This is a genomic window from Kocuria turfanensis (assembly GCF_001580365.1).
GTDB lineage: Bacteria > Actinomycetota > Actinomycetes > Actinomycetales > Micrococcaceae > Kocuria > Kocuria turfanensis.
This window is the reverse complement of record NZ_CP014480.1, coordinates 3661383-3742169: the sequence shown is the minus strand read 5'-3', so window position 1 is coordinate 3742169 and position 80787 is coordinate 3661383. Positions and strand designations below refer to the sequence as shown.

77 protein-coding genes (1 of these 77 cut by a window edge) are annotated in these 80787 nt (G+C 73.9%); 12 read left to right on the top strand and 65 right to left on the bottom strand.

The window, feature by feature from the left end:
• Window positions 1-340 precede the first annotated feature (340 nt).
• The 6 genes from tyrS to AYX06_RS17025 all read right to left on the bottom strand — a co-directional run bounded on the left by tyrS (window position 341) and on the right by AYX06_RS17025 (window position 8182).
• The gene (tyrS, locus tag AYX06_RS17050) at window positions 341-1651 is read right to left on the bottom strand and encodes a tyrosine--tRNA ligase (RefSeq protein ID WP_062736783.1); all 1311 of its coding nucleotides are present in this window, start codon (window positions 1649-1651) and stop codon (window positions 341-343) included.
• Window positions 1652-1712: 61 nt separating this feature from the next.
• Window positions 1713-3971, bottom strand: coding sequence for a HelD family protein (locus AYX06_RS17045; protein WP_062736782.1), 2259 nt, complete (start codon window positions 3969-3971; stop codon window positions 1713-1715).
• 119 nt (window positions 3972-4090) lie between these two features.
• Window positions 4091-4627 (bottom strand): adenine phosphoribosyltransferase, encoded by a 537-nt coding sequence (locus AYX06_RS17040; protein WP_232319347.1) that lies wholly within the window; start codon window positions 4625-4627, stop codon window positions 4091-4093.
• A gap of 40 nt (window positions 4628-4667) precedes the next feature.
• The gene (locus AYX06_RS17035; protein WP_062736781.1) at window positions 4668-5348 is read right to left on the bottom strand and encodes a DNA-3-methyladenine glycosylase; all 681 of its coding nucleotides are present in this window, start codon (window positions 5346-5348) and stop codon (window positions 4668-4670) included.
• Window positions 5345-6793: an argininosuccinate lyase gene (argH, locus tag AYX06_RS17030; RefSeq protein ID WP_062736780.1), complete on the bottom strand. Its 1449-nt coding sequence runs from the start codon at window positions 6791-6793 to the stop codon at window positions 5345-5347. The genes AYX06_RS17035 and argH overlap by 4 nt, the downstream gene beginning before the upstream one ends.
• A 177-nt stretch (window positions 6794-6970) precedes the next feature.
• Window positions 6971-8182: an argininosuccinate synthase gene (locus AYX06_RS17025; RefSeq protein WP_062736779.1), complete on the bottom strand. Its 1212-nt coding sequence runs from the start codon at window positions 8180-8182 to the stop codon at window positions 6971-6973.
• 274 nt (window positions 8183-8456) lie between these two features.
• On the opposite strand from AYX06_RS17025, the gene AYX06_RS17020 reads away from it, so the two are divergent.
• Complete coding sequence (locus AYX06_RS17020; RefSeq protein WP_062736778.1) at window positions 8457-10130, top strand: catalase; 1674 nt, start codon at window positions 8457-8459, stop codon at window positions 10128-10130.
• 117 nt (window positions 10131-10247) lie between these two features.
• On the opposite strand, the gene AYX06_RS17015 is transcribed toward AYX06_RS17020, so the two are convergent.
• The gene (locus AYX06_RS17015) at window positions 10248-11768 is read right to left on the bottom strand and encodes a long-chain-fatty-acid--CoA ligase (protein WP_062736777.1); all 1521 of its coding nucleotides are present in this window, start codon (window positions 11766-11768) and stop codon (window positions 10248-10250) included.
• Window positions 11769-11952: 184 nt separating this feature from the next.
• Between AYX06_RS17015 and AYX06_RS17010 the strand changes: the two genes are divergently transcribed.
• On the top strand, window positions 11953-12387 hold the full coding sequence (locus AYX06_RS17010; RefSeq protein ID WP_232319346.1) for an ankyrin repeat domain-containing protein: 435 nt from the start codon (window positions 11953-11955) through the stop codon (window positions 12385-12387).
• Here AYX06_RS17010 and AYX06_RS17005 read toward each other — a convergent pair.
• The 7 genes from AYX06_RS17005 to argC form a co-directional block, all read right to left on the bottom strand.
• Window positions 12384-13886, bottom strand: a complete 1503-nt coding sequence (locus AYX06_RS17005) for a long-chain-fatty-acid--CoA ligase (RefSeq protein ID WP_062736776.1) — start codon at window positions 13884-13886, stop codon at window positions 12384-12386. The two genes, AYX06_RS17010 and AYX06_RS17005, sit on opposite strands and share 4 nt — an antisense overlap.
• Window positions 13887-14021: 135 nt before the next feature.
• A complete protein-coding gene (locus AYX06_RS17000; protein WP_062736775.1) occupies window positions 14022-14516 on the bottom strand; it encodes an arginine repressor in 495 nt (164 codons plus the stop codon).
• Window positions 14513-15481: an ornithine carbamoyltransferase gene (gene argF / locus AYX06_RS16995; protein ID WP_371860053.1), complete on the bottom strand. Its 969-nt coding sequence runs from the start codon at window positions 15479-15481 to the stop codon at window positions 14513-14515. The genes AYX06_RS17000 and argF overlap by 4 nt, the downstream gene beginning before the upstream one ends.
• 8 nt (window positions 15482-15489) lie before the next feature.
• A complete protein-coding gene (locus AYX06_RS16990; RefSeq protein ID WP_062736773.1) occupies window positions 15490-16830 on the bottom strand; it encodes an acetylornithine transaminase in 1341 nt (446 codons plus the stop codon).
• A complete protein-coding gene (gene argB, locus AYX06_RS16985; protein ID WP_062736772.1) occupies window positions 16827-17756 on the bottom strand; it encodes an acetylglutamate kinase in 930 nt (309 codons plus the stop codon). Before argB ends, AYX06_RS16990 begins: the two co-directional genes overlap by 4 nt.
• Before the next feature lie 45 nt (window positions 17757-17801).
• Window positions 17802-19016 (bottom strand): bifunctional glutamate N-acetyltransferase/amino-acid acetyltransferase ArgJ, encoded by a 1215-nt coding sequence (argJ, locus tag AYX06_RS16980; RefSeq protein WP_186815614.1) that lies wholly within the window; start codon window positions 19014-19016, stop codon window positions 17802-17804.
• Window positions 19013-20062 (bottom strand): N-acetyl-gamma-glutamyl-phosphate reductase, encoded by a 1050-nt coding sequence (argC, locus tag AYX06_RS16975; RefSeq protein WP_062736771.1) that lies wholly within the window; start codon window positions 20060-20062, stop codon window positions 19013-19015. The genes argJ and argC overlap by 4 nt, the downstream gene beginning before the upstream one ends.
• A gap of 346 nt (window positions 20063-20408) precedes the next feature.
• On the opposite strand from argC, the gene AYX06_RS16970 reads away from it, so the two are divergent.
• Window positions 20409-21377: a quinone oxidoreductase family protein gene (locus AYX06_RS16970; RefSeq protein ID WP_062736770.1), complete on the top strand. Its 969-nt coding sequence runs from the start codon at window positions 20409-20411 to the stop codon at window positions 21375-21377.
• Window positions 21374-22756 carry a M1 family metallopeptidase gene (locus AYX06_RS16965; RefSeq protein WP_232319345.1) on the top strand — a complete coding sequence of 461 codons (1383 nt, stop codon included), beginning with the start codon at window positions 21374-21376 and terminating at the stop codon, window positions 22754-22756. The genes AYX06_RS16970 and AYX06_RS16965 overlap by 4 nt, the downstream gene beginning before the upstream one ends.
• 93 nt (window positions 22757-22849) lie before the next feature.
• Here AYX06_RS16965 and AYX06_RS16960 read toward each other — a convergent pair whose 3' ends face one another.
• The 3 genes from AYX06_RS16960 to pheS all read right to left on the bottom strand — a co-directional run bounded on the left by AYX06_RS16960 (window position 22850) and on the right by pheS (window position 27296).
• A complete protein-coding gene (locus AYX06_RS16960) occupies window positions 22850-23467 on the bottom strand; it encodes a hypothetical protein (RefSeq protein ID WP_062736768.1) in 618 nt (205 codons plus the stop codon).
• A gap of 202 nt (window positions 23468-23669) precedes the next feature.
• Entirely contained in the window at window positions 23670-26222 is a 2553-nt protein-coding gene (pheT, locus tag AYX06_RS16955; RefSeq protein WP_062736767.1) for a phenylalanine--tRNA ligase subunit beta, read from the bottom strand.
• A gap of 3 nt (window positions 26223-26225) precedes the next feature.
• The gene (gene pheS / locus AYX06_RS16950; protein WP_062737153.1) at window positions 26226-27296 is read right to left on the bottom strand and encodes a phenylalanine--tRNA ligase subunit alpha; all 1071 of its coding nucleotides are present in this window, start codon (window positions 27294-27296) and stop codon (window positions 26226-26228) included.
• A 219-nt stretch (window positions 27297-27515) separates the two neighbouring features.
• Here pheS and AYX06_RS16945 point away from each other — a divergent pair, with 219 nt between their 5' ends.
• Window positions 27516-27959 (top strand): eCIS core domain-containing protein, encoded by a 444-nt coding sequence (locus AYX06_RS16945; RefSeq protein ID WP_062736766.1) that lies wholly within the window; start codon window positions 27516-27518, stop codon window positions 27957-27959.
• A gap of 251 nt (window positions 27960-28210) precedes the next feature.
• Here the strand turns inward: AYX06_RS16945 and AYX06_RS16940 are convergent, their stop codons facing one another.
• The 6 genes from AYX06_RS16940 to AYX06_RS16915 all read right to left on the bottom strand — a co-directional run bounded on the left by AYX06_RS16940 (window position 28211) and on the right by AYX06_RS16915 (window position 31954).
• On the bottom strand, window positions 28211-28663 hold the full coding sequence (locus AYX06_RS16940; protein WP_062736765.1) for an NUDIX domain-containing protein: 453 nt from the start codon (window positions 28661-28663) through the stop codon (window positions 28211-28213).
• The gene (locus tag AYX06_RS16935) at window positions 28660-29571 is read right to left on the bottom strand and encodes a TrmH family RNA methyltransferase (RefSeq protein ID WP_062736764.1); all 912 of its coding nucleotides are present in this window, start codon (window positions 29569-29571) and stop codon (window positions 28660-28662) included. The genes AYX06_RS16940 and AYX06_RS16935 overlap by 4 nt, the downstream gene beginning before the upstream one ends.
• A 13-nt stretch (window positions 29572-29584) precedes the next feature.
• The gene (gene rplT, locus AYX06_RS16930; RefSeq protein WP_031282709.1) at window positions 29585-29974 is read right to left on the bottom strand and encodes a 50S ribosomal protein L20; all 390 of its coding nucleotides are present in this window, start codon (window positions 29972-29974) and stop codon (window positions 29585-29587) included.
• Window positions 29975-30068: 94 nt separating this feature from the next.
• Entirely contained in the window at window positions 30069-30263 is a 195-nt protein-coding gene (gene rpmI, locus AYX06_RS16925; RefSeq protein ID WP_047803998.1) for a 50S ribosomal protein L35, read from the bottom strand.
• A gap of 159 nt (window positions 30264-30422) precedes the next feature.
• Complete coding sequence (infC, locus tag AYX06_RS16920) at window positions 30423-31337, bottom strand: translation initiation factor IF-3 (RefSeq protein WP_261775374.1); 915 nt, start codon at window positions 31335-31337, stop codon at window positions 30423-30425.
• Between the two features lie 320 nt (window positions 31338-31657).
• The gene (locus AYX06_RS16915) at window positions 31658-31954 is read right to left on the bottom strand and encodes a DUF503 domain-containing protein (RefSeq protein ID WP_062736762.1); all 297 of its coding nucleotides are present in this window, start codon (window positions 31952-31954) and stop codon (window positions 31658-31660) included.
• 84 nt (window positions 31955-32038) lie between these two features.
• Here AYX06_RS16915 and AYX06_RS16910 point away from each other — a divergent pair, with 84 nt between their 5' ends.
• Window positions 32039-32449, top strand: coding sequence for a DUF1844 domain-containing protein (locus tag AYX06_RS16910; protein ID WP_047804001.1), 411 nt, complete (start codon window positions 32039-32041; stop codon window positions 32447-32449).
• Between the two features lie 48 nt (window positions 32450-32497).
• Here the strand turns inward: AYX06_RS16910 and AYX06_RS16905 are convergent, their stop codons facing one another.
• The 9 genes from AYX06_RS16905 to AYX06_RS16870 all read right to left on the bottom strand — a co-directional run bounded on the left by AYX06_RS16905 (window position 32498) and on the right by AYX06_RS16870 (window position 38355).
• A complete protein-coding gene (locus tag AYX06_RS16905; RefSeq protein WP_062736761.1) occupies window positions 32498-33352 on the bottom strand; it encodes an SseB family protein in 855 nt (284 codons plus the stop codon).
• Window positions 33349-34101: a bifunctional 1-(5-phosphoribosyl)-5-((5-phosphoribosylamino)methylideneamino)imidazole-4-carboxamide isomerase/phosphoribosylanthranilate isomerase PriA gene (gene priA, locus AYX06_RS16900; RefSeq protein WP_062736760.1), complete on the bottom strand. Its 753-nt coding sequence runs from the start codon at window positions 34099-34101 to the stop codon at window positions 33349-33351. Before priA ends, AYX06_RS16905 begins: the two co-directional genes overlap by 4 nt.
• A 112-nt stretch (window positions 34102-34213) precedes the next feature.
• Window positions 34214-34375, bottom strand: a complete 162-nt coding sequence (locus AYX06_RS20295) for a hypothetical protein (RefSeq protein ID WP_186815613.1) — start codon at window positions 34373-34375, stop codon at window positions 34214-34216.
• Window positions 34372-35136: an imidazole glycerol phosphate synthase subunit HisH gene (gene hisH, locus AYX06_RS16895; RefSeq protein ID WP_062736759.1), complete on the bottom strand. Its 765-nt coding sequence runs from the start codon at window positions 35134-35136 to the stop codon at window positions 34372-34374. Before hisH ends, AYX06_RS20295 begins: the two co-directional genes overlap by 4 nt.
• Before the next feature lie 17 nt (window positions 35137-35153).
• A complete protein-coding gene (gene hisB / locus AYX06_RS16890; protein WP_062736758.1) occupies window positions 35154-35783 on the bottom strand; it encodes an imidazoleglycerol-phosphate dehydratase HisB in 630 nt (209 codons plus the stop codon).
• Window positions 35784-35925: 142 nt separating this feature from the next.
• Window positions 35926-37029, bottom strand: a complete 1104-nt coding sequence (locus AYX06_RS16885; RefSeq protein ID WP_062736757.1) for a histidinol-phosphate transaminase — start codon at window positions 37027-37029, stop codon at window positions 35926-35928.
• A 70-nt stretch (window positions 37030-37099) separates the two neighbouring features.
• Window positions 37100-37420: a DMT family transporter gene (locus tag AYX06_RS16880; RefSeq protein ID WP_062736756.1), complete on the bottom strand. Its 321-nt coding sequence runs from the start codon at window positions 37418-37420 to the stop codon at window positions 37100-37102.
• A complete protein-coding gene (locus tag AYX06_RS16875; RefSeq protein ID WP_062736755.1) occupies window positions 37420-37803 on the bottom strand; it encodes a DMT family transporter in 384 nt (127 codons plus the stop codon). Before AYX06_RS16875 ends, AYX06_RS16880 begins: the two co-directional genes overlap by 1 nt.
• 132 nt (window positions 37804-37935) lie before the next feature.
• A complete protein-coding gene (locus AYX06_RS16870; protein WP_062736754.1) occupies window positions 37936-38355 on the bottom strand; it encodes a LysM peptidoglycan-binding domain-containing protein in 420 nt (139 codons plus the stop codon).
• 424 nt (window positions 38356-38779) lie between these two features.
• On the opposite strand from AYX06_RS16870, the gene lexA reads away from it, so the two are divergent.
• The gene (gene lexA / locus AYX06_RS16865; RefSeq protein WP_371860055.1) at window positions 38780-39472 is read left to right on the top strand and encodes a transcriptional repressor LexA; all 693 of its coding nucleotides are present in this window, start codon (window positions 38780-38782) and stop codon (window positions 39470-39472) included.
• A 60-nt stretch (window positions 39473-39532) separates the two neighbouring features.
• On the opposite strand, the gene AYX06_RS16860 is transcribed toward lexA, so the two are convergent.
• Together AYX06_RS16860 and hflX are read right to left on the bottom strand one after the other, a co-directional pair.
• Window positions 39533-41614 carry an ATP-dependent DNA helicase gene (locus AYX06_RS16860; protein ID WP_062736752.1) on the bottom strand — a complete coding sequence of 694 codons (2082 nt, stop codon included), beginning with the start codon at window positions 41612-41614 and terminating at the stop codon, window positions 39533-39535.
• 4 nt (window positions 41615-41618) lie between these two features.
• Window positions 41619-43265, bottom strand: a complete 1647-nt coding sequence (gene hflX / locus AYX06_RS16855) for a GTPase HflX (protein WP_062736751.1) — start codon at window positions 43263-43265, stop codon at window positions 41619-41621.
• Window positions 43266-43385: 120 nt separating this feature from the next.
• On the opposite strand from hflX, the gene AYX06_RS16850 reads away from it, so the two are divergent.
• On the top strand, window positions 43386-44048 hold the full coding sequence (locus AYX06_RS16850) for a class I SAM-dependent methyltransferase (RefSeq protein WP_084271697.1): 663 nt from the start codon (window positions 43386-43388) through the stop codon (window positions 44046-44048).
• A gap of 40 nt (window positions 44049-44088) precedes the next feature.
• Here AYX06_RS16850 and dapF read toward each other — a convergent pair whose 3' ends face one another.
• Complete coding sequence (dapF, locus tag AYX06_RS16845) at window positions 44089-45054, bottom strand: diaminopimelate epimerase (RefSeq protein ID WP_062736750.1); 966 nt, start codon at window positions 45052-45054, stop codon at window positions 44089-44091.
• A gap of 126 nt (window positions 45055-45180) precedes the next feature.
• Here dapF and AYX06_RS16840 point away from each other — a divergent pair, with 126 nt between their 5' ends.
• Complete coding sequence (locus AYX06_RS16840; protein WP_062736749.1) at window positions 45181-46083, top strand: LssY C-terminal domain-containing protein; 903 nt, start codon at window positions 45181-45183, stop codon at window positions 46081-46083.
• Entirely contained in the window at window positions 46073-46765 is a 693-nt protein-coding gene (locus AYX06_RS16835; protein ID WP_232319344.1) for a TMEM175 family protein, read from the top strand. Before AYX06_RS16840 ends, AYX06_RS16835 begins: the two co-directional genes overlap by 11 nt.
• Here AYX06_RS16835 and miaA read toward each other — a convergent pair.
• The 16 genes from miaA to rpsO form a co-directional block, all read right to left on the bottom strand.
• Window positions 46762-47691 (bottom strand): tRNA (adenosine(37)-N6)-dimethylallyltransferase MiaA, encoded by a 930-nt coding sequence (miaA, locus tag AYX06_RS16830; RefSeq protein WP_062736748.1) that lies wholly within the window; start codon window positions 47689-47691, stop codon window positions 46762-46764. The genes AYX06_RS16835 and miaA overlap by 4 nt on opposite strands.
• The gene (gene miaB, locus AYX06_RS16825; RefSeq protein ID WP_062737150.1) at window positions 47688-49214 is read right to left on the bottom strand and encodes a tRNA (N6-isopentenyl adenosine(37)-C2)-methylthiotransferase MiaB; all 1527 of its coding nucleotides are present in this window, start codon (window positions 49212-49214) and stop codon (window positions 47688-47690) included. The genes miaA and miaB overlap by 4 nt, the downstream gene beginning before the upstream one ends.
• 104 nt (window positions 49215-49318) lie before the next feature.
• The gene (locus AYX06_RS16820; protein WP_062736747.1) at window positions 49319-49951 is read right to left on the bottom strand and encodes a regulatory protein RecX; all 633 of its coding nucleotides are present in this window, start codon (window positions 49949-49951) and stop codon (window positions 49319-49321) included.
• An 8-nt stretch (window positions 49952-49959) separates the two neighbouring features.
• On the bottom strand, window positions 49960-51069 hold the full coding sequence (recA, locus tag AYX06_RS16815) for a recombinase RecA (protein ID WP_062736746.1): 1110 nt from the start codon (window positions 51067-51069) through the stop codon (window positions 49960-49962).
• A gap of 231 nt (window positions 51070-51300) precedes the next feature.
• A complete protein-coding gene (locus AYX06_RS16810) occupies window positions 51301-51522 on the bottom strand; it encodes a DUF3046 domain-containing protein (RefSeq protein WP_062736745.1) in 222 nt (73 codons plus the stop codon).
• 217 nt (window positions 51523-51739) lie between these two features.
• Window positions 51740-52171, bottom strand: coding sequence for a helix-turn-helix domain-containing protein (locus AYX06_RS16805; protein ID WP_062736744.1), 432 nt, complete (start codon window positions 52169-52171; stop codon window positions 51740-51742).
• 164 nt (window positions 52172-52335) lie between these two features.
• Window positions 52336-52830, bottom strand: coding sequence for a CinA family protein (locus tag AYX06_RS16800; protein ID WP_062736743.1), 495 nt, complete (start codon window positions 52828-52830; stop codon window positions 52336-52338).
• Window positions 52827-53432: a CDP-diacylglycerol--glycerol-3-phosphate 3-phosphatidyltransferase gene (gene pgsA, locus AYX06_RS16795; RefSeq protein ID WP_062736742.1), complete on the bottom strand. Its 606-nt coding sequence runs from the start codon at window positions 53430-53432 to the stop codon at window positions 52827-52829. The genes AYX06_RS16800 and pgsA overlap by 4 nt, the downstream gene beginning before the upstream one ends.
• A gap of 38 nt (window positions 53433-53470) precedes the next feature.
• A complete protein-coding gene (locus AYX06_RS16790; protein ID WP_062736741.1) occupies window positions 53471-56458 on the bottom strand; it encodes an FtsK/SpoIIIE family DNA translocase in 2988 nt (995 codons plus the stop codon).
• A 65-nt stretch (window positions 56459-56523) separates the two neighbouring features.
• A complete protein-coding gene (locus AYX06_RS16785) occupies window positions 56524-58215 on the bottom strand; it encodes a ribonuclease J (protein ID WP_062736740.1) in 1692 nt (563 codons plus the stop codon).
• 12 nt (window positions 58216-58227) lie between these two features.
• Window positions 58228-59172: a 4-hydroxy-tetrahydrodipicolinate synthase gene (gene dapA / locus AYX06_RS16780; protein WP_062736739.1), complete on the bottom strand. Its 945-nt coding sequence runs from the start codon at window positions 59170-59172 to the stop codon at window positions 58228-58230.
• Window positions 59173-59262: 90 nt separating this feature from the next.
• Window positions 59263-59886: a hypothetical protein gene (locus AYX06_RS16775; protein ID WP_371860054.1), complete on the bottom strand. Its 624-nt coding sequence runs from the start codon at window positions 59884-59886 to the stop codon at window positions 59263-59265.
• A gap of 13 nt (window positions 59887-59899) precedes the next feature.
• Window positions 59900-60718 (bottom strand): 4-hydroxy-tetrahydrodipicolinate reductase, encoded by an 819-nt coding sequence (gene dapB, locus AYX06_RS16770; protein ID WP_084271695.1) that lies wholly within the window; start codon window positions 60716-60718, stop codon window positions 59900-59902.
• A gap of 39 nt (window positions 60719-60757) precedes the next feature.
• Complete coding sequence (locus tag AYX06_RS16765; protein ID WP_062736738.1) at window positions 60758-62182, bottom strand: M16 family metallopeptidase; 1425 nt, start codon at window positions 62180-62182, stop codon at window positions 60758-60760.
• Window positions 62183-62236: 54 nt separating this feature from the next.
• Window positions 62237-64501, bottom strand: a complete 2265-nt coding sequence (locus AYX06_RS16760; RefSeq protein WP_062736737.1) for a polyribonucleotide nucleotidyltransferase — start codon at window positions 64499-64501, stop codon at window positions 62237-62239.
• Between the two features lie 258 nt (window positions 64502-64759).
• Window positions 64760-65029, bottom strand: a complete 270-nt coding sequence (gene rpsO / locus AYX06_RS16755) for a 30S ribosomal protein S15 (protein WP_047802795.1) — start codon at window positions 65027-65029, stop codon at window positions 64760-64762.
• A 259-nt stretch (window positions 65030-65288) separates the two neighbouring features.
• On the opposite strand from rpsO, the gene AYX06_RS16750 reads away from it, so the two are divergent.
• The gene (locus AYX06_RS16750; RefSeq protein ID WP_371860052.1) at window positions 65289-66158 is read left to right on the top strand and encodes an aldo/keto reductase; all 870 of its coding nucleotides are present in this window, start codon (window positions 65289-65291) and stop codon (window positions 66156-66158) included.
• 18 nt (window positions 66159-66176) lie between these two features.
• Here AYX06_RS16750 and AYX06_RS16745 read toward each other — a convergent pair whose 3' ends face one another.
• The 10 genes from AYX06_RS16745 to AYX06_RS16705 form a co-directional block, all read right to left on the bottom strand.
• Window positions 66177-67166 carry a bifunctional riboflavin kinase/FAD synthetase gene (locus AYX06_RS16745; RefSeq protein WP_062736736.1) on the bottom strand — a complete coding sequence of 330 codons (990 nt, stop codon included), beginning with the start codon at window positions 67164-67166 and terminating at the stop codon, window positions 66177-66179.
• 62 nt (window positions 67167-67228) lie between these two features.
• Entirely contained in the window at window positions 67229-67843 is a 615-nt protein-coding gene (locus AYX06_RS16740; protein WP_062736735.1) for a GNAT family N-acetyltransferase, read from the bottom strand.
• A 112-nt stretch (window positions 67844-67955) separates the two neighbouring features.
• On the bottom strand, window positions 67956-68435 hold the full coding sequence (locus AYX06_RS16735; RefSeq protein WP_062736734.1) for a hypothetical protein: 480 nt from the start codon (window positions 68433-68435) through the stop codon (window positions 67956-67958).
• A 43-nt stretch (window positions 68436-68478) separates the two neighbouring features.
• Complete coding sequence (locus tag AYX06_RS16730; RefSeq protein ID WP_062736733.1) at window positions 68479-68850, bottom strand: hypothetical protein; 372 nt, start codon at window positions 68848-68850, stop codon at window positions 68479-68481.
• Window positions 68850-69899, bottom strand: a complete 1050-nt coding sequence (truB, locus tag AYX06_RS16725) for a tRNA pseudouridine(55) synthase TruB (RefSeq protein ID WP_062736732.1) — start codon at window positions 69897-69899, stop codon at window positions 68850-68852. Before truB ends, AYX06_RS16730 begins: the two co-directional genes overlap by 1 nt.
• A gap of 20 nt (window positions 69900-69919) precedes the next feature.
• Entirely contained in the window at window positions 69920-70369 is a 450-nt protein-coding gene (rbfA, locus tag AYX06_RS16720; protein ID WP_047802801.1) for a 30S ribosome-binding factor RbfA, read from the bottom strand.
• Between the two features lie 182 nt (window positions 70370-70551).
• On the bottom strand, window positions 70552-73404 hold the full coding sequence (gene infB, locus AYX06_RS16715) for a translation initiation factor IF-2 (protein ID WP_062736731.1): 2853 nt from the start codon (window positions 73402-73404) through the stop codon (window positions 70552-70554).
• 142 nt (window positions 73405-73546) lie between these two features.
• On the bottom strand, window positions 73547-73957 hold the full coding sequence (locus AYX06_RS19440) for a YlxR family protein (RefSeq protein ID WP_084271694.1): 411 nt from the start codon (window positions 73955-73957) through the stop codon (window positions 73547-73549).
• A gap of 155 nt (window positions 73958-74112) precedes the next feature.
• The gene (gene nusA, locus AYX06_RS16710; RefSeq protein ID WP_062736730.1) at window positions 74113-75093 is read right to left on the bottom strand and encodes a transcription termination factor NusA; all 981 of its coding nucleotides are present in this window, start codon (window positions 75091-75093) and stop codon (window positions 74113-74115) included.
• A 192-nt stretch (window positions 75094-75285) separates the two neighbouring features.
• Entirely contained in the window at window positions 75286-75804 is a 519-nt protein-coding gene (locus AYX06_RS16705) for a ribosome maturation factor RimP (protein WP_062736729.1), read from the bottom strand.
• 103 nt (window positions 75805-75907) lie between these two features.
• On the opposite strand from AYX06_RS16705, the gene AYX06_RS16700 reads away from it, so the two are divergent.
• Window positions 75908-76867, top strand: a complete 960-nt coding sequence (locus AYX06_RS16700) for a hypothetical protein (protein WP_062736728.1) — start codon at window positions 75908-75910, stop codon at window positions 76865-76867.
• A gap of 106 nt (window positions 76868-76973) precedes the next feature.
• Here the strand turns inward: AYX06_RS16700 and AYX06_RS16695 are convergent, their stop codons facing one another.
• The 4 genes from AYX06_RS16695 to ispG all read right to left on the bottom strand — a co-directional run.
• Window positions 76974-77741, bottom strand: a complete 768-nt coding sequence (locus tag AYX06_RS16695) for a TSUP family transporter (RefSeq protein WP_062737146.1) — start codon at window positions 77739-77741, stop codon at window positions 76974-76976.
• Between the two features lie 49 nt (window positions 77742-77790).
• Complete coding sequence (locus tag AYX06_RS16690; RefSeq protein ID WP_062736727.1) at window positions 77791-79590, bottom strand: proline--tRNA ligase; 1800 nt, start codon at window positions 79588-79590, stop codon at window positions 77791-77793.
• Between the two features lie 143 nt (window positions 79591-79733).
• The gene (locus tag AYX06_RS16685) at window positions 79734-80588 is read right to left on the bottom strand and encodes a GNAT family N-acetyltransferase (RefSeq protein WP_232319341.1); all 855 of its coding nucleotides are present in this window, start codon (window positions 80586-80588) and stop codon (window positions 79734-79736) included.
• Window positions 80589-80606: 18 nt separating this feature from the next.
• A protein-coding gene (ispG, locus tag AYX06_RS16680; protein ID WP_062736725.1) for a flavodoxin-dependent (E)-4-hydroxy-3-methylbut-2-enyl-diphosphate synthase crosses the window boundary here: on the bottom strand, window positions 80607-80787 show its final stretch. It continues 986 nt past the right edge of the window; only the last 181 of its 1167 coding nucleotides appear in the window; its start codon lies beyond the right edge, outside the window; the stop codon is at window positions 80607-80609.

Here is an 80787-nt window from a genome sequence, read left to right as displayed (position 1 = left end):
CAACAGACCAAGAACCAGGACCCCAAAGGCCCCGAAACTCGTGAGTGGTATCTTCTTCGTGCCGTTCGGTCTCGGAACCAGTGTTCCCAGCCTGAGGCAGCTCGTCCATCCTACGCGGCCCGTCTCCGGAGTGTCAACTTGACGTCGGCACCCGATCCGGTCCCGTCAGGACGGTCGTTCCCGCATGAACTTGGCTCGGCACGGGGCCGGGCTGCTCTTTGCGGGACTGTCGCCGGCCGGCCTCTCGGCCCCGCCTGACGACTCGATGAACATTACACCCCCGTCCGGGGTGCCGCAAACGCGGTTCGCGGACGGGGCTGCCGGATTCTGAGGGTCGTGATCAGGGGCGCACGGTCACCGCGGCGAGGTGCTTCTTGCCCCGGCGCAGCAGCGCCCAGCGCCCGTGCAGGAGCTGGTCCGGGGCCAGCTCGGCGTCCTCGCCGACGACCTTCTCGTTGTTCACGTAGGCCCCGCCCTCCTTGAGGGTGCGGCGCGCGGCGGACTTCGACTCGGACAGGCCGGTGGCCACCAGCAGATCGGCCACCTGCAGCCGGCCGGGCTCCACGCTGGCCCCGGGCAGCTCCCGGGCCACGGACTCCAGGGTGCCGGCGTCCAGCTGCCCCAGCTCGCCGCGGCCGAAGACCGCGGCCGAGGCCGCGATCGCCTTCTCTGTGGCCTCGACCCCGTGCACCAGCGAGTTGACCTCCCAGGCCAGCACCTTCTGTGCCTCCCGCTTGTAGGGCTCCTCCGCGGTGCGCCGGGCCAGCTCCTCGATCTCCGTGCGGGACTTGAAGGTGAAGACCTTCAGCCGGTCCACCACGTCGGCGTCGGCGGTGTTGAGCCAGAACTGGTAGAAGGCGTACGGCGAGGTCAGCTCGGGGTCCAGCCACACCGCGTTGCCCTCGGACTTGCCGAACTTGGTGCCGTCCGAGTTGGTGATCAGGGGCGTCCCGATCGCGTGCACCGCCGTGCCCTCGACCTTGCGGATCAGCTCGGTGCCGGAGGTGAGGTTGCCCCACTGGTCGGAGCCGCCGGTCTGCAGGGTGCAGCCGTGCTCCCGGTAGAGGTTCAGGTAGTCCAGGCCCTGCAGGATCTGGTAGCTGAACTCGGTGTAGGAGATCCCTTCGTCCGAGTTGAGCCGCTTGGCGACGATCTCCTTCTTGATCATCGTGCCCACCCGGAAGTGCTTGCCGATGTCGCGCAGGAAGTCGATGGCCGACAGCTGGGAGGTCCAGTCCAGGTTGTTGACCATCACCGCCCGGTTCTCCCCCTCGAAGGAGAGGAACCGCTCGACCTGTCCGCGCAGCAGGTCCACCCACTGCGCCACCGTCTCCTTGGAGTTCAGGATCCGCTCGGAGCTCTGCCGGGGGTCGCCGATCAGCCCGGTGGACCCGCCGACCAGTCCGATCGGGTGGTGCCCGGCCAGCTGGAGCCGGCGCATGAGCAGCAGCTGGACCAGGTGGCCCAGGTGCAGGGACGCGGCGGTGGGGTCGAACCCGCAGTAATAGGTGACCTTCTCCTCCGACAGCGACTTCTCGAGCGCCGACTCGTCGGTCGACACGTGAACCAGGCCGCGCCACTGCAGCTCCTGCCAGATGTTGGCGAAGGCCGGGTCGTTGTGCTGGGAGTTCAGATCAATTGCGTTCGACACGGATTCCAAGGTACCAGGGCGCGGACGGGCCTCCCGTCCGCGCCCTGTCCCCGGTCCGGCGTCAGAAGCGGTCGAGACCGTCCGGCAGCCCCGCGGCGGCGACGATGCGCAGGCGCTGGGTGGGGCGGGTCATGGCCACGTACAGGTTGCCGACCCCGCCGCCGACCTCGTCCAGCAGGGCCTGCGGCTCCAGCAGCACGACGGAGTCGAACTCCAGGCCCTTGGCGTCCCAGGCGGAGAGCACCACGACCTGCCGGTCCAGGCGGCGCACCCCGGCGCCGACCAGCCCGGGCATCTCCTCCGCCAGCGCTGCGCCGATCTCGGGCACGCGGTCCTCGGGCACGATCACGGCCACGAGTCCGCCGTTGACGAGCTCGAGCTCGGAGCGGACCTGGTCGAGCACGGACCCGACCACCTCGGCGGGGCCGACCCGGCTGACGACCGGAGGCTCGCCCTCCCGCACGGCCCGCGGCGCGGAGATGTCCAGGCCGGCGGCACGGGCGACGTCGACGGCGGCCTCGGCGATCGCGGCCGGGGTGCGGTAGTTGACCGTGAGCTCGTCGAGGGCGAAGCGCTCCCCCACGAACGGCTCGAGGGCGTCCCGCCAGCTGTGCGCCGCGGTGGCCGAGCCGGCCTGGGCGATGTCCCCGACCACGGTGAAGGACTTCATGGGGCACCGGCGCATGAGCACCCGCCACTGCATCGGGGACAGCTCCTGCGCCTCGTCGACGACGACGTGCCCGTAGGCCCACGTGCGGTCGGCGGTGGCCGCCTCGGCCGCGGTCATGCGGTGCTGGGTCGCGGCGTTGAAGTCCGTCAGCTGGGAGGCGGTGACGATGCCGTCGGCGCCGACGTCCTCGAGGCTCTGGTGCATGTTCTGCAGCGCACGCTCGGCGTTGTCCGTGGCCTTGCGCTGCTCGCGCTCCGACTCGGCCCGCCGGCGCACCCCGGCCTGCTCGAGGTCGCCCAGCAGCTCGGCGGCCTCGTCCAGCAGCGGCACGTCGGCCACCGTGAACGGACTGCCGGCCGGGCGCAGCAGCGCCTCGATCTGGGCGGCGTCCAGGTGCGGGGCCGCCGACTCGAGGTAGTGCCGCTTGCTGAACAGCTGGTCGACCAGCGTCTGCGGGGACAGCGGCATCCACGCGAGGTTCAGGGCGATCCGCACGTCCCGGGCCTGCCGGATGTCCTCGGCGAGGTAGGAGCGGTCCATCACGTTGCCGCTGGTGGTGTTGAGGTGCTCGCCGAGCTGCTCGGTGAGCTCGCGCAGCACGATCTTCACGAAGGTGTTGCGCGCCTCGTTGTGCGGCTTGCCCGTGGCGCGGGCCCTGTCCCGGGCACGCTTGACGATGCGCGGGGTCAGCGTCACCCGGTGCGTGTCGACGCGCAGCACCTGGGCCTGGGCGGGGACCTTCTGCCGGTCGCGCACGGCACGGGCGACGACGTCGGCCATGTCCAGGCCCGACTTCAGCTGCGCGGTCTGCGGGTCCCGCTCCGGAACGGCGACGACGCCGGGGAACAGCTCGGCCAGCGAGGACATGACCACGCCGGTCTCCCCCAGCGCGGGCAGCACGCGCTCGATGTACCAGAGGAACGACGACGACGGGCCCACGATGAGCACCCCGGCCTTGCGCAGCCGCTCCCGGTGCTCGTAGAGCAGGTACGCGGCCCGGTGCAGCGCCACGGCGGTCTTGCCGGTCCCGGGCCCGCCCTGCACCACCCGCACGCCCGGCAGCGGGGCGCGGATGATCCTGTCCTGCTCGGCCTGGATGGTCGCGACGATGTCGGACATCCGCCCGGTGCGCTTCTGGTTCAGGGCCGCGAGCAGGGCGCCCTCCCCGTGGAGCACGCCCTCGTCGTCGAGCATCTCCGGGTCCAGCACGTCGTCCTCCAGGGCGGCGACGTCGCGGCCCTCCAGGATCAGGTGCCGGCGCCGCCGGATGCCCATGTGGTTCTGCGCGGTCGCCTGGTAGAAGGCGGCGGCCTCCCGGGCGCGCCAGTCGACCATGAGCCGCTGGTGGTCCTGGGTGGCCAGGCCGATGCGCCCGACGTAGCGGCGGTCGCCCTCGTGCGTGTCCAGCCGCCCGAAGACGAGCCGGTGGTCCACGGCCTCGAGCTGGGCGAGGCGGTCCTCGTAGTGGGAGGCGAAGGCGTCACGCTCCGCGCGGTTCTGGTGGTTGCCGGCCGACTCGCTGCGGCGCACGGCCGCGAGCTCCGCCGTCTTCTCGGCCCGCAGCTCGTCGAGCCGGTCGTAGAGCATCGCGACGTACGCGCGCTCGACAGCAAGTTGCTCGGCCGCCATCGTGGCGACAGTCTCTGCCATGGGTGGACACCTCGTTCCGGATCGAACAGACCATCGATTCTACCGGTACGCACTGCGATCCCACGGTCGCGCCGCCGCACGTTGCGTAACAGGCGCAACGCCGGGGACGACGTCGCCGGTCAGACGCGGTACAGGGCCCGGACACGGTGGCCGCCGAGGCGGCTCCGGCCCCGCAGGTCCGTGAGCTCCATGACCAGCCCGAACCCGGCGACGTGCAGGCCGGCCCGGTGCAGCAGCTGGGCGGTGGCGCCGAGGGTGCCGCCGGTGGCCAGGATGTCGTCGAGCACGAGCACCCGGGCGCCGCGGGGCACGTCGTCGGTGTGGATCTCCAGCACCGCCGAGCCGTACTCGAGGACGTACTCCTCGCGGAAGGTCTCCCGCGGCAGCTTCCCGGCCTTGCGCACCGGGATCAGGCCGACGCCGGAGGCGTAGGCCACGGCCCCGGCCATGAGGAAGCCGCGGGCCTCGATCCCGGCCACGTAGTCGAACTGGCCGCGGAAGGCGTCGACCAGGGCGTCGATGGTCCGCCGGAAGCCGGCGGCGTCCGCGAACAGGGGCGTGAGGTCCCGGAAGAGGACCCCCGGCTCCGGGTAGTCGGGGATCTTCACGCACAGGCGCTCGATCATCTGCTCAACGGATTCGCTCACGCCCGTCATGCTAGCGGTCCTGCGCGGCCGCCGAGCTCAGCCGCCGGACTCAGCGGCGCCGGCGCGGGACGGCGGCACGGTACGGGGAGACGGAGGGCTCCCCCGGGATCCACCAGCGCCAGGGGAACTCGGAGGTCCCCCCGGGCCCGGACACGCCGGTGCGCGGGCCCGAGGCCACCGGCGGCTGCGGCGGGCCCTCGGGCGGGACCAGGAAGAAGCCCGGTGCGGCGGGATCCCCGGCCGCGAGCGCGGCGCCGTCGTGGCCGAGGTCGATGCCCAGCGCCTTGGCCAGGTTGCCCGGTCCGCGGGCCAGCCCGGCGTCGGGCACGGGGCTCGACCGGCCCCGGGCGCGGCGGGCGCGGGCCAGCTCGACGCCCTCCACGACCTCCCCGGCACGCACGAGGCATCCGCCCGCCGCGCCCTCGGGCCGGCAGACGAGGTTGACCGCGTGGTGCATGCCGTAGGTGAAGTACACGTAGACGTGGCCCGGCGGGCCGAACATCGAGGAATTGCGCGCGGTGCGCCCGCCCCAGGTGTGCGCGCCGGGGTCCGGCAGGTCGGAGCCGGCCGGCCCGCCGTAGGCCTCGATCTCCGTGATCCGCACGACCACGGCGCCGTCCTCGCCGCGGTGGCCGAACAGGCCGCCGAGCAGGCGCGGCGCGACCTCGGGGGCCGGCCGCGAGAGCAGCGCGAGCAGTGCTGCCCCGTCCACGGGCGCCCCGGGCCTCATCCCGCGACGATCGGGGCCCGCCGCGAGAACGCGGCGACCTCGGCCACCTGCCGCTCGAGCTCCCCGATCTGGGCCGCGACGGCGGAGGGGGCGGTACCGCCCTGGGCGCTGCGTGAGGCCAGCGAGCCCTCGACCGTGAGCACCTCGCGCACCCCGGGGTGCAGGTGCGCGGAGATCTGCGCGAAGTCGGCGTCGGAGAGGTCCCAGAGCTCGATCCCGCGCTGCTCGCAGACCCGGACCGCGTCCCCGGCGATCTCGTGGGCGTCACGGAAGGGCACGCCCTGGCGCACGAGCCACTCGGCCACGTCCGTGGCCAGGGCGAAGCCCTGGGGCGCGAGCTCGGCCATGCACTGCGTGTTGAAGACCAGCGTGCCGATCATGCCCGCGACGGCCGGGAGCAGGACCTCGAGCTGGTCGATCGCGTCGAAGACCGGCTCCTTGTCCTCCTGGAGGTCCCGGTTGTAGGCCAGCGGCAGGCCCTTGAGCGTGGCCAGCAGCCCCGTGAGGTCGCCGATGAGCCGGCCGGCCTTGCCGCGGGCGAGCTCGGCGATGTCCGGGTTCTTCTTCTGCGGCATGATCGAGGAGCCCGTGGAGAAGGCGTCGTCGAGCGTGACGAAGGAGAACTCCTTGGTGGCCCACGTGGTGATCTCCTCCGAGATCCGCGACATGTCCACCGCGATCATCGCGGTGATCCAGGAGAACTCGGCGTAGACGTCGCGCGAGGCCGTGCCGTCGATGGAGTTGTGCACGGCGGAGTCGAAGCCCAGCTCCGCGGCCACGGCCGCCGGGTCCAGGCCCAGGGAGGACCCGGCGAGGGCCCCGGAGCCGTAGGGGGACACCGCGGCGCGGGCGTCCCAGTCGACCAGGCGCTGGACGTCGCGCAGCATCGCCCAGGCGTGGGCGAGCAGGTGGTGGGACAGCAGGACGGGCTGGGCGTGCTGGAGGTGGGTGCGGCCCGGCATGGGCGCCTCCGGGTGGGCCTTCGCCTGGTCGAGCAGGGCCTGCACCACGTCGAGCACGTTGCGGGCGATGATCGCGGCGTGGTCGCGCAGGTACATCCGCCCCAGCGTCGCGATCTGGTCGTTGCGGGAGCGCCCGGCGCGCAGCTTGCCGCCGAGCTCGGGGCCGGCCCGTTCGATCAGCCCCTTCTCGAGGGAGCCGTGCACGTCCTCGTCCGAGGGGGCGGGGGTGTAGGCGCCGGAGCGCACGTCGGCCTCCAGCTGGTCCAGGGCCGCGAGCATGCCCTCGAGCTCCTCGCCGCTCAGCAGCCCCGCCGTGTGCAGCACCCGGGCGTGCGCGCGGGAGCCCGCGATGTCGTAGGGGGCCAGCCGCCAGTCGAAGTGCGTCGACCGGCTCAGGGCCGCCAGGGCGTCGGCCGGCCCCCCGGCGAAGCGCCCGCCCCAGAGGGCGCCCTCGTTGGTGCCGTGCTTGTCCTGCTGCGCCATGTCTCTCCTTCTGCCGTCCTGGCGGTTGCTGCCGTCCAGGCGGTTGCTGCCGTCCTGGCGGTCCCGTCGGTGCGGACCGGGTGCGGTCCCCGGCGCGCGCGGAGGGCCCCACCGCCGGGATGGGGCCCTCCGTCGTCGTGCCCGTGCCTGCTCGGCACGAGCCTACGTGCTCCCGGTCTACTTGCCCTCGGCCGCGAGGCGCTGGTCGCGGGCCGCCGCGACCTTCGAGGACATGCCGAACAGCTCGATGAAGCCGCGGGCCTGGGACTGGTCGAAGGCGTCCCCCTCGTCGTAGGTGGCGAGGTTGAAGTCGTACAGGGACGTGTTCGACCGGCGCCCGGTGACGGTGGCCTGGCCGGCGTGCAGCGTCATCCGGATGTCGCCGTCGACGTGCTGCTGGGTGTCCTGGATGAAGGCGTCCAGGGACTGCTTCAGCGGGGAGAACCACTGGCCGTCGTAGACGAGCTCCGTCCAGCGCTGGTTGACGGTGCGCTTGAAGCGTGCCTGCTCGCGCTCGATCGTGACGTTCTCGAGCTCGCGGTGGGCGGCGATCAGGGCCATGGCGCCGGGGGCCTCGTAGACCTCGCGGGACTTGATGCCCACCAGCCGGTCCTCGACGATGTCGATCCGGCCGATGCCCTGGGCGCCGGCGCGGCGGTTCATCTCCTGGATGGCCTGCAGCGGGGTGACGGGCTGACCGTCGATGGCCACCGGGATGCCGCCCTTGAAGCTGATGACGACCTCGTCGGCCGGGGGCGGGAAGGTGGGGTCGTCCGTGTAGTCGTAGACGTCCTTGGTGGGGGCGTTCCAGATGTCCTCGAGGAACCCGGTCTCCACGGCGCGGCCCCAGACGTTCTGGTCGATCGAGAAGGGGTTCTTCTTGGTCGTGACGATCGGCAGGTCGTGCTTCTCGGCGTAGCCGATGGCCTTGTCGCGGGTCAGGGCGAGGTCGCGGACCGGGGCGATGCACTTGAGCTCCGGGCCCAGGGTCTGGATGCCGACCTCGAAGCGGACCTGGTCGTTGCCCTTGCCGGTGCAGCCGTGGGCGACGGTCGAGGCGCCGAACCGCTTGGCCGCGGCCACGAGGTGCTTGACGATCACCGGCCGGGACAGCGCCGAGACCACGGGGTAGGCGTCCATGTACAGGGCGTTGGCCTGCAGCGCGGGCATGCAGTACTCGGCAGCGAACTCGTCGCGGGCGTCGGCCACGTAGGCCTCGACGGCGCCGCAGTCCAGGGCGCGCTGCCGGATGGTCTCGAGGTCCTCCCCGCCCTGCCCCACGTCGACGGCCACGGCGATGACCTCGGCCCCCGTCGCCTCGCCGATCCAGCCGATGGCCACAGAGGTGTCGAGGCCTCCGGAGTAGGCCAGCACTACGCGCTCGGTCACGGTGTTCTCCTTCGTCGGTGGTCCGGGCACCACGGCGTGGGCCCCGTCTCTGTGCATGACTATACACGCCAAGTTGTATTTATGCACTGCGAGACGGGTCACGCCGGGCCCCACGGCCGCGACCCACCGCAATTATGAATCGCTAGCAATAGCCCTGCGCATCCGACATACTGGGGGCACGGTCCCGTCCGTGCCGGACGAGCCCACCCGCAACGGCGGGGCCCTCGCGCCCCGGCCGTGCCGCACACCCGGTCCCTACCCCGAGAGGAACCCCATGACGAACGTTCCCGAGCAGACCCTCACCACGCGTCAGGGCCACCCGGTCCACGACAACCAGAACACCCGCACCGTCGGCTCGCGCGGGCCCGCGACCCTCGAGAACTACGCGTTCCTCGAGAAGATGAGCCACTTCGACCGCGAGCGCATCCCCGAGCGCGTGGTGCACGCCCGCGGCACCACCGCCTTCGGCTACTTCGAGGCCTACGGCCAGTACGGCGACGAGCCCATCGCCAAGTACACCCGCGCCAAGCTGTTCCAGGAGCCGGGCAAGCGCACCGACGTCGCCCTGCGCTTCTCCACCGTGGCCGGCGGCCGCGACTCCTCCGAGGTCGCCCGCGACCCGCGCGGCTTCGCGGTGAAGTTCTACACCGAGGACGGCAACTGGGACCTCGTGGGCAACAACCTCGGCGTCTTCTTCATCCGTGACGCGATCAAGTTCCCGGACTTCATCCACTCCCAGAAGCCGGACCCCGTGAACTTCGAGGCCGGGGTCGCCAACCGCGCGTTCGACTTCTGGAGCCAGTCGCCCGAGGCGATGCACATGATCACGATCCTGTTCTCCCCGCGCGGCATCCCGGCGGACTACCGCCACCAGCAGGGCTTCGGCGTGAACACCTACAAGTGGGTCAACGCCGCCGGTGAGTCCGTGCTGGTGAAGTACCACTGGATCCCGAAGCAGGGCGTGAAGTCCCTGACCTCCGCGGACGCGGCGAACATTCAGGCCCAGACCCTGGGCTCGCACACCAAGGACCTCTACGACGCGATCGAGGCCGGCGACTACCCCGAGTGGGAGCTGCAGGTCCAGGTCATGGAGGACCACGACCACCCCGAGCTGGACTTCGACCCGCTGGACGACACCAAGGTGTGGCCGGAGGAGCTGTTCCCGCCGAAGCCGGTCGGGCGCATGGTGCTCAACCGCAACCCGCAGAACTTCTTCGCGGAGAACGAGCAGATCGCCTTCGGCACCGGCGTGCTGGTGGACGGCCTGGAGTTCTCCGACGACAAGATGCTCGTGGGCCGCACCTTCTCCTACTCGGACACCCAGCGCTACCGCGTGGGCCCGAACTACCTGCAGCTGCCGGTCAACGCGCCGAAGACGCCGGTGGCCACCAACCAGCGCGACGGCCAGATGGCCTACGCCGTGGACCACGCCCCGGGCCAGAACCCGCACGTGAACTACGAGCCGTCCATCATCGGCGGGGTCCAGGAGGCCCCGAAGCCCGAGGGCTACCAGCCCGAGGTCGGCCCGCAGATCAACGCGCGCCTGACCCGCGCCCGGATCGAGCGGACCAACGACTACAAGCAGGCCGGCGAGCGCTTCCAGCTCCAGGAGGACTGGGAGAAGGAGGAGCTCATCGCCAACCTGGTCGACGCGCTGTCCCAGTGCGACCGCCCGATCCAGGAGCGCATGGTCTGGCACTTCTACATGGTCGAGGACGAGATGGGCCGCCGCGTGGGCGACGGCATCGGCGTGTCGCTCGAGGACGTCAAGGACCTCGGCCCGCTGCCCACCCAGCGCCTGACCGAGGAGGAGCAGCAGCGCGTGGCCAACCTCGGCAACAACGGCCCGCGCAGCGTGGAGGGTCTGACCATGACCCACTGCGTGCCCAACGAGCACGTGTCCGTGGAGCGCGAGCCCCAGGAGAACCCGGCCATGATGGCCAACTGATCCTCGGGCCGGGGCCCGCGCGGGCCCCGGCCGGATCGGCGCCCCCGGCGGACCGCCGGGGGCGGCAGTAGGAGGGCCCGGCCGCGGATCGCGGCCGGGCCCTCCGGCGTGCCGGGCTCAGCCGCGGCGCCCGGCGCCCTCCAGGTCGAGGGAGCGCTTGAGGATCTTGCCGGTCGGCCCCTTGGGCAGCTCGTCGACCACCTTGTAGTAGCGCGGGTGCTTGTACTTGGCCACGCGCTCGCGCACGAAGGCGTCGAGCTCGTCGATCCTGGCCTCCGTCTCGGCCTCCGGGACGTCGCGGAAGGCCACGACGGCCGCGACCTCCTCGCCCAGCGTCTCGTCCGGCACCCCGACCACGGCCGCCTCCGCGATCCCGGGGAACTGGTAGATGACCTCCTCGATCTCCCGGGGGTACACGTTGTAGCCGCCGCGCAGCACCATGTCCTTCTTGCGGTCCACGATGTAGTAGAAGCCGTCCTCGTCCACGCGGGCGAGGTCGCCCGTGTGGAACCAGCCGTCGCGGATCGCCGCCTCCGTGGCCTCGGGGTTGCGCCAGTAGCCGGCCATCACGTACTCGCCGGCCACCACGAGCTCCCCGATCTCGCCGACGGGGACGTCCTCGTCCCGGTCGTCGACGACCCGCAGCTGCGCCCCGCGCACCACGGTCCCGATGGACCCCGGCCTGCGGCCGTGCGCCTCCTGGTTGAAGCACACCACCGGGGAGGTCTCCGACAGGCCGTAGCCCTCGTAGATGGGCGCCCCGAAGACCCTCTCGAAGCGCTCGAGGATCTCCACCGGCAGCGGGGAGCCGCCCGACACCCCGGCCCTCAGGTGCGGCACCTCCACGGGTCCCTCACCGGCGGCGTGCAGGAGCGCGATGTGCATGCTGGGCACCCCGGCGAAGATCGTCACCTCGTCGCGGACGAGGATCTCCAGGGCCTTCGCGGGGTCGAAGCGGGGCAGCAGCGTGACCGTGGCCCCGGAGGCGATGACGCCGTTGAGCGCCACCGTCTGGCCGAAGACGTGGAAGAACGGCAGCCCGCCGAACATGACGTCCCCGGGCCCCGTGGCGAACAGGCTCGCGGAGAGCTCCGCATTGGTCCGCAGGTTGTGGTGGGTCAGCACCGCGCCCTTGGGCCGGCCCGTGGTCCCGGAGGTGTACAGGAGGACGGCGGGCTCGTCGTCGGCCCGCTCGGCGAGCTCGGGCATCGGCGGCACCTCGCCGAGGCTCTGCAGCGTCCCGGCGGCGGTCACCTCGACCACGGGCACCTCCCGCTCCAGCTGGGCAACGGCGGCGCGGGTGGCCTCGGCCATGGCCTCCCAGACCAGCACGAGGGAGACCTCGGCGTCCTGGAAGTGGTAGGTCAGCTCCCGGGGGCTGAGCAGGGGGTTGAGCGGCACGACCACACCGCCCATGCGCAGGATGCCGTAGTAGGCGATCGGCATGTGCGGGACGTTGGGCAGGATCATCGCCACGCGGTCCCCCGGCCGGATGCCGCTGCCGCAGAGCATCGTGGCCACCCGGGCGGAGAGGTCGTCGAGGGCCCCGTAGGTCAGGACCCGGTCGTCGAGCACGATCGCCCGGGCGTCGGGGGCCGCGGCGGCCGAGTCGGTGAGGAGGGTGGCGAGATTGGTCATGGGGACTCCGGATCCCCGGTGCGGGTGCACCGGCGCGAGGAACGGGCAGGGTGAGCTGTGTCACACGAGCGTGCCAGGCAGTTACTGCAACGTCAAGACCCGGATACCGTGGAGTCCCCCGCGTGCCGCCGACCCCGATAAACTGCCTGTTCAGGACCCGCCCGCCGACCCCGAAGGACCCGCCGTGCCCGAGAACCCCCAGCCGCCCCAGGACCCGGCCGCCCCGCAGCTCACCGAGGAGGAGATGGCCTACGTGCTCACCCTCTTCGACATGGCCCGGGAGGGCCGCACCGAGGACCTGCTGCCCGCCGTCCGCGCCGGGGTCCCGGTGAACCTCACCAACGGCAAGGGCGACACCCTGCTCATCCTCGCCGCCTACCACCAGCGGGAGGACACCGTCGCGGCGCTGCTCGAGGCCGGGGCGGACCCCGACCGGGTCAACGACAACGGCCAGACCGCGCTGCTGAGCGCCGTCTTCCGGGGCAACGAGGCCGTCGTCCGGGCCCTGCTCGAGGCCGGCGCCTCCCAGACGGCCGGCGCCCACTCCGCCGTCGACTTCTCCCGCGTCTTCGAGCGCGCCGACCTGCTCCCGGTGCTCGAGGAGTACGCCGGCCGCTAGGCCAGCCGCTCCACCTCGCGCTTGAGGATCTTGCCGGTGGGCCCCTTCGGCAGGGACCCGACGATCCGGTAGAGCCGCGGGCGCTTGTAGGACGCCAGGCGCTCCCGCACCCAGGACCGCAGCTCGGGCACCAGTCGCTCGCCGTCCGCGGCGGCCTCGGCCGTGAGCACCACGAACGCCGCGACCTCCTGCCCCTGCGCCTCGTCCGGGACGCCGACGACGGCGACCTCCGCGACGGCGGGGTGCTCGTACAGCACCTCCTCCACCTCGCGGGGATAGACGTTGTAGCCGCCGCGCAGGACCATGTCCTTCTTGCGGTCCACGATGTAGTGGAGGCCGTCCTCGTCCACGCGGGCGAGGTCGCCCGTGCGGAACCAGCCGTGGCGGATCGCCGCCTCCGTGGCCTCGGGGTTGCGCCAGTAGCCGGCCATCACGTAGCGGCCCGCCACGGCCAGCTCCCCCACCTCTCCGCGCGGCAGCTCCCGTCCCCGGTCGTCCAGCACCCGCAGGTCCGCGCCGGGCACCGCCGTGCCGATCGAGCCCGGCCGGCGCGGGCCCTCGAACCGGTTGAAGCAGACCACCGGGGAGGTCTCCGACAGCCCGTAGCCCTCGAGCAGGCGGGTGCCGAACGCCTCCTCGAAGCGCCGGAGCACCTCGACCGGCAGCGCGGCCCCGCCGGAGATCGCGGCCCGCAGCGCGGGGAAGGACGCGGCCCGCTCCCCGAGGGCCTCCAGCAGCGCCACGTACATGCTGGGCACCCCGGCGAACACCGTCACGCCGTCCCGGGCGAGGATCTCCAGCACGGTGCGCGGGGCGAACCGGGGCAGCAGAGTCACCGCCGCGCCGGCGGCCACGACCGCGTTGAGCGCCACGGTCTGGCCGAAGACGTGGAAGAACGGCAGCCCGCCGAAGAACACGTCCTGCTCGGTGATCCGGAACAGGTCCACGACCATCGCGGCGTTGCCCAGCAGGTTGTCGTGGGTGAGCATCGCCCCCTTGGGGCGGCCGGTGGTGCCGGAGGTGTAGAGCAGCACGGCCATGTCGTCGGCAGCGCGCTCCACGATCCCGGGCAGCGGATCCGCCGCCGCGAGCTGCTGGCCGGTGCCGGCGCCGAGCTCCAGCACGGGCACCTCGAGCCCGAGGTCGGCGAGCGCGGCCCGGGCGGCCTCGGCCATCGCCTCCCACACCACCACGGCGGTGACCTCGGCGTCGCGGAAGTGGTGGGCCAGCTCCCGGGGGGTGAGCAGCGGGTTCAGCGGGACGACCACGGCCCCGGCGCGCAGGGCGCCGTAGTAGGCGATCGGCATTTGCGGGACGTTCGGCGCGATGAGCGCCACCCGGTCCCCGGCGCGCACCCCGGCGGCGTGCAGCAGCCCCGCGGTCCGGGCCGCGAGCCCGTCGAGCTCGGCGTAGCCGAGGACGCGGTCGTCCAGCACCACGGCCGGGCGGTCGGGGTGGCGTGCGGCGGTGTCGGCGAGCAGGGACGCCAGGTTCGGCATGACGGGGTTCCTTCCGGGGCGGACGACGTGGAGGTCATTGCACCACACCGGGCGGGGCCCGGCCTGTGTCCGCGTCCGTCCCCGCGTCCGCCCTCCGCGTCCGCCCTCCGTGTCCGTTCCTGCGGGCGGCGGGGATCAGTCGGCGAGGTCCAGGAACCGACGGGCCACGGCCTCGCCGCCGTCGGCCTCCCGGCAGACCACCATGATCGTGTCGTCGCCGGCGATGGTCCCGAGCACCGCCGGGAGCACGGAGGTGTCGATGGCGGAGGCGAAGTACTGGGCGGCTCCCGGCGGGGTGCGCAGCACCACGAGGTTGGCGCTGGCCTCGGCCGTGACGAGCAGCTCCCGGCACAGGGACGCCAGCCGCGCGTCGAGCACCTCCTGGGTGATCCCGGAGGCGGGTGCGCGGTCGGCCCCGGCCTGCGGGACCGCGTAGACGAGGGCGCCGGCCCCGTCCCGGACCCGCACGGCGCCGAGCTCGACCAGGTCGCGGGAGAGCGTGGCCTGCGTGACCTGCACGCCGTCCTGGGCCAGCAGGGCCGCCAGCTCGGCCTGGGAGTGGACGGCGCCGCCGGTCACCAGGGCCACGATCCGCGCCTGACGGGCGGTCTTGGTCGCGGGGATGCTCATGCCGGCGGGCCCGGGGAGCGGGCGGCGTCGAGGTCGTAGCGCCCGGACCGGGCCATGAGCCACACGAGCAGCGCCTTCTGCGCGTGCAGCCGGTTCTCGGCCTCGTCCCAGACGACCGACTGCGGGCCGTCGATGACCTCCGCGGCGACCTCCGAGCCCCGGAAGGCGGGCAGGCAGTGCAGGAACAGCGCCCCGGGCTCGGCCCGGGCCATGGCGGCGGCGTCCACGCAGTAGGGCCGGAAGATCCGGGCCCGGGCCTCGGTCTCGGCCTCCTGCCCCATGGACACCCAGGTGTCGGTGCACACCACGTCCGCGCCGGTGAGCGCCTCGGCCGGGTCGGTGGTCACCCGCACCGACCCGCCGGTCCGGGCGGCCCGCTCCTCGGCGGCCCGGACGACTCCCGGGTCCGGCAGGTAGCCCTGCGGCCCGGCCACCCGCACGTGCATGCCGGCGGTGGCCCCGCCCAGCAGGTAGGAGTGGGCCATGTTGTTGGCGGCGTCCCCGAGGTAGGCGAAGGTCAGCCCGGCGGGGTCTCCCCGGTGCTCGCGGACCGTGAGCAGGTCCGCGAGGATCTGGCAGGGGTGGTAGGCGTCGGACAGCCCGTTGACCACGGGCACGTCCGAGGCGGCGGCCATCTTCTCGAGCCCGGACTGGGCGTAGGTGCGCCAGACGATCGTGGAGACCATGCGGGAGAACACGCGCGCCGTGTCGGCCACGCTCTCCTTGCCCAGCTGGGACTCCCCCGGGTTGATCATCAGGGGGTTGCCGCCGAGGTCGGCGATGCCGGCGGAGAAGGAGGCCCGGGTGCGGGTGGAGGTCTTGTCGAAGATGACGGCCACGGTCTGCGGGCCGGCGTAGGGGCGGTGGGCCCAGCGGTCGGCCTTGAGGGCGAGCGCGAGCTCGAGCACCTCGGACTGCTCCTGCTGGGTGAGGTCCGTGTCGACGAGGAAGTGGCGGGGGGTCATGGACGGGTTCATGCTTCTTTCGCGGGGACGGCGGCCGGAGGGGTGCCGGCCGGGGACGCGGCGGGGGCCGCGACGGCGGTGGTGGCGGTGGTGGCGGTGGACAGGATCCCGGGCAGGGCCTCGAGGAAGGTGCGTGCCTGCTCCTCCGTGAGGATCAGGGGCGGGGCCAGGCGCAGGGTCGCGGGACCGGTGGCGTTGACGATGAACCCGGCCTCCCGCGCGGCCTCGACCACGGCCGGCCCGAACGGGGCGGCGGCGCCCTCGGGGACGAGGAGGTCGGCGCCGATCAGCAGGCCGCGCTGGCGCACGTCGCCGACGCCGGGGACCGCCCGCAGCCCGTCGCCGAGCAGGGCGCCGACCGTGCGGGCGTGCTCGAGCAGTCCGTCCTCCTCGATGACCGTGACGGTGGCCAGTCCCGCGGCGGTGGCCGGAGGGTTGCCGCCGAAGGTGGTGCCGTGCTGGCCGGCGCCCAGCAGGGCGGAGACCTCGGGCCCCACGGTGAGCATCGCCCCGATCGGGAAGCCCCCGCCCAGCCCCTTGGCCAGGGTCAGCGCGTCCGGCAGGTCGTCCCCGGTGAGCTCGGTCGAGGAGGCGAACCAGCGCCCGGTGCGGCCCACGCCGGTCTGCACCTCGTCCACGACCAGCAGCGCCCCGTGCCGGCGGGTCAGCTCCCGGGCGCGCCGGAGGAAGCCCTCGGGCAGCTCGTGCACGCCGGCCTCGCCCTGCACCGGCTCCACGACGAGCGCGGCGACCGTCCCGTCGAGGTGCTGCTCCAGGGCCTCGAGCGTGGCGGGGATGTGCCGCACCCCGCCGGGCAGCGGCTCGAAGGGCGCCCGGTAGGCCTCCTTGGCGGTCAGCGCCAGAGCACCCATGGTGCGCCCGTGGAAGGCCGACTCGAGGGCCAGGACCGTGCTGCGGGGCCGGCCGTCCGGACCGGGGTGCTCCTGGCCGTGCCGCCGGGCGAGCTTGAACGCCGCCTCGTTGGCCTCGGTCCCGGAGTTGGCGAAGAACACGTGGGACCCGGCGGGGGCCCCGGCCAGGGACAGCAGCTTCCCGGCGAGGGCGATCTGCTGCGGCGAGGTGAAGAAGTTGGAGACGTGACCCAGCGTGGCCAGCTGGCGGGAGACGATCTCCACCCAGCGGGGGTGGGCGTGGCCGAGGGCGTTCACGGCGATGCCCGCCAGCAGGTCCAGGTAGTCCCGGCCGTCGGCGTCGGTGACCACGGCGCCGTGGCCGTGGGTGAGCACGAGGGAGGGGCTGCCGAAGACGCCGAGCAGGGAGTCGGAGTACTCCCCGAGCAGGGCGGTCTGCGCGGAGTAGCGGGAGGTGGTGTGCTGGGCGGCGGTCATGACGAGGCTCCGTGGTCGGGGACGAGCTGGGTTCCGATGCCGGTGTCGGTGAAGATCTCGAGCAGGCACGTGTGCGGGCTGCGCCCGTCCACGATGGACGCCCGGCGCGCCCCGCCCTCCACGGCCCGCAGGGCCGCCTCCATCTTGGGGATCATTCCCGCCTGCAGGCCCGGGAGCATGGCCCGCAGCTCCGAGGTGGACAGCGAGGAGATGAGGGAGTCCCGGTCGGGCCAGTTCGCGTAGAGGCCCTCGACGTCGGTGAGCGCCACGAACTTCTCCGCGCGCAGGGCCACGGCGACCGCGGCCGCCGCGGTGTCGGCGTTGACGTTGAGGATCTCCCCGGTCGGCCGGCCGGCGACGTCGACCTCGGGGGCCACGGAGGAGATCACCGGGATCCGCCCGGCGTCGAGGAGCTGGGTGATGGGCTCGGCGTTCACGCCGACCACCTCGCCCACGTGGCCCAGGTCCACCTCGGCGCCGTCCACCACCGTGCCCCGGCGCACCGCGCGGAAGAGCTCGGCGTCCTCCCCGGACAGCCCGACGGCGTAGGGGCCGGTGGCGTTGAGCAGGGAGACGAGCTCGCGCTGGACCTGGCCCGTGAGCACCATCCGGATCGCGTCCACGGCCTCCCGGGACGTCACCCGCAGTCCCCCGCGGAACTCGGAGGCGATGCCCAGCCGCTCCAGCATCCGGTTGATCTGCGGTCCGCCGCCGTGCACGACCACCGGCCGGACGCCGACGTGGCGCAGGAAGACCATGTCCTGGGCGAAGGCCTCGCGCAGCGGCTCGGAGACCATGGCGTTGCCCCCGTACTTGAAGACCATCACGGCGCCGGCGTAGCGCTGGATCCAGGGCAGCGCCTCCATCAGGACGCCCGCCTTCAGCTGGGCGGTCTCGTAGCGGGTCGGGTCACTCGGGTGGGGCATGGTTCTCCTGCGCCGTGGGCGGTGGGACGGTGGGCGGTGGGCGGGTCAGCTGGAGTAGGCGCTGTTCTCCTCGACGTAGTCGTGGGTGAGGTCGTTGGTCCACACGGTCGCGTCCGCGTCCCCGGCCTTGAGGTCGATCAGCACGCTGACCCGCCGGTCCGCGGCGAGGTCCACGTCCTCCCGGGGGTCGCCGATCGCCCCGTCGCGGCACACGGTCACCCCGTTGATGGTCACGTCGAGCTTGTCGGGGTCGAACGCGGCGTCGGTGGTGCCCACCGCGGACAGCACGCGCCCCCAGTTGGGGTCGTTGCCGAAGATCGCCGCCTTGAACAGGTTGGAGCGGGCCACCGAGCGGCTCACGTCCTCGGCCTGCTTCTCGGTCGCCGCGTTGACCGTGGTGATCGCGATGTCGTGGGAGGCGCCCTCGGCGTCCGTGATGAGCTGCTGGGCCAGCGAGTGGCACACCGCCGTCACCGCCTGGCTGAACTCGAACTCGTCCGGGGTGACCCCGGAGGCGCCCGAGCCCAGCAGGACCACGGTGTCGTTGGTGGACATGCAGCCGTCGGAGTCCGTGCGGTTGAAGGTGACCTTCACGGCGTCCTCCAGGGCCCACTGCAGGGCGTCCGAGGAGAGCTCGGCGTCGGTGGTGAGGACCACGAGCATCGTGGCCAGGCCGGGGGCGAGCATGCCCGCGCCCTTGGCCATCCCGCCGACCGTCCACCCGTCGCGGACGTAGGCGGCCTGCTTGGAGACGGAGTCGGTGGTCATGATGGCCCGGGCGGCGGCGGCCCCGGCCTCGTCGTCGCCGCCCAGGGCCTCGACGACCGCGGGCAGGCCCCGCTCCATCACGTCCATGGGCAGCTGCACGCCGATGAGCCCGGTGGAGCACACCACCACGTCGCCGGCCCCGACGCCGAGCGCCTCGCCCACGAGCTCGGCGGTGCGGTGGGCGGCCTGGAAGCCCTGCGGGCCGGTGCAGGCGTTGGCCCCGCCGGAGTTGAGGACCACCGCGGCGGCCCGGCCGTCGGCGGTCGCGGCCTTGGACCACTGGACGGGGGCGGCGGAGACCCGGTTGGTCGTGTAGACCGCCCCGACGTGGTGTTGCGGCCCGTCGTTGACGACGAGGGCGAGGTCGGGTCCGCCGGAGTCCTTGAACCCGGCGACGGTGCCGGCGGCGCGGAAGCCCTGGGCCGCGGCCACTCCGCGGCCGGTGTCGACCTGGAGGGTGCCGGCGGGCTGCTGGGAGGGATACGTTCTCACGGTGCGACTCCTTGGAGGTTCAGGCCGGTGTCCTCCGGCAGGCCGAGGGCGAGGTTCATGGATTGGACGGCACCGCCGGCGGTGCCCTTGACGAGGTTGTCGATGACGCAGGTGACGACCACCCGGCCCGCGCGGGCATCCAGGGCGAGCTGGAGCTGGGCGTGGTTGGAGCCGGCCACCGACTTCGTGGCCGGCCACGTGCCCTCGGGCAGGACGGTGACGAACTGCTCCGCCACGTAGGCGCTCTCCCAGGCCTCCCGCAGCTGGGCGGCGGTGACCCCCTCGGCGACGCGGGCGGTCGCGGTCGTGAGGATGCCCCGCGGCATGGGCGCCAGGGTCGGGGTGAAGGAGATCCGCACGCGCTCGCCCGCGGCCCGGGACAGGCCCTGTTCGATCTCGGGGGTGTGCCGGTGCGCCCCGCCCACCCCGTAGGGGGCCATGGAGCCCATCACCTCGGAGCCCAGCAGGTGCGCCTTGACGGCCTTGCCCGCGCCGGAGGTGCCCGAGGCGGCGACGATCACGACGTCCTCGGGCTCCAGGAGACCGGCCGCGAAGCCCGGGCCCAGGGCGAGCAGGGCACTGGTCGGGTAGCAGCCCGGCACCGCGATGCGCGTGGCCCCGCGCAGCTGCTCGCGCTGGCGGGCGCCCTCCCCGTCGACGATCAGCTCGGGCAGCCCGTAGGGCCAGGTCCCCGCGTGGGCCGAGCCGTAGAACTGGTCCCAGTCCTCGGCGGACTCCAGCCGGTGGTCGGCCCCGGCGTCGATCACCACGGTCTCCGGCGGCAGCTGCGCGGCGATCGCGGCCGAGGCCCCGTGCGGCAGGGCCAGGAAGACGACGTCGTGGCCGGCGAGGTTCTCGACCGTGGTGTCCACGAGCACGCGGTCGGCCAGGGAGTGCAGGTGCGGCTGCAGCTCCCCCAGCCGCTGACCGGCGTTGGAGTGGGCCCCCACGGCCCCGATCTCGATCCCCGGGTGGCCCGCGAGGATCCTGAGGACCTCTCCCCCGGCGTACCCGGATGCTCCCGACACTGCTGCGCTGAACGTCATACGGCCCACTCTAGCTCAAGTTTATGCATGCTCTTCAATAATTATGCACCGTGACGGGGAGAGCACCGACGGCCTCCGGCGCGGCGCCCGGGCCGCTGGGTCGCAGCACGGGTCACCGGGTGTCGCTCCGGCCGAGGCCGTCCGTCGTTCCCCCCGGAACGGCTCTGCCCCCGAATCTACGCTTTCCGGACGCAAACCTCGATCATGACGGGGGTCCTGCCGTGCCCCCACTTCTGCCCCCACTTGTGCTCACGCTACCCCTGCGGGGCCGCCGCGGGCAGTGCCGCCCGGGACGGCGTGCCTACGATGAGGGCGTTCCGTCCGCGAAGTCCAGGAGGTACCCGTCATGGTCCGTTCCGTCATGGTCGAGCAGTCCGGAGGCCCCGAGGTCCTGTCCCTCGGCGAGCGCCCGGACCTCGAACCGGGCCCGCAGCAGCTGCTCGTCGAGACCCGCGCCGCGGGGGTGAACTTCATCGAGGTCTACCAGTGCGAGGGCGTCTACCCCGTGGAGCACCCCTTCACCCCGGGCTCCGAGGGCATGGGCGTGGTCACGGGCGTCGGCTCCGCGGTGGAGCACTTCGCCCTCGGCGACCGGGTCACGACGTCGCAGGCCACCCGGACGTACGCGGACGCCTTCCTGGTCGACGCGGATAAGGCCCTGCGGGTGCCCGCCGGGGTCTCCGACGAGGTCGCGGCGGCCCTGCCGCTGCAGGGCCTCACGGCCCACTACCTGGTCCGCTCCACCTACCCCGTGCAGGAGGGCGACGTCGCTGTGATCACCGCCGGCGCGGGCGGGGTCGGCGGTCTGACGGTGCAGCTGCTGAGGTCGCTGGGCGCCACGGTCATCGCCCTGGTCGGCTCGCAGGACAAGGCGGAGACGGCGCGCTCGCTGGGCGCCGACCACGCCCTCGTCGGCTACGAGGGCTACGCCGAGCGGGTCCGGGAGCTCACCGGCGGCCGCGGCGCGGACGTGGTCTACGACTCCGTGGGCAAGGACACCTTCGACGAGTCGCTCCGGGCGCTGCGCAAGCGCGGGGTGCTGGTGCTCTTCGGCGGCTCCTCCGGCCAGGTGCCCCCGTTCGACCTGCAGGGTCTCGCCCGGCACGGCTCCCTGTACGTCACCCGGCCCACGCTCAACGACTACCTGCTCGACGAGAAGGAGCGCAACTGGCGCGCCGGCGAGCTCTTCGACGCGGTGCTCGACGGGTCCCTGACCGTGCGCGTCGCGCAGACCTTCCCCCTGGCGCAGGCACGGCAGGCGCACGAGGTGCTCCGGTCCCGGGCCGCCCAGGGCAAGCTGCTGCTGGTCCCGTGAGCGCGGCACCGGTGCACCGCTACCTCGGGGCGGACGGCGCCCGCGACCCCTACACCCCGTTCGTCGGGTGCTGCGCGGCCACCGTGGAGCACTACGACCTGGACCTGGACTACGACGTGGAGGACAACGGGCTCGAGGCCCGGGCGGTCCTGACCTGCCGCGCCCTCCGCGACACGGACCGGATCGAGCTGGACCTCACCGAGCTCGCCGTGACCGACGCCCGCGTCGGCGGCGGCGGGCTCGGCGGGCTCCTGGGCCCCCGCAAGGTCGGGGTGCAGCACCGGGGCAGCCGGCTCGTGCTCACCCTGCCGCGGCCGGTCGCCGCCGGGGAGTCCTTCGTGCTCACCGTGGCCTACGAGGGCTACCCGGAGTCCCTCGACGGCCCGTGGGGCGAGATCGGCTGGGCCGAGCTCGACGACGGCGTGCTCGTCGCCGGGCAGCCCACCGGCTCCTCCACCTGGTTCCCGTGCGTGGACCACCCCTCGCACCGGGCGACCTACCGGGTGAGCGTGCACGCGGACGCCGACTACGAGGTCGTGGTGCACGGCGAGCTGGAGTCGGTGGCCGAGCGCGACGGCGAGCGCCACTGGGTCTACACCTCCCGGGTGCCGCTGCCGCCGTACCTGGCCACCGTGCAGATCGGGCCGTACCGGCGCAGCGAGCTCACCGGATCCCGGGTCCCGCAGTACCTCGTGTGCTCGAAGAAGCGGCAGAAGAAGGCCGAGAAGACCTTCGCGGAGCAGGGCAGGATGCTCGAGGCCTTCACGGAGTGGTTCGGCCCCTACCCCTTCCCCAGCTACACCGTGGTGGTCGTGGACGAGTCGCTCGAGGACCCGTTCGAGTGCTTCGCCTGCTCCGTGTTCGGCAAGAACCAGCTCGGCACGGACTGGGAGGAGCAGCGGCTGGTGGCCCACGAGCTGGCCCACCAGTGGTTCGGCAACAGCCTCGTGCTCGCCTCCTGGCAGGACATCTGGCTCAACGAGGGCTTCGCGTCCTACGCGGAGTGGGTCTGGTCCGAGGCCTCCGGGGACAAGCCGGCCCGCTGGCACGCGGAGAAGGCCCACCGGACCCTCTCCAGGATGCGCCAGGACCTCCTGATCGGCGATCCCGGGCAGGTGCGCCTGTTCGACGACGTGGTCTACGTGCGCGGCGCTCTCACCGTCCACGCCCTGCGCGAGGCGCTGGGCGAGGAGGCCTTCCGGGGCATGCTCCGCGGCTGGGTCGCGGCCCACCGCGACGGGTGGGTGAGCACGGCCGGCTTCCGCGAGCACCTGCGCTCCTGGGCGCCCCCGCAGCGCTGGGCGGAGCTCGACGGCCTGCTGGACGCGTGGCTGCTCCGCCCGGAGCTGCCCGCACTGCCCGCCCCCGCCCGGCGCTGACCCGTCCCGTGTCGGCCCGTACGGAGCTGCCCGCACTGCCCGCCCCCGCCCGGCGCTGACCCGTCCCGTGTCGGCCCGGAACGGGCCGGCCGGTCAGTGCCCGGCGGAGTAGAGCCGGCGGGCGTACCACACCCCGCCCACGGCCACGCCCAGGCCCGCCAGGAGCAGCAGCGCGGCCTGGACCCGCTGGCCCGCGATCGTCCCGGCGGTGATGCCGTCCCCGAACTCGCCGGCCTCGGCGGTCTCGACGACCTGCAGCGTGCCGTCCTCGACGGCGAGCAGGGCGTCGGCCTCCTGGTGGAAGTCCCCCTCCCGGTCGCCGGTCTGCGTGCCGCGGAAGACGATCTCCTCCCCCGCCTCCGGGACACGCGGATCGGCGAGCCCGGAGTCGAAGGGCTGCGCCGTGACCGCCTCGTCGACGGGCAGCGCCCCCCGGTAGATGGGGTTGTACGTCTTGGTCTGCAGGTCGTTGGTCATGTCCTGGTACGTCCCGGGGATCACCCACGACCGGTCCGCGTAGCCGGCCAGTTTCCGGGAGTCGTCCCAGGCGAGGGCCCCGCTCACGGCCAGCACCAGGCCCAGGAGCAGCCCGAGCAGGCCCACCGCGGTCGGTTTCCAGGCGATCGGCCGGCGGGAGCGCCCGTGCTCCCGCTCGTCGTCGTCGTCGAAGGCGAAGAACGCCTCCTGCCGGTCGGTGGTCTCCTCGGTCATGCTGAGCTCCTGGAACGGGGTCGGGAAAGGGGGACGACCACGGCGCCGGGCCGAGGTCGGGGACCCGGTGCCACAGTACCGAAGTTCCCCACCGTCCCCGGGAGCGGGACGCGAGTGTGACCGCCCGGGTGCCGGCCGGTCACGGAACGGCGCACGGCCCGCTCCCCGGGGGCGGGGAGCGGGCCGTGCGGCGGCGGGTCGGTCAGCCGCGCAGCACGGCGCCGTGGCGCTCGGCGGCCACCGCGACGGCGGCCTCGCGGGCCGCGGAGGCCTCGTCCGCGGTCAGCGTGCGGTCCGGGGCCCGGAAGCGCAGCGCCAGGGCCACCGACTTCCGGCCCGGCTCGATCCCGGCGCCCCGGTAGACGTCGAAGACGCGGACGTCCTCGAGCAGCTCTCCCGCCCCCTCCTCCAGTGCGGCGCGCAGCTCGGCGGCCGGGACGGACTCCTCGACCACGAGCGCCACGTCCTGCGTGGCGGCCGGGTAGCCGGAGATGGGGCGGGCCTGGACCACGTCGACCTCCGCGGCGATGAGCGAGCTGAGGTTCAGCTCCATCGCCACGGTGCGCGCGGGCAGGTCCTGGGCGGCCACCAGCTGCGGGTGCAGCTCGCCGGCGTAGCCCAGCGGGGTCCCGTCCGGGGCGCTGAGCACGGCCGTGCGGCCCGGGTGGAAGGCCTGGTGCGTGCCCTGCCGCACGGTCAGCTCCACGCCCAGGACCTCCCCGGCCAGCCGGGCGGCGTCCAGGGCGTCCTGCCAGTCGACCGGACGCGGGGTGACCCACGGGCTCTCGGCCGCGTCCCGGCCGGCGAAGACCGCCGCGAGGTGGCGCGGCTGGACCGGGATGCCGGTCTCCAGCTCGTCGAGCACCTCCTGGCCCGGGTGGGCCCCGAGCGGCGGCAGGGTCCGGGTGACCAGCTGCTGCACGGGCCGGAAGACGCGGCCGACCTCGTACAGGGCCAGGTCGCGGAAGCCGCGGGAGGTGTTGCGCCGCAGCACCTCGAGCAGCCCCGGCAGCAGGGAGACCCGCAGCATCCCCTGGGCCTCGCTGATCGGGTTGGCGAGCTTGACCGAGAGCACGGGGGCGCCGGGCTCGGGGGCGCCCCACAGCGCGTTGTCGTCCTGGGAGACGAACGGGTAGGCGAGCACCTCGGTCAGTCCCGCGGCGGCGAGCGCGTCCGCCACGCGCTTGCGGGCCTGCTGCTCGGGGGTCAGCCCGCGGCCGGGCGGGGCCACGGGCAGCCGCGAGGGGATCGTGTCGTAGCCGAGGAGCCGGGCGATCTCCTCGACGAGGTCCTCCTTGGCGAGCAGGTCCGTGCGCCACGACGGCGGCACGACGCGCCAGCCCTCGTCGGTGGTGCGGACCTGGCCGCCGAGCTCGGTGAGGACGGAGACGACCTGCTCGGCCGTGTAGTCCACGCCCACCCGCCGGCCGGCGTAGTCCCAGGGCAGCTCGATGGGATCCGGGGCGGTGGTCGCGTCCACGTCCGTCACCTCGGGACCGGCGGTGCCGCCGGCCAGCTCCACGAGCAGCTCCACGGCGCGCTGGGCGGCCACCGGGGCGATCTGCGGGTCCACGCCGCGCTCGAAGCGCTTGGACGCCTCCGAGGGCAGCCGGTGCCGGCGGGTGGTGCGGGCGACGGAGACCTCGTCGAAGCGGGCCGCCTCCACGAGCACGTCGGCGGTGGCGTCGGAGACCTCGGTGGTGGCCCCTCCCATGACCCCGGCCAGGCCGATCGGCCCGGAGCCGTCCGTGATGAGCAGGTCCTCGGGGTCGAGGGTGCGCTGCTTGCCGTCGAGGGTGGTGAGGGTCTCCCCCGCGGCGGCCCGGCGCACGGTGATGCCCCCGTCCAGCGCCCCGAGGTCGTAGAAGTGCAGCGGCTGGCCGAACTCGAGCATCACGTAGTTGGAGATGTCCACCGGCAGGGAGATCGAGCGGATGCCCGCCAGGCGCAGCCGCGCCGACATCCACGGGGGCGTGGGGGCGGTCGCGTCGATGCCGGTCACCGTGCGGGCGACGAAGCGGGTGCACCCGGGGTTGCCGTGGATGGGGGCGGCGTCGTCGACCGTCACGGGGAAGCCGCCCGCGGTGGGGGCGGGCACCCGGGCGGCCACGGCCTCGGCCGGGTCGGTGAAGGGCTGGTGCACGGCGTGGCAGTACTCGCGGGCCACCCCGCGGATGGAGAAGGCGTAGCCGCGGTCCGGGGTCACGTTGATCTCGGCGGCCTCGTCGTGGAGCCCGAGCAGCTCCAGGGCGTCCGCGCCGATCTCCGGGTCCAGGCCCAGCGTCGAGAGCACCAGGATGCCGTCGTGGTCCTCCCCGATGCCGAGCTCGCGCACCGAGGCGATCATGCCCGCGGAGGTGTGCCCGTAGGTCTTGCGCGCCGAGATCCGGAAGTTCCCGGGCAGCACGGCGCCGGGCAGGGTCACCACGACCTTGTCCCCGACCTCGAAGTTGTGGGCCCCGCAGATCACGCCCTGCACCCCGGAGGGGTCGATGCCCTTGCCGGTCAGGGTCTGCTCCTGGCCCTCGGGCACCACGCGCACCGTGCACCAGTTGACGGTCTTGCCGTTGGAGTGGGTCTCCGGCTCCTTGGACAGCACCTGGCCCACGACGACCGGGCCGTGCAGCTCGTCCGCGGGGCGGTGGACGTCCTCCTCCTCGAGGCCGACCTGGACCAGGGTGGCCAGGACGTCCTCGGCGGTGGCGTCCGCGGGGACGGGGGCGTGCTCGCGCAGCCATGACAGAGGAACTCGCATGTCTTAGATCTCCATCCCGAAGTGCTCGCTGAAGCGGATGTCGCCCTCGACCATGTCGTGCATGTCCGGGACGTTGTTGCGGAACATCAGGGTCCGCTCGATGCCCATGCCGAACGCGAAGCCGGAGTGCACCTCGGGGTCGATGCCGGCGGCGCGCAGCACGTTGGGGTGGACCATGCCGCAGCCGCCCCACTCGATCCACCGCGGCCCGCCCTTGGCGTTCGGGTGCCACACGTCCAGCTCGGCCGAGGGCTCGGTGAACGGGAAGTAGTTGGGGCGCAGCCGGATCCTCGCCTCCGGGCCGAACATCTGCCGGGCGAAGTGCTCGAGCGTGCCCTTGAGGTCGGCCATCGACAGGCCCTTGTCCACGGCCAGGCCCTCGACCTGGTGGAAGACGGGGGTGTGCGTGGCGTCGAGCTCGTCGGTGCGGTAGGTGCGCCCGGGGACGACGACGTAGACCGGCAGCTCCCGGGTCAGCAGGGTGCGCATCTGCACCGGGGAGGTGTGCGTGCGCAGCACGAGGTGGGCCTCGGGCGGGTCCACGAAGAACGTGTCCTGCAGCTCCCGGGCGGGGTGGTCCGGCTTGAAGTTCAAGGAGTCGAAGTTGTACCACTCGGACTCGACCTCGGGCCCGTCGGCGACCTCCCAGCCCATGGCCACGAAGGTCTCGCCGATGCGCTCCATGAGGTTGGTCAGCGGGTGCCGCCCGCCCAGCTTCCGGCGGCGGCCGGCGGCGGTGACGTCCACCGCCTCCTCCACCAGGATCCGGGCGTCGCGCTCCTCCTCGAGCACCGTGGTGCGGGCGGCGATCGCCTGGTTCACGCGGCCGCGGGCCTGGCCCACGAGCTTGCCGGCGGCGGCCTTCTGCGTCTTGTCGAGCGAGCCGATCTGCCGGTTGGCCAGCGCCAGCGGGGACCGCTCCCCCGCGTGCGCGAGCCGGACCTCCTTGAGCTCGTCGAGGTCCTGGGCGTTTCCGACGGCGGCCAGGGCCGCCTCCACGGCCGCGGCGACCGCGGCCTCGTCGGTCGGGTCGACCGCGCCGCTCGGCGCGGTCTCGGATGGCAGTTCAGACATCAGCACTGGCTTCTTCGGCTCGGGGACAGTGGCGTCCGGGCACGCCGGCTCACGTTCCGTGAGTCCAGTGGCACGGGAAAGCCCGGATCGGCGCGGATCGCGGGCGGACCCCAGTCTATGGCACACGGTCCACGGGCCCGGGCCCGCACCTCGGCGCCGGGCCGGGCCGGGGCCGGACGGGACGTCGCGGCCCGGTGACCCGCGGCCTAGTCTGGGCCCATGAGCGCTCCGGCCGGCCGCCGGGCCCGCCTGCGCGCGGCCTGGAACATGGCGAACCTGTCCACCCCCCTGGGGCTGCTGGTGGCCGCGCTCACGGGCACGCGCGTGGTGCGCGGTCCCGAGGGGCTGCTGCTGGGCTTCGGCTACCGGCCGCGGCTGCCCAGGGCGGGGGCGTTCACCGTGGGCAACGTGGTCCTCTTCCGGGCCGGGCCCGACGACGTCGCCGCCCGCCCGCGGCTGCTGGCCCACGAGTCCCGCCACGCCAGCCAGTACGCCCTGTGCCTGGGCCTGCCGTTCCTGCCCCTCTACGGCGCCGCCGCCGGGTGGTCGGTGCTGCGCTGCGGGCACCCGGCCCCGCACAACCCGTTCGAGGTGCGGGCGGGCCTGGCCGACGGCGGCTACCGTGTCCGGCCCCGCCGCCGGAGGAAGCGCACCCGCCCGTGACTGACCACGGTTCCCCCGAGTGACCACGGGACCGTGTGGTCACTCGGCGATGGCGTGGTCAGTCGGGGGTGACGTGGTCACTCGTGGAAGCCGCGGTCAGCCCGGGGGCCGTGGTCGATCGGGGAACCGTGGTCGGTTGAGGGTGGCGTGGTCAGTCGGGAAAGCCGTGGTCGGTCGGGGCTCTCGGCGGCCGCCCGGGCGACCGCGACCAGGCGGGGTCCGGGGCGGCCCGGAGGGCGGTGGTCGGCCGGTCAGGCGGTGAGCCGGGCGAGCAGCGCCCGCACGATCGGCAGGTCGGCCGGGATCCAGGGCAGGGCCAGCGCGGCGGCGGCGTCGCCGAGCGGCACCCAGCGCACGGCCAGGTGGTCCTGCCCGGCCGCGGGAGCGGGCGAACCCGCCGCGAGCACGCCGGTCCAGACGCGCATCGCCGCCGTGTCCTTCAGGGGCCAGCCCTGCGGGTGCGGGCCGGGCACCTCCGCCAGCAGCTCCACGTGCGCGCCGAGCTCCTCGGCGCACTCGCGCCGCAGGGCGGCCTCGCAGGTCTCGCCGGGCTCCTGCTTGCCGCCCGGGAACTCCCACAGCCCGCGCAGCCCCGCCGGGTAGGCGCGCTGGGCGGCGAGGAACGCCGTGGGACGGTGCGGGTCGTCCAGCAGGGCGGCACCGACCACCTGGGTGCGGAACGCGGCGGGCAGCGGCGCGGTCATCGGCGCGCCCGCCCGGCCCGTCGCTGCGCGCGCGCCGAGGCGTAGAGGCACACGGTGGCCGCGGTGCCCACGTTGAGGGACTCCGCCCGGCCGTACACCGGCACGGCCACGCGGTGGTCGGCCAGGGCCTTCTCCTCCTCCGACAGCCCCTGGGCCTCGTTGCCGAACAGCCACACGGTGGGGCGGGCCAGGTCGTAGCCGGAGTCGTCGGGCGGGGCCCCGGCGGCACGGGCGGCGGAGGAGTCCTGGAGCCGGTCGAGGTCGACGTCGCCGCGGCCGTCGGCGGCGAGGACGCCGCAGCCGGCCGCGCGGGCGGCCCGGACCAGCTCGGGCAGGTCCGCGCCCACGGCCACGGGCAGGTGGAACAGGGATCCGGCGGTGGACCGGACCGCCTTGGGGTTGTAGACGTCGACGCTGCCGGTGCCGAGCACCAGCGCGTCGGCCCCCGCGGCGTCCGCGGCGCGCAGGAGCGTGCCCGCGTTGCCCGGGTCCTGCACCCGGGCCAGCACAGCCACCAACTGCGGGGCCGACCGGAAGATCCCGGCCGCGGGCACGTCCAGGGACCGGCAGACCACGACGACGCCCTGCGGGCTCACCGCGTCGCTCATCGCCGCGAGCACCTCCCGGGTGACCAGGCGGACGAACACGGCACGGTCGGCGGCCACGCGCTCGAGCAGGGCGGTGACGTCCGGGTGCTGCGCCAGCGCGTCCTCGGTGACGTAGACGGCGTCCACGCACGGGGACTCCAGGTGCCGGGCGAGGGCCTCCCGGGCGTTCTGCGGCCCCTCGGCGAGGAACAGCCCGCGCTTGGAACGCGCGGAGCGCCCGGCCAGTCCCGCGACGTCCCGCACCCGATCGGCTCGGGGGTTGGACATCGGCCGGTCGGCCAGGCGCTCCGTGAGGTTCACAGCTCCGACGGGGTCAGGCTGCGGCTTCGCGCGGCGCGGAGGTGTCCTCCGGCAGGGCGTTCTTGGCGATCTCGACCAGCCCGGCGAAGGCCTGCTGGTCGTTGACGGCCAGCTCGGCGAGCATGCGGCGGTCGACCTCCACCTCGGCGGCCTTCAGACCCTGGATGAAGCGGTTGTAGGTCAGGCCGTTGGCGCGGGCAGCGGCGTTGATGCGCTGGATCCACAGCCGGCGGAAGTCGCCCTTGCGCTTGCGGCGGTCGTTGTAGCTGTAGACGAACGAGTGGGTGACCTGCTCCTTCGCCTTGCGGTAGAGGCGCGAGCGCTGGCCGCGGTAGCCGGAGGCCTGCTCGAGGATTTCCCGGCGCTTCTTGTGGGCGTTGACCGCCCGCTTCACACGTGCCACGTGTGTACTCCTTCACTTCGGTCCCGGCCGATCGGCCGGGAGGTCAAATCTGTGCGGGGCGGGGAGGCGGGCTCCCCTGCGGATGCGATGGGGGTTACTTGCCCAGCATCTTCTTGATGACCTTGGCCTCGCCGGGGGTGACGATCTGGTCGGAGGCCAGGCGGCGGGTCAGGCGGGAGGACTTGTGCTCCAGGTAGTGGCGGCGGTTGGCCTGCTGGCGCTTCACCTTGCCGGTACCGGTGAGCTTGAAGCGCTTCTTCGCCCCGCTGTGGGTCTTCATCTTCGGCATGTGGGCCGTTCTCCTTGCGTCTCTTCCGGTGGTGGCCACCGGAGGGCACGACGACGTCCGTCGCACCTCAACGGTGCCCCCCGGGCGCAGCCGGGACCGGCTGCGCCCACAGGGCGTTGTCAGTTCTGCTCCGCTCGCGCGGAAGGTCCTGCTGCCCGCTCAGGCCCGCGGACCGGGCTTGGCGCCCGGCCTCGGGCCGGGCCGCGGGGCCTTGGGCGCCGGCCGCGGCGCCTGGGGGACCGCGGCCTTCGGCGCCGCCGGTGCCGCGGGACGCGGCGCCGTCTCCGCGGGGGCGGCGGGAGCCGCCTCCTGCTCCGTGGCCGCGGGGGCGGCAGGTGCCGCCTCCTGGACCTCGGGCTCCGGCGCGGCCTGCTGCGCCTCGGGCTCCGGCGCGGTCTGCTGCGCCGGCTCCTCGGTCCGGGCGGCCTGCTCGCGCAGCTCGGCCGGGAACGCGTCCCCGATCGACTGGGTCACGGGCTCGGCGGAGGAGGTGTCGACCTTCTCCTTGGCCTTCCGGTCGTTCTCGGCCCGGGCCTCCTCGCGCTGCTTCTGGCGGCGCGCCTCGGCCTTGGCCTCGGCCTTGTTCTTCAGCGGGCCCACGACCATGACCATGTTGCGTCCGTCGACCCGGGGGCTCGACTCGACCGCGCCGACCTCGGCGACGTCGTTCGCGAAGCGCTCGAGCAGGCGCACGCCCATCTCGGGGCGCTGCTGCTCACGGCCGCGGAACTGGATCATGGCCTTGACCTTGTCGCCGGCGCCGAGGAAGCGCTTGGCGTGGCCGACCTTGGTCTCGTAGTCGTGGGTGTCGATCTTGAGCCGGAACCGGACCTCCTTGAGGACCGTGTTCGTCTGGTTCTTGCGCGACTCCCGGGCCTTGACCGCGGCCTCGTACTTGTACTTGCCGAAGTCCATGAGCTTGGCCACCGGCGGCTTGGCGTTGGGCGCCACCTCGACCAGATCGAGATCCGATTCGCGGGCCAGCCTCAGTGCGTCCTCGACGCGGACGATGCCGACCTGCTCGCCTGCGGGTCCGACGAGACGGACTTCGGGGACTCGGATTCTGTCATTGATACGTGGATCGCTAATGCCGTGCTCCTGATGTTCTGCGTGATCGCCCGGAGGTCTCCGGGGACCTCATGGTCCGGTGCGGTCCGCAACGGCAAAAGCCCCCGCTGCGGTCGGCAAGCGGAGGCTCATCGGCGCACCACCCGGAAGTGGTGCGCTGCGTGACGGCACCGGCGCGGGAAACCCGGCGGGCCGTCGTGCGGACGATGTCGTCGCGAACCCGGCGACCGTGGTCGGCGCGGGTGGGAGTTGCCTCCACTTGCACACTGCCCGACAGTCTAGCCCATCGGCCGGGGGTTGGGGAACCGGGCTCCTCCCCGACCCCTTCACTCGTCCTCGGTCGTGTGCAGGCCCCGGCGTGCCGAGAGCAGCTCCGTCTCGGGGCGGGCGGCCACGAAGCGCTCGAGCTGGTCGAGGACGTCGACGAGGTGGGCGGAGTCCCCGGCGACCGCGCCGGCCCCCACCAGGGCCCGGCGGTGCAGGTCGAGGTGGCCGACCTCCGCGGCGCTCACCGGGAAGCGGCGGCGCAGCTCGGCCACGAGGGGCCGCACCAGCGACCGCTTGGCCTTCAGGGAGTGCACGTCCCCCAGCAGCAGGTCGAACTCGATCCACCCGATCCACACCGCGGTCCCGCTCCTCCCCGGCCGGCGCCGGCCTCCCCTGCAGGATAGGCCCGGCGGGCGGGAGCGGTGTGGCAGAGTTGGACCATGACTTCCGAGAACACCTTCCGCTTCGACGACGACGCCGCCCGCTCCGGCCAGGACATCCCGCAGGAGACGGTGCAGGCCGTCGACGAGCAGATGCGCGACATCGCGGAGGTCCCCGCCATCGAGGTCATCACGACCGCCGCCGTCCACCTGATGAGCGCGGCCGCCGTGAAGTGCGGCCTGGCCGCCGGCGAGGACGCGGACGAGCTCAAGGACCTGGACGAGGCGCGCAAGCTCATCACCGCCCTGGCCGGCTTTGTCACGGCCGCCGCCCCGGAGATCGGGTCCCAGCACGCCGCCCCGCTGCGCGACGGCCTGCGCACGCTGCAGCTGGCCTTCCGCGAGGCCTCCCTCTACCCGGACGCACCCGGGCAGGGGCCGGGCGAGAAGTTCACCGGACCGGTGAGCTGAGAGGGCTCCCGGGCACCACGTCGACGCGGGCTGATCCGGGACACCGGGTCAGCCCGCGGTCGTGAGGCGCAGCTGCATCGAGTCCACGTCCTCGGCGAGGGCCGGCTCGACGCTGAGCCGGGCCTGGAAGCGGGCGAGCACGTCGTCCACCTGCGTCCGGTCCAGCCCGGCGTGCAGGGAGAGCACGACCGCCAGCTCCGGGCCGGCTCCTCCGCCGTCGACGACCGTGCCGTCCGCGGCCCGGGCCGCGACGCCGCTGCCGGGCGCGGTTCCCGCCGAGGCCACCCCGGGCAGTCCCTCCGCGCAGCGGCGCACCGCCTCGGCGACGGCCGGGCTGCGGTAGGAGGGCGTCCAGGCCCGGCCCTGGGCCAGCGCCCAGAGCGCCGGCCGGCGCACGACGAAGGGCAGGTCCGCGCCGGGGTCGAGCACGAGCAGCTGGGTGCCGTCCTTGACCGCCGCCACCGCCGCCCGGCGGACGTCGGTGGCCACGGGCCGGGCCTGGGGGTGCCAGGCGGCCAGGGCCGCGGTGGACGTGAACACCGGCAGCACCGGGCGGCCGTCGGCCGCCCGCAGGGACACGAGCGCCATGTCCGCCTCCTTGTCGGCCACGTGCCCGGAGGCGGTCACGGTCGAGGAGGAGACCTCGGCCACGACCGGCACGAACACCCGGGTGCGGGCCAGGGCGGCGACCACCGGCGACTCGTCCCCGGCGCCGGCCCGCAGGCCGGCGAGCGCGTCGAGGACCGCCGCGGCGGCGGCGCCGTCGTCGTCGGGGAACCGGTGGGTGTGGCTGGTGCCCTCCCCCAGGTTGCGCCCCGCCCAGGCCTGCCCGCCGGTGTCCTCCGTGCCGCCGGCGCTCGCGAGCTGGGCCGCGATGTGGGCGGGGAGTCGGCGCTCGGTCACCGCGCCGCCGGACGGCCCGCCACGTCGAGGGCCTCCCCGAGCGTGAACCGGCCCGCGTAGAGGGCCTTGCCCACGATGGCGCCCTCCACGCCGGAGGGCACGAGGGTGCGCAGGGCCGCGAGGTCGTCGAGGGAGGAGATGCCGCCGGAGGCGACCACCGGCTTGTCCGTGCGGGTGGCGACCTCCTTCAGCAGCTCGAGGTTGGGGCCCTTGAGGGTGCCGTCCTTGGTGACGTCGGTGACCACGTACCGGGCGCAGCCGTGCTCCTCGAGGCGGTCCAGGACCTCCCAGAGGTCACCGCCCTCCTCGGTCCAGCCGCGCGCGGCGAGCGTGGTGCCGCGCACGTCGAGGCCCACCGCGATGACCTCGCCGTGCTGGGCGATCACCTTCCCGGTCCACTCGGGGTTCTCCAGGGCGGCGGTGCCGAGGTTGATCCGGGCCGGGTCCAGGGACAGGGCCCGCTCCAGCGAGGCGTCGTCCCGGATGCCGCCGGACATCTCGACCTTCAGCTCCAGCTCGGCCGCGACGCGGCGCAGCACCTCGATGTTGTCCCCGCGGCCGAAGGCGGCGTCGAGGTCCACGAGGTGGATCCACTCCGCCCCGGCCTCCTGCCAGGCGAGCGCGGCCTCCAGGGGGTCGCCGTAGCCGGTCTCGGAGCCGGCCTCGCCCTGGACCAGGCGCACGGCCTGGCCGTCGGCGACGTCGACGGCGGGCAGCAGCTGCAGGCGGGGGGTCTCGCTCAGGGGCATGGGATCTCTTCCTTCTCGGGCTCCCGGGCGGCGCGGGGCCGTCCGGGGCTGCTCGGGTGGTGGAGCTGCTCGGGGAGCCGCTCCGGGTCGGGGACGTGCGGGACGGGCGGGCTCAGCGGGCCTGGAACCAGGAGTACCAGCCGTAGCCGATGAGCCCGGCGGCGACCAGGGCCAGGGCCACCACCGTCCAGGCCGGCATCCTCTGCCGGTGGAAGGAGATGGCGCCGCCGGCGACGAAGGCGCCGAGGACCATCACGACGACGGCGGCGCTCACGCGGCGTCGCCCTCCTGCTGGAGGGTCGGGCGCCCGGCCAGGGTGTCCCCGCCCAGGGGGTCCCCGGCCTTGAGGTGGTCCAGCCGGCCGGTCCGCGGGAGGGTGCCCAGCCAGTTGCGCAGCAGCTGGATGCCGGCCTCGGAGGACTTCTCCGGGTGGAACTGCGTGGCGCACAGCGCCCCGTTCTCCACGGCGGCGACGAACCGTCCCCCGTGCTCGGACCAGGTGACCTGCGGCGGCTTCATCTTCAGGATGTTCTGCGGGAAGTCCCACTCCTGCACCCCGTAGGAGTGCACGAAGTAGAACCGCTCGTCCTCGATGCCCCGGAACAGCACCGATCCCTCGGGCGGCTCGACGGTGTTCCAGCCCATGTGCGGGACCACGTCGGCCTTCAGCCGCTCGACGACGCCGGGCCACTCGCCCATGCCCTCGGTCTCCTGGCCGTGCTCGACGCCGGACTCGAACAGGACCTGCAGGCCCACGCAGATGCCCAGCACGGGGCGCCCGCCGGCGAGTCGGCGGCCGATCAGGCGCAGGCCGTCGACGGAGCGCAGGCCCTCCATCACCGCGGCGAAGGCGCCGACGCCCGGGACCACGAGCCCGTCCGCGTCCAGGACGGCCTGCGGGTCGGCGCTGAGCACCACGTCCGCTCCGGCGGCCTCGAGGGCGCGCACGGCCGAGCGGACGTTGCCCGCGCCGTAGTCGAGGACCGTGACGGTGGGGCGGGCGGCCGGCTCCGGCCGCGCGGACTGCTCCGGCATGCGATCTCCTTCCGCGCTCACAGGGCGCCCTTGGTCGAGGGGATGCCGCTGACCCGGGGGTCGGGCTCCACGGCCTGGCGCAGGGCCCGGGCCAGGGCCTTGAACTGTGCCTCGGCGATGTGGTGCGGGTCCCGGCCGGCCAGCAGCGTGATGTGCAGGCAGATCCCGGCGTGGTGGGCCAGGGACTCGAAGACGTGCTGGACCATCGAGCCGGTGAAGTGCCCGCCGATGAGGTGGTACTGCTGCCCCTCGGGCTCCCCGGTGTGCACCGCGTAGGGGCGCCCGGAGATGTCCACCACGGCGTTGGCCAGGGCCTCGTCCAGCGGGACGGTGGCCTCGCCGAAGCGGCGGATGCCGGCCTTGTCGCCCAGAGCCTGCCGCAGGGCGTCCCCGAGGACGATGGCCGTGTCCTCGACCGTGTGGTGGACGTCGATGTGGGTGTCGCCGGTGGCCCGGATCCGCATGTCGATCAGGGAGTGCTTCGACAGGGCGGTGAGCATGTGGTCGTAGAAGGGCACCGAGGTGTCGATGTCGTTGGCGCCCGTGCCGTCGAGGTCGATCTCGACGGACACCGAGGACTCGCTCGTGCGCCGCTCCAGGGAGGCGCGGCGGGGGGCACGGGTGCCGGTGGGGCTCTGGTCGGTCATGCGGGTGGAACTCCTCGCGGGCGCGGCGCGGCCGTCGACGGGCCGCGGGGTGGCCCGGGCCGCCCCGGGCGGGCGGGGCGTCGGGCCCGGTGGTTGTCTGCCTCCATGCTATCCGGGACGGGAGGCCCCGGCTCGCGGGGTCTCAGCCGGCGGAGACGATCCGCTCCATGCTGGTCAGGAAGGCGGTGGTCTCCTCCTCCGTGCCGGCGGTGACCCGCAGGTGGCCGGGGATCCCGACGTCGCGCACGAGCACCCCGTCCTCGAGCAGCGCCTGCCACATGGCCCGCGAGTCCGGCATCCCGCCGAAGAACACGAAGTTGGAGTCCGACGCCGCCGGTGCGAGCCCGAGCCGGCGCAGCTCCTCGACGATGCGGTCCCGCTGGCGCTTGATGTCCTCGACATTGGCCAGCAGCGCCTCCGAGTGGCGCAGGGCGGCCAGGGCGGTCGCCTGGGTGACGGCCGAGAGGTGGTAGGGCAGGCGCACGAGGCGGATCGCGTCCGCGACCTCGGGGGCCGCGGCGAAGTAGCCCAGCCGGGCGCCGGCGAGCGCGAAGGCCTTGCTCATGGTGCGGCTGACGATCAGGCGGGGCCGGCCCGCCAGCAGGGACAGCGCGGTGCCCGTGCCCCCGTGGGAGAACTCCGCGTAGGCCTCGTCCACGACCACGACGGCCCGGTGGGGCTCACCGGCCTCGTACACGGCCGTGACGACGTCCTCGTCCAGGGCCGTGCCTGTCGGGTTGTTGGGCGAGCAGAGGAAGACGACGTCGGGGCGGTGCCGGCGGACCTGCTCGGCCGCCGACTCCGCGGTGAGCCCGAAGTCCGCGGACCGCTCCCCCGCCACGAAACCGGTGTGCGTGCCCGCGGCCAGCAGCGGGTACATGGAGTAGGTCGGGACGAAGGTGAGCAGGGAGCGCCCGGGACCGCCGAAGGCCTGCAGGATCTGCTGCAGGATCTCGTTGGAGCCGTTGGCCGCCCAGAGGTTCTCCGCCCCCAGCCCGTGGCCCAGGTACGCGGCGAGCTCCTCCCGCAGGGCCGTGAACTCCCGGTCCGGGTACCGGTTGAGGGTCCAGGCCGCCGCGGTGACCTCCTCCACGATCGCGGTGTGCACGTCCGCCGGGACCGGGTGGGTGTTCTCGTTGGTGTTGAGGGCCACGGCGACGTCCAGCTGCGGGGCGCCGTAGGGGGCCTTGCCGCGCAGGTCGTCGCGCAGCGGGAGGGCGTTGAGTCGGTCCAGGTTCTGCGTCACCCGAACAGTTTAGACCTGCCCCCGGTGCCCGCCCGCGGGCCGGGGCGGGGCGGGCGGGTCAGTGGGTGGGTCAGTGGGCGGCGCCGAGCTCGATCAGCAGGACTCCGCCCATGATGAGCGCGATGCCCAGCACCATGACCCGGCTCAGGGGCTCACCGAAGAACAGGCGGCCCGCGACCGCGGTGAGCGCCACGCCCGCGGCGGCCCAGATGCCGTAGGCCACGCCCAGCCCCAGCCCGTGGCGCAGGGCCAGGGCGAGCAGCGTGAACGCGAGCAGGTAGCCGGTCACCACGGCGGCGTACCAGCGTCTGCGGCCCTCCGCGGCGACCCGCAGGGACAGGGTGGCGGCGACCTCGGTGAGGATCGCCCCGGTCAGGTAGAGCCAGGCCATCAGGCGCCGCCGTCCCGGGCGGCCCGGTGGGCGCCGACCTCCACGCACAGCACCCCGGCGACGACCAGGACGATGCCGGCGAGCACCAGCAGGGTCAGCGCCTCCCCGAAGACCAGGGCCGCCAGGAGGGCGGTGAGCGTCACGCCCGTCGCCGCCCAGATGCCGTAGGCCACGCCGACGGGCAGACCGCGGCGCAGCACCGCCGCGAGGAACACGAACGCGGCGCTGTATCCGGTGACCACGAGCAGGTACCAGCCGGGGTGCCCCAGGGCCGCCTTCAGGGCCAGTGAGGCGGCCACCTCGCTGCAGATCGCGGCACCCAGCAGCGGCCAGACGGTGCTCGCCCGGGTCCGGGGAGGCCGCCGGGGCTCACGGGCGGACACGGGGGGGCGGCGGGTTCCCGCGGTCGGGACGCGGGTGGAGGGCTCCGGTGCTCATGCCCCCGACCCTACCGATGCCGAGCGCGGCGCCGGGACGGGGTGCCCGGGGGCCGTCCCGGCGGGACGGGCCGCCGTTCAGGCGGCGGGGACCTCCAGGAGCTGGCCCGCCTGGAGGACGGAGCTGTCGAGGTCGTTGAGCTCCACGATCTCGTCCATGACGTCCCGCGGGTCGCGCTCCGGGTCGGCCAGCACGGCCAGGTCCCACAGGCTCTGCCCCGGGTGCACCGTGGCCTGCTCCGTCCCGGCGCCCGCGACGGGCTCGCTGGTGGCCGTGGCCGTGGACGGGACGAGGAAGATCACGGCCAGCACCACCAGGGCCGCGGAGCCGGCCAGGACGGGCAGGCCCAGCAGGACCAGGCGGCCCCGCCGGGTCAGCACCAGCGGAGCGCGGGAGGTCCCTGCCGACGGGCGGGCCCGGCGAGCCGCGCGGGCCGGGCCGCCGAGGGATCGGGGGCGGCGCGCGACGACGGCGCTGAGGGTGGCACTGGCACTCATGACATGAACTCCTTGACGTTCCCGCACGGGGCGGGCGATCTCGAACACCGGTCCGACCGGCGGCCCGTCCGGGCCTGCATGCGATCGAACATACTTTCGAATACCGATGACCCATGTCTAGCACGCGTCTGCGAAGGCTGTCGACACCGGGTCGTACATATGTTTGAAGACACACGGCGTGTCGCCTAGGCTGGGAGCACGTTCGGGCCTCGGGCCGGCACGCGTTCCGACTTCCCCCGGCTCCCTGCTGGCTGGACCCATCGAAGCACCCGGGTCCGACATCGGAACGGGGCCGGCGCGCACCGGAGGCACCACCAGCCGGACGCGAAAGGACGACGCTCCCATGGCTCAGCCCCCCACCCCCGAGGAGTCCCGCCCCCGGGCCGCGCGGTCCGGCGGCCGCCCCCGCGGCCGGGGTCTCAGCGTGCGCCAGCGCACCATCCTCGAGGCCATCCAGCGCTCCATCGCCGAGCACGGATATCCGCCGTCGATGCGCGAGATCGGCGACCTCGTGGGCCTGGCCTCGCTCTCCAGCGTCACCCACCAGCTCTCCCAGCTCGAGAAGCTGGGCTACCTGCGCCGGGACCCGAAGCGCCCCCGGGCGATGGAGGTGCTCACGCCCCTGCAGCTGCGCGACGCGGCCGCCCCGGAGACCCCGGAGGCCCCGCACGAGCCGGCGGACGCGCCCCGCGGCCCGCGCGCCGGTGCACCGGGCGGGGTGGCGGAGCTGTCCACCTCCGCGGACGTGACGATGGTGCCCCTGGTGGGGCACATCGCCGCCGGCGGGCCGATCACCGCCGAGCAGGACGTGGAGGACGTGCTGGCGCTGCCCCGCCAGCTGGTCGGCCACGGCGAGCTGTTCATGCTGCGGGTCAAGGGCGACTCGATGATCGACGCGGCCATCTGCGACGGCGACTGGGTCGTGGTCCGCCGGCAGAGCGCGGCCGACAACGGGGACATCGTGGCCGCCCTGCTCGACGACGAGGCCACGGTGAAGACCTTCCGCCAGCGCGACGGGCACACCTGGCTGCTCCCGCAGAACACGCGCTACGAGCCCATCCTCGGGGACCACGCCACGGTGATGGGCAAGGTCGTCTCGGTGCTGCGCAGCCTCTGACACCCGCCGTCCGGCACTCGCCGGCCGATCGGCCGGGCCCCGTGCCGTGTCCTGACCGGGTCAGGCCGTCGCCAGGCGCGTCAGGGCCCCGAGCACCACCGAGCGGTCCGTGGTGGTCCACAGCGGCGGCAGGGACCCCCGCAGGAACCCCCCGTAGCGGGCCGTGGCGATGCGGGAGTCCAGGATCGCCACGACGCCGCGGTCCCCGCCGGCGCGGATGAGCCGGCCGGCCCCCTGGGCCAGCCGCACGGCCGCGTGCGTCGCCGAGACGGACATGAAGCCGTTGCCCCCCGCCCGCTCGGCCGCCCGGCTGCGGGCCGTGGACAGCGGGTCGTCCGGGCGCGGGAACGGGATCCGGTCGATCATCACCAGCCGGCACGAGGCCCCCGGGACGTCGACGCCCTGCCACAGGCTCATCGTGCCGAAGAGGCTCGTGGCGGGGTCGTCGGTGAACTCCTGGACGAGTCCCGCCAGCGAGGACTCCCCCTGGCAGAGGATCGGCAGGTCGGTGCGCCCGCGCAGGGCCTCCGCGGCCTCCTCCGCCGCCCGGCGGGAGGAGAACAGGCCCAGCGCCCCGCCGCGCGAGGCCTCGAGCAGGGCGAGCATCTCCTCCAGCTGGGCCTCGGTCAGGCGCCGGCCCGGCTTCTCCAGGTGCTTGGCGAGGTAGAGGATCCCCTGTTTCGGGTAGTCGAAGGGGCTGCCCACGTCCACGCCCTCCCAGCGCGGGGCGCCCTCGCCGCGCAGCCCGAGGGCCCCGGCGGGGGCGTCGAAGGAGGAGCCGACGGACAGTGTCGCCGAGGTCAGCACCACGGTGCGGCCGTCGAAGAGGCCCTCCCGCAGGGTCCCGGCCACCGACAGCGGCGCGACGTGCAGGGTGGCCGGGTCGGTGTCCTCGGCGGGGACGTACCCGCGGCCGGGCTCCCACCCGCCCTGCCGCGAGATCCACAGCACCTCGCGGGAGTCTGCGGCGGCGAGGATGCGCTCGGCCAGCTCGAGCACGTCGCTGACGCGCGAGCGGGCCATCTGCCGTCCGGCGTCCCCGTCCTTCTCGCCCCCGGAGCCGCCCTTGGACTCGCTCATCACCGTGCGGGCGGCGTCCCGGATCTGGGTCACGGCCGCCGCCTGGGCGTCGTCGAGGCCCCGGTGCAGCAGCTCGGCGGGCGCGCCCAGCAGCGCGGCCTCCAGGTTGGCGGCACCGGCGGTGAGGGAGTCGGGGTTCGCGGCGGTGTGCTTGCGCGCGGAGGCGGCCGCCGCGCGCACCATGGCGGCGGAGAGCTGGCCGGTGACCGCCCCAGTGACCCGGTCCTGCAGCTCGTGGGCCTCGTCGATCACCACGACGTCGTGCTCGGGCAGGACCGTGATGCCCTCGAACGCGTTGATCGCGAGCAGGGCGTGGTTGGTGATCACGATGTCCGCCTCCCCGGCCCGCTGCTTGGCGAGCTCGGCGAAGCACTGCTCGACCAGGGGGCAGCTGCGGCCCAGGCACTCCTTGGCGGTCACGGAGACCTGGCGCCACGCCTTGTCGCTCACGCCCGGGAGCAGTTCGTCGCGGTCACCGGTGTCCGTGGCGCGCGCCCACTCCCGCAGGCGCTGGACCTCCTGGCCCAGCCGGCCGGGCTGCTCGGTGGCCTCCGGCTGCGCGGCGCCGGGGTGCGGGGCGGCGTCGGGCAGGGCGAAGAGCGCGCCGGGGTCGTCCTCGGACGGGTAGCCGCCCTCGAGCTTGTGCAGGCAGGCGTAGTTGCTGCGGCCCTTGAGCAGGGCGACGTCGACCTCGCGCTCGAGCTCCCCCTCCAGGGCGGCCAGCAGGCGGGGGACGTCCCGGCCCACGATCTGCGACTGCAGGGCGAGGGTCGCGGTGGCCACCACCACCGGCTTGTCCGCGTGCTGGGCGTGCGCCACGAGCGGGGCCAGGTAGGCGAGGGACTTGCCGGTGCCGGTGCCGGCCTGGACCAGCAGGTGCCGGCCGCGGTCGAGGGCCTCCGCGACCTTGGCGGTCATCAGCCGCTGCCCGTCCCGGACCTGCCCGCCCATCGCCGTGACGGCGGTGTCGAGCAGGCCCAGGGCGTCCTGGGCCCCGGGCAGGGTCTCCGGCCGGGTGCCGGAGACGTCCCGCCCGGACTCGTCGACGAATGCTGCGGGCACCGGCTCAGGCGCTCTCGGCGCCGAAGCCGGGCGCGTGCTCCGGGGCGAACTCCGCGAGCTCGGCCGCCAGGTCCTCGCGGACCTTCACCAGCAGGTGCGTGCCCTCGGGCAGGTGCTCGGTGCGCAGGATCTCCGCGTCCCAGTCGTGCAGCCGGCTGACGACGTCGCCGCGCTGGTACGGGACCAGCAGGTCCAGCACCGTCTCCGGGCGCGGGATGGACTCGCTGATCCGCTCCCGCAGCGCGTCGAGGCCCTCCCCGGTGCGGGCGGAGACCACCACGACGTTGCGCTCGCGCTGCCGGATCCGCTCGACCACGAAGGGGTCCGCGGCGTCGACCTTGTTGAGCACGATGATCTCCGGGATGTTCTGCGCGTCGATGTCGGTGAACACCTGGCGCACCGCCCGGATCTGGCCCTCGGGGTCCGGGTGGGAGGCGTCCACCACGTGCAGGATGAGGTCGGCGTCGGCGACCTCCTCCAGCGTGGAGCGGAACGCCTCCACGAGCTGGGTCGGCAGGGACCGCACGAAGCCGACCGTGTCCGAGAGCGTGTAGCCGATCCCGTCCGGGGTCTGCGCGCGGCGGACCGTGGGGTCCAGGGTCGCGAACAGCGCGTTCTCCACGAGCACCCCGGCGTCCGTGAGCCGGTTGAGCAGCGAGGACTTGCCCGCGTTGGTGTAGCCGGCGATCGCCACGGAGGGCACCGAGTTGCGGCGGCGGTTGAGCCGCTTGGTCTCCCGGGCCGGCTTCATGGCGGCGATCTCGCGGCGCAGCTTGGCCATCCGCGTGCGGATCCGGCGGCGGTCCAGCTCGATCTTGGTCTCACCGGGCCCGCGGGAGCCGATGCCCTCACCGGCGGCCGCACGGCCACCGGCCTGGCGGGACAGGGACTCGCCCCAGCCGCGCAGGCGCGGGAGCAGGTACTCGAGCTGGGCGAGCTCGACCTGCGCCTTGCCCTCCTTGGACTTGGCGTGCTGGGCGAAGATGTCGAGGATCAGACCGGTGCGGTCGATGACCTTGACCTTGACGACGTCCTCCAGCCCGCGCCGCTGGGACGGGGCCAGCTCGGAGTCCACGATGACGGTGTCGGCGCCGGTGGCGGCGACGATGTCGCGCAGCTCCTTGGCCTTGCCGGAGCCCAGGAACGTGGCGGGGTCGGGCTTGAGCCGGCGCTGGACGATGCCGTCCAGCACCTCGGAGCCGGCGGTCTCGGCGAGCGCGGCGAGCTCCCGCAGGGAGTTCTCCGCCTCCTCGAGCGTGCCCTCGGTCCAGAGCCCGGCCAGGACCACGCGCTCGAGGCGCAGCTGGCGGTACTCGAGCTCCGTGACGTCCTCGAGCTCGGTGGACAGGCCCCCGACCCGGCGCAGGGCGCGGCGCTCGTCGAGGTCCTGCTGCTCGCCGTCGTGCTGCGAGTGCTCCTGGCCGCTGTCGGCCAGTTCGCGGGCGCGGCCGGTCAGGAGGCCGCTCCCGGCGGCCCCGGAGTCCTCGGACCGGCGGTCGGCGCGCTCTCCGGCGTCGGCCTCCCGGGCCCGGGCCCGGGAGAGGACGCGCTCGACGACGTCCTCGAGGTCCTGCCGGCTCAGGCCGTTGTCGGCCTCCACCGCGGGAGACGCGGTGCTGTGGTCGGCAGGGGTGTGGTGAGACTGGGTCATGGTTCCTTTCGGAAAGGATGTGGTGGTTGGAATTCTAGTCGCGGTCTCCGACGAGCGGGGCCGCGGGCGGGTGGCTGCGCGGAGCGGGCCGGGTCCGCGCGGTCGGTAGCATGAACGTCTATGACACGGCGTTCCGACTCCCCCGATCCCGCCGCCGGCCCGGCGGCCCCGAACCCGGGGACCGAGCACTACTTCTCGGAGGATCCCTCGGTGCCGGAGGTGCGCCGCCCGGTGACCGTGGCCCTGCGCGGGCGGGAGGTCGTCCTGCAGACCTCCAACGGCGTCTTCAGTCCGCGAGGTCTCGACAAGGGAACGTCCGTGCTGCTCCGAAATGTTCCCGATCCGGCCGGTCCGGAGCTACTGGACGTCGGGTGCGGATGGGGCCCGATCGCCCTGAGCCTGGCGGAGGCCGCGCCCGGGGCCCGGGTCACGGCGGTGGACGTCAACGAGCGCTCGCTCGGGCTCACCCGGGACAACGCCGCGGCCCTGGGCCTGGGCAACGTCGAGGTGCTGCTGCCCGAGCAGGTGCCGGCGGACCGGCGCTTCGACACCATCTGGTCCAATCCGCCCATCCGGATCGGCAAGCAGCAGCTGCACGAGCTGCTCCTGCGCTGGCTGCCGCGGCTGAACCCCGGCGGGAGCGCCTGGCTGGTGGTGCAGAAGAACCTCGGGGCCGACTCGTTGCAGAAGTGGCTGGCGGCCGAGCTGGGCGGGTCCTTCCGGGTCTCCCGGCACGCCACCGACAAGGGGTTCCGCGTGCTGCGGGTCGACCGCCCGGCCTGAGCCGGCCCGAGCCGGTCGGTGCCGGGGCCGGCCGCGGGGCTCAGACGAAGGTGCCGTCGGCCACGAGCACGGCGGGACCGGCGAGGACCACGTGCTCCGCGCCGTCCGGGGCGGGCACGAAGGTCACGGAGACGACCCCGCCGGGCACCTGCACGAGCCACTGGTCCGGGGCGGTGGGCCCGCCCCAGAACCGGGTCGCCGCCGCGGCCGCGCACGCGCCGGTGCCGCAGGACTGGGTCTCGCCCACGCCGCGCTCGTGCACCCGCATGCGGACGCGGCCCACGCCGTCGTCGTCGCCGTCGGCGGGGACGACGAACTCGACGTTCGTGCCGTCCTCGGGCTCCGGGCGCACGACCGGGGCGGTGAACAGCTCGAGCTGGTCGAGCTTCTCGCCCTCCGCGAGCGCCACGACCGTGTGCGGGTTGCCCATCCCGATGGACAGCGCCGGGCGGGGCACCTTGAGCCCCTGGGCGGTCACGACGGCGTCCGAGCCGCGGGACCGGGCGGTCTCGCCGTCCAGGAAGCTCCAGGGGCCCATGTCCACGGCGTAGCCGGAGTCGGTGCGGGCGACGGTCTTCACCCCGGCGCGGGTGCCGATCCGCAGAACCTCGCCCTCGGGGACCTCCGCGAGGCCCCGCTGGACGAGGTAGTGGACGAACACGCGCACGCCGTTGCCGCACATCTCGGCGATCGAGCCGTCGTTGTTGCGGTAGTCCATGAACCACTCGGCGTCCGGGGCGGTCTCCAGCACGGCCCGGCCCTCGGGCAGGGCCTCGCTGCGCACGGCCCGGATCAGGCCGTCGCCGCCGATGCCGCGGTGCCGGTCGCAGACCAGGGACACGAGGTGGGCGTCGAGCGCGAGCTGCGCGTCCGGGTCGGTCAGCAGGACGAAGTCGTTGCCCGTGCCGTGGCCCTTCGCGAAGCCGCGCCCGCGCAGCTCCCCCCAGGGCACGGCGGCGTCCGGGGACGGGGCGGTCGGGAGGGTCTCGGGCTGCGCTGAGGTCACCCGGACATGATACGCGGCCCCGTGGGCGGGCCGGGGTCATGGCCTTCCCCGGTGCCGCCGCCGTGGCTAGCCTGGGGGCACACCGGCCCGGGGGTCCGGTGCAGCACGGGGGGCGAGGACGGCCAGGTGGACGCACGAGGCAGCGACCGGGCACCGGACGCGCGGAGCACGGGCCCGGGTGCCCGCCGGGGGCCCGGGCCGACCGCGGTCCTGTGGCTGCACCGCTCGGGGCGGCTGGCGACCGCGCTGCTGGCGGGCTGGGGGGTGTACCACCTCGTGCTCGAGGACGTCGACGACGAGGGACGGCTGGTGTGGGCGTTCGTGCCCGTCTGGGCGCTGTCGGCGTACGTGCTGCTCCCGTTCCTGAACCGGGTGCTCACCGGCCTCTACGTGCCCCACTACTTCATCGGGCGCGCCCGCACCGCCGACGGGCTGCTGGGCGACCCGGTCAACCTGGCGGTCACGGGCAGCCCGGAGCGGCTGGCCGCGGCCATGCGCGCGGCGGGCTGGACCCCCGCCGATCCCCTGACCCCCGCCACGGCCTGGCACATCGCCCGCGCCGCGGTGCTGCACCGCAGCTACCCGGCCGCCCCGGTCAGCCCGCTCTACGTCTTCGGCCGCCGCCAGGCGCTGGCCTTCGAGCGCGAGGTCGCGGACAGTCCCGCCCAGCGGCACCACGTGCGCTTCTGGGTCTGCCCGCCGGGCTGGCGGCTGCCGGGCGGCGCCCTCGTGGACCTGGTGGGCGCGGCGACCTTCGACCGCCGGGTCGGGCTGTCCCTCTTCACGCTGCAGGTGACCCACAAGGTCGCCGAGCGCACCGACGCCGAGCGGGACCTGGTCGTCACCGCGCTGCGCTCGGCCGGCGCCCGGGTGCACGTGCTGCGCAACTTCTCCTCCGGCTACCACGCCCGCAACGGGGGCGGGGACGCGATCGAGACCGACGGGCACCTGCCCGTCCTCGACGTGCGGGCGGCCCCCCGGGCGGCCCAGCCGGCGGAGCGCACGGGGGGTGGGCCCGGTGGCCGATGAGCCGCGGGCCCGCCCGGCACGCCGCGCCGGGCCCGCCCGGACGTACCGCCGGCTGGTCGGCACCGGTGAGTCCACCGAGCGGACCGTGTTCTTCAGCGACGCCGTGTTCGCCATCGCCATGACGCTGCTGGTCCTGGAGCTCATCCTCCCCGGGGACCTCCCGCCGGAGCAGCTGGAGCCGGCGCTGCGGGCTCATCTGCCGCAGTTCCTCGCCTACGTCCTGAGCTTCGCCGTCATCGGCACGGCGTGGATGAGCCACCACCGCCGGTTCACCGTGATCCGGCGCATCGACGGGCGCCTGCAGGGGCTGAACTTGCTGTGCCTGTTCTTCATCGCCCTGCTGCCGATGCCCACGAGCCTGCTCAGCGACTACGGCGGCGGCGGCTCGCCCTGGCCGGCGGCGCTGTACGCCGCGGTGTCGGCGGCCGTCTACGCCTCGCTGAACCTGGTGTGGGCCCACGCGTGGCACGCCGGGCTGATGGCGACCGAGGTCGACGCCGGCCTGTACCGCTACGTGCTGCGCGGGCTCCTGCCGGCGCCGGTCGTCTTCGCCCTCAGCATCCCGGTGGCGTTCTGGGACCCCGGAGCCGCCGCGTGGAGCTGGCTGCTCATCGTCCCGGTGTCCGCCGCGGACGGGTGGTGGCTGCGCCGCTCCACCGCGGTCGACGGCCCGTCCGGCTAGGGACCGTCGGGACCGGGCCGGGACCGCTGCACGAGCTGCACGGCCCGATCCGCCAGCCCGGGCCCGGCGGCGTCCAGCCAGTGCACCCGCGGGTCCGCCCGGAACCAGGTCAGCTGGCGGCGGGCGAACTGCCGGGTGGCCACCACCGTGGCCTCGGCGGCGTCCGCTGCCGAGGCGCGGCCGTCGACGACGTCGAGGAACTGCCCGTAGCCCAGGGCGCGGGAGGCGGTGCGCCCGGCGCGCAGTCCGCGCCCGGCCAGCTCGCGCACCTCGGCCTCCAGTCCGGCCGCCACCATGGCCTCCACCCGCCGGGCCAGCCGGGCGTGCAGCTCCGCGCGGTCGACGTCCAGGGCCAGCTGCACCGTCGGCGCCACGTACTCCCGGCGGGGCATGAAGGAGGCGAACGGGCGCCCGGTCAGCTCCCACACCTCCAGGGCGCGCACCAGCCGGCGGTCGTCGCGCACCCGGGCCGCGGACTCGGGGTCGACCCGGAGCAGGCGCTCGCGCAGCGCGCCGGGGCCCTCCGCGGCAAGCTCCCGCTCCAGCCGGGCCCGGATCCGCGGGTCCGTGCCCGGCAGCTCCAGCACGTCCAGGGCCGCACGGACGTAGAGCCCGGAACCGCCGACCAGGACGGGGACCCGGCCGCGGGCGCGGATCTGCGCGAAGCAGGTCCGGGCCTGCTGCTGGAAGCCGGCCACCGAGGCCTCCTCGGTGACGTCCAGGACGTCGAGCAGGTGGTGGGGCACCCCGCGCCGCTCCTCGGCGGTGGCCTTGGCGGTGCCGATGTCCATGCCGCGGTAGAACTGCATCGAGTCGGCGTTGACCACCTCACCGCCCAGCCGCAGGGCCAGCTCCACGCCCAGGGCGGTCTTGCCGGTGCCGGTGGCGCCGACGACGGCGACGACCGGCAGGGCCTCGGCGCTCACCGGACGGGCAGGCTGGGCATGCCCAGGCTCACGGGGCGCGGCCCGGGGCCGTCGGCGGCGGGCACGCCGCAGGACTCGGCCTGGCGGCGGTCCCAGGCGTCGCCGGCCCGGGAGCGCCGCAGCGCGTACTCCCCCGGTTCGCGGGGGTCGGCGATGAGGTGGTAGGCGGCGGCGTCGGTCACGGTGACGGTCACGAAGTCGCCGGGCCGGGGGGCCTCCGCGCCCTGCGGCACGGAGAAGTGCACGAGCCGCTGGTCCTGGGCCCGGCCGGAGAGCCGGTGGGTCAGCCCGGACTTCTTGCCCGCCTCCGCCGTGACGAGCAGCTCCACCCGGCGCCCGACGATCCGGCGGTTCTCCTCCGCCGCGATCCGGTCCTGCAGGGCCACGAGGCGCTCGAAGCGCTCCTGCACCACGGCCTTGGGCACCTGGTCGGCCATCTCCCCCGCAGGGGTGCCGGGCCGGATCGAGTACTGGAAGGTGTAGGCCGAGGAGAAGCGGGAGGCGGCCACGACGTCCAGGGTGCCCTGGAAGTCCTGCTCGGTCTCCCCCGGGAACCCCACGATGATGTCGGTGGTGATCGCGGCCTGCGGGATCCGCTCGCGGACCGTGTCCAGGATCTCGAGGAAGCGCCGGGAGCGGTAGGAGCGGCGCATCTGCCGGAGCACCCGGTTCGAGCCGGACTGCAGCGGCATGTGCAGCTGGGGCATCACGTTGGGGGTCTCGGCCATGGCGTCGATGACGTCGTCGGTGAAGGCCGCCGGGTGCGGGCTGGTGAAGCGCACCCGTTCCAGGCCCTCGATCTGCCCGCAGGCGCGCAGCAGCTTGGCGAAGGCGCCGCGGTCCCCGAACTCCACGCCGTAGGAGTTCACGTTCTGCCCGAGCAGGGTGACCTCCACGGCGCCGTCGTCCACCAGCGCCTGCACCTCGGCGAGGACGTCGCCCGGCCGGCGGTCGCGCTCCTTGCCGCGCAGCGAGGGCACGATGCAGAACGTGCAGGTGTTGTTGCAGCCCACGGAGATCGACACCCAGCCGGAGTAGGCGCTGTCCCGCTTGGTCGGCAGCGTCGAGGGGAAGACCTCGAGGGCGTCGAGGATCTCGAGCTGGGCCTCGGCGTTGTGCCGGGAGCGCTCCAGCAGGGTCGGCAGCGAGCCGATGTTGTGCGTGCCGAAGACGACGTCGACCCACGGGGCCTTCTCCAGGATCGTGTCCTGGTCCTTCTGGGCCAGGCAGCCGCCCACCGCGATCTGCAGGTCCTTGTTGCGCTTCTTGGCCGGCACGAGCTGGCCGAGGTTGCCGTAGAGCTTGTTGTCGGCGTTCTCGCGCACCGCGCAGGTGTTGAAGACCACGAGGTCCGGCTCGCCGCCCGCGGCCGGGACGTAGCCGGCGGCCTCGAGCAGACCGGTGATCCGCTCGGAGTCGTGGACGTTCATCTGGCACCCGAAGGTGCGCACCTCGTAGGAGCGCGGAGCGGGGGCGGCGGAGGACGCGGTCGGGTCCGTGGGCTGGGCGGCAGGGGTCGAGATCACCGGGCAATTGTACGGGCCGCGGGCGGCGCCCGTCCCGTCCGGGCCGGGGCGCAGCGGGCCGCCGGCCCCGCAGCCCCCGGGCGCGGCGGGCCCGTTGCCGGTCAGGGGGTGTCGGGGTAGGTCTCGTCCACGCCGTCGTCGTCCGCGGGGGCGCCGGTGCGGGCCTCGAGCTCGTCCTTGACGACGGCGAAGGCCAGTCCCGGGGCGTAGCCCTTGCGCCCGAGCATCCCGACCAGCCGGCGCACCGCCCGGCCCCGCTCGGTGCGGTCCGTCAGGTCCAGTCCCGCCGGCAGCTTCCGGCGCACCAGCTCCGCGGCGTCGGCCCGCTCGTCCTCGTCGGTGCGCTGCTCGAGCGCCGCCTCGGCGAGCTCGCCCGGGACGCCGCGGGTGGCCAGTTCCCGGCGGATCGCCGAGCGGGCCAGTTTGCGGGAGCCGGCGCGGGAGCGGACGTAGAGCTCCGCGTACTGGGCGTCGTCGACGAGGCCGACCTCCTCGAAGCGGTCCAGCACCTCCCCGGCCACGTCCTCGGGGACGTTGCGATCGGCGAGCTTGTCCTCGAGCTGCCGGCGGCTCTTGGCCGAGGCCGTGAGCTGGCGCAGCACGATCGCCCGGGCGACCTCCCGCGGGTCGGGCTCCGGGTCCTGGGCCGCGGACGCCGACGCCGCCGGGTCCTCCGGCCCGCGGTGGCGGGCGGAGGACCGGCGGCGCCGGCGTGCGTAGGGGCTCTCGGTCACGGACCCGCTCAGAAGGCCGGGCCGCCGACCTCGGAGGGCAGTCCGGCGACCGGCGACTCCTCCTCGGCCTCCGCGGCGCTCTCGGGCTCGGCCACGATCCCGAGCTTGACCAGGATCCGTCGCTCGATCTCCTCCGCCAGCTCCGGGTTGTCCTTCAGGAAACGTCGGGCGTTCTCCTTGCCCTGCCCGAGCTGGTCCCCCTCGTAGGTGAACCAGGCCCCGGACTTCTTCACGATGCCGTGCTCCACGCCCATGTCGATGAGCCCGCCCTCGGTGGAGATGCCCTCCCCGTAGAGGATGTCGAACTCGGCCTGCTTGAAGGGCGGGGCCATCTTGTTCTTGACGATCTTGGCGCGGGTGCGGTTGCCCACCGGGTTCGCCCCGTCCTTGAGCGTCTCGATGCGGCGCACGTCCACGCGCACCGAGGCGTAGAACTTCAGCGCCTTGCCACCGGTGGTGGTCTCGGGGCTGCCGAAGAACACGCCGATCTTCTCGCGCAGCTGGTTGATGAAGATCGCGGTGGTGTTCGAGTGCGAGAGCCGGCCGGTGATCTTGCGCAGCGCCTGGCTCATGAGCCGTGCCTGCAGACCGACGTGGCTGTCGCCCATCTCCCCCTCGATCTCGGCCTTGGGCACCAGGGCCGCCACCGAGTCGATCACGATGATGTCGATGGACCCGGAGCCCACCAGCATGTCCATGATCTCGAGGGCCTGCTCACCGGTGTCCGGCTGCGAGACCAGCAGGCTGTCGGTGTCCACGCCCAGCTTCTCGGCGTAGGCGGGGTCCAGGGCGTGCTCGGCGTCGATGAAGGCGGCGATCCCGCCGGCCTTCTGCACGTTGGCCACCGCGTGCAGCGCCACGGTGGTCTTGCCGGAGGACTCCGGGCCGTAGATCTCCACGACGCGCCCGCGCGGGAACCCGCCGATGCCCAGCGCGACGTCCATCGCGATGGAGCCGGTGGGGATGGTCTCGATCTTGGTGGCCGGGCGGTCGCCCAGGCGCATCACCGAGCCCTTGCCGTAGTTCTTGTCGATCTGCGCGAGGACGGTCTCGAGAGCCTTCTCGCGGTCGCTGCCGAACTGCTGGTCGGCGCTCTGTTTGTTGCCCTTGGCTGCCATGGTTCACCTCGTGGTCGGGGGGTTCCGCCGGTGCGGCCGGAACCGTTCTTGCTGGTCGTTTCGTGTTCCACGGTATCGCCGCGGTCGGACACCCTAAGGCCTCCGCACCGGGCCTGGGGACGCCCACCGGCCGGCGGCCCGGACGGGAGCGGGCTGTGCAGTCCACGCTGCGGTGTCGAATATACCTTCGAACCCTCCCCGGGTCCACGGGCGCGCCGGGAGCGGCGCGGATCAGCCCCGCGGGGGCCGGTCCGCGCCCCACCAGCGCGACTCCGGCACGTCCTGCGCCCGGCACAGGGCGAACCACACGGTGCGCGGGTCCTCCCCGTCCTCGATGGCCTCCTCGGCCGTGCGGTGACCGAGTTCCCCGAGCACCAGGTCCCGGGCCAGGACCTTGCTGTAGCCCGCCCCGAACTCGTCGGCCATCAGCTCCCAGAAGCTGCTGAGCCTCATGCGCGTCCTCCTCGGTCGTGCTGCGTCCTGCCGGTCCGCAGTGCGGGGTCGTGCCCCGTCGTGATGCGTCGTCGTGGTGCGTCGTCGTGCGGTGTCCCGCCGCGCGGGGCCCGTCGCGGTGCCGGCGGCGGGGCGGTCACGTGCCGGAGGGCCCGGCGGTCCTGGGACCGACGAGCCCTCCGGGACGTCGTGGTGGGCGGGAGACCGCCCGGGCTGCTCAGCGGGCGCCGGCCGCGGCGGCCTCGCCGCCGTTGACGCGGCCGAACTCCCGCGAGTACTGCTCGGTCAGGTCGCTGGGCACCGTGTCCGGGACCAGGAGGCCCTCGGCGTAGGCGAGCCGGTCGGCGACCTCGCGCAGCATCTGCGACATCGGGATGTCGAGGGCGGCACAGATCGAGGCGAGCAGCTCCGAGGAGGCCTCCTTCTGCCCGCGCTCCACCTCGCTCAGGTAGCCGAGGGAGACGCGGGCGCTGTGGGAGACCTCCCGGAGGGTGCGCCCCTGACGCTGACGGACGTTGCGGAGAACCTCACCGATCTCCTGGCGGAGTACACCCATCTTCATGTCCTTCGTCTCGGTACCGCTGTGCTCGTCCAGGCCCACGTCCTTCCAACGGACGACGCCATTGACGGACACGGGTTGCTTCGTCATGTGAATCGCTTGTCTCCTCATGTGTGCGGCAGTGTCACCGCCTGCTGCGGACGGTGTCCCCGGCGCCGGCCGGTCGACATCTTGACTTCGAACGGCTCAACTCGAGCCTGCGATCATTGCTAACCACCCTGACGTTTCCATTCTTCCCCGCCGACCGCACTTTTTCACTGGGAGTTGTCTGGGAGCAGGATGGCGGCGGTGAGCCGCTCCAGGGCCGCGGCCACGGTGGCCGCCCGGACGGCCGCGCGGTCGCCCGTCGCCTGCAGCTCCACGGCGGTCGCGCCCCGGGGGCCGGCCAGGCCGAGGAAGACCGTGCCCACCGGCCGGCCGTCGTGCGGCTCCGGGCCGGCGACGCCGGTGGTGGCCACGGCCCAGTCCGTGCCCAGCACCCGGCGGGCGCCCTCGGCCATGGCCGCCGCGACGTCGGGATCCACGGAGCCGCGCTCGGCCAGCAGCGCCGCCGGGACGCCGAGGACCTCGGTCTTGACCCGGTTGGAGTAGGACACGACCGCGCCCTCGAAGCAGCCCGAGGCCCCGGGGACGTCGACCACGGCGGCGGCCAGGGCGCCCCCGGTCAGCGACTCGGCGGTGGCGATCGTCAGGCCCCGCCGGACGGCCGCCTCGACGAGCGCGGCGGCGCCCGGCCGCGGGCCGCTCACGCCGGGTTCCGCCCGGCCAGCGAGCGGCGGCGCAGCTGCACGGCCTTGACCACGTAGTCCACGCCGGTCACCACCGTGACCACCAGCGCGGCGCCCATGACGGTCCAGCCCAGCCACGGCCACCAGGCCCCCACCAGCGGGGCCAGGGGCAGGAGCAGCAGCAGCAGCGCGACGGTCTGCAGGACCGTCTTGAGCTTGCCGCCCTTGGAGGCGGCCATCACCCCGTAGCGGATCACGACGAAGCGCAGGACCGTGATGCCCCACTCGCGCACCAGGATCACCACGGTCACCCACCACCACAGCTCCCCCAGCATCGAGAGCACCACGAAGGCGGCCCCGGTGAGCAGCTTGTCCGCGATCGGGTCGGCGATCTTGCCGAAGCTGGTGATCAGCCCGCGGGCCCGGGCGATGTCGCCGTCGAGCTTGTCGGTGTACATGGCCACGGCGAACACCGCGAGGGCGGCCCACCGCATGGCCGCGGAGTCCTCCCCCTGGGTGCCGCCCGCCCACAGGAACCAGACGAAGAAGGGCACCAGCACGATGCGCAGGGCGGTGAGCGCATTGGGCAGGTTGAGGTTGGAGGCCGGGTCCGCAGGGCTCATCGGGTGCTCGCTTCCTGGTGGTGGTGGTCGGTGCGGGCTCAGCGGCCGGTGAGCTGCCAGGCGTCCTCGGAGCCCTCGGGGTCCTCGGCGCCGTCGTGGTGGTCGACCGCGGTGGCCGCCAGCGAGGCCTCGACCGGGTCCTCCCCGTAGTCGACGGATCCGCCGGTCCCGCCGGCCGGCGCCGGCGGCTCCTCGCCGCGGAGCACGGCCAGGGTCGCGGCGAGGTCGTCGGGCTTGACGAGCACGTCCCGGGCCTTGGAGCCCTCGGAGGGCCCGACGACGCCGCGGGACTCCAGCAGGTCCATGAGCCGGCCGGCCTTGGCGAAGCCCACCCGCAGCTTGCGCTGCAGCATGGAGGTGGAGCCGAACTGCGTGGTGACCACGAGCTCGGTGGCCTGCAGGAGCACGTCGAGGTCGTCCCCGATGTCCTCGTCGATGGCCTTCTTGGGGGCCTCCTGGACGACGTCGTCCCGGTAGTGGGCCTTCATCTGGCCCTTGACGTGGTCGACGACCTCGTGGATCTCCGACTCGGAGACCCACGCGCCCTGCACGCGCATGGGCTTGGAGGCGCCCATGGGCAGGAAGAGGGCGTCGCCCTGGCCGATGAGCTTCTCGGCGCCGGGCTGGTCCAGGACCACCCGGGAGTCGGTGACCGAGGAGGTGGCGAACGCCATCCGGGAGGGCACGTTGGCCTTGATCAGGCCGGTGACCACGTCCACGGAAGGCCGCTGGGTCGCGAGCACCAGGTGGATCCCGGCCGCGCGGGCTAGCTGGGTGATCCGCACGATCGCGTCCTCGACGTCGCGCGGGGCGACCATCATGAGGTCGGCGAGCTCGTCCACGATCACGAGCAGGTACGGATAGGGCCGGATCACCCGCTTGGAGCCGGGCTCGGGCTGGACCTTGCCGTTGCGCACGGCCTTGTTGAAGTCGTCGACGTGCTTGTAGCCGTAGTGGGAGAGGTCGTCGTAGCGGGCGTCCATCTCCCGCACGACCCACTGCAGCGCCTCGGCGGCCTTCTTGGGGTTGGTGATGATGGGGGTGATCAGGTGCGGGACGCCCTCGTAGGCGGTCAGCTCGACGCGCTTGGGGTCGACCATGACCATCCGCACCTCGTCGGGGGTGGCGCGCATCAGCAGCGAGACGATCATCGAGTTCACGAAGCTGGACTTGCCCGCCCCGGTGGCGCCGGCCACGAGCAGGTGCGGCATCTTCGCGAGGTTGGCCACCACGTAGCCGCCCTCCACGTCCTTGCCCACGCCCATGACCATGGGGTGCTCGGTCTTGCGGGCGTTGTGCGAGCGCAGGACGTCGCCGAGGGACACCGTCTCGCGGTCGGTGTTGGGGATCTCGATCCCGATCGCCGAGCGGCCCGGGATCGGCGAGAGGATGCGCACGTCGGCGGAGGCCACCGCGTAGGCGATGTTCTTCGACAGCGCCGTGACCCGCTCGACCTTCGTGCCGGAGCCCAGCTCGATCTCGTACCGGGTGACGGTGGGCCCGCGGGAGAAGCCCGTGACCACGGCGTCGACGTTGAACTGCTCCAGGACGCTGGTCAGGGCGGCGACCACGGCGTCGTTGGCCTCCGAGCGCTCCTTGGGCGGGGGGCCCTGCACGAGCGCCCCGGGCGTGGGCAGGGAGTAGGCGATGTCCCCCTCGAGCTTGAGCTGCTCCGCCCGGGCCGGGATGGGGGCCTCGGGGGTGTGCGTGCGGGCGGTGACGGAGGTCGAGCCCGCCGGTGCGGCCGCCACGTCCTCGAGGGCCGGGGAGCCGGAGCCGGCGGCCGTGTCCGCGGCCGGCTCGAGGCCCTGCTCCCGGCGCAGCCTCGTGGCGGCGACCTGCTCCTGGGTGGGGCGCTTCTGGCCCGGGCGCGGACCGGCCGGGGGCTGCGGCGCCTGCTCCTCGGCCGGTGTCCCGGCCGCCTCCGCGGTGCCGGCGGCCCCTGCGGCGGCGGCCTTGCGCCGGGCGGCGCGGGCGGAGTCGACGTCGAAGACGCGGGTGGGGGCCTCGGCCCCGGACTGCTCCTGGTCGACGACGGCCCGTTCGAAGGCCTCGTCCCCGCGGTAGCCGTCCAGGGCGCGCCGCTCGGCCTCGGCCTCCTTGCGCTCGCGGCGCTTCTGCCGCCGGGTCTTGGCGGCCTCGGCGCGCGCGTGGTGCTCGTCGAGGTAGGAGCGGTCGTGGTGCTCGGAGGACAGGTCGGTCGCGGAGACGGGCCCGTCCTGGCCCATCAGCCGCCAGTAGCCCTGCTTCAGCCGGGGACCGATGAGGTTCACGGGGGTGGCGGTGATCACGAGCACGGACAGGAACAGGACGGCGACGAACACCGCGCCGGCCCCGACCGGGGTGACGAGGGCGCTGAGCGGGTCGGCGGCGAGGAACCCGACGGTACCCCCGGCAGCGGCCAGGGCCTCGCGGCCGTCGCTCATCGAGGGGTGGCCCAGGAAGAGATGGGCCAGGCCCGAGCCGGCCACCACCGCGGCGCCCAGGCCGATGGCGATCCGGTTGTTGGCGGAGGTCTCCTCCGGGTGCCGGAAGCGGCGCAGGGCGAAGCCGGTCAGGGGCAGGGGCAGGACCAGGGCCATCCAGCCGAAGGTGCCGGCGAGCACCTGGTGCACCACGGCGGCGGGCACGGCGATCCAGGCGGCCGGGGCGGCGGGCAGGTTCCACCACTCCACGGCGGCGCTGAGCAGCCCGAGCAGCAGCAGGAAGAGCGCCCCGCCGTCGCGCAGCCGCTCGGCGGGCACGTCGGTGCGCAGGGTGCCCATCCGGCGCACCGCGCCGCCGACCACGTGGGCGACGGCCGTCCAGGCGCCCCCGACCACGCGGGCGCACCACAGCAGGGCGGCGCCGAGGGCGTGCAGCGCTCCCGGCGAGCTGTCGGCCGGGCGCGCGGAGGAGCCCCGCGCCGCGGTGGCGGGGCGGGTGGGGGTTTTCCGGTTGGTTCCCGACGACCGCGCGGAAGACGTGCTGTTCTTGCCACGCGACGTCGAGGCGCCCTTGCGGGCAGGGGAAGTACGAGTCGCCATGCTCCCAGGGTAGACCACGGCCTCCCCCCGCCCACGGTGCCGCACGGGCGGAGGAGGCCGGGTGCTCAGGCCTCGATGACCACCGGGACGATCATGGGCTTGCGGCGCAGCTTGCGGCTCACCCAGGAGCCGATCGTGCGGCGCACCACCTGCTGGAGCTGCTGGGTGGTGTGGTTCTTGCCCGAGTGGTTGATCGCGTCCTCGAGGGCGGCGGTGATCTTCGGCTTGATGTCCTCGAAGACCCGGTCGTCCTCGGCCACGCCCCGCGCGTGCACGTCGGGGCCGGAGACGACCTTGCCGGTGTCGCGGTTGACCACGGTGATCACCGAGATGAAGCCCTCCTCGGCCAGCACCAGGCGGTCCTTGAGGTCGGCGTCGGTGATGGTGCCCACGGAGGAGCCGTCCACGTAGACGTCCCCGCACTCGACCTGCCCGGTGATCCGGACCCGGCCGGCGGTCATGTCCACCACGGTGCCGTTCTCCGCCAGCAGCACGTGGTCGGTGGGGACGCCCGTCTCCTCCGCGAGCTTGCCGTTGGCGATGAGGTGGCGGACCTCGCCGTGCACCGGCATGACGTACTCGGGCTCGATGATGTTGTAGCAGTACAGCAGCTCCCCGGCGGCGGCGTGCCCGGAGACGTGGACCTTGGCGTTGCTCTTGTGCACCACGTTCGCGCCCAGGCGCATGAGTCCGTTGATGATCCGGAACACGGAGTTCTCGTTGCCCGGGATGAGGGAGGACGCGAGGATCACGGTGTCCCCCTCGGTGAGCTGGACCTTGTGGTCCCCGTTGGCCATCCGCGACAGCGCGGCCATCGGCTCGCCCTGCGAGCCGGTGCACATGATGACCAGCTGGGCGTCGGCGTGGTCGTCGATCTTCTTCTGGTCCACCAGGGTGTTCGGCGGGACCTCGAGGTAGCCGAGCTTCTCGGCGATGGTCATGTTGCGCACCATGGACCGGCCCATGAAGACGACCTTGCGCCCGTGCTCGGCCGCGGCGTCGAGCACCTGCTGCACCCGGTGGACGTGGGAGGAGAAGGACGCCACGACCACGCGCTTGGGGGCCCGGCCGATCACGTCGGCCAGCACCGGGCCGATGTGCTTCTCCGTGGGGGTGAACCCGGGGACCTCGGCGTTGGTGGAGTCGGTGAGGAACAGGTCCACGCCCTCCTCGCCGAGCCGGGCGAAGTGGCGCAGGTCGGTGATCCGGCCGTCGAGGGGCAGCTGGTCCATCTTGAAGTCGCCGGTGTGCAGCACCGTGCCGGCCCGGGTGCGCAGGAACACGGCCAGCGCGTCGGGGATGGAGTGGTTGACGGCGACGAACTCGACCTCGAACTCGCCGAGCCGCTCGACCTGCCCCTCGCGCACCGCCATGGTGTAGGGCTTGATGCGGTGCTCCTGGAGCTTGGCCTCGATGAGCGCGAGCGTGAGCTGGGAGCCGATGACGGGGATGTCCGGCCGGCGCTTGAGCAGGTAGGGCACGGCGCCGATGTGGTCCTCGTGCCCGTGCGTGAGCACCACGGCCACGACGTCGTCGAGCCGGTCGATGATGTAGTTGATGTCCGGGAGGATCAGGTCCACGCCGGGCTGGGTCTCCTCGGGGAACAGGACCCCGCAGTCGATCACGAGCAGCTGCCCGTTGATCTCGAACACCGTCATGTTTCTGCCGACCTCGCCCAGCCCGCCCAGCGGGACGACGCGCAGGGCGTCCTCGCCGAGGGCGGGGGGAGCGGACAGGTCAGTGTGCCATTGGGTCATGTGACTCTTTCGTCATTCGATGGTGCCGGAGACGATCGAGCCCTCCAGATCCGCGCGGATCAGGGCGGCCTCGGCCTCCGTGGGTGGGACGTGCGGGAGCCGCACGGTGTTGTGCGGCAGCTTGCCCTGCCACATGAGGATCGTCTTGGCCGCCACGGCGCCGGGGGCGCGGGTCATGGTGGCGCGGACCACGGGCTCGAGGTCCAGGTTGATGCGCTGGGCCGTGCCGAGGTCGTCGGCGCGCACGGCGTCGATGAGCCGGCGGTACTCGGCGGTGGCCACGTGCGTGGTGACGCCCACCAGGCCGGCGGCGCCGAGGGACATCCACGGCAGGGTCAGCCCGTCGTCGCCGGAGTAGTAGAGCAGGTCGGTCTCGGCCAGCACCCGGGTGGCGGCGAGCAGGTCCGCCTTGGCGTCCTTGACGGCCACGATGTTGGGGTGGCCCGCGAGGGAGACCAGGGTCTCCGTGGCGATCGGGATGCCGGCGCGGCCGGGGATGTCGTAGAGCATGATCGGCAGGTCCACGGAGTCGGCGAGGCTGCGGAAGTGCGCCTCCACGCCGGTCTGGGTGGGCTTGTTGTAGTAGGGGGTGACGATGAGCAGCCCGTCCATGCCGATCTTCTCGGCCGCGCGGGAGAGGTAGCGGGAGTGCTCGGTGTCGTTGGAGCCGGTGCCGGCCAGCAGCGGCACGCGGGAGCCCACGGCGTCCTTGACCGCGCGGAACACGGAGAGGTTCTCCTCGTCGGTCATGGTCGAGTACTCGCCCGTGGTGCCGCAGACCACCAGGCCGTCGCAGCCGTCGTCGACGAGGCGCTCCGCCACGGCCGCTGTGCCCTCCAGGTCCACGGAGCCGTCCTCGGCGAAGACGGTGATCATCGCGGTGAGCAGCGTCCCGAACAGGGGCTTGTCCGGGGTGGTGGGGCGGTCGGCGGCGGAGGACGTGGCGAAGTCAGTCATGGGCCCCAGGCTACCGTCTCCGTGCCGGGGTCCGCGCCGGGACGGGCGGACCCCGGGGCCGCCGACGGGGCGGGTCGTGGCGGCCACGGCTCAGTCCAGGCCGTCGCCGGCCGGGCCGGCGGCCTCCACGTTGCGGGCCGGGCGCCCGCGGGACAGGGCCACGGCGTCGCGCATCGCCGAGCGGGCGCGGCGGCGGTCCCCGGCGGCGGCGTAGGCCAGGGAGAGCCGGTACCAGTTGCGCCAGTCCCGGGGGTCCTCCTCGGTCTGCGCCCGGTGGACGTGGAACCGCTCGTCGGCGGCCTCCCGCACGATCCGGCCGCCCGGGGTGCGCGGCAGGTCGTCCGCGGGCAGCCCGCCCTCCTCCTCCAGGGTGCGGCCGAGCTGCTCGGTGCGGACGCCGAAGAGGACCTCGCGCACGAGCGCCCACACGCCCACGGCCGGCAGCACCAGCAGGGCCAGGCCGAAGGCCTTGGGGATCCAGCCCTCGGTGCCCAGCAGCAGGGCCGCGCGGTGCAGGCTCAGGGCGAGGTAGACGACGAGCAGGGCGGTCATGGCCGCGGCCAGCGCCTTGGCCCGGCTCGTGGACTCCAGCAGCGTGAAGACGCCGGCGAAGACGAGCACCGCGAGGATCCACAGCTTCGAGCCGCCCGGGATGGGCAGCAGCCACAGCGTCAGGGCGCCGGCCGCGAGCAGCGCCCAGCCCCAGACGCGCATCGAGCTCACCGGGTCACAGCCCCAGGTCGAGGTAGCCCTCGAGGCCGTGCGTGAGCCCCGGGTGGGAGCCGACCTCGCGCACGCCGAGGACCACGCCGGTCATGAAGGAGATCCGGTCGAAGGAGTCGTGCCGGATGGTGAGCTGCTCCCCCACGCCGCCGAGCAGCGTCTCCTGGTGGGCCACCAGCCCGCGCAGGCGCACCGAGTGCACCCGGACGTCGTCGACGAGCGCCCCGCGCGCGCCGGCCGGGTCGTGCTCGGTGGCGTCGGGCGACGGCCCCGCCCCGGCGGCCCGACGCGCCTCGCCGACGAGGGCCGCGGTGCGCGCGGCCGTGCCGGAGGGGGCGTCGACCTTGTCCGGGTGGTGCAGCTCCACGATCTCCACCGACTCGAAGAACCGGGCGGCCTGGGCGGAGAAGCGCATGGCCAGCACCGCCCCGACCGAGAAGTTGGGGGCGATCAGCACGCCCACCCCCGGGTGCTCGGCCAGGAGCACCCCGAGCCGGTCCAGCCGCTCGGCGTCCCAGCCGGTGGTGCCGACCACGCAGTGGATGCCGTGCGCCACGGCGAAGCGGACGTTGGCCTCCGTGGCGGAGGGGACGGTGAGGTCGACCACCACCTCGGCGCCGGCGGCGACCAGGGCCTGCAGGGAGTCCTCCCGGCCGAGCTCGGCGACGAGCTGCAGGCCCTCGGCGCGGCGCACCGCCTGCACGGCCTCGCTGCCCATCCGGCCGCGGGCGCCGAGCACGGCGACCCGCAGCGGGGCGGGGACGGACGCCGCGGCGTCGGTGGTCGCGGCGTCGGTGGACACGGGGGCGGTGCTCTCGGTCATGGCTCCAACTCTAGGTCACACGGGGTGCGGGGACGGCGGTCAGCGGCGGGAGGGCGCCACGATGGTGGTGACGACGGGGCCCTCGGCGAGCCACGCGGCGAGCTCCCGGACCTGCTCGGGGGTCACGGAGCGCACCCGCTCCAGCGACTCGTCGATGTCGAGGAACTCCCCCGACTTCAGTTCCGCCGAGCCCAGCCGCGACATCCGCGAGCCGGTGTCCTCCAGGGCGAGCACGGTGCCGCCGCCGAGCTGGCCGACGACCTTGCGCAGCTCGTCGGCGCCGATCCCGTCCGCGGCGAGGGTCTCGAGCTCGCCCGTCATCAGCGCCACGACCTCGTCGGTGCGCGCCGGCAGGCACCCGGCGTACATCCCGAAGTAGCCGGCGTCCGAGTACGCCCCCGAGAAGGAGAACGTGCTGTAGGCCAGCCCGCGCTTCTCCCGGATCTCCTGGAACAGGCGGGAGGACATCCCGCCGCCCAGCGCGGCGTTGAGCACGGTCATCGCGAAGCGGCGCTCGTCGCCGGCCACGATCCCGGGCCGGCCCACGAGCACGTTGGTCTGCTCCACGGGCCGCTCCAGGAAGTGCTCGCCCCACGCGGGGGCCAGCGGGGCGGGGGTGCGCTCGCGCCGGGCCACCGGGGCGGCCGGTGCGGACGGGTCCCAGCCGGCGCGGCCGAGGGCCTCCGCGACGAGGCCCACCACCACGTCGTGCTCCAGCCCGCCGGCGGCCGTGACCACGAGGCCCTCGGGCCGGTAGTGCCGCCGGTAGTGCTCGAGCACCGCGTCGCGGGGCACGGCCAGGATCTCCTCCGGGGTGCCGCCGATCGGCCGGCCCAGCGGGTGGTCGCCCAGCACCCGCTGGGTGAACTCCTCGAAGGCGACGTCCTCGGGGTCGTCCTTGTCCATGGCCAGCTCCTCGAGGATCACCCCCCGCTCCCGCTCGAGCTCCTCCGGGTCGAGGACGGCCGAGGTGACCATGTCGGTGATGACGTCGATGGACATCGGCAGGTCCTCGGCGAGCACCCGGGCGTAGTAGCAGGTGTGCTCCTTGGCCGTGGCCGCGTTGGACTCCCCGCCCACCTCGTCGAAGGCCTCGGCGATCTGCAGCGCCGAGCGCCGCGTGGTGCCCTTGAACAGCAGGTGCTCCAGGAAGTGCGTGGAGCCCAGCCGCCCGGGCTGCTCGTCGCGGGAGCCGACGCCCACCCAGAAGCCGATCGTCACGGCGCGCTGGGCCGGCATCCGCTCGGTGAGCACGCGGGTGCCGCACGGCAGCACGGTGCGCCGCACCACGTTGCCGCCCTCGCCCTCGTGCAGGGTGTGCGTGAACCCCCCGGCCGCGGCGGTCAACGCCCCGGCGGTGGTGGTCGGTGAACTGCTCAGGACCGCCGAGAGGCGGGCGCCCGGGCCCGGGGTGGTCCCCGGGCCGCGGTCGCCCGCCTCCAGCGGCAGATCGACTGCCGTCATCCAGGTGTGCTGCTTTCTGTGCTCGTGCTCTGCTGCGCGCGGGACGGGCCCGGCTCAGACCTCGGAGGCGACGTCGTCCTCGGGGAAGACGTTGGGCTCCTCGGCGACCACCGGGGCCAGCGAGAGCTTGCCGCGGTCGTCGACCTTGGTGATCTCCACCTGGACCTTCTGGCCCACGCCGAGGACGTCCTCGACGTCGGTGACGCGCTTGCCCTCGTTGAGCTTGCGCAGCTCCGAGATGTGCAGCAGGCCGTCCTTGCCCGGGGTCAGGGAGACGAAGGCGCCGAAGGTCGTGGTCTTGACCACGGTGCCCAGGTAGCGCTCCCCGACCTCGGGGACCTGCGGGTTGGCGATCGCGTTGATCGCCGCGCGGGCCGCCTCGGCCGAGGGGCCGTCGGTGGCGCCGATGTAGACGGTGCCGTCGTCCTCGATGGAGATGTCGGTGCCGGTGTCCTCCTGGATCTGGTTGATCATCTTGCCCTTGGGGCCGATGACCTCACCGATCTTGGAGACGGGCACCGTCACGGAGATCACGCGCGGGGCGAACTCGCTCATCTCGTCCGGCTGGTCGATGGCCGCGTTGAGCACCCCGAGGATGTGCAGCCGGGCCTCGCGGGCCTGGGTCAGGGCCGCGTCCAGGACGGAGGAGGGGATGCCGTCGAGCTTGGTGTCGAGCTGGATCGCGGTCACGAACTCGGCGGTGCCGGCGACCTTGAAGTCCATGTCGCCCAGCGCGTCCTCCGCGCCCAGGATGTCGGTCAGCGCGGCGTAGCGGGTCTCCCCGTCGACCTCGTCCGAGACCAGGCCCATGGCGATGCCGGCGACCGGGGCGCGCAGCGGCACACCGGCGTTGAGCAGCGACAGGGTCGAGGCGCACACGGAGCCCATCGACGTGGAGCCGTTGGAGCCCAGCGCCTCCGAGACCTGGCGGATGGCGTAGGGGAACTCCTCGCGGGAGGGCAGCACCGGGGTGATGGCGCGCTCGGCCAGGGCGCCGTGGCCGATCTCGCGGCGCTTCGGGGAGCCCACGCGGCCGGTCTCGCCGGTGGAGTACGGCGGGAAGTTGTAGTGGTGCACGTAGCGCTTGTGCTTGACCGGGGACAGCGAGTCGATCTGCTGCTCCATCTTGAGCATGTTCAGCGTGGTGACGCCCATGATCTGGGTCTCCCCGCGCTCGAAGATCGCGGAGCCGTGGACCCGGGGCAGGACCTCGACCTCGGCGGTGAGCTGGCGGATGTCCGTCAGCCCGCGGCCGTCGATGCGCACCTGCTCGGTGAGGATCCGCTGGCGCACGGTCTGCTTGGTCAGGGCCTGGTAGGCGCCGTTGACCTCCTCCTTGCGGTCGGCGAAGGGCTTGCCCTCCCCGGTCAGCTCCGCGAGGGTCGACTGGTGCAGCTCGTCGGTCGCGGTCTCGCGCTCCTGCTTGTCGGCGATCGAGTAGACCTCGGCGAGCCGGGTGCCGACGGCGGCCGCCACGGCCTCCTCGACGTCGTCGCCGAAGCCGCCGAAGCGCGGCAGCTCCATCGCCGGCTTGCCGGCGCGGGCCTTGAGGTCGGCCTGGGCGTCGCACAGGGCCTTGATCGCGGGCTTGGCGGCCTCGAGGCCCTGGGCCACGAGCTCCTCCGTGGGGGCCACGGCGCCGTTGCTCTTGATCAGGTTCCAGGAGTTGTCGGTGGCCTCGGCCTCGACCATCATGATCGCGACGTCCTCGGTGCCGTCCTTGCCGGTGACGACGCGGCCGGCCACGGCCATGTCGAACACGGCGTTCTCGAGCTGGGAGTGCTTCGGGAAGGCCACCCACTGGTGCTGGCCGTTCTCCCCGGCCATCAGGGCCATGCGCACGCCGCCGACCGGGCCCTGGAAGGGCATGCCGGACAGGGTCGTGGACATCGACGCGGCGTTGATCGCCACGGTGTTGTAGATCTCGTCCGGGTTGATGGACAGGATCGTCACCACGACCTGGACCTCGTTGCGGATGCCCTTGCCGAAGGCCGGGCGCAGCGGGCGGTCGATGAGGCGGCAGGTGAGGATCGCGTCCGTGGAGGGGCGGCCCTCCCTGCGGAAGAACGAGCCGGGGATGCGCCCGGCGGCGTACATGCGCTCCTCGACGTCGACCGTCAGGGGGAAGAAGTCGAAGCCCTCGCGGGGGGACTTGCCCACCGTGGTGGCCGAGAGCATGGTGGTGTCCTCGTCGATGGAGACGAGGGTGGAGCCGGCGGCCTGCTTGGCGAGGCGGCCGGTCTCGAAGCGCACGACGCGCTTTCCGTAGGAGCCGTTGTCGATGACGGCTTCGGCGTACTGGATCTCGGGACCCTCCAAGGGTCACCTCCGTTTCGTGATCGGCGGGGCGGTCCGCGCGTCACCCGGTCTTCGATCGAGATCCACGGACCGCCGGGGCCCGCGGGGGCCGTCCGGTTTCCGGAGATCACTACCGAGGACCGCGAATGATCGGCGCGGTGGCCCCGTCTGGGGTTCGGTGGTGCTGCTGCGTGCGGTGGTGCTCACCCGTCCGGGCCGGACGGGGGTGGTGCTCGGCGGCGCCCTCCCGGGGGCCGGGGGGACGCCGCCGGGGGCCGACTAGCGGCGCAGGCCGAGGCGCTCGATGAGCGTGCGGTAGCGCGTGATGTCGGTGTCGCGCAGGTAGGTCAGCATGCGGCGACGACGACCGACCAGGGCCATCAGGCCGCGGCGGGTGTGGTGGTCGTGCTTGTGCTGCTTCAGGTGCTCCGTCAGATCGGCGATCCGGCGGGTCAGGACCGCGATCTGCACCTCGGGAGAACCGGTGTCGCCCTCGTGGGTGGCGAAGTCCTGGATGATCTGCTGCTTGACGGCGGCGTCGAGTGCCACGTGTAACTCCGTTCGAGTCAGTACCGTGCGGCCCGGTCGGCGGGTTCGCCGCCGGGTCCCGGGAGCTCCCGGGGATCCGACAACCACGGACTGCAGTCGGACCGCCGTCAAGTCTACCGGACGCGCGCGGATCACCCCAGCGGGGCGGCCCGCGGCGCGCTGGGCTGGGTGCTCCCGGGGCCGTGGGCCAAGATGGGAAGGACACCACGACCAGGGCCCGGCGCGCACGCGCGCCGGGCACGGAGCACAGGAGCAGCCCGTGAGCAAGGACACCCACGAGGGCCGGGGCCTCGAGCCGGCCGGCCGCACGCACACCATGCGGGACGGCCGGCGCATCCCCGCGATCGGCCTGGGGACCTACCCCATGGACGACGCCGAGGCGGAGGCGAACGTGGCCGAGGCGCTGATGCTCGGCTACCGGATGGTCGACACGGCCGTGAACTACCGCAACGAGGCCGGGGTGGGCCGCGGGATCGCCGCCTCCGGCGTGCCCCGCGACGAGCTGTTCCTGACCACCAAGCTGCCGGGCCGGGACCACGGCACCGACGCCGTGCGCCGCTCCCTCGACGGGTCGCTGCGGCGGCTGGGCACCGACCACGTGGACCTCTACCTCATCCACTGGCCGAACCCGTCGGTGGACCGCTACGTGGAGACGTGGCGGACCATGCTGGAGCTGCAGGAGGAGGGCCTGGTCCGCTCGGTCGGGGTGTCCAACTTCACCCCGGCGCACATCCGCCGCCTCGTGGCGGAGACCGGGACGACCCCGGCCGTGAACCAGGTCGAGCTGCACCCGCAGTACCAGCAGGAGCGGCTGCGGGAGTTCCACGAGGAGCACCGCATCGTCACGCAGGCCTGGTCCCCGCTGGGCCGCAAGACGGACGTCCTCCAGCACGAGTGGATCGCGCGGATCGCCCGGCGGACCGGGCGCACCCCGGCGCAGGTCGTGCTGCGCTGGCACCTGCAGTCCCGGACCGTACCGATCCCGAAGACCTCCGACACCCGGCGGATGGCCGAGAACCTGGACGTCTTCGACTGGGAGCTCGACGAGGAGCAGATGCAGCGGATGCAGATGCTGCACACCGGGATCAGCGGCTCGGGCTTCGACCCGAACACCCACGAGGAGATGTAGCCCCGGGCCGCCGGGGGCTCAGCCCTCGGCGGCCAGGATCCGCCGGGTGCGGGCGACGTCGTCGTCCATCTGCGCCACGAGCTTGTCGACGCCCTCGTAGGCGACCATCCCGCGCAGACGCTCCACGAACTCGACGACCACGTCCTGGCCGTAGAGGTCGAAGTCCTCGACCCGCTCCGCGGGGCGGTCGATGACGTGGGCCTCCACCTGGCGCGGGACGTTCTCGAACGTGGGGTTGGAGCCCACGGAGATCGCGGTGGGCCAGCGGGTGCCGTGGGCGTCGACCAGCCACCCGGCGTAGATCCCGTCCGCGGGGACGAAGCCGGCCGTCTCCGGAGACAGGTTGGCCGTGGGGTAGCCCAGCTCCCGCCCCCGGGCCGCCCCGTGCACCACCTCCCCGCGCACCCGGTGGTTGCGCCCGAGCAGCCGGGCGGCGGCGCGCACGTCCCCGGCCTGCAGGCAGGAGCGGATCCACGTCGACGAGCAGCGCCGCTCGCCCGCCGGGGCGTGCCGGGAGTCCTCGCCGTCCAGCGGGTCCAGCAGGTCGTCGACCACCCGGACCTCGAAGCCGTGCCGCTCCCCCAGCTCCCGCAGCGTGTCGATGTTGCCGGAGTTGCCCCGGCCCAGGCGGGTGTCGGAGCCCACCACCAGGCAGCGGGCGCCGAGCGGTCCGACCAGGGTGCCCAGCACGAACTCCTCGGCGGTCTGCTCCGCGAGCTCCAGGGTGTACCGCAGCACGAGCACCGCGTCCGCCCCGGTCTGCTCGAGGGCGTCGAGCTTGTCCTCGGTGCCCATGATCAGCCCCGGCGGGCTGTCGGGCCGGTGCACCTGGGCCGGGTGCGGGTCGAACGTCACCACGACCGAGGCCCAGCCGCGCTCGCGGGCGGAGCTGACGAGCTGGGACATCACCTGCTGGTGGCCCCGGTGGACGCCGTCGAAGTTGCCGAGGGTGACCACCGACGGGCCGAAGCCCGGGGGGACGTCAGAGAGGTCTCGCCAGCGGAACACGGTTCTCCTCGCAGGATCGGGACAGGCAGGATCGGGACAGGCAGGGACGGGACGGGCGGGCTTCAGCGCGCGGCGCCGGGCGGGGGCGGGCCGTCCCAGGGGGTGCGGGGGGCGCGGGGGTCGTCGGCGCCGAGGGTGAGGATCCAGGCGTCCACGGAGGCGCCGCGCTGCTCCATGAACCCGTCGATCCGCACCGGCGACCGGAACCCCAGCTTCCACGCGAGCTTGCGGCTGGCCCAGTTGGGGACCTTCGCCACCCAGTAAGCATAGGTCAGGCCCAGCTGCTCGAAGCCGTGGTCGAGCAGCAGCCGGCAGGCGGCCTCGGCGGCCCCGGTCCCCCGGGCGTGCGGGCCGAAGTTGAGCCCGACGTCGGCGGTGGTGCCGCGCAGCGCGTTGAACCCCACGGTCCCGTAGAGGCGGTCGGTCGCGGCGTCGGCGGCGGCCCAGTTGTACTCGCGGCCCGCGCGCCAGGCCTCGGGGACGAAGTGCTCGACGTACCAGCGGGCGTCGGACTCCGTGTAGCCCAGCGGCACGGTGGTGAACTCGGCGGCCGCGGGATCGGCGCAGTTGCGGGCCAGCTGCGGGACGTCGCGCTCCTCGAGCCGGCGCAGGACCACGGTCCCGTCGGTGAGGACGGGGACGTCGTAGTCTCCGGCGCCGTCGGGGCGTGCGGGCATGGGCGTGGTCCTTTCGGGAGGGGTGCGGCGCGGGGCGCTCGGGCCCGCGCACGAGCCTACCCGCTGCCGGCGGCCGCCCGGCGCGGCCGGGCCGGGCTCCCCGGCGGGGAGCTCAGGCTCCCGGGGCGGCGGCCCGGGGACGGGAGCGCCACAGCCACACCAGCCCGACCAGGGGCAGGACCAGCGGCACGTAGCCGTAGTCCTGGCCGAAGTGCGACCACACGCTGGCCTCGGGGAAGAGCTCGGGGGCGAGCACCGAGAGCAGCCCCACGCCGAGCACCCCGCACAGCTCCACCAGCACCGCGGCCACGGCCACGCGGTGCCAGCGGGCGCCGGGCCGGGCGAGGGCCACGGTGGCCAGCACGTACACCGCCGCGGCGAAGGCGGAGAGCAGGTACGGCAGCGGGGCGGCGCCGAAGTCGGTGAGGATCTGGTACAGGGACCGGACCCCGGCCGAGAGCGAGAACACCGCGTAGACCACCACGACCAGACGGCCGAAGCCCGAGGACTTCCGGTCGGCGCGCACGCCGCCGCCCCGGGGGCCGAAGCGCTGCTGCAGCCGGGTGCGGCCGGGCTCGGGGTGGTGGGTCATCGGGCGGTCTCCTGGTCGGGCGGGGCGGACGGTGGGCGGGGGCTCACTGGTAGTACCAGATGAAGTTCATGCGGTAGACCATGATCGCCACCACGGGCCCCGCGGCGGCGAGCACGTAGTTGGACCAGGCCGAGCGCTCCACCAGCGACCACACGAAGGTCCCGGCGGGGATGAGCAGCGCGGTCAGCAGGTAGCCCCAGTACTCCAGTGCCGAGCCGGTGGGGGCGGGACCCAGCACGTGCATGACGACCGAGCCCACCGCGTAGGCGAGCAGGAAGGCCTCCAGCAGCAGCACGGAGCCCTGGGTCCAGTCGTCGGGCCGCCGGCCCCGCAGGGCCTGCACCACGCACACCAGGAAGGACGCCCCGCCGAGCAGGACCGCGGCCCAGAACCAGCCGTCGTAGCCCCACAGCATCAGCGGTCCCGCCCCGGCTGAGCGGGCGGCTCCGGGACGGCGGGAAACCGCTCCCCGGGCAGGAACACGAGCACGGGCTTGGCCGTGCGGGCACCGCGGTCGCCCCGGTCCTGGAGCAGGGCGACGAGCCGTCCGTCCGGGGCGAGGCCGGCGGTGACGGCGTCGTTGTCGAGAGGGCCATCCGCCGGGTCCCCGGCGGAGGGCCCGATCCGGCGCCCGTCGGCGAGGTCCCCGGCCTCGGCGGCCGTGAGCCGGCGGACGGGGAAGAGCCCGGCGGCGGCCTGCTCCAGGGTGGTCACGGGCAGGGGGCGGCCCGCGGCGACGTCGGCGGCGAGCTGGTCCAGGGTGGAGGCGTGCTCCACGGTCAGCGCGCCCACGCGGGTGCGGCGCAGGGCGGTGAGGTGCCCGCCGACCCCCAGGGCCTCGCCGAGGTCCCGCGCCAGGGCGCGCACGTAGGTGCCGGTGCTGCAGGAGACGGTGGCCTCGACGTCGAGGACCGGTCGGCCGGCGTCGTCGCGGGTCCGGGTGATGCGGTGCACGTCGAAGGCCGAGACCGTCACGGGACGGGCGGCGAGCTCCACGTCCCGTCCGGCGCGCACCTGGGCGTAGGCCCGCCGGCCGTCGACCTTGATGGCGCTGACCTTGGCCGGGACCTGCTGGATGGCACCGGTGAGCCCGGCGACCGCGGCGGTCACGGCCTCGTCGGTGAGGGCCTCGACGGCGGCGGGCTCCGCCGCGGCGACCAGCTCGCCCTCGGCGTCGTCGGTCACCGTCGCCTGGCCCAGCCGCAGGACGGCCTCGTAGGTCTTGTCCTGGCCGACCACCCAGGTCAGCAGGCGGGTCGCCTTCTCGACGCCCACCACCAGCACCCCGGTGGCCATGGGGTCCAGGGTCCCGGCGTGGCCGACCTTCCGGGTGCCGGCGAGCCGGCGCATCCGGGCGACGACGTCGTGGCTGGTCCAGCCGGCGGGCTTGTCCACGACCACGAGCCCGGACACCGTCGGCAGGGACGGGTCCGGGCTCGGGACGTCGTGCGGGGCGCGGGCCACCGGTCCGGTGCCTGCCGCGCTCAGCGGGACGGGGAGGACTCGTCGTCCTCCTCGGCGGGCCTGCGGTAGGGGTCCTCCCCCGCCGCCCAGGTGGCCGAGGCGGCCTGCGCGGCGACCTCGGCGTCCTTCTCCTTGGCGGCGCGCAGCACCTCCTCCAGGTGGGAGGCGTTCACGGGGATCTCGTCGGGGACGAACGTGAGGGTCGGGGTGAGGCGGGCCGTGATGTTGCGGCCGACCTCGCTGCGCAGGACGCCCTTGGCGGACTCCAGGGCCGCGCGGGTGCTCTCCTGCTCCTCCGCGGTGCCGAAGACCGTGTAGTACAGCGTCGCGTGCTGCAGGTCGTTGGTCACCCGGGCGTCCGTGATGGTCACGAAGCCGAGCCGGGGGTCCTTGACCCGGCGCTCGAGCGCCTGGGCCACGACCACCTTGATCCGGTCGGCGAGTCGGGCGGCGCGTGCTGCGTCAGCCATGGTGGGTGCTCCTCGGTTCTTCGACGGTGCTGTCGTTCGGTGGTGCTCGTCGTTCGGTGGTGCTCGTCGTTCGACGGTGCTGTGCTTCGGGGGTGCTGTGGTGCACACGGTGGCGGCGGCACGGACGGGCACCGGGCCCGTCCGTGCCGGCCCCGCGCGCGGGGCGCGGGGCCGGGGACGGGTCAGGCGCGCGGCTTCTCGCGCATCTCCCACGTCTCGATGAGGTCGCCCTCACGGATGTCGTTGAAGGAGCCGAGCCCGATACCGCACTCGTAGCCCTCGCGGACCTCGGTCGCGTCGTCCTTGAACCGGCGCAGCGAGTCGATCGTGAGGTTGTCGGCCACCACGCTGCCGTCCCGGACCAGCCGGGCCTTGGAGTTGCGGCGGATGGTGCCCTTGGTGATGTAGGCACCGGCGATGTTGCCCCACTTGGAGGAGCGGTACACCTCGCGGATCTCGGCGGTGCCGAGCTCCACCTCCTCGTACTCCGGCTTGAGCATGCCCTTGAGCGCGCTCTCGACGTCGTCGATGGCGTTGTAGATCACCGAGTAGAACTTCATCTCGACGCCCTCGCGGTCGGCCAGTTCCGTCACGCGCTCGGCGGGACGGACGTTGAAGCCGATGATGATGGCGTTGTCGACGGTCGCCAGGTTGACGTCGTTCTGGGTGATCGCGCCCACACCGCGGTGGATGACGCGCAGCTGGACCTCCTCGCCCACGTCGATCTTGAGCAGCGAGTCCTCCAGCGCCTCGACGGCACCGGACACGTCGCCCTTGATGATGAGGTTGAGCGTGTCGATCTTGCCCGCGGCCACGGCCTCGTCGAAGGACTCCAGCGTGATCCGCTTGCGGCGCTTGGCGAGCAGCGCGTTGCGGTCCGCCGCCTGCCGCTTCTCGGCGATCTGGCGCGCGGTGCGCTCCTCCGGGGTGGACAGGAACGTGTCACCGGCGCGGGGCACCGAGTCCAGGCCGAGGACCTGCACCGGCCGCGAGGGGCCGGCCTGCTCGACCGACTTGCCGTTCTCGTCGAACATGGCGCGCACGCGGCCGTACGCGGCGCCGGCGACGATCGCGTCGCCGACGCGCAGCGTGCCGGACTGCACGAGCACGGTCGAGACCGCACCGCGGCCCTTGTCCAGGTTCGCCTCGATGGCCACACCGCGGGCGTCCTTGTTGGGGTTCGCCTGCAGCTCGAGCGCACCGTCCGCGGTCAGCACGATCGCGTCCAGCAGGTCGTCGATGTTCAGGTTCTGGCGGGCCGAGACGTCGACGAACATGGTGTCGCCGCCGTACTCCTCCGGGACCAGACCGTACTCGGTGAGCTGACCGCGGATCTTCTCCGGGTTCGCCTCGGGCTTGTCGATCTTGTTGACCGCCACCACGATCGGCACGCCGGCGGCCTGGGCGTGGTTGAGCGCCTCGACCGTCTGCGGCATGACGCCGTCGTCCGCGGCGACCACGAGCACGGCGATGTCCGTCACCTGGGCACCACGGGCACGCATGGCGGTGAACGCCTCGTGGCCCGGGGTGTCGATGAAGGTGATCTGCCGCTCCTGGCCGTCCACCTCGGTCTCGATCTGGTAGGCGCCGATGTGCTGGGTGATGCCGCCGGCCTCCCCCTCGATCACCTTGGTGTTGCGGATCGCGTCGAGCAGGCGGGTCTTGCCGTGGTCCACGTGGCCCATGACGGTCACGACCGGCGGGCGCGCCTCGAGCACGTCGTCGCCCTCGGCCGCGGCCTCCGCCTCCAGGTCGATGTCGAAGGACTCGAAGAGCTCGCGCTCCTCGTCCTCCGGGGAGACGACCTGGATCCTGTACCCGAGCTCGGCGCCCAGCAGCTGGAAGGTCTCCTCGTCGAGGGACTGCGTCTGGGTGGCCATCTCGCCGAGGTGGATGAGCACCGTGACGAGGGAGGCCGGGTTCGCGTTGATCTTCTCGGCGAAGTCCGTCAGGGACGCGCCGCGGCGCAGCCGCACGACCGTGTTGCCGTCGCCGTGGGGCACGGAGACGCCACCGACGGACGGGGCCTTCATCTGCTCGAGCTCCTGGCGCTTCGCCCGCTTCGACTTGCGCTGCTTGCCGCGCGCACCGCCGCGCCCGAAGGCGCCCTGGGTGCCGCCGCGGCCGCCGCGGCCGGGGCCGCCGCCGGGACGGGAGAACCCGCCGCCGCCACCGGGGCCGCCGCGCCGGGGGCCGGCTCCGCCGCCGGCCGGGCGCGAGCCGATCGGGGCCACACCGGAGGTGTGACCGGGCATCATGTTCGGGCTGGGACGGGCGCCGCCGGGGCGGGGGCCGCCCTGGGGACGGGGTCCGCCCTGGCCCTGCGGACGCGGACCGGCCGCGCCCTGGCCCTGCGGACGGGGACCGCCCTGGCCCTGGGGACGCGGTCCGCCCTGGCGCTCGGGGCGGCCCGTGCGCATGCCCTGCTGGGCGGCGAACGGGTTGTTGCCCGGGCGGGGGCCGCCGGGACGGGGCGCGCCGGGACGGGGCCCGGCCGAGCCCGGGCGGGGAGCCGCGGCGCCGGGGCGCGGCGCGGCCGAGCCCGGACGGGGCGCCCCGCCGCGGGACATCCCCTGCTGGGTGGCGAACGGGTTGTTGCCCGGGCGGGGCCCGGGGCTGGGTGCCTTGGCGCCCGGCGAGGCGGGACGCTGCGGGGCGGCCGGCTGCTGGGGCTGCGCGGGGGCCTGCTGGGCGGGCTTGGCGGCCGGCTTCTCAGCGGGCTTCTCGGCGGGCTTGGCGGCCGCCGGGCCCGGGGCGGGCGCGGCGGAGCCCGGCTTGGCGGACGTGCCGGGCCGGGGTGCGGGACGGCCCGACTTCGCGGGGGACGGCGCGCTGCCGCCGGCCGGGCGGGCGGGGGCCGCGGCGGCCTTGTCCGCCTTGTCGGCGAACGCCGAGCGCAGCTTCTTGGCGACGGGGGGCTCGACGGTCGAGGACGCGCCTCGGACGAACTCACCCAGGGTCTGAAGCGTGGAAATCGCTTCCTTGGACGTTATTCCGAGCTCTTTCGCGAGCTCGTGAACGCGGGGCTTGGCCACTTCTCTCCTGTCTCGGTCCGCACCGAAACAGGCACGAACCACTTATTTTCCGTTGAGGCTCCCGGGGTGTCGGCCGTCGATGACGGCGCACCGGCCCAGGAGGCCGTAGGCAGAGCACAACGAAGCACTCATCGCTGGGCACTCATCGGTTTTCCATCGGTTCTCTGACTCGCTTTCCAGTTCTGACCCGCGTGCGGACGTGGTCACCGGTCCGGTCGGACCGCGCGGGCTGCCGTCCGGGGACGGCTGTGGTCGGCACTCGTGCGCCCGGTCGCCGGGCCGTCCGCGAGGACAGCAGGGCGTCCAGCTCGGGGGCGATCCCCTCGGTGTCCACGGGGGCCCGGAACGCGCGCTGGAAGGCGCGCCGGCGCAGGGCCGTGTCCAGGCACTCGCGGGAGGGGTGGAGCCAGGCTCCACGACCGCCGAGGCGCCCGGTCCGGTCGAGCACGGCCTTTCGGCCGCCGTCGTCCGGCTCGGTCACCACACGTACGAGCTGGTCAGGGTGGTCGGTGGTCCGGCATCCGATGCACGTGCGACGGGAGTCCGCACTCACTCAGGGCTCCTCGTCTCGCGGCGGGACGTCGGGACGGCTCGCGCGGGCCGGGGATCCGGCGCCGGACAGGGACCACCAACGATCTGACCGTGGACCAGTCTATCCCGGGGACGGCCCTGAGCCGAAACCGGGCGGGCGGTGACCCGGGGGCGCGCTCAGGCCCGCGGGGCCGCCTTCGACTCGGGCACGATGTCGATCTTCCAGCCGGTGAGCTTCGCGGCGAGGCGGGCGTTCTGCCCCTCCTTGCCGATGGCCAGGGACAGCTGGGAGTCGGGGACGACGGCGCGGGACGAGCGGGCGCGCTCGTCCAGCACGGTGACCCGGGACACCTTGGCCGGGGACAGGGCGTTGGCGATGCAGCGGGCCGGGTCGTCGGACCAGTCCACGATGTCGATCTTCTCGTCGTGCAGCTCGCTCATCACCGCGCGCACCCGGGAGCCCATCTCGCCGATGCAGGCGCCCTTGGCGTTGATCCCGCCCTGGGTGGCGCGCACGGCGATCTTGGTGCGGTGCCCGGCCTCGCGGGCCACGGCCATGATCTCGACGGAGCCGTCGGCGATCTCGGGCACCTCCATCTCGAAGAGCCGGCGCACGAGGTCGGGGTGGGAGCGGGACAGCGTGATGGACGGGCCCTTCATGCCGCGCTTGACCTCCACCACGAAGGCCCGGATCCGGGACCCGTGCAGGTACTTCTCGCCCGGGGACTGCTCGTGCGGGGGCAGCACGCCCTCCACGGTGCCGAGGTCGACCTGCACCATGTGCGGGTTGTGGCCCTGCTGGATCTGCCCCGACACGATCTCGCCCTCGCGGCCCTTGAAGTGGCCCAGCACGGCGTCGTCCTCGACGTCGCGCAGGCGCTGCAGGATGACCTGGCGGGCCGTGGAGGCCGCGATCCGCCCGAAGCCGGCCGGGGTGTCGTCGAACTCCCCGATCGCCTCGCCGTCCTCGTCCAGCTCGGGGGCCCAGATGGTCACGTGCCCGGTCCGGCGCTCGATCTCGGCGCGGGCGCCCGGCAGCGCCCCGGGGCTCTTCTGGTAGGCCAGCAGGAGGGCCTGCTCGATCGTGGGGATGAGCAGGTCCACGGGGATGTCGCGCTCACGCTCCAGCAGTCGGAGGGTGCTCATATCGATGTCCATGTCCGGCCTTCCTCACGTGTCGACCCCGGGGACGAAACAGCGCGCCGTCGGTGAGGACGGAGCGCTGCCACGGGTCGTGTTCGCACACTCGTTCGTTGTACTCGGTTGTCGTCGCACTGCGGACCGCGGCGCCGGTGGGCGCCGCGGCGTCAACGGCACATCTTACACTCGCCGCGGGGTGCTCCGGGGCGCTCAGTCCGTGAACTCGACCTCCACCTTGGCCCGGCGCACACGGTCGAACGGCCACCGCTCCGGGTCGAGCAGCCGGGCGGGCATCCCCTTCTTGGCCTGGTGGCTGCGCTGCAGGACCACGCCGTCCTGCGCCACCTCCAGCAGCCGGGCGGTGAACTTCTCCCCCTCCACGGGGGTGACGCGCACCAGCCGCCCGAGCGAGCGCCGCCAGTGCCGGGGCTCGGCGAGCTCCCGGGTGGCCCCCGGGGAGGAGACCTCCAGCTCGTAGGCGGACCCGGGCACGGGGTCGTCCCGGTCCAGGGCGTCGGAGACCGCGCGGGCCACCTCGGCGATCCGGTCGATGTCCACGCTGTCGGTGCGGTCCTCGGGGAGGTCGACGAGCACCTGCAGCACCAGCCCGGTGCCGCTCGGCTTCAGGGCGACGTCCTCCAGGACCAGGCCCGCCTCCTCCACGACCGGTCCGATCAGCTCGGTCAGCCTCCGGTGGTCGTCGGGTCCGGTGCTGCTCTGCTCGCTCACGGGGATCTCCTGGTGCTCTAGGGTCGGGCGGGGGTCGCTCCTGCAGATCCTATGATGAACCGGGACCCCGCCCTTCTCCCCTCCCCCCGCCCAGGAGCCCTCGGTGACCGATCCCCGCACGCCCGCCCGCCGGGTGCTCCCGCCGCTGCTGACGGTGCTGGTGGTGCTCCTCGCCGCGGTCGGCGGCTGGTGGCTCGGCGCGGCGCGGCCGGTGCCCCCCGACGAGGCGGCCCGGGCGGACGCGTGGTCGCGCACGGAGGCGCTGCTGAGGCACCCGTCCCTGGAGGCCCTGGCGGAGGGGGCGGCCGTGCGCGCGGACCTGGACCGCCAGCTCGCCGCCCTGGGCCCGGCGCCCGCGGCCCGGGTCCCGGCCGCGGCGCGGGCCGCGGACCCCTCCCCCGCGGACGCCGCCGGCCCCGGCGCCCCGGCGGACACCGAGGACCTGCCCGGCGCCCTGGCGCGCTCGGCCGAGACCCTGGCCCGGGACGCCCTGGACGCCGAGGACCCCGCCCTGGCCGCCGTCCTGGGCGCCACCGCGGCCTCGCGGGCGACCACGGCCGGGCAGCTGGGCGGGGACGCCGCGGTGCCGCGGCTGTGCGCGCCCGGCGCGGACCCCGGCTCCGGGGCGACGACTCCCGCGGCGGCGCCGCTGTGGTCCGCGCTGGACCGGGCCGGCTACGCCCTCGAGGCGCTGGCCGCCCGCACGGGGCCGGCCGGCGCACCGGCGGGCGCTCCGCTGCGGCAGGCCCGCGAGGACGTGGCCGACCTGCTGGAGGCTCCCGTGGCGCGCGGGGTGCTCGCGGCCGAGCCCGGGCTGCGGGCCGGCGCCTACGTGCTGCCCCGGGAGGTCGCGGAGGACCCCCTCCGGGGTGCCGGTGCGGCGGCCGGCGACGTGCAGGAGGCCGCCGCCCGGGCCCTCGCCCAGGGCGGGCCGGCGACACGCTGCTGGGCGCTGCAGGCGCTCGAACGGGCCGGCACGCTGCGCGCGGAGCTCGGCGGCGAGGTGGACGCCCTGCCCGGGGTGCTCCCCGACGACCGCTCCGCCGCGCCCGGCGCACCGTGACGCGCGGCCGGCGTCGCCCCGGGGTGCCCCCGGCGCCCCGCCGCCAGGAGCCGTGCCGGGCCCCGGCCCCGGACCGGGGCGGCCGCGCCGGGGCCGGGCTCCGGGGTCAGGCCCCCCGGAGCACGTCGACGCCCAGCTTGAGGATCAGCAGCGAGACCACGCTGAGGAACACGACCCGGATGAACCGGTTGCCGCGGGCCACGGCGGTGCGCGCCCCGAGGTAGCCGCCCACCATGTTGGACAGGCCCAGCAGCAGCCCCAGGCCCCACAGCACCGAGCCGTGCCCGAAGAAGAACAGCAGGGCGCCCACGTTGGTGGCCAGGTTGACGATCTTCGCCTTCGCGCTCGCGGCCAGGAAGCTGTAGCCCAGCAGCGTGATCATGGCGATCACCAGGAACGACCCGGTGCCCGGGCCCATCACGCCGTCGTAGAAGCCGATGACCGTGCCGATCACCATCGCGGTCCCGTAGTGCCGCGCCCCGCTGTGGCGCAGTTCGGTGAGCTGGCCGACGGTCGGCTGGGCGACGGTGAACAGCAGCACGGCCACCAGCGCCGCGAGGATGATCGGCCGGAACACCTCCTCGGGCAGGGACGCGGCCAGGGCGGCGCCGCCGAAGCTGCCGGCCAGCGCGACCCCGGCCATGGGCAGGGCCGTGCGCAGGTCCGGGGAGGTGCGGCGGTAGAACGTCAGCGCGCTCGTGGCCGTGCCGAACACCGAGCCCATCTTGTTGGTCGCCAGCGCCTGGACCGGGCTGATGCCGGGCACCATGAGCACCACCGGCAGCTGCAGCAGCCCGCCGCCGCCGACCACGGCGTCGATGAACCCGGCGGCCAGCCCGGCGGCGACCAGCAGGGCCACGACGCCGGGCTCCATCTGCTCCAGGCCGGAGGCCCCCAGCCAGCCCTCGAGCTGGTCCACGGGCTCAGCCGCGCACGGCTGCGGAGACCACCGCGGCGATGCCGTCCCGGGCCACGTCCTCGCTGGTGCCGCTCGCGCGGTCCTTGAGCTCCAGCAGGCCGTCCTTGAGGCCGCGGCCGACCACCAGGACGGTGGGCACGCCGAGCAGCTCGGCGTCGCCGAACTTCACTCCCGGGGAGACCTTGGGGCGGTCGTCGAAGAGCACCTCGATGCCCTCGGCCTCGAGCTCGGCCACGATCCGCTCGGCCTCCTCGAGCACCTCGGGCCCCTTGCCGGTGGCGACCACGTGGACGTCGGCCGGGGCGACCCGGCGGGGCCAGATCAGGCCCTTGTCGTCGTGGTAGGCCTCGGCCAGGGCGGCCACCGCGCGGGTGACGCCGATCCCGTAGGAGCCCATGGTCACGGTGACGAGCTTGCCGTTGCGGTCCAGGACCTTCAGCCCGAGGGCCTCGGCGTACTTGCGGCCCAGCTGGAAGATGTGGCCCATCTCGATGCCGCGGGCCGCCTCGAGCGGGCCGGAACCGTCCGGTGCGGGATCGCCGGCCCGGACCTCGGCGCACTCGAGGACGCCGTCCCAGGCGAAGTCGCGCCCGGCCGTGAGGTCGTAGACGTGCTTGCCGGCCACGTTCGCCCCGGTGATCCAGCGGGTGCCGCGGACCACGCGCGGGTCGACGAAGAAGGGGATCCCGGTCGAGGAGTCCTCGCCGAGCACGGCCTGGTCGAGGCCCAGGCCCGGGCCGATGTAGCCCTTCACCAGCAGCGGGCAGGTGCGCAGGTCCTCGTCGGTGGCCTGCTCCACCAGCACCTCCCCGGAGACCTCCAGGGCGGCGCCGACGCCGGCCTCGATGCGCTTGAGGTCCACGGCACGGTCCCCGGGCAGGCCGACCGCCACGAGCCGGCGCCCGCCGTCGGGCAGGACGACGGCCAGCACCACGTTCTTGAGCGTGTCGGAGGCGGTCCAGGGGCCCTCGGCGCGCGGGTGCAGCTCGTTCGAGCGCTCCACGAGCGTGTCGATGGTGGGGCTGTCCGGGGTGTCGAGCACCCGGGCCTCGGGTGCGTCGTCGAGCTCGCGCTCGGGCGGCACCACCGTGGTGACCGCCTCGACGTTGGCCGCGTAGCCCCCGGCCGAGCGCACGAAGGTGTCCTCCCCGATCGGCGTGGGGTGCAGGAACTCCTCGGAGCGGGAGCCGCCCATGGCCCCGGACTGCGCCGACACGGCGATCACGGGCAGGCCCAGGCGCTCGAAGATCCGGACGTAGGCCTCGCGGTGGCGGGCGTAGGACTCGTCGAGGCCGGCGTCGTCGACGTCGAAGGAGTAGGAGTCCTTCATCACGAACTCGCGCCCGCGCAGCAGGCCGGCGCGCGGGCGGGCCTCGTCACGGTACTTGGCCTGGATCTGGTAGAGGGTGACCGGGAGGTCCTTGTACGAGGAGTACAGGTCCTTCACGAGCAGGGTGAACATCTCCTCGTGCGTGGGCGCGAGGAGGTAGTCGGCCTCCCTGCGGTCCTTCAGGCGGAAGAGGTTCTCGCCGTACTCCGTCCACCGGTTGGTGACCTCGTAGGGCTCGCGCGGCAGCAGCGCCGGGAAGTGCACCTCCTGGGCGCCGATCGCGTCCATCTCCTCGCGCACCACCCGCTCCACCTTCGCGAGCACCCGCAGGCCCATCGGCAGCCAGGTGTAGATGCCGGGAGCGGCGCGGCGGATGTACCCGGCGCGCACGAGCAGCCGGTGGCTGTCCACCTCGGCGTCGACGGGGTCTTCGCGGAGGGTCCGCAGGAACAGGGAGGAGAGGCGCAGCGCCACGTGGGCTCCGTTTCTCCCGGGGAGCGCGGCGAGGTGCGGCCGGGCCCGGGGCGTCGAGAGGGGGTGCGGCACCGACGGCGCCGCGGATTCCGGTCAAATCTACACCCCCGGCGCCGCGCCGGACGGCGCGCCCGGTGCGGGGCTCAGAGCAGGACGGTCGCGAAGGTCCCGACCCGGCGGAAGCCGACCCGCTGGTAGGTGGCCAGGGCGCGGGTGTTGTAGTCGTTGACGTAGAGGCTGACCACCGGGGTGCCGCGGCGGGCCAGGCGCACCGCGGCGGCCATGCACGGCACCGCCAGCCCCCGGCCCCGGTGCGCCGGGTCCACCCACACGCCCTGCACCTGGGCGACCCCGCGGGCGACCGAGCCGAGGTCGGCCTTGAACACCACCCGGTCCCGCTCGTCGGTCAGCACCAGGCAGCGTCCCGAGCCGACGAGGGCGGCCACCCGGTCGCGGTAGCCGCGGTCCCCGCCGGAGTACGGGGAGTAGCCGACCTCCTCCTCGAACATCGCGGCGCTGGCCGGGAGCACGGCGGGCAGGTCGGCGCTCGTGGCGAACCGGACACCGGGGTGCGGGTCGGGCGCCGGGTCGTGGTCGATCGCCAGCAGGGGCTGCACCGGGCGGACGTCGAAGGGCCGCGGCCACGAGCGCTCGAGCCGGGACCACAGTCCGAGCACCGGCTCGGCCGGGCCGAAGATGGACGCGTACCGGGCCCCGCCCCGGCGCAGGTGCCCGGCCACGAGGTCGAGGCCGGGCTCGTCGAGGGCGATGGGGACCACGTTGGTGCCCGTCCAGCAGGCCCCGGTGAGCTGCCCGTCCGGGCCCGCCGTGCCGACGACCGGCGGCACCCGGGAGCCCTTGCCGCGGCGGTGGGACTCCACGTGGGCGGCCACGAAGGCGTGGGCGACGGGGTCCGCCCCGAGCAGGCGGTCCAGGTCGGCGGGGTCGACCTCCCCGGACGGCACGAGCCGCGGCGCCGTCCTCCGCTGCGTCCTCACCCGATCGTCACCGGCCCGTCAGCTGACGCTCACCACGGGGCTGCCGGTGGCGCTCTCCCCGTCCCCGTCGGCGTCCATCTCGGCGGCGATGCGGTTGGCCTCCTCGATCAGGGTCTCCACGATGAGGTCCTCGGGCACGGTCTTCACGACCTCGCCCTTGACGAAGATCTGGCCCTTGCCGTTGCCGGAGGCCACCCCG

Excerpts from the sequence above, each read along its gene's own strand:
- AYX06_RS17045 (WP_062736782.1), bottom strand. The coding sequence starts at position 3,971 with ATGGCAGAGACTGTCGCCACGATGGCGGCCGAGCAACTTGCTGTCGAG.
- AYX06_RS17040 (WP_232319347.1), bottom strand. The coding sequence starts at position 4,627 with ATGACGGGCGTGAGCGAATCCGTTGAGCAGATGATCGAGCGCCTGTGC.
- AYX06_RS17035 (WP_062736781.1), bottom strand. The coding sequence starts at position 5,348 with ATGAGGCCCGGGGCGCCCGTGGACGGGGCAGCACTGCTCGCGCTGCTC.
- argH (WP_062736780.1), bottom strand. The coding sequence starts at position 6,793 with ATGGCGCAGCAGGACAAGCACGGCACCAACGAGGGCGCCCTCTGGGGC.
- AYX06_RS17020 (WP_062736778.1), top strand. The coding sequence starts at position 8,457 with ATGACGAACGTTCCCGAGCAGACCCTCACCACGCGTCAGGGCCACCCG.
- AYX06_RS17015 (WP_062736777.1), bottom strand. The coding sequence starts at position 11,768 with ATGACCAATCTCGCCACCCTCCTCACCGACTCGGCCGCCGCGGCCCCC.
- AYX06_RS17005 (WP_062736776.1), bottom strand. The coding sequence starts at position 13,886 with ATGCCGAACCTGGCGTCCCTGCTCGCCGACACCGCCGCACGCCACCCC.
- AYX06_RS17000 (WP_062736775.1), bottom strand. The coding sequence starts at position 14,516 with ATGAGCATCCCCGCGACCAAGACCGCCCGTCAGGCGCGGATCGTGGCC.
- argF (WP_371860053.1), bottom strand. The coding sequence starts at position 15,481 with ATGACCCCCCGCCACTTCCTCGTCGACACGGACCTCACCCAGCAGGAG.
- AYX06_RS16990 (WP_062736773.1), bottom strand. The coding sequence starts at position 16,830 with ATGACCGCCGCCCAGCACACCACCTCCCGCTACTCCGCGCAGACCGCC.
- argB (WP_062736772.1), bottom strand. The coding sequence starts at position 17,756 with ATGCCCCACCCGAGTGACCCGACCCGCTACGAGACCGCCCAGCTGAAG.
- argC (WP_062736771.1), bottom strand. The coding sequence starts at position 20,062 with ATGACGTTCAGCGCAGCAGTGTCGGGAGCATCCGGGTACGCCGGGGGA.
- AYX06_RS16970 (WP_062736770.1), top strand. The coding sequence starts at position 20,409 with ATGGTCCGTTCCGTCATGGTCGAGCAGTCCGGAGGCCCCGAGGTCCTG.
- AYX06_RS16960 (WP_062736768.1), bottom strand. The coding sequence starts at position 23,467 with ATGACCGAGGAGACCACCGACCGGCAGGAGGCGTTCTTCGCCTTCGAC.
- pheT (WP_062736767.1), bottom strand. The coding sequence starts at position 26,222 with ATGCGAGTTCCTCTGTCATGGCTGCGCGAGCACGCCCCCGTCCCCGCG.
- pheS (WP_062737153.1), bottom strand. The coding sequence starts at position 27,296 with ATGTCTGAACTGCCATCCGAGACCGCGCCGAGCGGCGCGGTCGACCCG.
- AYX06_RS16945 (WP_062736766.1), top strand. The coding sequence starts at position 27,516 with ATGAGCGCTCCGGCCGGCCGCCGGGCCCGCCTGCGCGCGGCCTGGAAC.
- AYX06_RS16940 (WP_062736765.1), bottom strand. The coding sequence starts at position 28,663 with ATGACCGCGCCGCTGCCCGCCGCGTTCCGCACCCAGGTGGTCGGTGCC.
- rpmI (WP_047803998.1), bottom strand. The coding sequence starts at position 30,263 with ATGCCGAAGATGAAGACCCACAGCGGGGCGAAGAAGCGCTTCAAGCTC.
- AYX06_RS16910 (WP_047804001.1), top strand. The coding sequence starts at position 32,039 with ATGACTTCCGAGAACACCTTCCGCTTCGACGACGACGCCGCCCGCTCC.
- priA (WP_062736760.1), bottom strand. The coding sequence starts at position 34,101 with ATGCCCCTGAGCGAGACCCCCCGCCTGCAGCTGCTGCCCGCCGTCGAC.
- hisH (WP_062736759.1), bottom strand. The coding sequence starts at position 35,136 with ATGCCGGAGCAGTCCGCGCGGCCGGAGCCGGCCGCCCGCCCCACCGTC.
- hisB (WP_062736758.1), bottom strand. The coding sequence starts at position 35,783 with ATGACCGACCAGAGCCCCACCGGCACCCGTGCCCCCCGCCGCGCCTCC.
- AYX06_RS16880 (WP_062736756.1), bottom strand. The coding sequence starts at position 37,420 with ATGGCCTGGCTCTACCTGACCGGGGCGATCCTCACCGAGGTCGCCGCC.
- AYX06_RS16870 (WP_062736754.1), bottom strand. The coding sequence starts at position 38,355 with ATGAGTGCCAGTGCCACCCTCAGCGCCGTCGTCGCGCGCCGCCCCCGA.
- hflX (WP_062736751.1), bottom strand. The coding sequence starts at position 43,265 with ATGACCCAGTCTCACCACACCCCTGCCGACCACAGCACCGCGTCTCCC.
- AYX06_RS16850 (WP_084271697.1), top strand. The coding sequence starts at position 43,386 with ATGACACGGCGTTCCGACTCCCCCGATCCCGCCGCCGGCCCGGCGGCC.
- recA (WP_062736746.1), bottom strand. The coding sequence starts at position 51,069 with ATGGCAGCCAAGGGCAACAAACAGAGCGCCGACCAGCAGTTCGGCAGC.
- AYX06_RS16810 (WP_062736745.1), bottom strand. The coding sequence starts at position 51,522 with ATGAGGCTCAGCAGCTTCTGGGAGCTGATGGCCGACGAGTTCGGGGCG.
- AYX06_RS16805 (WP_062736744.1), bottom strand. The coding sequence starts at position 52,171 with ATGACGAAGCAACCCGTGTCCGTCAATGGCGTCGTCCGTTGGAAGGAC.
- pgsA (WP_062736742.1), bottom strand. The coding sequence starts at position 53,432 with ATGAGCCCTGCGGACCCGGCCTCCAACCTCAACCTGCCCAATGCGCTC.
- AYX06_RS16790 (WP_062736741.1), bottom strand. The coding sequence starts at position 56,458 with ATGGCGACTCGTACTTCCCCTGCCCGCAAGGGCGCCTCGACGTCGCGT.
- AYX06_RS16785 (WP_062736740.1), bottom strand. The coding sequence starts at position 58,215 with ATGACCCAATGGCACACTGACCTGTCCGCTCCCCCCGCCCTCGGCGAG.
- dapA (WP_062736739.1), bottom strand. The coding sequence starts at position 59,172 with ATGACTGACTTCGCCACGTCCTCCGCCGCCGACCGCCCCACCACCCCG.
- AYX06_RS16775 (WP_371860054.1), bottom strand. The coding sequence starts at position 59,886 with ATGCGCGTCTGGGGCTGGGCGCTGCTCGCGGCCGGCGCCCTGACGCTG.
- dapB (WP_084271695.1), bottom strand. The coding sequence starts at position 60,718 with ATGACCGAGAGCACCGCCCCCGTGTCCACCGACGCCGCGACCACCGAC.
- AYX06_RS16765 (WP_062736738.1), bottom strand. The coding sequence starts at position 62,182 with ATGACGGCAGTCGATCTGCCGCTGGAGGCGGGCGACCGCGGCCCGGGG.
- AYX06_RS16740 (WP_062736735.1), bottom strand. The coding sequence starts at position 67,843 with ATGCCCGCACGCCCCGACGGCGCCGGAGACTACGACGTCCCCGTCCTC.
- AYX06_RS16735 (WP_062736734.1), bottom strand. The coding sequence starts at position 68,435 with ATGACCCACCACCCCGAGCCCGGCCGCACCCGGCTGCAGCAGCGCTTC.
- AYX06_RS16730 (WP_062736733.1), bottom strand. The coding sequence starts at position 68,850 with ATGCTGTGGGGCTACGACGGCTGGTTCTGGGCCGCGGTCCTGCTCGGC.
- rbfA (WP_047802801.1), bottom strand. The coding sequence starts at position 70,369 with ATGGCTGACGCAGCACGCGCCGCCCGACTCGCCGACCGGATCAAGGTG.
- nusA (WP_062736730.1), bottom strand. The coding sequence starts at position 75,093 with ATGGACATCGATATGAGCACCCTCCGACTGCTGGAGCGTGAGCGCGAC.
- AYX06_RS16695 (WP_062737146.1), bottom strand. The coding sequence starts at position 77,741 with ATGGAGCCCGGCGTCGTGGCCCTGCTGGTCGCCGCCGGGCTGGCCGCC.